Source organism: Methylobacterium sp. SyP6R (assembly GCF_019216885.1).
Taxonomy (GTDB): Bacteria; Pseudomonadota; Alphaproteobacteria; order Rhizobiales; family Beijerinckiaceae; genus Methylobacterium.
In genome coordinates, this window is the sequence record NZ_JAAQRC020000001.1 from 3525001 (window position 1) to 3636241 (window position 111241).

Below are 111241 nucleotides of genomic sequence, written 5' to 3' on the forward strand. Positions count from 1 at the left end.
GACGACGCTCTCGACCAGGGCCGCCGGGTCGAAGGGCTCGGCCGCGAGGTCGAGGCGGCCGGCCTCGATCTTCGAGAAGTCGAGAATGCCGTCGATGAGCGAGAGAAGCGCCTCGCCGGAGGTCTTCACCGCCTCGGCATAGGTGCGCTGCTCGGGGCTCAGGGAAGTATCGAGCATCAGGTCGGCCATGCCCATGATGCCGTTGAGCGGCGTGCGGAATTCGTGGCTGACGCTGGCGATGAACCGGGACTTCGCCACGCTCGCGGCCTCGGCCCGGCTGCGCGCCTCCTCGAGGAAGCGGGCGGATTCGACCCGCTCGGTGACGTCACGGCCCGCGCGCAGTACCTCGGGCCGCCCGTCGCGCCCGGCGGTCACGGTCTCCACGAAGGCGAACCAGCGAACGGCGCCGCCCCCGGCCGGCAGGATCGCGAGATCGACGAGGCGGGCCCCGTCGGCGCGGTGGCGCATCTCGCCCCGCTCGACCACCTCGGCCTCCCGGGTGGTGCCGAGCAGTCCCTCGGGCGTGGTGTCGAGGAGGGCGGCGAAGCCCTGGTTGGCGAAGGTGATGCGGCCCTCGGCATCGCGCTGGACGACGAGCTCGATCTGCGCCTCGACCAGGCTACGGTAGCGCTGCTCGCTCTCGGAGGTCCGCCAGACGAGATCGTGCAGGCGCTCGACCTCGCCCTCGCTCCGGCTTCGGGTCAGGCGGCTCCATCGCGCCGTCGCCCATGCGAGAACGGCCAGGAATCCGATCGCCGCGCAGAGCCACACCATTCCGCATCCTCCCGGGCCATATCGAGGGCCGAAGATGGCGGGTGGAACTGAAAGATGAGTGGCGAAAGTGGCTTAGCGGGATCTTCGGTCGATCGTGCAAATTCGGCGGCCTGCGATCAGATCCCGTTAACCGCGATACGTCACGCCGCCGCCGGCCGCCGGTCCGAGCGGCTGCGGTAGGACAGGGCCTCGGCGAGGTGGAGGCGGCGCACCCGCGCCTCGCCGTCGAGGTCGGCAAGCGTGCGGGCGACGCGCAACACCCGGTGGAAGCCGCGGGCGGAGAGCCGCATGGCGTCGGCCGCGTCGCGGATCAGCGCCATCCCCTCCGGATCGGGCCGGGCCGCCTCCTCGATCAGGGTGGCCGGGCATGAGGCATTGGTGGTGCCGGCGGGCTGGCGGGCCTCGGCGTAGCGCCGCTCCTGCAGGAGGCGCGCCGCGGCGACCCGGGCGGCGGCCTCCGCCGAGCCCTCGTCCGGCGGCGGCAGGATCAGGTCGGCGGCTGTGACCGCCGGCACCTCGATCTGGAGGTCGATGCGGTCGAGGAGCGGGCCGGAGAGCCGGGCCTGGTACTGCGCGACGCAGCGCTCGTTGGGCCCGCGCCGGCAGGCGAAGCCCGGCTCCGTCGCCTGGCCGCAGCGGCACGGATTCATGGCGGCCACCAGTTGGAACCGGGCTGGGTAGGTCACCCGGTGGTTGGCCCGGGCGATCATGACGTTGCCGGTCTCCAGCGGCTGGCGCAGGGAATCGAGCACCTGGCCGTTGAACTCGGGCAACTCGTCGAGGAAGAGCACGCCGCCATGGGCGAGCGACACCTCGCCGGGCCGGGCGCCGATACCGCCGCCGACGAGCGCCGCCATCGAGGCCGAGTGGTGCGGCGCCCGGAACGGCCGGCGGTTCGACAGCGCGCCGTCCTTCAGCGTGCCGGCGACCGACTGGATCATCGAGACTTCGAGCAGTTCGCGAGGGCCCAGCGGCGGCAGGATCGAGGGCAGCCGGGCGGCCAGCATCGACTTGCCGGCTCCCGGCGGGCCGTTCATCAACAGATTGTGGGCTCCGGCGGCGGCGATCTCCAGAGCGCGCTTCGCGCCCTCCTGGCCCTTGATCTCGCGCAGGTCCGGTAGCGCGCCGGCGGCGGCGGCCACCGCCGGCACCGGTCGGGCCATGACCTGCGTGCCCTTGAAGTGGTTGGCGAGCTGGATCAGCGAGCGCGGCGCCAGCACGTCCATGTCGCCGGCGGCCCAGGCGGCCTCCGGGCCGCTCGCCGCCGGGCAGATCAGCCCGAGGCCCCTCGCATTGGCGGCCATGGCGGCCGGCAGCACGCCGGCCACCGCCGTGAGGCTGCCGTCGAGCGCCAGTTCGCCGAGGACGCAATAACCGGACAGAGCGTCCGCCGGCAGGGCACCGATGGCACACATCATGCCGAGCGCGATCGGCAGGTCGTAGTGGGAGCCTTCCTTGGGCAGGTCGGCGGGGGCGAGGTTGACGGTGATGCGCTTGGCCGGCAGCGCCAAGCCCGAGGCGATCAAGGCCGAGCGCACCCGCTCGCGGGATTCCGCCACCGCCTTGTCGGGCAGCCCGACCACCGTGAAGGCGACGGCGCCGGGCGTGATCTGCACCTGCACGTCGACGGCGCGCGCCTCGATCCCCTCGAAGGCGACGGTGGCGACGCGGGTGACCATGCGGGACGGCTTTCGGGCTGGCGATCTGCCGCTACGTTAGTTCGCGGGCCGCCCCGGCACAACCCGGAACCGCAAAAGTGCATTCCAGAGACGAAAAAGACCGCCCAACACGAAAAAGCCCGGCACGGGGCCGGGCCATTTCCTCTCGTCCCACGGACCACCCGCCGTGCCGGCGCCGGTCCTTGGGGAAGGCGCGTTACGCCTGGGCGGCCTGCAGGCCCTTCACGCGGGCGGCGAGGCGCGAGACCTTCCGCGACGCGGTGTTCTTGTGCACGATCCCCTTCTGGGACGCGCGCATGATCTCGGGCTCGGCGCTGCGCAGGGCGGTCATGGCGTCGCCATGATTGCCGGCCTCGATCGCCTCCTCGACCTTACGGATGAAGGTGCGCATGCGGCTGCGGCGCGAGCGGTTGACTGCCGTACGCTTGGCAATCTTGCGGGTCATCTTCTTGGCCGACACGGTGTTGGCCATCGGCGTTCCTCATTCAAAAAAGCGAGGCCCGAGCGATCCCGGCGGGATCGTGGCGTCGCGTGTCAGGGCATGGAAGCACGGGCAACCCGCCGGGCGAAAGCCCGCAGGTCCGCGAGCCGCGGTCTATAGACGCGACCGGGCGGATCGTCAATGGCGGGCGCCGCCGAGGCCGGAACACTCTGGCCGCTCAATGGTTGAGGTTCCCACACAGACACGGGAGATCCCCATGATCCGTTCCGCTTCCCTCCTCGCTGCCGGCCTCCTCGCCGTGGCAGGCGTAGCGATCCCGCACCAGGCCGAGGCCAAGGGCTGCATCAAGGGCGCGATCGTCGGCGGGCTCGCCGGCAAGGCGGTCGGCCACGGCAAGGCCGGCGCCGCGGCCGGCTGCGCGGTGGGCCACCACAACGCCAACAAGAAGGCGAGCCAGGCCCAGGGCCAGTAAGCGCACGGGCGGTGCGCGCGGGGCGGTAGGCCGCTCCCGCACCTCGGGCTTATAAGGGGGCGGCTCCGGCAGCGGGGCCGCCCCTTTCGCATAGGCCCATATGACTGGAGCCCGCATGACGTCCCCCGACGGCGCCCTGGTCCTGTTCTCCGGTGGACAGGATTCCGCCACCTGCCTCGCCTGGGCCCTCGACCGCTTCACCCATGTCGAGACCCTCGGCTTCGATTACGGCCAGCGCCACCGGATCGAGCTGGATTGCAGGGTGACCTTGCGCGCCGAGATGACCCGGATCGTCCCGGCCTTCGCCGGGCGGCTGGGCGACGACCACACCCTGTCCCTCGCCGCCCTCGGCGAGGTGTCGGAGACGGCGCTGACCCGCGAGACCGCCATCGCCATGGAGGCGACTGGTCTTCCCAATACCTTCGTGCCGGGCCGCAACCTCGTCTTCCTCACCTTCGCGGCCGCCCTCGCCTATCGCCGGGGCCTGCGCCACGTCGTCGGCGGCATGTGCGAGACGGATTTTTCCGGCTATCCCGATTGCCGCGACGACACGATCAAGGCGCTGCAAGTCGCGCTCAATCTCGGCATGGATCGCCGCTTCGTGCTGCACACGCCGTTGATGTGGATCGACAAGGCCGAGACCTGGCGGCTCGCCCGCGACCTCGGCGGCGAGGCCCTGGTCGATCTCATCGTGCGCGAGAGCCATACCTGCTACCTCGGCGAGCGCGGCGCGCTGCACGACTGGGGCCATGGCTGCGGCACCTGCCCGGCCTGTCGCTTGCGCGCCGCCGGCTATGCGCGGTTCCGCGCCGAGGATGCGTGAGCGGCGCTTGCGGCCTGCCCTGCGGTTCGCGCAGAGTGCGCCGCAAACACGGGAGGAGAGACGCATGACCGCCTGCATCGTCGGCTGGAGCCATACGCCGTTCGGCAAGCACGATGCCGAGACCGTCGAGAGCCTGATCGTCCGGGTGACCAACGAGGCGCTGGCCCATGCGGGGATCGGCCCGCAGGACGTCGACGAGATCGTGCTCGGCCACTACAATGCCGGCTTCACCCCGCAGGACTTCACCGCCTCCCTGGTGCTCCAGGCCGACGAGGGTTTTCGGTTCAAGCCGGCGACCCGGGTCGAGAATGCCTGCGCCACCGGCTCGGCGGCGGTGCACCAAGGCATCAAGACCATCGAGGCCAAGCGCGCCCGGGTGGTGCTGGTGGTCGGCGTCGAGCAGATGACCCGCACGCCCGGCGCGGAGATCGGCCGCACCCTGCTGAAGGCCTCCTACCTGCCGGAGGACGGCGACAACCCGGCGGGCTTCGCCGGCGTGTTCGGCAACATCGCCGGCGCCTATTTCCAGCGCCACGGCGACCAGTCCGACGCGCTGGCGATGATCGCCGCCAAGAACCACCGGAACGGCGTCCAGAACCCCTACGCGCAGATGCGCAAGGATCTCGGCTTCGAGTTCTGCCGCACCGAGTCGGACAAGAACCCCTTCGTCGCCGGCCCGCTCAAGCGCACCGATTGCTCGCTGGTCTCGGACGGCGCCGCGGCGGTCGTGCTGGCCGATACCGAGACGGCTTTGCGGATGCGCCGCGCCGTCGCCTTCCGGGCCACGGCGCATGCGCAGGATTTCCTGCCGATGTCGAAGCGCGACGTGCTGAGGTTCGAGGGTGCCGCCACCGCCTGGGCCCGGGCGCTCGGCCAGGCCGGCATCACCCTCGACGACCTGTCGCTGGTCGAGACCCACGATTGCTTCACGGTCGCGGAGCTGATCGAGTACGAGGCGATGGGCCTGACAGGTGAGGGCCGCGGCGCCGACGCGATCCGCGAGGGCTGGACCACCAAGGAGGGCAAGCTTCCGGTCAACCCGTCCGGCGGGCTGAAGGCCAAGGGCCACCCGATCGGTGCCACCGGCGTATCGATGCACGCGCTCTCGGCGATGCAGCTCTGCGGCGAGGCCGGCGGCATGCAGATCCCGGACGCGACGCTCGCCGGCGTGTTCAACATGGGCGGCGTCGCGGTGGCGAACTACGTCAGCGTGCTCGAGCGCATCAAGTAACTCTGGCAAAGGCGCAGGGCCATGACGGCTTTCCTGGTCCTGCTGCTCGCCTACACGATCAGCCAGTTCGACCGCGGTTTCCTGGCGATGGTCGCGCCCGATCTCGGGCCCGATCTCGGCCTCGCCCCCTCCGACCTGGCGCTGCTCTCGGCGGGCTGGTTCCTGGCTTTCGCATTGGGACAGGTGCCGACCGGACTCCTCCTCGACCGGGTCGGGCCGCGGCGCACCGTGGCGGGCTTCCTGGTGCTGGCGGCCTTCGGGGCGGGGCTCCTCGGCCTGGCGCACGGCTTTGCCGGCGCCGCCGCTGCGATGGCGCTGATCGGGCTCGGCTGCGCGCCGGCCCTGATGGGCGGGCTCTACCTGTTCGGGCGGTCCTACCCGCCGGAGCGCTTCGCCATGCTGTCCTCGGTGATGATCGGGCTCGGCACGTCCGGGGACCTCCTCGGTTCCACGCCTCTGGCGCTGGCGAGCCACGCCTTCGGCTGGCGCACGATCCTGTTCGGGCTCGCCCTCGTCACCCTGGCGGCGGCCGGGCTGGTCCTGTGGCTGATCGCGGATCCGCCGCAGCTCGCCGATCCGCTCAGAACCTCGGTCTGGCGCGGTTTTGCCGAGGTCGCCCGGATGCGGGCCCTGTGGCCTGTCCTTCCCGTGGTGTTCGTCAGCTACGCCGTCGTCATCGCGACGCGCTCGCTCTGGGTCGGATCCTATCTCGGCAGCGTCCACGGCCTCGACGCGCTCCAGCGCGGCAACGGCACGCTGGCGATGAGCGCCGCCATGGCGGCCGGCGCCATCGGCTACGGGCCGCTGGAGCGGCTGGTGCGCGATCCGAAGCGCACGGCCTTCGCGGGCTGCCTCGTCACCGGGCTGGCGCTCTCAGGGCTCGGCCTGTTCGGCGGCGGCTCCACCGCGCTGGCCGTCGCGCTCCTGGCGCTGACCGGTGCGGCGGGCCTGAGCTACGGCATCCTGATGGCCCATGCGCGGCTTTTCTTCCCCGCCCACCTGCTCGGGCGCGGCGTCGCCTTCATGAACATCGTCTTCATGGGCGGGGCGGCGGCGATCCAGGGCCTGTCTGCCCTGTTCGTGCTGGAAACCGGCGGGCTTTCCCCCGACGCGCTCTACGGCCGGCTGTTCCTGGCCTACGGGCTGGCGCTGCTGGCGGCGACGGCGGTGTATGCCTTCGCGCCGCGGGAGCCGGTGTTCAAGCGGGTCGAGACGACGCGCGATGGACAGGGCACGGAAAAACTGCGCTCGGGCAGCCGAAATGCTCCCATCGAAGACACGCCCTGATCTCAGATCGGGTGCAGGAGCGTGTCGCAGGCTTGCACCAGAACCTCGAACTCGGCGCGGCTCGGCGGTTCGCCACCGGCCTCGTTCCGCATGAGCCTATCGCCGACCCCGAGGGCGGCGAAGCACTGATCGACCAGTGGCTCCGGCAGCACCCCGCGGAAGCTCATCTCGTCGACGAGGCGCCGGGCAGGGGCATCAGTGAGCCGCATTCCGTGAGCGCGCGCGACATCCTGGAGGATTGCCGTGAGAATGGGTAGGAGCGACAGGCAGGCGACATCGATCAGCCCGGCCTCGGCGGCCGCGCGCGCCCTCGCGATGAGAGCCGCATGGTCGGATGAGGTCGACGTTTCCTCGTCGGTGAGCACAACCAGCTCGAACCGCCAGCCGGGCCGGTCGGAGACGCGCTCCGCCAGGCCGACGACATCGTTCGACCCTTTCAGGGCAGCATGCCGCTTGATCTCGACCACGACGTTGTCCGCGTCGCTGCGGGCGACGAGGTCGGGTGCGGTATCCCGCATGAAGTCCGGAAGATGGCGGGGCTCCGGCCGCTCGACCACGTCGTAGCCGAGGGTCCGGTACTGGCGGGCGATCCGCCTCTGGGTCCGGGTCTCGGCGGAGCGATCGGATTTCGGTCTCATCCCAGATCCTCCTCACCGCGGCTCCGCCACAGACGGACATGCAGGAACTCGTCACCGCCTGAGAATGCCATCGCGAGCGGCAGGGACATAGACCGAACGATGAACCGGCCGTTGATGTTGCGCCAGTTCGAGGTCGCGTCCTTCACCTGATGGTCGTCCTGATAGGCGATCCCCTGAAGCGCGTCCTGGATCGGCTTCAGCAGGTTGTCGCGATCGGCGATGCGGCGCTCGGAGTAGTGGGTGACGCGCAATTCCAGGTCGCCGCCGAACGGTGCCTGCGCGACGGGCCACGCGGCGGATGCCGCAGCGGCCACCTTCACCTTCCACGCCTGGAGCAAGACCCGTCTCAGCGCTTGAGCCGAAACCGGGCGCCCGATCACGCAGAACTCGAAATCCGGTCGGCGGACATCGTCGGGACGGTCACGGGCCGTCGGGGGCGGCATGCGCGACTGACCTCAGGGGCATGGTAGAATCGCTCTGGCGCGCCAGCCGCCCTACCCCGCCTCCCCCGGCGTCCGCGCCCGCAGCGCCAGGGCGTGCAGGCCGCGCTTGAACGCGTCGTCGAGGAGCGCATTCACCATGCGGTGGCGCTCGACGCGGCTCTTTCCCTCGAAGGCCGCCGACACCACATCGAGACGGAAGTGAGTTCCCCCCCCTTCGCGCCAGCCGGAATGACCGGCATGCTGGTGTGATTCGTCGACGACGCTCAGCGCCGTCGGCGCCAGGCGCTCCTCCAGCGTCGTCCTGATCCAGTCGCCCAGGCTCATCGCGCACCCGTCCTTAACCTGCTTCGGATCGAGTGACCGGAGCGGGTGCCACCCGTCAAGCCGTCCGGTTCCGCCTGCGGCATCAGGCCCGCAGGCCTTGTGCCCGCCCCGCCGCCTCTCATAATCGCCCCGTCATGGATCTGAACTCGCCCCTGTTCGACCGCATCCGCATCCGGCCCTCGTGCGACGAGCCGAAGAAGGCCGAGGGTCCGGCCTGCGACCGGCCGGGCTGCACCCAGCCCGGGCTGCACAAGGCGCCCAAGGGGCGCAAGCAGGAGGGCCAGTACTGGCGCTTCTGCATGCAGCACGTGCGCGAGTACAACGCCTCGTACAATTACTTCGACGGGATGAACGACGCCGCCGTCCAGGCCTACCAGAAGGACGCGGTGATCGGCCACCGTCCGACCTGGACGATGGGCGTCAATCCCGGGGGCAAGACAGGCGCGAAGCCCGAGGCGCCGCAGCGCGACTGGGACTACGTCGATCCCCTCGGCATCCTGCGCGGCGAGGGCGCCGGGCCGGCCTCGTCGCGCCGCGCCCGGGCGGAACCGCCGCCGCCGCGCTACTCGGCCCCGGTGCGCAAGGCCCTCGACGTGCTCGGCCTCGACGAAAGCGCCGATTCCGCCGCCATCAAGGCGCAGTACAAGGTGCTGGTGAAGCGCTTCCACCCCGACGCCAATGGCGGCGACCGCTCGTTCGAGGACCGGCTGCGCGACATCATCAAGGCTCACGACACCCTGCGGGGCGCCGGCCTGTGCTGATGCCGGCCCCGCTCTCGCGCCGGGCACGGATCTCGCATCCCTGATCCGTCGCCGGAGGGGGTCGAAACTGGGCGCCTGCCCCATATATCCGGGTCAGGCACGTTTGCGCCGGCTCCCCCCGCAGATTAATGACATGCGGCGCCCGCCGGTCACCCCGCGCCGTCGCGACATCCGCAGGACGCCCATCGAGGGCCAGGCCTGCTCCGACGAGGTCCGTATGCTTGCTGAGAACACGCCACCCGCACTGCCGGACACGACCGTCTCGGTGCGCAAGGTCTTCGGGATCGATTCGAACCTCGAGGTGCCGGCCTTCTCGGCCACCGACGAGCATGTGCCGGATCTCGATCCGGACTACCTGTTCGACCGCGAGACCACCCTGGCGATCCTCGCGGGCTTCGCCCGCAACCGCCGGGTGATGATCACGGGTTATCACGGCACCGGCAAGTCCACCCATATCGAGCAGGTCGCCGCGCGGCTGAACTGGCCCTGCGTGCGCATCAACCTCGACAGCCACGTCTCGCGCATCGACCTCGTCGGCAAGGACGCGATCGTGCTGAAGGAGGGCAAGCAGGTCACCGCCTTCCAGGACGGCATCCTGCCCTGGGCGCTGCAGAACAACGTCGCGCTGGTCTTCGACGAGTACGATGCGGGCCGGCCGGACGTGATGTTCGTGATCCAGCGCGTGCTCGAAGTGTCGGGCCGCCTGACGCTGCTCGACCAGAAGCGGGTGATCCGCCCGCATCCCGGCTTCCGGCTGTTTGCCACCGCCAACACGGTCGGCCTCGGCGACACCTCGGGCCTGTATCACGGCACCCAGCAGATCAACCAGGGCCAGATGGACCGCTGGTCGATCGTCACCACGCTCAACTACCTGCCGCACGACCGCGAGGTCGACATCGTGCTGTCCAAGGCGCCGCATTACCGCGGCGAGGGCGGGCGCGACATCGTCAACAAGATGGTGCGCGTCGCCGACCTCACCCGCAACGCCTTCATCAACGGCGACCTGTCGACCGTGATGAGCCCGCGCACGGTGATCACCTGGGCCGAGAACGCCGACATCTTCAACGATATCGGCTTCGCCTTCCGGGTGACCTTCCTCAACAAGTGCGACGAGCTGGAGCGCGCGCTGGTGGCCGAGTTCTACCAGCGCTCCTTCGGCAAGGAGCTGCCCGAGAGCGCGGTGAACGTCGCGCTGAGCTGAACCGGGAGCAACCCCGATGGATGACCCGACCCTCGATCACCGGCGCGACGGCACCGACGCGGTCGAGGGCCGGGCGTCCTACGAGCGGGACTATTTCTCCTGGGTGCAGGAGCAAGTGGCGCTGATCCGGGCGCGCCGCTTCGACGAGGTCGACGCGGAGCACGTAGCCGAGGAGCTGGAGGATTTGGGCAAGAGCCAGCTCTCCCGGCTCCACAGCACCTTGCGCGTCCTCGTGATGCACATGCTCAAGTGGGACCAGCAGCCCGAGCACCGGACGGCAAGCTGGATTTTCTCGATCGCTGAGCAGCGGCGGCGCTATCGTCGGTTGTTGCGCGACAATCCCGGCCTCAAGCCGCACCGGGAGGCCACGCTCGCCGATGCCTATGAGGAAGCCCGACTATGGGCCGCGGATGAGACCCATCTCGAACCCGACGACTTCCCGAAAGCCTGCCCCTACACCTGGGACGATCTTCTGGACCGCCCCTTCGACTTCGACTCGCTGAAGAAGTAGCCGCGCCATGTCCATCTCCAACCGCAAGCCCGGCGAGAAGCGCGAGTCCGTCGCCGAGCCGCTGAAGCGCTCGGTGGCCGGGACGCTGCGGGCCATCGCCCGCAAGGCCGAGATCGAGGTCACCTTCGCGACCGACCGGCCGGCACTCACCGGCGACAAGGCCCGCCTGCCCGAGCCGCCGCGCAAGCTCTCCCCCGGCGACGTGGCGATCCTGCGCGGCCATGCCGATTCGATGGCGTTGCGCCTCGCCTGCCACGACAACGCCGTCCACCGCCGCCTCGCCCCCGAGAACGCCGCCGCCCGCGCGGTCTTCGACGCGGTCGAGCAGGCCCGGGTCGAGGCGATCGGCTCGCGCCGCATGGCGGGCGTGGCCGGCAACCTCACGGCGATGCTGGAGGACCGCTACCACCGCGGCGGCAAGTACGAGGAAATCACCGACCGGGCCGATGCGCCGATGGAGGATGCGGTCGCCCTGATGGTGCGCGAGCGCCTGACCGGCCAGGCCCCGCCCCCGGCGGCGCAGCGCATCGTCGGGCTGTGGCGCGAGTTCATCGAGGACCGGGCCGGGCGCAACCTCGACGGCCTGATGACGGGCAACATCGAGGACCAGCGCGCCTTCGCCCGCTCGGTGCGCGACCTGCTCTCCTCCCTCGACATGGCGGACGAGGCCCCCCTCGACCCCGACGACGAGGAGAACGACGACGAGAACGAGGCCGAATCGGACGAGCAACAGGCCGGCGAGGGCGAGGCCGAGCAGCAGAGCCAGGGCGACCGGGCCGAGATGGAGGTCTCCGACGAGGCCTCCGACGAGATCGAGGAAGGCGCCACCGAGGCCGCCGACGCGCCGTCCGGCGAGTTGCCGGAGGATGCCGAGGACGCCGATTCCGAGGAAGCCTCCGAATCGTGGCGCCCGCCGGGCCCGCGGGCCAACGAGCCGCGCGGCCCGGACTACAAGGTCTTCTCCCAGAAATACGACGAGGTCGTTCACGCTGAGGACCTGTGCGACGCCGACGAGCTGGCGCGTCTGCGCTCCTACCTCGACAAGCAGCTCGCCCATCTCCAGGGCGTGGTGGGGCGGCTCGCAAACCGCCTCCAGCGGCGGCTGCTGGCGCAGCAGAACCGCGCCTGGGAGTTCGACCTGGAGGAAGGCCAGCTCGATCCGGCCCGCCTCGTGCGCGTCGTGATCGACCCGTTCCAGCCCCTGTCCTTCAAGCACGAGAAGGACACGAATTTTCGCGATACGGTCGTCACCCTGCTGCTCGACAATTCGGGCTCGATGCGCGGCCGGCCGATCACCGTGGCGGCGACCTGCGCCGACATCCTCGCCCGCACGCTGGAGCGCTGCGGCGTCAAGGTCGAGATCTTAGGCTTCACCACCCGGGCCTGGAAGGGTGGGCAGTCGCGCGAGGCCTGGCTGCAATCGGGCAAGCCGCCGACCCCGGGGCGCCTCAACGACCTGCGCCACATCGTCTACAAGTCGGCCGACGCGCCGTGGCGCCGGGCGCGCAAGAATCTCGGGCTGATGATGCGCGAGGGCCTGCTCAAGGAGAACATCGACGGCGAGGCCCTGGACTGGGCCCACAAGCGCCTGCTCGGCCGGCCCGAGCAGCGCCGCATCCTGATGGTGATCTCCGACGGCGCCCCGGTCGACGATTCGACCCTCTCGGTCAATCCGGGCAACTACCTGGAGCGCCACCTGCGCTACGTCATCGACGAGATCGAGACCCGCTCGCCGGTGGAGCTGCTCGCCATCGGCATCGGCCACGACGTGACCCGCTATTACCGCCGGGCCGTCACCATCATCGACGCCGAGGAACTCGGCGGCGTGATGACCGAGAAGCTGGCCGAATTGTTCGAGGAGGATGCCGGTCCGGTGCCGATGCGCCGGATGGCGGCGGGCGGGCGGCATTAGAGCCATCCCGTGCTATCTCACCCGTAACCCTCATCCTGAGGTGTCAGCCGATTGAAAATCGGCTGACCTCGAAGGAAGGCTCCAGGAATCGCCGAGACTTCCGGAGCCCTCCTTCGAGGCTCCTTTCAGCCGCGCCTCAGGATGAGGTCATCGATGGGATGAACGGTGTCCTCGACGACCGTGCAACAAGCGCGAAAAACCCCCGGGCGCCGCAGCGCATCCGGGGGTTTTTCGTGATCGTCCTGGCGAAGGAGGCGCCGGGCGCCTCCACCGCGAAGAAATCAGGCCGCCTCGGCGAGCTTCTTCTCGATCTCGCGCTTCAGCAGGCGGGCGTTCTGCGACAGGTCGGTCTCGCCGGCCTTGATCAGGAACGCGTCGAGGCCGCCGCGATGCTCGACCGAGCGCAGGGCGTTGGCCGAGATGCGCAGGCGCACCGAGCGGCCGAGCGTGTCGGACAGCAGGGTGACGTTGCACAGGTTCGGGAGGAACCGGCGCTTGGTCTTGTGGTTCGAGTGGCTCACGAGGTGGCCGGTGAGCACCCCCTTACCGGTGAGCTCGCAGCGACGCGACATGGTCTATATCCTCAACTGGTCTTCGTTCGGCGAGGGACCACGCAACGCGAGAGCCGGGCGTGCTGCGCACCCCGGCTTGGACCGGACCCCGCGAAGTCCCTGGAAAGCACGCGCCTATAGAGGGAGAGTGCGGGTCTCGTCAAGGTGCGGGGCTGAAGCCGGCCCCCTCGCGAGGCTCCGGCCCCTTGCGCGCGAGACGATCCGTTAACCTTGATCGCGTCACGATAGGGCCAGATTCCCCCCGTTTCATCGGTGGTGGGCGACGGCGTTCGAGATCGGTTTCCCCCATGCGTTCCAAGGCCCTCCTCTCGCTCGCCGTCACGGCGGGGTTCGCCCTCCCGGCCGGCGAGGCGATGTCGGCCCAGGCCGCGCGGGGGCGCGCGCCGAAGGCCGGCGAGACTGCCGTCACGGTCGATTACGGCATCACGCTCGCCGGCGTGCCGATCGGGACCGCGCAGGTCACCGGCGCGATGCAGGGTACGCGCTACACCATGGACGTCAGCGCCCGCCTCACCGGCCTCGTCGGGGCGATCACCGGCGGCTACGGTTCGGGCCGGGCGAGCGGCACGGTGGCGGCCCGCCCGGTGCCTGCGGCCTTCGCGCTCGCCTCCCACAGCGCCAGCGCCTCGATCACCGTGCGCATGGCGCTCGCCCGCGGCAACGTGGTCGCCTCCGACATCGCGCCCCCGCTGGTACCGGACCCCGAGCGGGTGACGGTGAGCGAGGTGCACAAGCGCGGCATCATCGATCCGGTGAGCGCCCTGATGATGCCGGCGCAAGGCCGCGGCGACCTCACCGACCCGCAGAACTGCAACCGCACCATCCCGGTCTTCGACGGCGCGAGCCGGTTCAACGTGGTGCTCACCTACGGCGAGACCCGCAGCGTCCAGAAGCCCGGCTATGCCGGTCCGGTCCTGGTCTGCAACGCCCGCTACCAGCCGATCGCCGGCCATCGGCCGGACCGGCCGGGAGTGAAGTTCATGGAGGACAACACCGAGATGTCGGTGTGGCTCGCCCCCGTCGAGGGCGCGCGGGTCCTGCTGCCCCTGCGCATCGCCGTGCGCACCCAGATCGGCCTCAACATCATCGAGGCGACGCGGTGGTCGCAGAGCGCGGGCCAGGGCGCCCCGGAAGCGACCGTACAGGCGGCGGCGCAGAGCCCGGAGCCGCCGGCGGACAGGCGCTGAGCGGAAGAAGCGTCGGCAGGCCAACGCTTCTTCCGCTTCGATTCTCGTCTCGTCGCAGGTTTCTGACGCAAAACCGGAGGCCACTTTTGCGGAACCTGCTCAGAGCCATGCGGCGCGCCGTTCCCGGCCTCCTGCCCAGCCTCGTCCTGCCCGGCTTCCTCCTGCTCGCCCCGCTCCCGGCGCTGGCAGGTGGACCCGACTTCACGAACGGACCCGATTGCGGCGGCGACGCCTATTCCTCGGCGACGATCGGCACCAACCCGCCCGGACCGCTCACGGCCGTCCCGGAAACCCTCTGCGCCGACCTGGCGCAGGGCCGCGCGCCCGATCCCCGCATCGAGGTGATCGTCCCGGGTATCGGCTCGTCCGGCCAGCCGTCCCCTCCGTACGGCGATCCTTATGGCGATCGGGTCGCCCCCGCCCCATATGACGGGAGGCCGCTGCCCGGGCCACGGCCGCCCCGCGGCCGCTTTCCGGAGCGCTGAAGGGGTCGCACGACGGCCCCGGCGCTAAGATCGGGACGGCGCGGCGGCCGCTGCCGGTAACCGCCCCGAGGATGTCTGTCCGACCCGATGACGCGCCGCTCCCTCTCACCGCAGGCCCGCTTGCGCGGCGCCACGGCGGTGCTCGGTCCCACCAATACCGGCAAGACCCACCTCGCCATCGAGCGGATGCTCGGCCACCCGACCGGCATGATCGGCCTGCCGCTGCGGCTGCTCGCCCGCGAGGTCTATCACCGCGTCGTCGAGCGGGTCGGTCCCGAGCGGGTCGCCCTCGTCACCGGCGAGGAGAAGATCAAGCCGAACCGGCCGAGCTACTGGATCTGCACCGCCGAGGCGATGCCGCGGGACAACGCCGTGGACTTCGTCGGCATCGACGAGATCCAGCTCGGCGCCGACCGCGACCGCGGCCACACCTTCACCGACCGCCTGCTGCACCAGCGCGGCCGCGAGGAGACGCTGCTGATCGGCTCGGCCACGATGGAGCCGCTGGTCAAGGCGCTGATCCCGGGCATCCACGTGACCACCCGCCCGCGCCTGTCGCAGCTGAGCTTCGCCGGCAGCCGCAAGCTCTCGCGCCTGCCCCATCGCAGCGCCATCGTGGCGTTCTCGGCGGAGGAGGTCTACGCCATCGCCGAATTGCTGCGGCGCCAGCGCGGCGGCGCGGCGGTGGTGCTCGGCGCCCTCTCGCCCCGCACCCGCAACGCCCAGGTCGAGCTCTACCAGTCCGGCGAGGTCGATTACCTGGTGGCGACGGACGCCGTCGGGATGGGGCTCAACCTCGACGTCGACCACGTCGCCTTCGCGTCGAACCGCAAATACGACGGCACGCGCTTTCGCGACCTCTCCCCCTCCGAGATGGCGCAGATCGCGGGGCGCGCCGGGCGCCACCTGCGCGACGGGACCTTCGGCACCACCGGGCGCTGCCCGCCGATGGAGGCCGAGATGGTCGAGGCCCTGGAGGGCCACGCCTTCGACCCGCTGCGGGTGCTGCAATGGCGCAACCCCGATCTCGATTTCCGCTCGGTCGATGCGCTCCGCCGCAGCCTCGGGGAGCACCCGAGCGAGCGCGGCCTCACCCGGGCGCCGACCGGCGACGACGAGGCCGCCCTCGACCTCCTGGCCAAGGAGGACGACATCCGCGACTACGCGACCTCGAAGAGCGCGGTCGAGCGGCTGTGGCAGGTCTGCGGCGTGCCGGATTATCGAAAATCCGCGATCCAGACCCATGCCGACTTGATCGCCCAGCTGTTTCGGTTCCTGATGCGCGGCATGGCCGGGCGCATCCCGGTCGACTGGTTTTCGCAGCACGTGGCGATGGTCGACCGCACCGACGGCGACATCGACGCCCTGTCGCAGCGCATCGCCCATGTCCGCACGTGGACCTTCGTGGCCAACAGACCCGACTGGCTCGCCGACCCGGAGCATTGGCAGGGCGAGACGCGTCGGGTAGAGGACAGGCTGTCCGACGCCCTGCACGAGCGGCTGGCGAGTCGATTCGTCGATCGGCGCACCAGCGTGCTGATGCGGCGCCTGAGAGAGAATACCATGTTGGAAGCTGAGATCACCGCGGGCGGCGACGTGACGGTCGAGGGACAGCACGTCGGCCACCTGCACGGGTTCCAGTTCGTGCCGGATCCCGGCGCCGAGGGCCAGGAAGCCAAGACCCTGCGCAGCGCCGCCGAGAAGGCGCTGGCGAGCGAGATCGAGGCGCGGGCCGACCGGTTCGCCGCCGCGGCGGACGCGGCGCTCGTGCTCTCGAACGACGGCACGATCCGCTGGACCGGCAACCCGGTCGCCAAGCTGGTGCCCGGCGAGAAGCTCTACGCTCCCGGCCTGCGGCTGCTCGCCGACGAGCAGCTCAGCGGTCCGGCCCGCGAGAAGGTCGAGACCCGGCTGAACGCCTGGCTCAAGGCCCACATCGTGCGCCTGCTGGGACCGGCCCTCGAGCTCGAGACCGCGGCCGATATCACGGGGCTTGCCCGCGGCATCGGCTTCCAGGTCGCGGAGGCGCTCGGCGTGCTGGAGCGCGCCAAGGTCCTCAACGAGATGCGCAGCCTCGACCAGGACGGCCGCGCGGCCCTGCGCAAGCACGGCGTGCGCTTCGGCGCCTACCACATCACCATGCCGGCTTTGCTGAAGCCCGCGCCCCGCACCCTGGCGGCGCAGCTCTGGGCGCTGCAGAATGGCGGCCTCGACCAGCGCGGCCTCGACGAGATCGCGCATCTCGCCGGCTCCGGCCGCACCTCGATGCCGGTCGATCCCGAGATCGCCAAGGGCCTCTACCGTGCCGCCGGCTTCCGGGTCTGCGGCGGCCGGGCGGTGCGCGTCGATATCCTCGAGCGCCTCGCCGACCTGATCCGTCCGGCGATCGCCTACGTGCCCGGCACTACCCCCGGCGAGCCGCCTCCGGGCACCGCCGACAAGGACGGCTTCGTGCCGACCGTCGGCATGACCTCGCTGGTCGGCTGCTCGGGCGAGGATTTCGCCTCGATCCTGAAGTCGCTCGGCTACGTCGTCGACCGCCGGCCCGGCCCGGCCATCACCGTCGCCCTGCGTCCCGCCGCCCCGACGGTGCCGGTGCAGCCCAAGGTGGCGGAGGCCGGCGAGGCCTCTGCCGAGGCGAGCGAGTCCGCGGACGCCGCAGCCGGTGACGAGACCCACGCCGAGACCGTGACGGCGGAGTCCGCCTCCGACGAGGCACCGGCCGAGGCGGCCGCGCAGGACGAGACCTCCCCCGAGGACCAGGCCGCAGAGCCGGTGCAGGCCGAGCATGTCGAGGCCGATTCGACGGGGCCGGTCCAGGAGATCGCGACTCACGATGTCGCGGCCGGGGATGCTGCCGCCGAGGCACCCGTCTCCGAGGAGCCGGCTCCGGTCGAGGCCGCGGCAAGCGACGGCACGCCGGTCGCGCAGGCCGAGGCGGGCGACACCGCCGAAGGTACCGAGCCTGCCGCTTCCGGCGACACCGCGCCCGCGGAGACCGCCGAAGCGGCGGGTGAGCCGGCGGAGCCGGTCGTCATCGAGGTGTGGCGGATGCACCGTCACCAGCGCAGCCACGCGCCGCGCCACCAGGGCCGCGGCCGGCCGCAGGACGGCCAGCAGCGCGAGGGCGGCCAGCGCGACGGCCGCTCCCGGGGCGGCTTCCCGCGTCCGGAGGGCGGCGAGGGCGCGCCGGCGGAGCAGCGTGCGGCTCATCGTGGCCCTCGCGAGGGCCAGCGCTGGGGCGACCGGCGCCAAGGTGAGGCTCGTGGCGAGCACCGGGGCGAGAATCGTCCCGCCGGCGAAGGCCGGCCCGAGAACCGGTTCGAGGGCCGTGGCGGTGAGAGCCGCCGCGACGGGCGTCCCCCGCGCGGGCCGCATCCGGGCGGTCGCGAGGGCGGTCGTCCCCCGCAGGACCGGCGCGACGGCGCTCCCCGCAACGGCGGCATGCACGAGGCCCGGCCGCCCCGGCGCGAGCGCGCTCCGGATCCGGATTCGCCCTTCGCCAAGCTCCTCGCCCTCAAGGCGCAGATGGAGTCGCGAGACGGCGACAAGCGCTGAGCGATGCGCGCGGACCGGCAGCGCCTCGACAAGTGGCTGTGGTTCGCGCGCTTCGCCAAGACGCGCTCGCTGGCCGCGCGCCTGATCGAGGACGGCTTCGTGCGGGTGAACGGCCAGCGCGCCGACGCCCCCTCGAAGGCGCTGGCGGTCGGAGACGTGGTCACGGTCGCGGCCCAGCACGTCACGGCAGCGGTGCGGGTGCGCGATCTCGGCGAGCGGCGGGGCCCGGCTCCGGAAGCCCGGCTGCTCTATAGCGACCTCTCGGCGGACTCGGCGCCCGACGAGGCGAGCTGATCTCTCCGCGCACCGCAGCGTGATGCGCACGCGAAAGCGTGACGCGAAGGCGACGCCTGCCGGCAACGCGACGCCGCCCCGCAACGGGCGGCTTGCAAGCCCGCCCTCCCGGGTCTAAGGCCCGGCCTACACGCCCGGGCGCCGCGCGAGCGCCCTTCGTTCTCGAGGTTTCACCGGCCCATGACCTACGTCGTCACCGACAACTGCATCAAGTGCAAGTACATGGACTGCGTGGAGGTGTGTCCGGTCGACTGCTTCTACGAAGGCGAGAACATGCTCGTCATCCAGCCGGACGAGTGCATCGATTGCGGCGTGTGCGAGCCCGAATGCCCGGCCGAGGCGATCAAGCCCGATACCGAGCCGGGCCTGGAGAGCTGGCTGAAGCTGAACGCCGACATGGCCAAGAGCTGGCCCAACATCACCCAGAAGAAGGCCGCTCCGGCCGACGCCAAGGACTGGGACGGCAAGTCCGGCAAGTTCGAGGCGCATTTCTCGGCCAATCCCGGCTCGGGCGACTGAGCGGGTCCCCGCGATCCGGCAGGGATGGTTGCCGATCCGTTGCCATCCCTGCCCCGACCGCATGCCGGGTCTGCGATCGACCTGCCAAGCCGGTGAAATCGGGTGCAAGGTGCCTGCGCGATCATGCCGGGCGCCTGAATTTTTTTGATTTTCAAGCCTCTTCGTGCTAGCTTCCTGCTCGCCGTCGCTTTTCGTCCGACGTGCAGCCTCCGTCCACCGAGCGGGAATTTTTCGATGGGACGGGGCCGCATGCGATCAGCCGAGGTGGATCTTATCCGGTCCGCCGCGCGTTCGGACGTTCCTTAGCTATGGTTTGACAGGGACTGACGGACTCTCCTCGGGGCGTCCGGCAGGTGCGTATTTTTCGCCGGGCGCCCTGACCCGGATGAATGATCCGGTCGCGGACATTGCCGCGAACGGTGACCTGGAGGCAACCCCCGCATGACGACCGCCAAGAAGACGACAGCCGCCCGGCAGGGATTCAAGACCGGCGAAGCGGTCGTGTATCCGGCTCACGGCGTCGGCCGCATCACGGCCATCGAGGAGCAGGAGATCGCCGGCTACAAGCTCGAGCTGTTCGTGGTGTCGTTCGAGAAGGACAAGATGGTCCTGCGGGTCCCGACCGCCAAGGCGAACTCCGTCGGCATGCGCAAGCTCGCCGAGCCGGAGCTGGTCAAGAAGGCGCTCGACGTGCTCACCGGCCGCGCCCGGGTGAAGCGGACCATGTGGTCGCGCCGGGCCCAGGAATACGAGGCGAAGATCAATTCCGGCGACCTGATCGCCGTCACCGAGGTGGTGCGCGACCTCTTCCGCTCCGACGCCCAGCCCGAGCAATCCTATTCCGAGCGCCAGCTCTACGAGGCGGCCCTCGACCGGGTGGTGCGCGAGATCGCGGCGGTGAACCGCATCACCGATACCGAGTCGCTCAAGCTCATCGAGCAGAGCCTCGCCAAGTCGCCGCGCCGCGCCAAGGGCGCCGAGGCCGAGGCCGACGGCGAGGATGTGCAGGACGAGGCCGAGGCCGCCTGAGGCGTTCTCCCCTCTGCCAGACGACCGAGAGCCCGGCCCCGTGCCGGGCTTTCGCATGTTCGGGCCCCTGTTTCGAAGCCCTGCCGGGGAAGTTCGGCCGCCCGCCCGCCTCCCGCCGCCTCAGGTCCCCACGCCCGCGAAGCAATCGCACCGCCGAGGATTTTTTCGCGGTGCGGGAACCGCCGGCCCGGTCCCGCCGTTGTCGCAGGCCTTGCGGTGTAACGGGCGCGCTCCAGGCTGCGCCCCGGCCTCATCGCGACACACAGCGCTCACCATAGCGGCGGAGGCGGGGATGGCGGAAATCGCAGGCATACGTCGGCAGTTCGTGCGGGTTGCGATGGATGCTCCCTTTCTCGAGAGGGAGGAGGAGCGCGGCCTCGCGGTGCGCTGGAAGGACGAACGCGACGAGCAGGCCCTGCACCGCCTGATCTCCGCTCATATGCGGCTCGTGATCGCCCTGGCCGGCCGCTTCCGCCATTACGGCCTGCCGATGGCGGACCTGGTCCAGGAGGGCCATGTCGGCCTGATGGAGGCCGCCGCCCGCTTCGAGCCCGAGCGGGAGGTGCGCTTCTCGACCTACGCGACCTGGTGGATCCGCGCCTCGATCCAGGACTACATCCTGCGCAACTGGTCGATCGTCCGCGGCGGTACCTCCTCGGCCCAGAAGGCCCTGTTCTTCAATCTCCGCCGCCTGCGCGCCCGGCTGATGCAATCGACCGACGAGCGCGTCGGCGACGAAATCCACCGCCGCATCGCCACCGCCATCGGTGTCTCCCGCGAGGACGTGGCGCTGATGGATGCCCGCCTTTCCGGCCCCGACATGTCGCTCAACGCTCCGGTGGGCGATGACGGCGAGGCCTCGGCCGAGCGGGTCGACTTCCTGGTCGATACCTCCCCCCTGCCCGACGAGACCGTCTCCGATGCCGTCGATGGCGAGCGCCGCCTGACCTGGCTGCGCCAGGCGCTCACCGTGCTCTCCGAGCGCGAACTGCGCATCCTGCACGAGCGGCGCCTCGCCGAGGACCAGGCGACCCTCGAGGCCTTGGGCCACCGCCTCGGCATCTCCAAGGAGCGGGTGCGCCAGATCGAGAACCGCGCTCTCGAGAAGCTCCGCCGTGCCCTTGCCGAACGCTTCCCGCAATCGAACGCCACCGGGATGAGCGCTTACGTCTGAGAGCCCATGCGGTTCGCTCGACCGCATCGCCGCCTTCCTCGTCATTCCGGGACCGCGCAGCGGAGCCCGGCATCGAGAACCTCAGGTGTTTTCAGAGGGTGGCGGAGCAGCATCCGCCAGAGCCCGAACCGTCATCGACTCTGACTTCCGGGCTCCGCTGCGCGGCCCCGGAATGACATGGCGCGGGTGGAGAAGCGGGCGTCCCCCTGCGCTTCCACGAGTTCCTCCCGCTCAACCCGCCACCGCGACCATCACCTCAACCCCCTCTTCCACCGCCCAGGCGAACCGCGCCCCGTCCGGCAGGATCCGGGACGCCGCCTGCAACGACAGCCCTGCACGCACAAGACGCCAATCCGCGCCCTGTGGCGTCAGCCGGACCGAGCGGGGCTCGGCGACCAGGCCCTCGCCGGTCGCCTTTAGGAAGGCTTCCTTGATCGACCAGAATTCCAGGGCCCTGCGCGGCCGCGCACCGGCCGGCAGGCCACGATAATCGGAGAGTTCGGCCGGGTGCAGGAAGACCGGCGCCAGCCCGTCCCAATCCACCGGCCGGGCGGCGCCCTCGACATCGACGCCGATCCGGCCGGACATCGACAGCCCGACTGCGACCCAGCCCCCCCCATGGCTCAGATTCAGGTCGAGGCCCGGCATGCCGGGCAGGAACGGCCGGTCGCCGGCATCCCGCGCCAGGACGATGTCCACCGGGTCGCGGCCGAGTCGGGGCCCGAGCAGGTGGCGCAACAACCCATGCGCGGCCGCCCGCTCGTGACGGTCCCGCTCCTGCCGGAAGCGCGCGATGCGTGCGGCCTCGTACGGGGGCAGCTCAAGGCGCGCCGCCGGCAGGGCCGCCACCGCGTCGGCCGGTGCCGCCACGGCCAGCGCCCCGCCCGCGAACGCCAAAGTCGAGAGGTCCGTCTCCAGGAGTTCCGTCACGTCGCCGTCCTGTCCACTCGCGAGCCAAAGCATGGGCGGAAGGCCCGCGTCACGCTTCCTGCAGGTCGTACAGGGCAGCGAGTTCGGCGTCGTCCAGGGTAACGCCGCGGGGCGCGAGCTGCTCGGCGAGCCGGCGCGACGCGAAGCCGATGAAGCTGCGGGTCTTGGCCGGCAGCAGTCGCGAGGTCGTGACGATGTAGACCGGATGGGGCAGGCTGCGCCATTCGGGCAGGACCTGCTCCAGGCGGCCCGCCTCCACGTCCTCCTCGACGTCGATCGCCTGCAGGAGGCCGATGCCGTGCCCCGACGTGACGAGCCGCCGGGCCATGCCCTGGCTGTTGCTGGAGACCGTGCAGCCGACCGAGGCCGAGACCATCTCGTCGTCTCGCTCCAGCGACCAGGTCCCCGACGACCCGTTGCCCGAGACCGAGGGGGCCACCATGACCGCTTGGTGCCGCACCAGATCGGCCGGGGTCTCGGGCCGCCCGGCCCGGTCGAGATAGTCCGGCGCGGCGAACAAACCGGTCTCGAGCTGCGCCACCTTGCGGGTGATCATCGAGGTCTCCCGCGGCGCCCCGACCACGAGCGCCAGGTCGTAGCCCTCCTGGGCGAGGTCGACGAGATGGGGCCAGAGGTCGAGATGCACCCGCACCTGGGCGTAGCGGAGCGCGTAGTCCCCCGCGACGGCCGAGAGATGGTGCAGGACCCAAGGGTCGGGCGGCGCCGCGATCTTGAGCAGGCCGCTCGGCCCCTTCGCCTGGGCGATCAGCTCGTCGAAGGTCCGCTGCGCCTCTTCCACCAGGCGGGTCGCCTGCTCGAAATAGGCCTCGCCATGCGGGGTCAGCACGATCTTGCGGGTGGTCCGGTCGAGCAGGCGCAGGCCGATGGAGGTCTCGAACTGGGTGATGCGCCGGGAGAGAGACGAGATCGGCACGTCCAGCGCCGCAGCGGCCTGACTGAAGCTCTTCCGTTTCGCGACCTCGACGAAGAGCGCCATGTCGCGAAGGACTTGCGGGTGGGCCAAGCGGGAACCTCCGGGCGGCGGATGGGAGCGCGCGACTGCGCCTCACGAGACTGACCCTCTAGATGATAATGTGCAACTCTAGATAAGGAAACTCCGGGTGTTCGCTGCGTCAGCCGGCCTGTGGAAATCACTTTTCCGCGCGCCTCCGCCCTGTACGCGCGTTGCGGCGGCGCTTCAGAGCCGGCTTCTCAACCCAAAAATGCACAACCTCAAATACAACCTCTGCCGCGGTCGCGGCGCCGGCCCGGTTGACGTAAGCCGGCCTCGCGGGGCAACACCGCGGCGCCGACGCGCAGGACGAGGCGTCGGCGGACCGGAGCCCCGCATGTCTCACCCCGTCTCGCCGCTCGCGCCCAAGCACCAGCCCGCCCTGCCGCCGATCCCCGGCGTGCGCCTCGCCACGGCGCAGGCCGGCATCCGCTACCGCGGCCGCACCGACGTGCTGCTGGTCCTGCTCGATCCGGGCACCCGGGCCGCCGGCGTCTTCACCCGTTCAAAATGCCCCTCGGCCGCCGTCGACTGGTGCCGCGAGACCCTGCGGGCCGGACAATCGGCGCGGGCGCTGGTGGTCAATTCCGGCAATGCCAACGCCTTCACCGGGCTCAAAGGCCGCGACTCGGTGCGCCTCACCGCCGAGATCGCCGGCAAGGCGGCGGATTGCGCGCCGGGCGAGGTCTTCATCGCCTCGACCGGCGTGATCGGCGAGCCCCTCGACGCCACCAAGTTCGATGGCGTGCTCGCCGACTGCGCCGGCCGCACCGGCCCCGGCGCCGAGCGCTGGACCGAGGCCGCCAGCGCCATCATGACCACCGACACCTTCCCGAAGCTCGCTACCCGCCGGGTGCGCCTCGGCGGCGTCGACGTGACGATCAACGGCATCGCCAAGGGCGCCGGCATGATCGCCCCCGACATGGCGACGATGCTGTCCTTCGTGTTCACCGATGCCGACCTGCCTGCCGAGGTGCTGCAGGCGCTCCTGACCCGCGGCGTCGCCAAGAGCTTCAACTGCTGCACGGTCGACGGCGACACCTCGACCTCCGACACCCTGATGCTGTTCGCCACCGCCAAGGCCGGCAACGCGCCCGTCGGGTCGATCGAGGATCCGTCCCTGGCGGAGTTCGCGCACGCACTCGACGACCTGCTCGTCGAGCTCGCCCAGCTGGTGGCCCGCGACGGCGAGGGCGCGCGCAAGTTCGTCACCATCGAGGTCGGGGGTGCGACCGACGACGCCTCGGCCCACCGGATCGCGATGTCGATCGCCAACTCGCCGCTGGTGAAGACCGCGGTGGCGGGCGAGGACGCGAATTGGGGCCGGGTGGTGATGGCGGTCGGCAAGGCCGGCGAGCCCGCCGACCGCGACCGGCTGGCGATCTGGTTCGGCGATGTGCGCGTCGCCGTCGAGGGTGCCCGCGATCCCGGCTACGACGAGGAGGCGGCCTCCGCGGCGATGCGCGGCGACGAGGTCAGGATCGGGGTCGATCTCGGCTTAGGGGATGGGAAGGCCCGGGTCTGGACCTGCGATCTCACCAAGGCCTATGTCGAGATCAACGGGGATTACCGCTCGTGAGGGCGGTTCCGGCGCTCCTCCTGGGTGCCCTGCTGATCGGGCCCGCCCTCGCCGACGATGCGGTGCCCGGCCGGATCAGCGTCATCGGCCGGGCGAGCCGGGAGGTGGCGCCGGACTTCGCCACCGTGGAGGTCGCGGTGGAGAGCCGCGGCCCCAACCCGGCAGCGGCCCTCGACCAGAACTCGGCCGCCGCCCGCAAGGTGGTGGAGCTCGCGGGCGAATTCGGCATCTCGGGTCCCGATCTCGCCACGGCGGCGGTGTCCCTGCGGCCGGCCAGCAAGACGGTGCGCGATCCCGGTGGACAGGTACGGGACGTGCCCGACGGCTACCAGGCCACTAACTCCGTCTCGGTGCGGGTGCGCGACCTCAAGCGCCTCGGCGCCCTGATGCGCCGCCTGCTCGACGGCGGGGCCGACCGGATCGGCGGCGTCGCTTTCGGGCTGTCGGAGCCCGGCGAGACCGAGAACGCCGTCCGGGCCGAGGCGGTGCGGGATGCGCGGCGCCAGGCCGAGATCCTGGCCGAGGCAGCGGGGACCCGGCTCGGGCGCCTCGAGAGCATCGTCTCGCCGCCGCGGGAGGGCGCGCCGGCGCCGATCCTCGCCCGCGCCTACGCCGCCAAGGGCGCACCGGGCGGCCTCGCCGTCCCGGTCGAGCCCGGCACCCTCACGGTCGCGGCGGCCGTCGAGGTCACCTATCAGGTCGCGCCCTGATGGGCGCGACCTCCTTCCAGGCGAGCCGACCCGGACAGCCGAGACCCTGATGGCAGATCCCCTCAAGCTCCTCCTCGTGGTGGCGGTCGCCCTCGTCGATCCGGACGGGCGCGTGCTCCTGGCCCAGCGCCCGCCCGGCAAGCAGCTCGCCGGCCTGTGGGAGTTTCCGGGCGGCAAGATCGAGCCCGGCGAGCGCCCGGAGGAGACGCTGATCCGCGAACTCACGGAGGAGCTCGGGATCACCGTGAAGGCGGATTGCCTCGCGCCCCTGAGCTTCGCGAGCCACCCCTACGAGACCTTCCACCTCCTGATGCCGCTCTATGTCTGCCGGCGCTGGGAGGGTTTCGTGCAGTCGCGCGAGGGGCAGGCGCTCAAATGGGTGCGCCCGCGCGACCTCGCGAGCTACCCGATGCCCCCGGCCGATCTGCCGCTGCTGCCGGCGATCGTCGACCTGCTCGGGCCGTGACGATCACTCGGTCAACTCCTCGATCGCGTCGACCTTGCTCGGGTAGAACGCGAGGTGATCCTTGATCGCCGCCACCGCCGGGAACGGCGCCTCGTAGCTCCACACCGCGTTCGCCCGCTCGATCCCGCCGGCCGTGAGCGAGTAGTAGCTCGCATCGCCCTTGTGCGGGCAGTGCGTGCGGTGCTCGGTGCGGTCGAAGAGGTCCATCTCGGCATCGTCGCGCGGGATGTACTGCACCGGCGGCATGCCGCCCTCGCGCAAGGTGAGCGCCCGGGTGGTCTCGGCGACGATCGTGCCGCCGAGCATCACGCGGATGCGGTGGGGATTCGGGGTGATCGTGATCGGATGATCCGTCATGACGGCTCCTTGCGTTCGACGGTGCCGAGGGCGTCGGCCAGCCGGGCCTGGGCGCTGCCCGGCCGCAGCGGCTTCTGCTGGCTCTCGTGCGGCACCCAGCCCGAGAGCCAGATCAGCTCGAAGGTCGCGCGCAGGCGCCCGTCGGCATCGGCGAAGCGCTCCGCATAAAGGGCCGCCGCCCGCATCAGGGTCGCGCGGCGCAGGGCGCCGCGGCGCTCGCGGAGCGCATTGGTGAGCCCCATGGCGCGCAGGTCGCGCATCAGCCCGAAGGGATCGCCATAGCGCACCGTCACGGTCTCGACATCGGTGACCGGGAGGGCGAAGCCGGCGCGCTGGAGCAGGCCGCCGAGGTCGCGCACCTCCGCGAAGGGCGCGACCCGCGGGCTCACCCCCCCCTCGACCTCGCTCTCGGCCTGGGTCAGCACCTGGCGCAGCTCCGTCAGGGTGCGCCCGCCGAGCAGGCACCCGACGAACAACCCGTCGGGCTTCAGCGCCCGGCGGACCTGCACCAGGGCGCCCGGCAGGTCGTTGGCGTGCTGGAGCGCCAGCATCGACACCGCGAGGTCGAAGCTCCGATCGGCAAAGGGCAAGGCCTCCGGATCGCCGACCGCGACCGCGACGCCGGGGCTGCCCGGTTCGGGGACGGGAGCGAGCCGCGTGACGGCGCCGGCCCGGCCGCTCTGCGCGAGCCACGTCGCCGCCGCCGGAACCGGGGTGGCGAGGTCGAGGGCACAGGGGAACTCCCGCAGCACGGCACCCAGGCGGTCCGACAGGTCGTCCACCGCCCGCGCGACCAGGAAATCGGCGAAGCCGGCACGGCGGGCGCGGGCGAGGCGCGTGCGGATCAGGGCGGAGTCGAACAGGAGCGGCGAGGACATCGCCCGCTAGATGGCGCGGCTGCGGGCCCGGCGCCAGAGCTTCGCGCGATGCGAGGGCCGCCCGATGACGGAAAAGGCGCGGGTTTCTCCTCTCCCCGCCCGCGGGGAGAGGAGAAACCCGCGCCTTTTCTTACCCGCACAGCCCTGCACGTCACGGTAGATACAAAAGACACCGCGACGATCGCGCCTTGCCAAATCGTTCAGCGAATCGGGGTAAGGGTGGGCCCGTGACCCGCGCCCTCCTCCCCCTCCTCGTGTCCCTGGCCCTCGCCTCCCCGGCGCTGGGCGCCCCCGCCTCGCCCGCCGCAGAGAGCAAGGAGGAGACGGTCGAGCAGGCCCTGTGCCGGCTGATCGAGGGGGCCGCCCAGTCGAAGGGGCTGCCGGTCGCCTTCCTCACCCGGCTGATCTGGCGCGAGAGCAGCTTCCGGCCCAGCGCGGTGAGCCGCGCCGGGGCGCAGGGCGTGGCGCAGTTCATGCCCGGCACGGCGCAGGAGCGCGGCCTTGCCGACCCGTTCGACCCCGAACAGGCGATCCCGGCGGCGGCGCGGTTCCTGATCGACCTGCGCGGCCGCTTCGGCAATCTCGGCCTCGCCGCGGCGGCCTATAACGGCGGGCCCGGCCGCGTCTCGGCCTGGCTTGCCGGCACCGGCGGCCTGCCGGCCGAGACCCGCGCCTACGTCGCGGCGATCACCGGGCGCAGCGCCGAGGATTGGGCCGCCGCCGCCAAGGCGGAGCCCCGCACCGACCTGACCGAGCCCGAGGGCACCCGCTGCCTTCAGGTCACGGCCGCCTTGCGCATCCGCGGCCGCACCGACACCTTCTTCGCCGAGACTGCCGCGGCGCTCGCCCCCTGGGGCGTCCAGCTCGCCGGCAACTTCTCGAAGTCGATCGCGCTGGCGAGCTTCGGCCGGGCCCGCGACCGATACGCCGCGATCCTCGGCGACGTGCGCCCGATGATCATCGGCACGCGGCTGCGCCACCGCGGCACGCGGGCCTTCTACCGCATCCGCGTGCCGTCCGAGACCCGCACGAGCGCCGAGGCCCTGTGCAGCCGCATCCGCGGCATCGGCGGCGCCTGCATCGTCCTGAAAACCTGAGGTTGGCATCGAGTCACCCAAATGGGTGATGACACGGGGGGAGCGCCCCTGCTTCGTTCATCAAGCGGCAACAGTCGCGCGATGGGCGAGCAGGGAGGGAAGCCCCATGAAGTTCGGCGATGGCGTGCCCCGGTGGGCGCGGAGGCGGGTCGAGCGGCATCTGGCCCGCCACGGCGACGGCAAGATCGTCCGCTGGATGTCCTTCGCGACGGGAGGCCGGCACATCCAGCCCGCGGCGGGGCTGCCCGAGATCCCCGGAAACATCCTGCCCTTCATCCGCCGGACCCGGGCGGCTGAACCCGGCCAAGCCGCCCCGCCGCTCGACGCGACGGGGTCGTGATTCACACCTGGAGTCTCATTCCGGTCCGGCGCCGGGCGGCGCCGGCCCCTCTCACCCGTGGCTCTGGCCGATCTCGTCCAGCAGGGCGGTAAACCACGGCGTCGACGGATCGAAGGTCTTGCCGCCGCGGATGCGCGGGAACTCGATCGCCCGCAGGCGGCCGCCCTGATCCTCGTCGTGGCCGATGACGCCCGAGACCCCCTTCAGGCCGCACTCCACCGCGAAGTCGACCATGCCCTGGATCAGCCGCAGGTCGTCGGCATTCGGCGCGGCCGAGCGGCAGAAATGGCCGGATTTCAGCACCAGGCTCTTTTCCGCCCCGATCATCGGCGCGAAGCGGTCGGCGAACCACTTGCCGACATTGATCGTGTCGATCTTGACGTGACCGAATGGATCCCGGCCCAGCACCTCGCCGCGCGCCTCGATCTCGGCCACGATCTCGTCGAGGCCGGCCCCCTCGCTCAGGAAGACCGTGACGCAGTCCTTGGCGTCGAGCCGCGCCCGCAGCCGCTCGGCCTCGCGCGCGATGTCGAAGGGCAGTTCCGGCAGGTAGACCGCATCCACCTCCTTGTGCGCCCGGTCGAGGCCGAATTCCGGGAGGAAGGCGGTGCGGTCCAGCCGGTCGCGATAGGCCTTGGCCGTCGCGGCGGTGAGCCAGCCGCATTTGCGGCCCATGATCTCGTGGACGATCAGCATGCGCGGGTTGGCGCTCTGCTCGTTGACGATGTTCTCGGCGAAGATCGCCCCCTGTTCCGCCGCGCTCCAGGCACCCAGCGTCTGGCGGATCGGCACCACGTCGTTGTCGATGGTCTTCGGCAGGCCGACCACGGTCAGGTGGTAGCCGTTCGCCTCAAGATAGGCCGCGAGATCGGCCGCCGTGGTGTTGGTGTCGTCGCCGCCGATCGTGTGCAGCACCGTGACCCGGTCGCGGGCGAGCTGCTCGGCCGCCACCTTGAGAGGATCCTGCCCCTCCTTGACGAGGCCGCGCTTGACGCAATCCTTGACGTTGGTCAGCTTGATCCGGCTGTTGCCGAGCGGCGATCCGCCGTGGCGGAGGAGCAGGTGGGCCTTCGCCCGCACCTGCGGGGTGACGGCGAGGGAATCGCCAAGGAGCACGCCCTTATAACCGCTACGATAGCCGATGATCTCGGCCTCGGGCGCGAGATCGGTGTAGCGGGCGATCAGCCCGCCGACCGCCGCCGACAGGCAGGGGGCGAGGCCGCCGGCGGTGAGCATGGCGATCTTCTGCGTGGACATGATGGGCTCCGCGTTGCGAAGTGGGGCCCGCCTCGGGGCCCACGTTGCGCCGAAGGGGCCGCAGGTCCGGCCTCCCTCGGATCGTCGTGGCGCCCCGTTCCGCGCCGTCCGGGGACGAAACCGGTCAGTCCTTGTCGAGGCTGAGGTCCGGCGCCTCGGGGTTCTTCATCCCGACGACGTGATAGCCGGCATCGACGTGCAGGATCTCGCCGGTCATGCCGCGGGACATGTCGGAGATCAGGTAGGCGGCGGTCTCGCCGACCTCCTCGATGGTCACGGTGCGCCGCAACGGGGCGTTGTACTCGTTCCACTTCAGGATGTAGCGGAAATCGCCGATGCCGGAGGCGGCGAGCGTCTTGATCGGCCCGGCCGAGATCGCGTTGACGCGGATCTTCTGCGGCCCGAGATCGGCCGCGAGGTAGCGCACCGACGCTTCGAGCGCCGCCTTGGCGACGCCCATCACGTTGTAGTGCGGCATCCACTTCTCGGCGCCGTAATAGGTCAGCGTGAGGAGCGAGCCGCCGTTGCGCATCAGCTTCTCGGCGCGCTGGGCGACGGCCGTGAACGAGTAGCAGGAGATCAGAAGCGACTTCGTAAAGTTCGCCTCGCTGGTCTCGATGTAGCGCCCGGTCAGCTCGTCCTTGTCCGAGAAGGCGATACAATGGATGACGAAGTCGATGCCGTCGGGAAAATGCCGGCCGGCGGCCTCGAAGACCGCGTCGATCGAGGCCGGATCGGTGACGTCGCAATGGCCGACGACGGCGGCGTTCAGCTCGCGGGCGAGCGGCTCGACGCGCTTCTTCAGGGCCTCGCCCTGGTAGGTGAAGGCCAGCTCGGCGCCGTGCTGGTGGGCGCTCTTGGCGATGCCCCAGGCGATCGAGCGGTTGTTGGCGACGCCGAGCACGAGGCCGCGCTTGCCGGCGAGAAGCCCGGTGCGGGGCTGCCCGCCATCCTGTACTTGTGCCCGGTTCGAGTCAGCCATGAGTCACCCAAAGAACAGCCGCCACGGGGGCCGGCGGCGGCCGGTTGGACCCGGCCGTGCATGGCTCCCCAGCGGCTTCCTTAACCGACGCCCGCGGGCGACGGAAGTGCGCCGGCTCCGGTAATGCTGCGTGCTCTTCTTCAGGATCAGCTCGTCGCGGCAGCGGCGCGGCGCTTGCGGGCGAACTCGGTCAGGGCCTCGTCGGCATTCGCCGGCAGGGTGACGGCGACGGTGGCGAGCAGGTCCCCCTTCGTCCCGTCCTTCTTCGGCAGACCCTTGCCGCGCAGGCGGAAGACCCGGCCGGAACTGGTCATCGGCGGAATCTTCATCTCGACCGCACCGGTCAGGGTCTGGATCCGGATCGGCCCGCCCAGCACCGCATCCTCGAGCGGGACCTCGGCGGTGGTGCGCAGGTCCGAGCCCTCGATCTCGAAGCGGGAATCGGGGGCGAACCGGATGGTCAGCAGCGCATCGCCCGGCTCGGCGCCGTTTGCGCCCGGATAGCCGAGGCCGCGCAGGCGGATCACCTGGCCGTCGACCACGCCCTTGGGCACCACCGCGTCGACCTCGCGGCCGCTCGGGAGGTTGAGCCGCAGCTTGGTCTCGTTGGCGACCTGGTCGAGGGTCACGGTCAGCTCGGCGGCGACGTCCTCGCCCTTCTGCGGCGCGGCGCGCCCGGCACCGCCGGCGGAGCGGAAGGCCTCGCCGAACAGGTGCGAGAAGATGTCTTCGCCGAAGCCGCCGGCCCCACCGCCGCCCGCTCCGCCGCGGGCGCGGGCCATCGACTCGAAGTCGAAGCCGCCGCCACCGCCGCGGCCGGCCCCGCCGGCACCGAAACCCTCGAAGCCGGTGAAGCGGGGCTTGCCGTCGCCGTCGATGGCACCGCGGTCGAACTGCTCGCGCTTCTTGGCGTCGCCGAGGATCTCGTAGGCCTGGTTGACCTCGGAGAAGCGGTCCTGCGCCTTGGCGTCGTTCTTGTTGCGATCGGGGTGGTAGGCCTTGGCGAGCTTGCGGAAAGCCTTCTTGATCTCCGCCTCGTCGGCCGAGCGGCTCACGCCGAGTACGTCGTATGGGTTGCGCATGGCGATCCGATGGCGATTCGAGCGGCCCGGCTCCGGTGCGACGCGCCCGGGCGCGGGTCCGCCAGCGTGAATGGGTTGAGCCCTATCTGGCGACCGTGTTGCCGGATTGCAACGCAGGCGGAAGCGGCAAGCGCTGAAGGTACGTCACTTCCGGGGGCAGCGCCACGGTGGGCGATTCGGGAGGAGGATTGGCGGGGGTGTCTCCTCTCCCCGCGGGCGGGGAGAGGGCCGTGTCACGTCCAGGTGATACGGCAAGCGGAGGCGCAGCCGAAGCGAGGGTGAGGGGGTCTCGACGAGTGAGGCTCCTCCGGAAACACCCCCTCACCCTCGCCCTTCGGGCTTGCTGCATTCCCTGAACAGGAATGCAGCCCTCTCCCCGCCAGCGAGGAGAGGAGACACCCCCGCCATTCCCGATGCGACCAGCGCCCCGGCCCCTGCGCGCCCCCTCACCCCGGCTTCGTCGTCGTCTTCAGGCTCTTCAGTTCCCAGGCCCCCCCCGACGGACGGCAGCCGGTGCCGCGCACGAAGCGGTTGCCGCCGGGACCGATCACCGAGGCGAGGAAGCCGCGGCAGATCTCGTCGTTCTTCACGAAGGGCAGCCCGGTCGGGTTGACCATGCCGCGCATGCCCGAATCCGGGTTGTCCCATTTCACCGGCTGGCCGTTGCCCTGGGGATCGAGGGCGACGGAGAGCGCCGCCTTGGCCCGGCGCCAATCCTCACCCGAGAGGTCCGGGCCGAAGCTCTTGGGCGCCGCAGGCTCGATGCTGCCGGTGCTCTCCGGCTCCGGCGGCGCCACCTCCACCTGCGGGGTGAACATGATGAGCGGCTGGCTGCAGCCGCCGATCGCCAGGACGCTGCCCAGGGCGCCCGCCGCGACGACGAGCCCGAGCGTCACCGAACCGACTTTACACGCACCCGAACGCATTACACCTGTTCTCACGACCGGGCGGCCGCCGCGACGCATGGGGATGCGACGCCGGCCCGCCCCCGGCTCCGGTTGTCACACTGGCCATCAAGCCACTTGGGTAAGGACGATGCCGTGAACGAGTTAACGAAAGATGATTTCACCCGGAACCCGGATCCCTGGGTCCTGTTCCGGCAATGGTTTGCCGAGGCGCAAGCCGCCGAGCCGGAGGACCCGAACGCCATGGCGCTCGCCACCACCGACGCCGACGGGCTGCCGGACGTGCGCATCGTGCTCCTGAAGGACGCGGACGAGCGCGGATTCGTGTTCTACACCAACACCCTGTCGATGAAGGGGGTGGAGCTCTCGGACAATCCGCGCGCCGCCCTGGTGCTGCATTGGAAGAGCCTGCGCCGTCAGGTCCGGGCCCGCGGGACCGTGACGAAGGTCGAGGATGCGGAGGCCGACGCCTATTTCGCCACCCGCGCCCGCGACAGCCGCCTCGGCGCCTGGGCGAGCCGCCAGTCGCAACCCCTCGACAGCCGCGAGACCCTGATGCGGGCGGTCGAGGAGGTGGGCGCGCGCTTCCCCGGCGAGACCGTGCCGCGCCCGCCCCACTGGACCGGCTACCGCATCGCCCCGGTCTCGATCGAGTTCTGGCAGGACGGTGCCTACCGCCTGCACGACCGGGTGCGCTTCACCCGCCAGGGCGACGCCTGGGCGGGCCGCCGCCTGTATCCCTGACGCGCAAGGTCCCTGGCGCGCGAGCTTTGCTGCGGCGCGGCGAACCCCGGCCTTCGAGCCCTGGATTTCCGGGGCCCGGAGCCCTACCCTGGGGCTCTTCGCGCCGCGCCACCACCAGCCGGCGCCCCGCACCGGACATCCCTGAGGAACGGCCGTGGCCCAATCGAACGAACGCCGCCGCGTGATGCTGCTCACCGGCGCGAGCCGGGGCATCGGCCATGCCACCGTGAAGCGCTTCTCGGCGGCGGGCTGGCGCGTCATCACCTGCTCGCGCCACCCCTTCCCGGAGAACTGCCCGTGGGAGATGGGGCCGGAGGACCACCTCCAGGTCGACCTCGCCGATCCGGAGGACACGATCCGCGCCGTGCGTGAGGTGGCCGGGCGGCTCGAGGCCGAGGGCGGGCTGCTGCATGCGCTGGTCAACAATGCGGGCATCTCGCCGAAGGGGGCCGGCGGCGCGCGGCTCGGGTCGATCGACACCCCGTTCTCCGACTGGCAGCGGGTGTTCCAGGTCAATTTCTTCGCCCCCATCCTGCTCGCCCGCGGCCTGTGCGACGAGCTGACCCGGGCCCGCGGCTCGATCGTCAACGTGACGTCGATCGCAGGCTCCCGCGTCCATCCCTTCGCGGGGGCGGCCTACGCGACCTCGAAGGCGGCGCTCGCCGGCCTGACCCGCGAGATGGCCTCCGATTACGGACCGCTGGGCGTGCGGGTGAACGCGATCTCGCCGGGCGAGATCGACACCTCGATCCTGTCGCCGGGCACCGACAAGCTGGTGGCGCAGATCCCGCAGCGGCGCCTCGGCACGCCGGACGAGGTCGCCAAGGCGATCTACTTCCTGTGCACCGAGGCCTCGTCCTACGTGAACGGCGCCGAATTGCACATCAACGGCGGCCAGCATGTCTGAGCGGGCGGCTGTCGCGCTCGCGCTCCTGCTCCTCGCCTCGCCCGCAGCCGCCGAGCCCCGCGTCACGCTCCTCGACCTGCCGTTCCGCGTGACGCAGCTGCGCGATGCCGGCAGCGAGGCGGCGCTCGCCGTCACCACTGCCGGGCTGCCGCAGCTGCCGCGCAAGGCCGGCCCGGTCGCGGTGGCGTGGGGCGCGACCGGGGCCGCCGTCCTGACGCTGACGGGGGACACGATCACCGTCGTCCCGCTGTCCCTCGACGCGATCGAAGGCCTGACCGCCGGCGAGACGCCGAAAGGCGCGCTGCCGGGCACACGCCGGGTGCTGTCGGGGCCGGTCAGCGCCTACCTGTCGGGGCCGAGAAGCGGGCCGGACGGGCGCCCCGGCGCCGCCGGGGTGACTCTGCGCGAGCGCCAGAAGGTGACGATGAGCGCCGATCCCAAGCCGGTACCGGTGGCGACCGCGACGGTGCCGCCGGGGGCGGGCGCGGTGTTCTCGGCCGAGACCCTGCGGCCGGTCGAGATCGACGGGGCGCTCAACCTCCTGGCGCTCAGCGAGCATCCGGAGGGCACCGGGCTGGCGGTGATCGGGCGCCAGGACGGTGCCTGGCGGGTGCGGGCCGAGACCCCGCCCGAGCCGGGACCGCTCGCGCTCGCGGCCGACCTGCCCGGCCCGGTGCCCGGCGCCGTGCTGGTGCGCGGCGCGGAGGGCCGGCTCGAACAGTGGAGTCTCGCGGGCGGAACACCGGCCAGGACGGCCAAGAGCGCCGAGGGCAAGGGGTTCTCCGCCCCTGGCGCCACCCTCGGCAGCGAGCTGGTGGTGGCGAGCCGCGACCGCACCGCCCTGGCCTACGTCTCGCTCAAAGGGCTGGCCGAGCGGGCGCGCGTCACCCTGCCGGCGCCGGTCGGGGCCGGCCTCGCGGTCATGGGCAACCGGGTCGTGGTGGCCCTGGCCGACGGGCGGCTCGCCACGGTGCAGGACGGAGATGCGCGGCCGTGAGCGCCGAATCCGACGATCCGGCCTGGCGCCGCCGCTATCCCGTGCGCCCCTTCATCGCCGCGTCCGCGGCCGTGGTGCGCGACGGCCGGGTGCTGCTCGCATCCCGCGGCCAGGCGCCGATGCGCGGCATCTATACCCTGCCGGGTGGCCAGGTGGAGGCGGGGGAGACCCTGGCGGAAGCGGCTCTGCGCGAATTGCACGAGGAGGTCGGGGTGGCGGCCGAGGTGGTCGCCGGGCTGACACCCCTCGAGGTGATCGAGCGCGACGCGAACGGGGCGGTGCTGCACCATTTCGTGATCCATCCCCATGCCGTCCGCTGGCTGTCCGGCGAGCCGACCACCGGGCCGGAAGCCCTGGACCTGCGCTGGGTGACGCCTGCGGAGGCGCACGACCTGCCGACCACCCGGGGCCTGCACGACGTGATCGCCCAGGCCCTCGCGGCAATCGGGGACAAGGCATGAGACGCGCCGTCATCCTGGCCGCCTGCCTCGTCGCGGCTTTGCCGGCTCTCGCGCAGCAAGCCAAGCCGAAAGCGCCGACCAAGCCACCCGAGAAGGAAGCCCCCGCTCCGCCGCCGCCGGCCGACGCGCCGGCCCCCTACGACCGCGACCTCCTGCGCCTGTCGGAGATCATCGGCGCGCTGAGCTTCCTGCGCGAATTGTGCGGAAACCCCGACGCGCCGGAATGGCCCGCCCGGATGAAGGCCCTGCTCGATTCGGAAGGCACCAGCCCGGGCCGGCGCGACCGCCTCGCCGGGGCCTATAACCGGGGCTACGGCGGTTACGCCGTGACCTACCGGGTCTGCACGCCTTCCGCGGTCGAAGCCGCCACCCGCTACATCGCGGAGGGCGAACGCCTGTCGGTGGCGCTCGCAGGGCGGTTCGGCGGTTAACAAACTCCCTGTTGCTGGTCCGCCACGCTGTGGCGTCCGTGTCGAAGAGGGAGGCATTCTCGTGGCGCCGTTAACCTCTTCGCAATTCCTTGCTGGCCCGGCGCCGGCCGAGGGCCTATGAATCGGGACATCACACGAGGCCGCTGCGGATCCGAGACCGCCGTTCTCACCAGAGACCCGATCTCAAGGCTGTCGATGACCGAGTTCGAAACCCACCACGACCCCGCCCTCGATTCCGACCAGGAGGCGAAGCGCGCCGCCCTCAGCTACGTTTCGGAGGCCTTCGCCGAAGGTTGCCTCGACGGGCTCGACGGCGACTGCATGGCCCAGGCGGCCCTGTTCGCGGCGTTCCAGGAACTGGTCCAGACCTACGGCGAGGAGGCCACCGCCCGCTACGCCGAAGGTTTCCCGGAGCGGATTCGCGGCGGCACCTACACGGTGCGGCCTCAAGCCCGGCATTAACGCGTCCCGTCCCGATCGTTGAGGATCGGGACCCAACGCCCCGTCCCACGCGTTCGCGGGGCATGACCTTTCACGATCCCGCCCCCGCCCGCACGGCCCGCCTCTGGCGACCGCGCCGGGTCGTCGTTACTGCCGCGGCGCGGGAGTACGCCCACGGGCGTGCGATCATGGCGCGGGCGGAATCCCTTGGCCTTCCCGTCGAGGCCTTGCCCGGCAACCGCCTCACGGGCCTGCGCCACCCGGACCCGCGCCGGGCCTATATCGAGGCGAAGAACACCCTCGCGGTGGTCGTCGCGCCGCCGACCAAGCTGAAGCTGCAGCCGATCCCGCCGAGCGCCGACTGGCGCGTCGACCTCGCCGAGGGCTGCCCGGCCCATTGCCAGTACTGCTACCTCGCCGGCTCGCTCTCGGGGCCGCCCGTGACCCGGGTCTACGCCAACCTGCCCGAGATCCTGGACAATCTCGCAGGTTATCTCGGCCAGGGCGGCGTCACCTCGGTGAATGCCCAGCGCGCGCACGAGGGCACCTCCTTCGAGGCATCGTGCTACACCGATCCCCTCGGGATCGAGCACCTGACCGGCTCGCTCTCCGCGGCGATCCGGCATTTCGGCGCCTGGGACGCGCCGGTCAGCTTACGCACCACCACCAAGTTCGCCGCGGTCGCGCCGCTCCTCGGTCTGGAGCATCGCCGCCGCACGCGGCTGCGCTTCTCGGTCAACGCCGCGGCCGCCGTCCGCTACGAGGGCGGCACCGCCCCGTTGCGCGAACGCCTCGCCGCGATGGGGGCGGTCGCCCGTGCCGGCTACCCGGTCGGGCTCACGGTCGCGCCGATCCTACCCGTGCCGGACTGGCGCGAGGCCTATGCCGACCTGTTCGCGCAGGCGGCGGAAGCGCTCGACGGTGTCCAGGATCTCGATCTCACCGCGGAACTCATCACCCACCGCTTCACCCCCGGCTCGAAGGCGGTGCTGGAGGGCTGGTACCCGGGTTCCGACCTGCCGATGCGGGAGGACGAGCGCAGCCGCAAGCTCACCAAGTTCGGCTCGGTGAAATACGTGTTGCCGGCCGAGCTGATGCGGGAGATGCGGGCGCGGCTTACGCGGGACCTGGCGGAGCGGCTGCCGGCGGCCAAGCTGCTCTACTGGACCTGAATCGTCACTCCTCCGGCTCGAACACCATCGCCGCCCCGTTCATGCAGTAGCGCAGGCCCGTCGGGGCCGGGCCGTCGTCGAAGACGTGGCCGAGATGGCCCTGGCAGCGGGCGCAATGCACCTCGGTACGGGTCATGAAAAATGAGCGGTCGGTCTGCGTTTCCACCGCGCCGTCCAGTGGCGCATGGAAGCTCGGCCAGCCGGAGCCGGACTCGTACTTGGTGCTCGATTCGAAAAGCGGCTGGCCGCAGCCGGCGCAGGCGAAGGTGCCGGCGCGCTTTTCGTGGTTGAGCGGGCTGGTGCCAGGCCGTTCGGTGCCGTGCTCGCGCAGCACGCGGTATTGCTCGGGTGTCAGGGTCCGGCGCCACTCCGCTTCGGTGCGGGTCTCGGCGGTGCCGGTCTCGTTGGCGGCCATCGGGGCCTCTCCTCGTCACGTCCGTGATGGGCGAGGCCCCAAGATAATGGCGGACGCCGCATCCCGCGAGATGGTGCGGCGCACGGGCCCTTACGCCGGCGCACCGACGGTATCGGCCATCCGGGCGCGACGGGTGCCCATCGGCTCCTCCGGCCCGACGGTGGTGTCGCGGGCGGTCTGGTGCTCCAGCTCGGCATTGATCTCGCCGCCGAGCAGTACGATCGTGGACGAGATCCAGATCCAGGTCATGAAGCCGATCGCGGCGCCGAGCGAGCCGTAGGTCTCGTTGTAGCTGCCGAAATGCGCGACGTACCAGGAGAAGCCGATCGAGGCGATGAGCCAGACCACGCCGGCGGTGAGGCTGCCCGGCGTGACCCAGCGCCAGCGCGGCAGGTCGCGGCTCGGGCCGTAGCGGTAGAGCAGCGCCAGAGCGAAGAGCATGACGGCCAGCAGCGCCGGCCAGCGAAGGAGCGCGATGTACCAGGCCGTCGGGCTGATCCGGATCCCGAAATAGCCGATGAAATTCAGCGCCACCGGCAGCACCACGATGCAGCCGAGCGCCACGATGACGAAGACCAGGGCCCCGAAGGTGAAGGTGAGCGAGCGCAGGTTGAGCTGGATGAAGCTGCGCTTCTCCTGCTCCTCGTAGACGATGTTGAGCGCATCGAACATCGCCTTCATGCCGGCATTGGCGCTCCACAGCGAGATCGCGAGCGTGGTGAAGAAGGTGATGCCGAGGGTGGTGCCGCCCTTGGCGGTGATGCGCTTGACCTGGTCGGCGATGATTTCGAGCGCGCCGGAGGGCAGCACGCCCTGGAGCAGCGAGAGGTGATCGTTGATGGTGCTCGGATCGGTGAACAGACCGTAGAGCGACACGAGCGCCGCCACCGCCGGGAAGATCGCCAGCAGGGTGTAGAAGGTCACGCCGGCCGCCACCGACAGGACCCGGTCCTTCTGGAATTCGAGATAGACGCGATAGAGCACGTCCTTCCAGCCCTTGGCCGGGATCTCCGTCGGCGTCTCGGCCTTGCGGCCGCGATCGATTTCGGTGTCGGCGACCCACTGGGCCGGACGGCCGGAATACGACTTGGCGCCGCCGCCGAGATGCCGCGTCGGGTCCGGCGCCGCATCCTGCACGCCGTCCGGCCGCCGCGCCGTGACGAGGCGGACGAGCGCGAGGCCGAGGAAGACGGTCCACAGGGTCGAGGTCACGCCGGACGGGGCGGAACCGGAGCGGGGTTCGGGCGGCATCACGGCACCGGAAGCAGGAGGAACCTGTCGCCCACAAGCGTGGGCGCTCGGGATCACAACGTGGGTTCCCGAGGGTCGTTCCGTGTCAAGGAAAGCGCCGCAAGGTCAAGGGTTTGACCCAGGTCAGGATCACGCCGCCGCGCTGCCGCCCGGCAGGCTTCGGATCAGCTCGGCGAAGCGGTCGCCCTGCACCAGCACGTGGGCACGCAGCCGCTCGCCGGCGAGCGCCTCGTCCCCGGCCAGGATCGCCGCGACCGCGCCTTCATGTTCGGCGAGCGACTGCCGCAGGCGGTTGCGGGCGCGCAGCTGGATGCGCCGGAACGGTGCCAGGCGGCGGCTCAAGCCGACGGCCTGCTCGCACAGGAAGCCGTTGCGCGAGGCCCGGTAGATCACCGCGTGGAACACCGCGTTCTCGGCGTAATAGGCTGCCATCTCGCCCGCTTCCGCCGCGGCCCGGCAGGCATCGAGCGCGGCGGTGAGCTCGCGCTGGTGCTCGTCGGTGAGCCGTCGGGCGGCGAGGCGACCGCACGCCGCCTCCAGCTCCGCCATGGTCTCGAACATCTCGATCAGCCGCGCCGGCTCCGGGATGCTCACCACCGCACCGCGCCGCGGCTTGATCTCGATCAGGCCGGTGACGGCCAGTTGCAGCAGGGCCTCGCGGATCGGCGTGCGCGAGACCCCGAACCGGGCGGCGAGTTGGACCTCGTCGAGCCTGTCGCCGGGGCGCAGGACCCCGTCCACGATCTCGTCCTCGATCGTCTGCCGCAGCCGCTGGGCGTGACTCATCTGGGCGTGGCTCATGTGCGATCCCGCCTTCCACCTTCGGAGAGTATGCACTGCGGTTGACAAAATATACAAGATCGGCGTCTTCTGAGTGCAGAATTCGGCAGGGTTCAACCTGACCGCGCGTCACACCGAAACGCACCATCCGGAGCCGATGGGCTCCCCAGAGGAATCGCCATGGCCGTCACCCGCCGCTCCCTCGTCGTCGCAGGTCTCGCCGCCCCCGCCCTGATCGGCCTCGGGCGGGCTGCGCAGGCCGCCACGGTGCTGAAGCTGTCGCACCAGTTCCCGGGCGGGACGATCGACGAAGGCGATTTTCGCGACCGGATGTGCCGCAAGTTCGCCGCCGCCGTGAAGGAGCGCTCGAAGGGGGCGCTGGAGGTTCAGGTCTATCCCGGCTCGTCGCTGATGAAGACGAACGCCCAGTTCAGCGCCATGCGAAAAGGCGCGCTCGACATGAGCCTCTACCCGCTGCCTTACGCGGGCGGCGAGGTGCCGGAGACCAATATCGGGCTGATGCCGGCTTTGGTGACCTCCTATCCGCAGGCGATGGCGTGGAAGACGGCGCCGGTCGGCCGCAAGCTCACCGAGATCCTCCAGGCGAAGAACATCGTGCTGGTCTCCTGGGTCTGGCAGGCCGGCGGCGTGGCGAGCCGCGACCGCGCGCTGGTGCGGCCGGAGGATGCCAAGGGCCTGAAGGTCCGCGGCGGCTCGCGCGAGATGGATCTGATGATGAAGGCGGCGGGCGCCGCGACGCTGAGCCTGCCCTCGAACGAATCCTACGCGGCGATGCAGACCGGCGCCTGCGACGCGGTCATCACCTCGTCCACCAGCCTGATCTCGTTCCGGCTGGAGGAATTGTCGAAATCCCTCACCTCGGGCCGCGGCCGGTCCTACTGGTTCATGCTCGAGCCGATCATGATGTCGAAGGCGATCTTCGACGGCCTGCCCAAGGACCAGCGCGACCTGATCATGGCGGTCGGCGCCGAGCTCGAATCCTTCGGCCAGGAGGGTGCACAGGCCGACGACACCCGGGTCGAGCAGATCTTCGGGAAGGCCGGCGCCAAGGTCGAGAGCCTCGACGAGGCGACGCTGAACCGCTGGCGCGACATCGCTCGCGACTCGGCCTGGAAGGACTATGCCGCCAAGTCGTCCTCCTGCGCCGAGATGCTGAAGCTCGCGGAGGCGGTCGCGTGAGCCACGCCTTCGACGCGGCCTCCGCCGGGCCTGAGCCGGAGCGCGCGGCGGCGCGGCCCCGCCTGCCCGGACCGCTCGCGGCGATCGAGGCCGCGATGGGCGGCCTCAACCGGCTGATCCTGCTGATGGGCGGCGTCGCCCTCGTCGCCGCCTGCCTGGTGCTGAGCTACAGCGTCGTCATCCGCTACGTCCTCAAGGTCCCGACCGAGTGGCAGGACGAGACGGCGGTGTTCCTCATCGTCGGCGCCACCTTCCTGTCGGCGGCCGGCGTCCAGGCCCGGCGCGGCCACGTCGCCATCGAGGCGCTGACCGGCCTCCTGTCGCCGCGGGCGAACCGCCTGCGCCTGCTCTTTGCCGACATCGTCAGCCTCGGCTTCGTCGCCTTCTTCGCCTGGAAGAGCTGGACGCTGCTGCACGAGGCCTGGGTCGACGGCCAGATCTCGCAATCGACCTGGGGCCCACCGCTCTGGATTCCCTATTCGCTGATGGCGGTCGGCATGACGCTGCTCGCCCTGCAATTCCTGCTCCAGATTGCGGAAAGCCTCGCCCGCGGCCCGGAGGCCGCCGGCTTCGCCGACCCGAAGATCGGCCTCGGCGCCGACCTCAAGAGCCCGCCGAAAGGACCCGCCCGATGAGCACCGCGATCATCGGCACGCTCTATGCGGGCGCGACCCTCGGCGCCATGCTCGCCGGCATCCCGATCGCCTTCGCGCTCGGCGCCGTGGCGCTCGTCTTCATGTTGGCCTTCATGCCCGGCGCCTCCCTCGATACGGTGGCGCAGAACGTCTACGAGGAGATGGCCTCGATCACGCTGCTGTCGATCCCGCTCTTCATCCTGAAGGGCGCGGCGATCGGCCGGTCGAAGGCGGGCCAGGATCTCTACTCGGCGATGCATGCCTGGATGCACAAGATCCCGGGGGGCTTGGGCATCGCCAACGTCTTTGCCTGCGCGCTGTTTGCCGCCATGGCGGGATCGAGCCCGGCGACCTGCTCGGCGATCGGCTCGGCCGGCATCCCGGAGATGCGCCGGCGCGGCTATTCCGGGGGGTTCGCCGCCGGCATCATCGCGGCGGGCGGGACGCTGGGCATCCTCCTGCCGCCGTCCATCACCATGATCCTCTACGCGGTGGCGGCCGAGCAGTCGCTCGGGCGGCTCTTCCTCGCCGGCATCGGCCCGGGGCTTCTCCTGGTGCTGCTCTTTGCCGCCTACGCCGCCTGGCGCTTCCGGCGCGAATTCGCCATGGCGCGGGCGGCCTACGTCACCGGTGGCCCCGAGCACCCGATCCTGGCGGAAGACCGCTACTCGATGGCCGAGCGCTTCTCGACCCTGCCGCGGGTGCTGCCCTTCGTGGTTTTGCTCACCGGGGTGATGGTGGCGCTCTACGGCGGCTACGCCACGCCGTCCGAGACGGCGGGCTTAGGGGGCCTCCTGGCGCTGGCGCTCATCGCGGCGATCTACGGCGTCTGGCGGGCCCGGGACGTGAGCCCGATTCTGATCGCGACCTTGCGCGAATCGACCATGCTAATGCTGATCATCGGCATGTCGCTGCTCTACGCCTACGTGATGAGCTACCTCCACATCTCGCAGGCAGCCGCCGCCGCGATCGTGGCGATGCATCTCTCGCCCTGGCTCCTGCTGCTGACGATCCTGCTCCTGGTCGTGGGCCTCGGCTTCTTCCTGCCGCCGGTCTCGATCATCCTGATGACCGCGCCGATCATCCTGCCGCCCTTACGGGAAGCAGGGTTCGACCTGGTCTGGTTCGGCGTCGTCATGACGATCACCATGGAGATGGGGCTGATCCACCCGCCGGTCGGCCTCAACATCTTCGTCATCAAGAACATCGCCCCGGACATCCCGCTCTCCGACATCATCTGGGGCACCCTGCCCTTCGTGATCCTGATGGGGATCGCGATCCTTCTCCTCTGCCTCGCCCCCGGGATCGCCCTGTGGCTGCCGGATCTGCTCTTGCCCTCGACCAAGTAGAGGCATCACCATGGCCCGGACGGCCTCCGACCGCGACGCGCGACGGCGCCGCCCTTCCCTCTCCGCTGCCGCAGCGGAGCCCTATCTACCGAAGGCCGGCACCCTCCCCGATCCGCGGGGGCGGTCCGGTCATGAGCAGAGCGACAGTGAGCAAGGCCCCATGGCGGCGATCTCGTTCCTCGGCGACCTTCTCCAGAGCATCTCGGACCGGGGCCGCGGGCTGATCGCCTTCGGCCGCGACGACCCCGCCAAGGCGAGCGTCGCCGAGGTGGTCAAGCTCTGCGAGGACCTGATCTCGCGGCGCGGCGAGGCCTCGGGGGTCGCGCTCGCCCGCATCATCCTCGACCGCTACGAGAGCTTCGCCTGCTCCGACCGTCACGACTTCCTGCGCCGCGTCGCCCTCGAGTTCGGGGCCGACCACGCGGCGGTGGAGAGCGCCATCGCGGCCTACGGAAAGGCGCCGTCCCGCGCCGCCCTCGGCCGGCTGCACGAGGCCGCCGAGCCGCGCTCGCAGGAGCTGATCCGCCGCCTCAACCTCGCCCGCGACGGCACGATCGCCCTGGTGCGGATGCGCGAGGACCTGTTCGGCTTGCGCGACGCCGCACGGAAGGCCGACAAGCCGGACCCCGCGCTGGCGGAAGCGGTCGACAGCCTCGATTCCGATTTCGAGCATCTGTTCGCCTCGTGGTTCAACCGCGGCTTCCTGGTCCTGCGCCGGATCGACTGGACCACGCCGGCCCATATCCTGGAGAAGATCATCCGCTATGAGGCGGTGCACGCGATCTCGGGGTGGGACGACCTGCGCCGGCGGATCGAGCCGCCGGACCGGCGCTGCTTCGCCTTCTTCCACCCCGCGCTCCTCGACGAGCCGCTGATCTTCGTCGAGGTGGCGCTGACCACCGGCATCGCCGCGGCGATCGCCCCGATCCTCGCCCATGAGCGCCAGCACACCGCCACCCGCGAGGCGACGACCGCGATCTTCTACTCGATCTCGAACTGCCAGAAGGGCCTGGCCGGCATCACCTTCGGCAACTTCCTGATCAAACAGGTGGTGGAGGACCTGTGCCGCGAGATGCCGGCGCTGAAGACCTTCGTGACCCTGTCGCCGGTGCCGACCTTCCGCACCTGGCTCGACCGCGAGCGCCGCTCCGACGCGCCGCAGGGGCTGACCCGCGAGGATGTCGAGACCCTGCGCGCCCTCGACCAGCCCGACTGGCACGCCGACAAGGCCAAGGCCGACGCGGTGAAGAAGGCCCTGCTGCCGGCCGCCGCCTATTACTTCCTGCGCGCGAAGACCGCCCGCGGCAAGCCGATCGATCCGGTGGCCAGGTTCCATCTCGGCAACGGCGCGAGGCTGGAGCGGCTGAACTTCCTGGGCGACGTCTCGCCCAAGGGCCTGTCGCAGGGCTACGGCCTGATGGTGAACTACCTCTACGACCTCGCGGCGATCGAGAAGAACCACGAGACCTACGCCAATCTCGGCACCGTCTCGGCCTCGCTCACGGTCAACCGCGAATTGCGCCAGAACCTGCCACCGGCCCGCGCGGTGGCTTTGGCGGAGGCGTGAGCAGTTTTCTCCTCTCCCCGCGGGCGGGGAGAGGGCTGTGTCACCGTGCAGGTGACACAGCGAGGCGGCAGCCGAGGGTGAGGGGGAGGTACCGGATGTGGCTCCTCCGGAAACACCCCCTCACCCTCGCCCTTCGGGCTTGCTGCGCTTCCTGAACGGAAGCACAGCCCTCTCCCCGCCCGCGGGGAGAGGAGAGGCCCGCGTTCTTCGAGTAGACGGCATGGCCGCTCATCTCGCCGACGACTGAAGAGTCTCCCATGTCCAACCACTTCTTCGACATCGTCCGCTCCCGCCTCCCCGCCGATCCGGCGGGCAAGACCTTCCTCGAGACCCCCGAGGGCCTGCACTGGAGCTACGCGGATCTCGTCGCCGAATCCGGCCGCTACGCCGCGGCGCTCGTCGGCCTCGGCGTCGCGCCCGGCGACCGGGTGGCGGTGCAGGTCGAAAAGAGCCCGGCGGTGATCGCGCTCTATCTCGGCTGCGTGCGGGCGGGCGCGGTCTTCCTGCCGTTGAACACCGGCTACACGCCCTCCGAGATCGCCTATTTCCTCGGCGATGCCGAGCCCGCCCTGTTCGTCTGCGATCCGGGTAAGCGCGATGCCCTCAACGTCGTGGCGGAGCAGGCCGGCGTCGCCCAGGTCGGCACCCTCGACGCCAGGGGCGAAGGCACGATGGCGGCCGAGGCCGCAGGTCAGACCGGCGACTTCGCCGACGTACCCCGCGCCTCGGACGACTTAGCTGCGATCCTCTACACCTCGGGCACCACCGGGCGCTCGAAGGGCGCCATGCTGACCCACGACAACCTGTCGTCGAACGCGCTGACGCTCGTCGACTACTGGCGCTTCACGCCGGACGACGTGCTGATCCACGCGCTGCCGGTGTTCCACACCCACGGCCTGTTCGTCGCCACCAACACGGTGCTGATGTCGGGCGCCGCGATGGTCTTCCTGCCCAAGCTCGACCCGCCGCTGATCCTGTCGCTGATGGAGCGGGCGACGGCGCTGATGGGCGTGCCGACCTTCTACACCCGCCTCCTCAAGGAGCCGGGCCTGACCCGCGAGGCGGCGGCCCGCATGCGCCTGTTCGTGTCCGGCTCGGCGCCCTTGCTCGCCGAGACCCATCGGGAGTGGCAGGAGCGGACCGGCCACGCGATCCTTGAGCGCTACGGCATGACCGAGACCAACATGAGCACCTCGAACCCCTATGACGGCGACCGGGTCGCCGGCACGGTCGGGTTCCCGCTGCCGGGCGTGTCGCTGCGGGTGGTCGATCCGGAAACCGGCCGGGCGATGGAAGCGGACCAGGTCGGGATGATCGAGGTGCGCGGCCCCAACGTGTTCAAGGGCTACTGGCGCATGCCGGAGAAGACCGCCGCCGAGTTCAAGGCCGACGGCTTCTTCATCACCGGCGATCTCGGCAAGGTCGACGAGCGCGGCTACGTCCACATCGTCGGCCGCGGCAAGGACCTGATCATCACCGGCGGCTTCAACGTCTACCCGAAGGAGGTCGAGACCGAGATCGACGGGCTGCCCGGCGTGCTCGAATCGGCGGTGATCGGGGTGCCGCATCCGGATTTCGGCGAGGGCGTCACCGCCGTGGTGGTGCCGCGCGGCGCGGACGCGCCGAGCGAGGCGGCCATCCTCTCGGCCCTCGAAGGAAGGCTCGCCAAGTTCAAGCTGCCCAAGCGCGTGATCGTCGCCGACGAACTGCCCCGCAACACGATGGGCAAGGTTCAGAAGAACCTGCTGCGCGAGACGCACAAGGGGTTGTACGAGGGCTGAGACCAGCAAGCAAGATTCACTATTATTCCCCCGCTCGCGACCTCATCCTGAGGTGTTAGTCGATCTTCGATCGCTCGGCACCTCAGGATGAGGTTCAGGGTGGGAGGGGCAAGGGAATCAGGCAAACAAGCCTGTGACGGCAAGAGCCGACATCCGGAGATCCGCCATGACCGTCCGCTTCGCCCTGGTCGACGTGTTCCACGACGGCGCCTTCACCGGCAATCCGCTCGCGGTGGTGAGCGGCGGCGATCTCGACACCGCGACGATGCAGGCGATGACCCGCTGGTTCAACCTGTCGGAGACGGCGTTCCTGCTGCCGCCGACCGATCCGGGCGCCGATTACCAGGTCCGCATCTTCACCCTCGCGCACGAATTGCCCTTCGCCGGCCCGACGCTCGGCGCCTGCCATGCCTGGCTCGCCCTCGGCGGCCGGCCGCGCCAGGACGGGCGCATCGTCCAGCAATGCGGCGCCGGCCTGGTGCCGATCCGGCAGGACCGGGACCGTCTCGCCTTCGCGGCGCCGAGGCTGCTCCGCGAGGGGCCGGTGGACGAGGCGACGATGCGGGACATCCTGGCGGTGCTGCGCCTCGACCGTGAGCAGATCGTCGAGGCGCGCTGGGCCGATAACGGCCCGGGCTGGGTCGGGGTGATGCTCGCTTCCGCCGAGGAGGTCCTGGCGGTGGAACCGGTCCGCCATTACGAGGGCCGGATCGATATCGGCCTCGTCGGCGCCCATCCTCCCGGGGCGGAGGCCGCCTGGGAGATCCGCACCCTGTTCAGCGACGGCACCGGCGCGCTCGTCGAGGATCCGGTGACCGGCAGCTTCAACGCGGCGGTGGCAGGCTGGCTGCGCGAGACCGGCCGGGCCGCCGGTCCCTACATCGCCGCCCAAGGGACGAAGCTCGGTCGGCGCGGCCGGATCTTCGTCGATTACGACGGCGCCGACTGGATCGGCGGCCGCACCCTCACGGTGGCGGAGGGCACGCTCCCGGGCGCCGCCTGACCGAGCCTCCGGTCAAGCCGCCTTCACGCCGGACAGGAACTGTGCGATCGACTGGGTCAGGGCCGAGGTGTGGCGACCGAGGTCCTGGGCGATGTGCAGCATCGCAGTGGCGGCCTCGCCGGTCGCCCCCACGTCCTTGCGGACGTCGCTGATGTTCCCGGAGACCGACCGCGATCCGGTCGCCGCCTGCTGGACGCTCTGGGCGATCTCGCCGGTCGCCGCGCCCTGCTCGCGCATCGCCTCCATCATGCCGAGCGCGGTGTCGCGCAGCTGCGTGATCGTCGTGCCGATCTCGCCGATCGCCGAGACGGCACTGCCGGTGGCCTGGCGGATCTCCGCCACCTGTGCCCCGATCTCGTCCGTCGCCCGGCCCGTCTGGCCCGCGAGGGCCTTCACCTCCGCAGCGACCACCGCAAAGCCCCTGCCGGCTTCACCGGCACGGGCCGCCTCGATCGTCGCGTTGAGCGCCAGGAGGTTGGTCTGGCTGGCGAGCGAGTTGATCATGCCGACGACCGCGCCGATCTTGTCGGCCGCCTGCGACAAGGCGTGAACTAGGGTGTCGGTCTGGCTCGCCTTCTCGGCGGCGGTCGCCGCGAGGTGCGAGGTATGGGAGGCCTGCTGCGAGAGCTCGCGGATCGTCGCCGCCAGCTCCTCCGTCGCCGCCGCCACGGCGTCGACATGGGTCGAGGTCTCCTCGGCCGATCCCGCCACGTCGGCGGAGCGCCGGTTGTTCCGATCCGCCACCGACGCGACCTCCCCGGCGGAGGCCTGCAAGCGGGACGCGCTCGTCGAGAGGGTGTGGATCACCGTATCGGTGTTGTCGCCGAACGCCTTGATCAACCCGTCGATCAGGGCCGCGCGCCGCTTGCTCTGTTCCGCCGCCTCCACCGCCACATGGATGTCGACCAGGGAGCCGCAGGCACGCACCGGCTTGCCGGCCGGGTCGTGGACGACGCCTCCCGTCGCGCGGAACCAGCGATAGCCGCCGTCGCGGCATTTCAGGCGATAGGTGACGTCGTAGGCCCCCTTGTTGGCCACGTTGAGCAGGGCCGCCCCGAAAGCCGCGAAGGTCGGATCGACATCGTCCGGATGGAGCAGGTCGCTCCACGACTGCATCACGTCCGGGAAATCGTCCGTCGACGCATAGCCCAGCAGCCGGCGGAACTCCTGCGACCAGGTCCAGCGGCTCTTTTGATGCGCCGCGTCGCCCTGGTGCAGGATGGCATCCCAGAGACCGACCCCCGCATGGTGCCCGAGAACATGCATCAGTTCGTCGTTGCTGGACTGGCGCTTGAACATGTAATGTCTTTCTGGTTCTGAAATTTTTTTCCCATTGAAAGATAAATAAAAACTTAATTTATTGCTATTGTGCGATGCAACCGCGCGCTTTATTGGATCGTCCGGCCGCGTCGACCGGCGCATATCTGAAGTTGTCCAACGTCAAAAAGCTCTCTCTGCGTGCAGCAAGCGCCGCGACTGCCGGCCGGCGGTCAATTCGCATAGGTGAACACGCCGTCGCGCCAGACGTAGAGCACGTAGCCCGGCGCCGTGACGTCGCCCTTCTGGTCGAAGCCGACATTGCCGAGCACCAGGTTGAAGCGCTCGGAATGCAGCGTCTCGGCGATCGCCTTCGGGTCGGTGGACTTGGCGAAGTTGCCGGCTTCGACCAGGGCCTGGAGCGCGGCGTAGCCGTAGAGGGTGAAGCCGGCGGGATCGATCCCCTCGGCCTGAAGCGCCTTCACGGCGGCGGCGGCTTCGGGCTTGCGGCGCAGGTCGGGGTTGAAGGTCATCAGCACACCGTCGCTCGCCGCGCCGGCCAGCGCCCCGAATTCCTTGGTGGCGATGCCGGAGGTGCCGAACCATTGCGGGCGGTAGCCGGCTTCCGCCGCCTTGCGCACAAGCTTGCCCATCTCCTGGTAGTGGCCGCCGTAATAGACCACCTCGATCCCCGCACCCTGCAGGCGCTTGACGAGGCCTGCGTCGTCGGTCTGCCCGGGGACGATCGGCGCGAACAGGGTCTCGTTCTGGCCGATCTTGTTGAGATTGGCCTTGGTCGATTCTGCGAGGTTCCGCGACAGCGGCGTGTCGTCATAGAGGATCGCGATCTTCTTGTCGCGGAACCGCTCGGCCAGGATCGTCGCCGAGAGCCGGCCCTGGTCGTCCTCGCGGCCCGAGACCCGGAAGATGGTCGGCAAGCCGCGATCGGTCAGGCGCGCGGCGTTGGAGGCCGGACTGATCATCACGGCGCCGGCCGCCGCGTAGACGTCGGAGGCGGCGAGCGAGGCGCTGGAGCAGACATGGCCGATCACCAGCCGCACGCCGGCGCGCACGAAGCGCTCGGCCACCGCCATCGCCTGGCCGGGCTCGCAGGCATCGTCCTGCACGTCGAGCACGATCGGCTCGCCGGCGATGCCGCCGCGGGCATTGGCGTCCCGGATCGCGGCCTGCACGCCCTGGAGCACCTGCTCGCCGATGCCCGCCACCGCGCCGGTGCGCGGGACCGCGACCCCGATGGTCACGTCGGCGCGGGCGGAGGCCGCCCCGCACAGGAGCGCTCCGATCGCCAGCCACAGGGCGGCGAATGCCCTGGTGCGCGTCATCCCCGGCGCTCCCGCATGGTTCAGAACCACTCCGTCCTCCGGCCTCGATCCTTGCGGCCGCTTAGCACGGCCGTCACCCTTCTGTCCGTACGGACCCGCGAGGGCGCCCGCTCTATCGGGCGCGAGCCCGCAGGGGCGCAAGGGGGCCGCGGCGCGTCAGGATGCCCGGCTGAGCATAGCACGGACGCCCCGGCTGGAACGCCCATCCGACCCCGGATATTGACGGAATCATGACCGGCCAAGGTCTGACGGCCGCTTCGGCGTGGCCCAACGGGGGACGAGGACGATGATGCAAGGCGACGGGATCCGGGTCGCGGTGCTCGACGATTACCAGGGCGTGGCCGCGAGGCTCGCCGATTGGGGCAGCCTCGGCCCGGAGGTCGCGGTGGATTTCTTACCGGAGCCGGTGCCGCGAGCGGAGGCGGCGTCGCGTCTCGCGCCCTACGCCGTGCTGTGCCTGATGCGCGAGCGCATGCCCCTCGATGCCGAACTGATCGCGGCCCTGCCCGGCTTGCGGCTCGTCGTGTTCACCGGCGGGCGCAATCCCTCGGTCGACACCGCGGCCTTGCAGGCCCGCGGCATCACGGTGTGCAACACCCGCAACGGTGAGGGCGGCATCGCCACCGCCGAACTGGCTATCGCACTGATGCTGGCCTGCGTGCGCCACCTCCCGCGGGAATTTGCCAACATCGCGGGTGGGCGCTGGCAGGAGACCCTGGGCGAGGGGCTGGAGGGGCGCACTCTCGGGCTCGTCGGCCTCGGCCGCATCGGCGCCCGGGTGGCGGCGGTCGGCCGGGCGCTCGGCATGCGGGTGACGGCCTGGAGCCCGAATCTCACGCCGGAGCGGGCCGAGGCCGGCGGTGCGGCACTGGCGACCCGCGAGGAATTGTTCGCGGAGAGCGACGTCGTCAGCCTGCACATGGTGCTGGCGCCTTCGACCCGCGGCATCGTCGGGCAAGCCGAGATCGCCCGGATGCGCCAGGGCGCGATCCTGATCAACACCTCCCGCGGCCCGCTCGTCGACGAGGCGGCGCTGATCGCGGCCCTGGGCGAGGGCCGCATCCGGGCGGGACTCGACGTGTTCGACCGCGAACCCCTGCCCGTCGATCACCCCTTGCGCGGCGTGCCGAATGCGATTCTGACGCCGCATCTCGGCTACGTCACCGAGAGCACCTTCCGAATGTTCTACGAGGACACCGTCGAGGCCATTGCGGCCTGGCGCCGGGGCGCGCCGGTGCGGGTCGTGACGGTCTGATGCGAAGGGGCGGGCGCCTGACGCCCGCCCCTTCGCCCTTACCTCACGCCGGCATAGACCGAGGCGCCGGCCGAGACCGGGGCGGTGATGGTCGAGAACACGCTCAGCACCTTCTGCACCTCGGTGAAGGGGGCGTTCGAGACGTAGACGAGGTCGCGGTTGCGCATCCGGAAGGCCTGGGAGACGAACAGGCTGTTGGGATCGCGCATGTTGATCCGGTAGACCACCGGCACGAAGTTCGAGGACAGGAGCGGGCTGTTCGGCCGCAGGCGGCGCACCACCGAGGCCGGCTCGAACCGGAACAGGAACACGCCGGCCGGATCGGCCTGCACGTCCGAGAGGCCGCGCGCCTTGGCGAGCGCCTGGGCCAGCGTGATGCCTTCCGCCGCGAACGGGATCTCGGATTGCGTGCCGAGCGCCCCGACCGCCAGGAAGGTCTGGGGGTCGCGCACCAGGGTGAGGGTATCGCCCGGGCGCAAAAAGATGTTTTCGCGCGGGTTGGAGACGACCGCGGTGAGCGGCACCGTCGCGGTTGTCGAGCCGCGCGAGAGACGCACGAAGGTCTCGGAGACCGGGGCACGCACGCCGCCGGCTCCCGCCACCACGTCGAGCAGCCGGTCGCCCTTGGTCGAGAGCGGCACCCGGGCGCCCGCCGTCACCTCGCCGGTCACCGTGACGGCGGTGCTGGTCGGCTGCACCACGGTGACGATCACCTGCGGCTCGATCGCCTTGCCGGCGAGTTCCTGCTCGATCTGGGTCTGCACGTCCTGGACGCGCTTGCCCGCCACCTGGATGCGGCCCGCATACGGCACCGTGATGGCGCCGTCGCGGGTCACGACCTGGGGCGGGATGGTGGCCGATTTCGAGCCGGAGGAGAACCGGTCGACCGACAGGGAGCCGGAGAACAGGCCGCCGGTGCTGGCCTCGTAGATGGTGACCGCCACGGTGTCGCCGACGCCGATCACCGGCTCGACGGAGGGGCGGCGGTCGCCGAAGGAGGCGAGCAGGCTGTCGAGGGGGCGGCCGCGCAGGGCCTCGACCACCGCGGCGTTGACGTCGATGATCTCGTAGCGGGCGAGCAGGCCCTGGTCGGTCGCCACGTCGGCGCCCGACGCGACCGCGCTGGCCGTCGGGCCGGCCGCCGGCAGGAAGTTGGAGCAGCCCGAGACCGCGAGCGCGGTGCAGAGGGCGATCGGGAGTGCGCGCATCGGCGAGAGTGCTCGTCCTTACCTTGAGAGTGGTCCGTAGCCGAGTCGAGCGGCCCTGTCCGTGGCCCTCGTGTCACACTGCCCTCGGGAGCCCTCCCCCGGCGGCGCCTTCCCCGCTAGACACAGGGCCGGGAGACCGGCGCGGGGCCTTTCGTGGTGTGGAAGCACGACAAGGGTTACCAAATTGCGGCGGTCGGGACGGCGCGACACGGATGACAGGGCAGCGATGACCACACAGATCGGCTTCACGCCGCCGGAGGCGGCGCCACAGGGCAGCGAGCCCGTGCGGCGGCGCCACGTCGTCTACCTGCCGGGCTACGACCCTGATTCGACCAAGCGCTACCGGGCGCTGTTCGTCCGGGAGCTCTCCCGCTACGCCAAGCGCTTCGACCTCGGCTCGAAGGCGGTCACCCGGGCCGAGACCCGGCCCGACGGCCTGGTGCAGACCTGGACCGTCACGGCCGGCCAGCCCGGTGGCGAGACCCGCACCACCTACGACGTGCTGCTCTGGGACGACCTCGTGCGGGCGGATTTCCGCAGGCCCCTGCTCGTCTCGATGGCGCTCCTTACCGCCGGCATCCTGCACACCTTCGCGACCGGCAAGCTCGTCCGGCTCTACCGGCTGAACTGGAAATACGGCAACATCATCCTCTACCCGTTCGGCATGACGCTGATCCTGGCCGCCCTGGCGGGCCTGCTCGGCACCGGCGTCGCGCATCTCCTCGCCGGCTGGCTGCCGGGTCTCGCCGCAGGCGCCATCGGGCTGATCGCCGCCATCGGCCTCGTGCTCGCCGCCATCCCGCTCCTCGACCGCATCTTCCTGCGCCAGCTCATCAACGACTGGGTGTTCAACTGGCAGCACAGCATCGGCCGGCGCCGGGATTACGAGGCCCGCCTGGAGCTGTTCGCGGACCACGTCTCACGCGTCTACGAGGCGGGCGGGGTGGACGAGGTGCTGATCGTAGGCCATTCCTCCGGCGCGCTCACCGCCGTGGAGGTCGCCGCCCGGGTGCTGGAGCGCGGTGCCCCGGAGGGGCCGCGCCTCTCGCTCCTCACCCTCGGATCCGGGCTGCCCCTCGTGGCGGTCCATCGACGGGCGGAGCAGCCGCGGGCCGACGTGATGCGGCTCGTCGGCAGCGACCGGCTGGTCTGGGTCGATTACCAGGCGCCCCAGGACTGGATGAACTTTCCCGGCTTCAACCCCGCCCGCGACCTCGACGAGAGGCCTGAAGGCGCCGTGCGCAACCCGCTGATCCGCTCGACGAAGTTCCGCGAGATCATCGTGCCGGAAGTGTATCGGCGAATCTCGTTCCGGCCGTTCCGGATGCACTTCCAGTTCCTGATGGCCAACGACCTGCCCGGCGAATACGACTTCTTCGCCCTGACGCTGGGGCCGCAACCCTTACGCGACCGGGTGATGAACCCCCGGATCGTCCCCTTGCGGCCCGAGGCCGCCCCCGAGCCGGTGCCGGTGCACCGGGAGATCTGAGGAGGCCGGCTCCATGTCCATTTCCCTCGTGGTCACCGATGTCGACGGTACCCTCGTCACCGGCGACAAGCGGCTGACGGAGCGCACGATCCGCGCCGTCGAGGCCCTGCGCGCCCGCGGCATCGCCTTCACGGTGGCGTCGAGCCGCCCGCCGATCGGCCTGCGCCCGCTGGTCGATGCCCTCGCGCTCACCCTGCCGATGGGCGCCTTCAACGGCTCGACGGTGGTGCGGCCCGACCTCTCCCCCATCGACGAGACCCTGATCCCGGAGGCGGCGGCGCGAACGGCCGCCGCGCGCTTCGTCCAGGAAGGAATCGACCTCTGGGTCTTCGCGGAGGGGGCGTGGCTCGTGGCCGATCCGGACGGCCCCTACACGGATTTGGAGCGCCGCACCCTCCAGGCCGATCCCCGCGTCGTCGACGACCTCGCGCCGCATCTCGCCCGCGCGGCGAAGCTCGTCGGCGTCTCCCGCGACCACGCTCACCTCGCCGCCCTCGAACCGCGTCTGGCCGACGAGATCGGCGACGGCGCGGCGGTCCACCGCTCGCAGGCCTACTACCTCGACGTCACCCCGCCGCACGTCGACAAGGGCCACTTCGTGGCGCGCATCGCCGGGGAGCTGGGCATCCCGCTCGAGCGCGTGGCGGTGCTCGGCGACATGGCGAACGATACCGCGATGTTCGCCCGCGCCGGCCTGTCGATCGCGATGGGCAATGCCAGCGACGCGGTGAAGCGGGCGGCGACCCAGGTGACGGGGACGAACGAGGCGGAAGGGTTTGCGGAGGCGATCGAGCTTTACATCCTCAAGTAGTGTCGAACGCGTGATCGGCTCGAGGGTTCGAGGGCGTGGTTGCAACCTGGAGCTATCTCGGTGCGGCAACGCTCCTCGTGCACGTCTCCGTCATCGGCGACGGACCTCGAATTCCTCCGCATCATGCATGACCGAGCAACTGACGGCGAGCGCCTCGACCGTCGTCTCAACTCCCTCGAAGCCGTGTCCCCGTGCGAGGTGCGCGCATTGGTCCATGGCACTCACAACCGTGCTACCCGGAATGTCGAGCGCGAAGGTCGTTCCGCGCACGAACCATCGTCTGAATTCCGCCATCTTGGAACTGAAGCCGTAACCAGCGCTCCCAGAGACCACTAGAGGACGATCATCTACACACTCAATGGTATAGTGGAAAGATTGGCGACCACGCCTGACCGTGATGATGGGGCCGGTCCGAAGCGCATAGGCGTCACCGACCTCGTCTGCGAGGTGGCGGCCTGCCTCGTCGCATGCGTCGGCGAGGGCCGGTGTAGCTGCGAGGACGAGCAGGAGGCACAGGAATTTCATCGTCTGTCGCCTCTCAGCAGAAGGGAACCTGTTTCACTGATCGGACGATGACGCAGGGGAGCCCGCGGGCGACCGAAGCTGGCCGACAGGGCGAGTCCCGCTCCGATGACCAGCATGGTTCGCTTCGGCCGTATCGCCCCTGTCAGCGCAGCCCGACGTGATAGTGAACCTGTTTCGCATTCCCCAGGGGATCGACGATCTCGATGGTGAACTGGTCGTCATCGCCGGCGCCGGGCGGTGCGCTGTAGATGAGCCGCGTCGCCGGGACCTTGCGCTTGTTGCAGGTCGAACGCGGGTTCATCGGGGGAAATGCAGGATATTCGGCCCCCTGCTCGACCATGACACGGCCCTTGCCGGGCGGATCGATCAAATTGACGGTCCAAGGGCCGACCGAGCGGCAGGTCGGGTCGACGGACAGGAACCATCCGATCTTCTGGGTCTGACCCGGCCTGACAACCTTCTCGACGGTCGGCACGGGCTGCGGCCAAGCGAAGGAACGCGTCGGCAGCAAGCCGAGGAGAGCGGCGCCTAAGACGATCTTGAGATCGCGCATGGATCATATCTCGCGTGGGGATCGCGGCCGCAGTCGTTTACGGAACAGAAAAACCTGAAAGGCGTCGTTCGCCTGTCGATCTCCGGCTGCGCGAGACATTTGTAGCTCTCGCCCAAACGTGCCGCAACGATAATCCAAGATACGACAGTGGCCCTCGTGTGAAGCGAAGGCGCCCGGGACGCCTTCTGGGAGAACAGGATGCGATGTCTCAGGCCAGAGCCGCATCCACCTCCTGCCCCCGCCCCAAGCCCCGCATCAGCTCGACGAGGTGCGGCCGCACCCGCAGCTGCTCGGCGTGCAGGCGGCGCACGGCTTCCGTGAGGCTGCCGTCATAGCCCAGCGCCTCGTCCGCGAAGGCGATCATCCGGGCATTGGGCCAGGCCTTTTCGCGTAAGAAGTGGACCTTGGCGACGACCGCCTGCGCGTCGAGATCGGGATGGGCCTGGCCGAGGAGCATCGTCATCGCGGCGGTGGAGCGGGAGATACCGGCATGGCAGTGGATCAGGAGATGGGTCTTGCGCCGCGCCCGCTCGGCCGCCAGGTCCTCGCCGAAGCGCAGGATCGCCTCGACGTCGCGGCGCTCGGGCAGGATCTGGCCGTCGATCGGCTCGATGATGTCGTGGAAGCGCAACGTGGTGCGGTGATGCGCGTCGTAGGCGCCGAAGGCCTCGGGCTCGGGCCAGGCCGGATCGAGGATCGACAGCACGTGGGTGACGCCGCGGGTCGAGTGATGGCCCAGTTCCTCGAGGCCGCAGACCGTGTTCAGGGAGATCGGTTCGGGCTTCACGGCGGGTCGCGCTCCGGCGAGGGGCGGGGCGCCGGTGCGCCGCCGCGGGATCGGCCCGGAATTATCATAGGGTTGGGTCCCGCACGAGAGATTCGCGCAGCGGCATGGCGCGCGATCATGGCGCGCGAGCCCGGGTGCGCTTTCGCCGGAAGCGCGCTACCTGTGGCGCATCGAGGGCATTGGCGCCGATCGAGGAGAGGCATGAAGCGTCGCGACATCCTGACGGCCGGCATCGGCCTCGCCGGCAGCGCCGCCATCGCGGCCCCGGCCGTGGCGCAAAGCGCGCCCGAGCTGCGCTGGCGGCTGCAATCGGCGTTCCCGCGCAACCTCGACGCGCTCTACGGCGCCGCCGAGCTCTTCTCCCGCCTCGTCGCCGAGGCGACGGACAACCGCTTCCAGATCGAGGTCGCGGCCGCTCAAGCGGGCGACTCCGCCGCGCTCCTCGATTCGGTCGGGGGCGGAACCCTGGAGATGGCCTATTCGGCGGCCTATTACGAGGTCGGCCGCGACCCGACCTACGCGCTCGCCACCGCGATCCCCTTCGGCCTCAATGCCCGCCAGCAGAATGCCTGGATGTATCAGGGCGGGGCGCTCGACCTGTTCAACGAGATCTTCGCCAAGAACAAGCTCTACGCGCTCCCCGGCGGCAATACCGGCACGCAGATGGGCGGCTGGTTCCGGCGCGAGGTGAAGTCGGTCGCCGACCTTCAGGGCCTGCGCTTCCGCATCGCCGGCCTCGGCGCGAACGTGCTCGCCAAGCTCGGCGTCGCGACCCAGACGATGCCGGGTGCCGACCTCTACGCCGCGCTCGAAGGGAAGACCCTCGATGCCGCCGAGTGGATCGGCCCCTACGACGACGAGAAGCTCGGCCTCAACAAGGTGGCGCCGTTCTACTATTATCCGGGCTTCTGGGAGGGCGGCACGATGCTGCACTTCTGGTTCAACGCCCAGAAATGGGCCGAACTGCCCAAGGCCTATCGGGCGATCGTGCAGGCGGTGGCGGCGACCGTCAACGTCGACCTCCAGGCCAAGTACGACGCGCGCAACCCGGCCGCCCTGCGGCGCCTCGTCGGCGGCGGCGCGCAATTACGCCCGTTCCCCCAGGAGGTGATGGAGGCCGCCCTCAAGGCCGCGAACGAGATCTACGCCGATCTCGGCGCCAAGAACCCGGACTTCAAGCGCCTCTACGACGCGCTGAAGACCTTTCGCAATGAGGAATACCTCTGGTTCCAGGTCGCCGAGTATACCTACGACAACTTCATGATCCGGGCGCGGGCGCGGGGTTGATCGATACCGCGCCGAGGCCGGGAGGCGCCTATTCGGCGGCCTCCTCGCCCGGCAAGGTGCCGCGGCCCTCCTCGCGCATCAGCGCGCGCACCACGCTCGGCACCGCCTCCAGGGCACCGGCCAGGGTCTCGTCGGCCACGAACAGGCTCTTGATCTCCGGGCTGGTGATGCAGACGAGGCCTTCCCCGCTTTCCTCGACCCGCAAAGTGAATTGCCGCATCGCTCGACCGCTCCCTCACGCCCGGCTCCGATCGCCCCGCGATGCACGAGGCGGGCCAGCGTACAGGGGACAACGCGGAGCGCGGCCATAAGCTCCACCGGACGCAGGAGGAAGCTGGCAAAAATCCTTTGTTGAAAGAATAGGCAAAAAGAAAAAAGGCCACTCTTGCGAGCGGCCCGAAGTCTAGGGAGGAAACGCCCAAGGAGGGCAGCGGGATCGCGACGCCATCGCGTTCCCGCACTGCAATAACATAGGTGTGCGCTGCCGGATGGCAAGGCGCGATTATCGGCAGCGCTGCCGCTTTCGCAGGCAGCGACGGCGCGCCGCGCTGGATCGCGCCCTGCTACGGCCTAGTTCGGGCGCACTGGCGGGGGTGCGGAAATGGCGATTCAGGCGGGGCGGATCCGGGTTCTGAAGGATATGGAGCCGCGGGAGGGCGCCTACGTGCTCTACCTGATGCAGCAGGGCATGCGCAGCCGCGACAACCCGGCCCTCGAAGTCGCCGTCGAGGAGGCCAACCGCCTCGGGCTGCCGGTGGTGGCGGGGTTCGGCCTCCTCGACGGCGGCGCCCATTTCCCCGAGGCCAATGCCCGCCACTACGCCTTCCTGCTCCAGGGCCTCGCCGACGCCAAGGCCGGCCTCGAACGCCGCGGCATCGCCTTCGTGCTGCGTCGCGCGACGCCGGCGAAAGCTGCCCTCGATTTGGGCAAACGAGCCGCGGTGTTGGTGCTCGATCGCGGCTACCTGACGATCCAGAAGGGCTGGTACGCCGAGATCGAAAAGAAATTCGACGGCCGGCTGATCCAGGTCGAGGGCGACGTGGTCGTGCCGGTCGAGGTCGCTTCGACCAAGCACGAATTCGCCGCCCGGACGCTGCGGCCGAAGCTGCACAAGACCTGGGAACCCTATCTGGCGCCGTTGCGGGCGCGGAAGGTCAAGCATCCGGCCGACGACCTGGATTTGAAGAGCGACATCGACGTCTCGGATCCCGATGCGGCGCTCGCCGCGATGACCCTCGACCGCTCCGTGCCGCCGGTGCGCCGCTTCCGCGGCGGCGAGATCGAGGCGTATCGCCGGCTGGAGGCCTATCTCGCCGGGCCCTTCGCCGATTACGGCACCGTGCGCAACCGGCCCGAGGCGGGGGCGGCCTCGCACCTGAGCCCCTACCTGCATTTCGGCCAGATCTCGCCGGTGGCCGCGGCCCTCAAGGTGCAGGCGGCCAAGAAAGGCGGCCCGGAGGACCGGGCGGCGTTCCTGGAGGAGCTGATCGTCCGGCGCGAATTGGCGATGAACCACGTCCACACCAATCCGGGCTATGAGCGCTACGAGACGGCTTTGCCGGACTGGTCCCGCAAGGCTCTGGCGGAACACGCCGGCGATCCGCGCCCGCACCTCTACGACGAGGAGGCGCTGGCGCAAGGCCGCACCCACGACGAATACTGGAACGCCGCGATGCGCGAGATGCGCGAGACCGGCTACATGCACAACCACCTGCGTATGTACTGGGGCAAGAAGATCCTCGAATGGTCGCCCTCGCCCGAAGAGGCCTTCGCGGTAACGTTACGGCTCAACAACCGCTACTTCCTCGACGGGCGCGACGCGAACTCCTTCACCAATGTCGGCTGGCTGTTCGGCCTGCACGACCGGCCGTGGGGCCGGCGCAAGGTGTTCGGCACCGTGCGCTATCTCGGGCCGAACACGCTCAAGAAATTCGACGCCAAGGCCTACCTGAAGGCGGTCGACGCGTTGTGCGCGGCGGAGGCGTGAAGACAGCACGTGTTCGGGCAAGCCGAGAGGGATTTTCTCGATCCCACACGCGACCTCGGGATGAGGTTGCGAATGGGAGAGGAAGGATCACCCTCGAGCCAGCCCATGGTTGACCGCCCCATGCGCCGGCGCCATCAACCCGCATGACCTCCCCCACCTCCCTCGCGCCCTGGCGCGCCACGATCCTGACCCTGTACCCTGAGATGTTCCCCGGCCATCTCGGGCTGTCGCTCGCCGGCGATGCCCTGGCGCGAGGCGCCTGGAGCCTGGAGGCGCGCAACATCCGCGACCACGGCATCGGCCGGCACCGGGCGGTGGACGACACGCCGGCCGGTGGCGGGGCCGGGATGGTGCTGCGCTGCGACGTGCTCGCCGCCGCGATCGATGCCGCCTCCTCCGCCGACGATCCCCGCCCGCGCCTGCTGATGAGCCCGCGCGGCCGGCCGCTGACGCAAGGACGCGTCCGGGCGCTGAGCGAGGGGCCGGGCGTCATCGTGGTCTGCGGCCGGTTCGAGGGCGTCGACGAGCGGGTGATCGCGGGACGCGCCCTCGAGGAGGTCTCGATCGGCGATTACGTCCTGTCGGGGGGCGAGCCCGCAGCCCTGGTGCTGCTCGATGCCTGCGTGCGCCTCCTGCCCGGCACGATGGGCAAGCACGCCTCCGGCGTGGAGGAGAGCTTCGAGAGCGGCGGCCTCGAATACCCGCACTACACGAGGCCGCGGGACTGGGAGGGACGCGAGATCCCCGAGGTGCTGACCGGCGGCAACCATGCGGCGATCGCCCGCTGGCGGGCGGCGGAATCCGCCCGGCTCACCCGCGAGCGCCGCCCGGACCTCGTCCCGGACCTCCCGGCACCGGGCCGCATGCCCTGAGCGGCGGCGGATCGTCGACGCCTGGGGACACCCCGGCGCAGGATGCGGAAAAGACAACACAGGTAAATGTCCGCGGGGACGGTCCTTCCTAGAGGGTCACCATCGCCCGGCGCCGTCCCTTGCCGCTTTCTTCCGGCGACGCATTCCCGGACCGCCCTGCCCCGGACCTTCCGCGCCGCCATGCCCGATTCCGCCCGCTACCTGCTGCACCGGCCCGAGATCCTGGAGTCCCTGCGGCGGGGCGAGGCGGCTCTCGACCGGGTGATGGAAGGCACCGGTCGCCTCTACCCGGCCGGCCGGCTGCTGGTGGCGGCCGACAGCCCGAACACCACGATCTTCCGCCTGCGCAAGGGCTGGGTCGGCCGCCTGCGCACCCTGGAGGACGGGCGCAGCCAGTTCATCCTGATCTTCCTGCCCGGCGACCTGTTCGCGGTCAAAAGCCTGTTCGTCACCCACAGCCCGGACGCGGTCCAGGCCCTGTCCGAGATCCTGGTCGAGCAGGTCGACCACCGCACCCTGCGCGAAGCCTACGAGCGCGACACCGACCTCGCGACCCGCTGCCTGTGGCAGGTGATCGAGGAGGAGCGCCGGCTGCACAACTGGGTCGTCGGGCTCGGCCGCGGCAGTGCCGACGAGCGCCTGGCGATGCTGCTGGTCGATTTCCGCGGCCGCCTGATCCGCTCGGGCGTGCTGGCGCCGGGGGCGATGGCCTACGACCTGCCGATGACCCAGGAGCAGATCGGCGACCATCTCGGCATCTCGAACGTGCACGTCAACCGGGTGCTGCGGTCGTTCCGGGAGGACGGCGTCGTCACCATGCGGGGGCGCCGGGTGACGATCGGCGACCTCGATGCCCTGGTGCGGATCGCCGGGCCGCTCCTCGACATGTCGGAGCGCGACGCCCCGGAATTCGTCGGGCGGCGGGAGGCGGAAGCCGGACAGGGCGGCGACGATGCCGGTCCCTGAGGACGGGATGGACCGGTTCCATGCCGCCGCGGCCCAAGCCGCCCTGATGCTGGTCGAGAGCCTGATGCTCGTCCTCGTCGAGCGCGGCGTGATCCCGGCGGACGAGGTGATCGAGGCGGTGGAGACCGTGATCGAGACCAAGCGCCGCCTGGTCGAGGACGGGCACGAGCCGCAGACCGCGTCCTACGCCGCCGCCATGCTCGCCACCATCGCCAACAGCCTCGCGGCAGCGGGGCCGGCGACGAAGGGTTGATGCCGCGCCGGCCGATACACCCTGGCGTCGGACCGGGGCTACGGGGTATCGCTGGCCCGACACCCCACCGGAGCCCCGTCCGTGAGCCGCTCGATCCCGCGCCGCCTCGCCCTTCTCGCCCTGCTGGCCCTCGCGCCGGCCCTCGGCCGGCCCGCAGCCGCGCAGGATCGGGCGATCACGCTGGCCTCGACCACCTCCACCGAGCAATCGGGCCTGTTCGGCCACCTGCTGCCGATCTTCCAGCGGGAGACCGGCATCGCGGTGCGGGTCGTCGCCGTCGGCACCGGCCAGGCGCTCGCCATCGGCGCCAAGGGCGACGCCGACGCGCTCCTCGTCCACGACCGGCCCGGCGAGGACAAGTTCGTCACCGAGGGCCACGGCCTCGACCGCCGCGACGTGATGGCAAACGACTTCGTGATCGTCGGGCCGGCCGCCGACCCGGCCGGGATCAAGGGCGGGCGCGACGCGACGGACGCGCTCGCCCGCATCGCCAAGGCGAAGGCCCCCTTCGCCAGCCGCGGCGACGACAGCGGCACCAACCGTACCGAACTGCGCCTGTGGAAGAAGGCCGGCATCGACGCCCGCGGCCTGGGGAGCGGCTACCGAGAGCTCGGCCAGGGCATGGGCCCGACGCTCAACGCGGCGGCCGCGATGGACGCCTACACCCTCACCGACCGGGCGACCTGGGCGAGCTTCAAGAACCGCCAGAACCTGGTGATCCTGGTCCAGGGCGATCCCGCCCTGTTCAACCCCTACGGTTCGATCCTGGTGAACCCGTCGAAGAACCCGCAGATCCATGCGGCCGATGCCAGGATCTGGCACGAGTGGCTCACTTCCGAGCGCGGCCGGGCAGCCATCGCCTCGTTCAAGATCAACGGCGAGCAGCTGTTCTTCCCGACCGGCACGATGCCGAGCCAGTAATCAGGCCCGCGGCAGCGCCGCCACCCGGTTGATCCCGAAGGCGGCGGCGCTCACCACCAGCGTCAGGCTGACGAGGACGAGGCCTAAGCCCAAGGCCAGCGCCAGGTCGCCGCGGCTCGTCTCGAGCGCGATGCTGGTCGTCATGGTGCGGGTGTAGCCGCGGATGTTGCCTCCGACCATCAGAATGGCGCCGACCTCGGCGATCGCCCTTCCGAACGCCGCGAGGAACGCGGTGACGAGGGGAGCCGGCGCCATGGCGAGCAGGATCAGGGCCGCGTGGCCCGTGCCCACCCCGTCGACCCGCAAGGCATCGCCGTATTCGGCCCACAGGGCCTCGCAGGTGCGATGCGAGAGCGCCGCCACGATCGGCAGGGCGAGCGCCCCTTGCGCGATCACCATGGCGCCCGGCGTGAACAGCAGGCCGAGGCTCCCGAGCGGCCCCGAGCGCGAGACCAGCAGGTACAGCACGAGCCCGACCACCACCGGCGGCAGGCCGAGCAGCGCGTTGACGAGGACGAGGAACAGCCCGCGGCCGGGAAACCGGGTCGCGGCGAGCAGCGCCCCCAAAGGCGCGCCGAGGAGGAAGCCGAGGCCGGCCGCCGTGAGGCTGACCCGCAGCGACAGGCCGACGATGGCGACGAGATCGGGATCCGCCCGCAGAATCATCGCGACCGCCAGCCCCAGGGCGCGCGCGAACTCGTCCATGTCACCCCCGTCTTGCATGTCACCCCCGTCTTGCCGTTCCCGTCGTATCCGGCGGGACGGCGGCGGGCCAGGGCACAGCGAAGACGGGCTTGACGCAGCCGCCGGCGCGGCGCATCCCCGGCGGCGGGACACCTCCCCCCACCGGGAGGCGCCCATCTGGAAGGATGGACACCAGCATGACGACGACCCGCCTCCCCGAGGTGCGCCCGCGCGCGCCCTTCTTCTCCTCCGGCCCCTGCGCCAAGCGCCCCGGCTGGACCCCCGAGGCCCTCTCCGACGCGGCGCTCGGCCGCTCGCACCGGGCGAAGCTCGGCAAGGCCAAGCTCAAGCAAGCCATCGACCTCACCCGCACGGTCTTGCAGGTTCCGGCCGACTACCGCATCGGCATCGTGCCGGCCTCCGATACCGGCGCCGTCGAGATGGCGATGTGGTCGCTGCTCGGCGCCCGCCCGGTCGACATGCTGGCCTGGGAATCCTTCGGCGAGACCTGGGTCACCGACGCGATCAAGCAGCTCAAGCTCGACGCCCGGGTCGTCAAGGCGCCCTATGGCCGCCTGCCCGACCTCTCCACCGTCGACACCCGCACCCGCGACGTGGTGTTCACCTGGAACGGCACCACCTCGGGCGTGCGCGTGCCGAACGCCGACTGGATCGCCGCCGACCGCGAGGGCCTGACGATCTGCGACGCCACCTCGGCGGCCTTCGCGCAGGACCTCGACTGGCCAAAGCTCGATGTCGTCACCTTCTCCTGGCAGAAGGTGCTCGGCGGCGAGGCGGCGCACGGCATGCTGATCCTCTCGCCCCGCGCCGTCGCGCGGCTGGAGAGCCACGTCCCGGCCTGGCCGATGCCGAAGATCTTCCGCATGACCAAGGGCGGCAAGCTGATCGAGGGCATCTTCCAGGGCGAGACCATCAACACGCCCTCGATGCTGGCGGTCGAGGACTATATCGACGCGCTCCTGTGGGCGGACAAGCTCGGGGGGCTGCCGGCCCTGCGCGCCCGCGCCGACCGCAATGCCGGCGTCATCGCCGACTGGGTCGCCCGCACGCCCTGGATCGCCAATCTCGCCGAGGATCCGGCGACGGCGTCCAACACCAGCGTCTGCCTGGTGGTGAGCGATCCCGACGTGGTCGGGCGCGGCCCCGAGGCCGTGGCCTCCGTCGCCAAGGGCATCACGACGGCGCTCGAGCGCGAGGGCGTCGCCCTCGATATCGGCTCGTACCGCGACGCGCCTCCCGGCCTGCGGATCTGGTGCGGCGCCACGGTCGAGGCGTCCGACCTGGAGGCCCTGACGCCGTGGCTCGACTGGGCCTTCGCCCAGGAGAAGGCTCGCCTGACCCAGGCGGCCTGACGCCCACCATCGCCGTATCTTGGCGCCGGAACCCCGCATGAGCGGGAGCCGGCGTCGGCCGGGCGTGGCCCACGACGATCACACATTGCCGAATGAAGCGCGGGTTCTCTCCTCTCCCCGCGGGCGGGGAGAGGGTCGCTTGCACCTTGGTGTGCAAGCGACGAGCGCAGGGGCAGCCGGAGCGAGGGTGAGGGGGTGTCTCCGGATGAGACTCTTCCGGCACCACCCCCTCACCCTCGGCTGCCGCCTCGCTGTTGACCCGACAAGGGGTCAACAGCCCTCTCCCCGCCCGCGGGGAGAGGAGGATGCGCACAACCCGGTGTGACCGCGCGAGCCCCCGGCCGACCCGCTCCCTCAGCGGGGCGATGGCGCGACCCCGTTCGAGGCTCGCCATGCCCACCCCCATCAAAAAAGTCCTGATCTCCGACACCCTTTCCCCCGCGGCGATCGCGATCTTCCGCGAGCGCGGCATCCAGGCCGATCTCCGCCCCGAGCTCGGCAAGGACAAGGAAGCCCTCGCCGCGGCCATCGGCGAGTATGACGGCCTCGCCGTCCGCTCGACCACGAAGGTGTCCGCCGCGCTCCTGGAGCGCGCCGGCCGCCTCGCGGTGATCGGCCGGGCCGGCATCGGCGTCGACACGATCGACGTGCCCGCCGCGACCGCCCGCGGCGTGATCGTGATGAACACGCCGCACGGCAACGCCGTGACCACCGCCGAGCACGCCATCGCGCTGATGCTCTCGCTCGCCCGCCAGATCCCGCAGGCCGACGCCTCGACGCAAGCGGGTCGCTGGGAGAAGAACCGTTTCCTCGGCATCGAGCTGACGGCGAAGACCCTCGGGGTCATCGGCTGCGGCAATATCGGGGCGATCGTGGCCGACCGCGGCATCGGCCTCAGGATGCGGGTCATCGCCTACGACCCGTTCCTGACGCCCGAGCGCGCCGTGGCTTTGGGCGTCGAGAAGGTGGAGCTCGACGACCTCCTGCGCCGGGCCGACGTCATCACCCTGCACGTCCCGCTCACCGACAAGACCCGCAACATCCTCTCAGGTGAGGCGCTGGCGCGCACCAAGCCCGGCGTGCGGATCGTCAACTGCGCCCGCGGCGGCCTCGTCGACGAGGTGGCCTTGCGCGCCGCTCTCGAATCCGGCCACGTCGCGGGCGCGGCCTTCGACGTGTTCACCGAGGAGCCGGCCAAGGACAACGTGCTGTTCGGCCATCCGAACATGGTCTGCACGCCGCATCTCGGCGCCTCGACCACCGAGGCGCAGGAGAACGTGGCGCTCCAGGTCGCCGAGCAGATGAGCGACTACCTGCTCCACGGCGCGATCCGCAACGCGGTCAACTTCCCGTCGATCTCCGCCGAGGAGGCGCCGCGCCTGCGGCCCTACGTGACGCTCGCCGAGCAGCTGGGCTCGTTCCTCGGCCAGCTCACCGAGGCGCCGATCCGCGGCATCCGCCTCGTCTACGAGGGCGAGGCGGCGGAGCTGAACACCAAGGCGCTCACCGCGGCCGCGGTGACCGGCGCGCTGCGGCCGTTCCTGGAGGGCGTCAACATGGTCTCGGCGATCGAGGTGGCGCGGGCCCGCGGCATCCAGGTCGAGACCGCGACCCGCACCGCCGTCGAGGGCCCCTACGCGTCGCGCCTCCACCTGACGGTCGAGGCCGAGGACATGCCCCGCGACGCCGCCGGCACGGTGTTCGGCGACGGCCGCCCGCGCTTCGTCGAGATCCGCGGCATCGCGCTCGAGGCCGCGGTGGCGCCGCACATGCTCTACATCCGCAACGCCGACCAGCCCGGCTTCATCGGCCGGTTCGGCACGCTGATGGGCGAGGCCGGCGTCAACGTCGCCACCTTCCATCTCGGCCGCGACCGGCCGGGCGGCGACGCGATCTGCTTTGCCGCCATCGACGAGGCGGTCTCGCCCGACCTCCTGCAGGCGATCGAGGCGATTCCGCAGGTGAAGCGGGCGCGGGCGGTACGGTTCTGAAGGGGCGTGAGGCGGGATTGCCGGATGGCGTCCCGCCTCCTCAGCGGATGGTTTCGACCGCGACGGCCGCGGTGGCCGCGATGTCGCGCCAGCGCCGCTCCGCCGTCAGCGCCGTCGCAGCCTCCCGCCTGGCCAAGGCCAGGCAGTAGCGGTCGCCGAGCGACAGGCCGAGATGCAGCGTGATCGGCCTCAACATCCCGGCGGAGACGGACAGGTCCGCATCCGCCGGCACGACGCGAATCGGGAGCGGCCGCAGCATCGCCTCGATGTCGGAACGCGCCGCACCGAGCTTGGCGTAGTGGCTGACGACCTCCGCCCAGTTCACGCGCCCAGTTCACGGCCCCCATGGCGGCGCCATCGATGACGGCCTTGACGCGATCCGCGCCCGGCTCGTCGAGCAGGAGGGCGAGAAGGGCCGAGGCATCCAGAACGAAGACGCTCATTCGGCCCCTGTGTCGCCGGCACGCGCCGCGAGAAAGTCGTCGACCGACGCACCGGCCCGCCCCGCGACCAAGCGGCGGCTCAAGGCTTGGGCCCGAGCGACGGCCTGATCCAGCGTACGCAGCACGATCGCATCGCCGGTATCCTCGACCAAGACTTCCCCCCCTGCGCGAGGCCGTGCCTCTCGCGCAGGGCAGCGGGAAGGCTGAGGCTCCCATTGGGCAAAACCATCGCCTTCATGACGATCTCCCGATCTCGATCGACACCATAGCACGGATGGGCATGTGCCGGATCATCGTCCTCGGACGCCGGACCGATCCTCTCGCCGGGGTGGTCCGAAGGGCACGCCTTGTCGCGAAACGATGTCCCGCCGATGCCCGGGCGTGGCTGCGCGCCGACACGCTCTCAGGCGCGCCACCGTGCAGGCTCCCCCACCCCACCTTTCGTGCTAAACCCCGCCCCATGAAGATCGACGGCCGCCACTACCGCACCATCTTCCCCGCGCCCGACGGCGAGGGGATCTGCGTCATCGACCAGACCCGCCTGCCCTTCGCCTTCGAGACGAGGACGCTCACGACCGAGGCGGAGGCCGCCATCGCGATCCGCACCATGATCGTGCGCGGTGCGCCGCTGATCGGCGCCACCGCCGCCTACGGGCTGGCGCTGGCGATGCGGGAGGACCCGTCCGACCGCAACCTCGACGGGGCGCGGGCGCGGCTCGCCGCCACGCGGCCGACAGCGATCAACCTGGCCTGGGCCCTCGCCCGGGTCGCAGGCCTGCTGCACCCCCTCGCCCCGGCCGAGCGCGAGGCCGCCGCCTTCGCGGAGGCCGCCCGCATCGCCGACGAGGACGTGGCGAGCTGCCGGGCGATCGGCGAGCACGGGGCGGCCTTGATCGCCGACATCGCCCGCACGAAGAGCGGACCGGTCAACGTCCTGACCCACTGCAATGCGGGCTGGCTCGCGACTGTCGATTGGGGCACGGCGCTGGCGCCGATCTACGTCGCGCACGATGCCGGTCTGCCGATCCATGTCTGGGTCGACGAGACCCGCCCGCGCAACCAGGGCGCGGCGCTCACCGCCTACGAGCTCAAAGCCCACGGCGTCCCCCACACGGTGATCGCCGACAATGCCGGCGGGCATCTCATGCAGCATGGGCAGGTCGATCTCTGCATCGTCGGATCGGACCGCACCACCTCGACCGGCGACGTCTGCAACAAGATCGGCACCTACCTGAAGGCGCTCGCCGCCCGCGATTGCGGCGTGCCGTTCTACGCCGCGCTCCCGTTCTCGACGATCGACTGGACGCTCACCGACGGCGTCGCCGGCATCCCGATCGAGGAGCGCGACGCCCGCGAGGTGACCCACCTCACCGGCCGCACCGACGACGGCGCCTTCGCCACCGTGGCGGTGGTCTCGCCCGGCAGCCCCGTGGCGAACCCGGCCTTCGACGTGACCCCGGCTCGGCTCGTCACCGGCATCATCACCGAGCGCGGCGTGGCGGAGGCGACGCCGGAGGGGCTGCTCGGGCTGTATCCGGAGCGGAGGGCGGCGGCGTAGACTGCCTCGTTGCAGAACGAGAGACGACACGTCCACCTCACAGGGTCATCCCGGGGCCGCGTCGCGGAACCCGGGATGACGATGGAGGGTGGAACGACCCTGCGGGTCACGGGCCCCGAGCGGACCGCCGATCACGCCCCCCGGCTCGGCGCCAGCCACGCCCCCGAGAATCGGAACACCGGCTCCCCGCGCTGGTTGGTTCCCGTCGCCGTGTGGCTGACGACGCCCCAGCCCGGCCGGGTGCGCGAGGGCCGGGCCTCGGTCAGGGTCACGTCGTAGCGGATCGTGTCGCCGGCATAGACGGGCTTCAACCATTGCAGGTCGCGAAAGCCCGGCGAAGGCCCGCCTTCGACGATCGGCTCGCCGCGCTGCATCGCGAGCGCCCGGCCGCGGTCGCGGCCCGCCACCATCCGCTTCATCCACGCCGCCGCCGTGTGCCAGCCCGAGGCGCACAAGCCGCCGAAATGCGTCTGCGCGGCCGCCGCCTCGTCGACGTGGAACGGCTGCGGGTCGAAGGCGCGGGCGAAGCGCAGGATGTCGTCGCGGGTGAAGTGGTGCGCGCCGAGGTCGAAAGACCGGTTCAGCGGCATGTCCTCCAGGTAGGCGGAGGGCAGCGCCTCACCGTCGGGCAGAGCGGCCGGCGCCGGCTCCTCCGGCGGGCGCGGACGGGGCGGCAGCGGCGGCGTGCCGGCCTTGCCGAACATCGCCCAGAAATCCTGGGTCATCACCGGCTGTCCGGCGCCGTTGGTGATCGTGAGCAGGAAGCGCACGAAGCCGCGGTCGGGCTTGCTGCCGGAGGGCCGGCTCTCGGTCACGCTCATCCGCATCGACAGTTCATCACCCGGCCGCACCGGGCGCAGCCAGCGCACCTCCTCGATGCCGGGCGAGCCCATCGAGCTCGATTGCAGGATGAAGCCGTCGGCGACGAGCCGCATGCCGAGCGCGCAGGTATGCCAGCCCGAGGCGATCAGCCCGCCGACGAAGCTCTCTTTCGCCGCCGCCTCGTCGGTGTGGAAGCCCTGCGGATCGAATTCGCGGGCAAAGCCCACGATGTCGTCGCGGCTCACGACTAGCGGCCCGAAATCGAGCGTGACGCCGGGCGTGAGATCCTCGAAGCAATAACGGGGCATGGGGAGCGTCCGGCGGCGTTGCGGGCCGCCGGGCTAGCACGGCGAAGGTCTGACGCAAACGCCTTTAACCGAAGGCCCCCGCGGCCTTGTGGGCGAGGCGGATCGGCTCGGGCAGGCGGAATTTCGGCGCACAGGCCAGCACCAGGGCGACGCTCGACGGGATGTCGGCGAGGTGCCCCGGCGAGATGAAGAGCGGGTGCTTGCCCGTGCGGGTGCGGACCACCGCGCCGATCGTCTCACCCTTGTCGATCAAGGGCTGGTGGGCGCCCTTCTCCTCGGCGAGCGGGGCGTTGCGGCCGCAGAGCCGGGTCTTGCCGACCCCGATCGTCGGACGCTGGAGCCACAGGCCCAGATGGCTGGCGATGCCGATGCGGCGCGGATGCGCCGTTCCCATGCCGTCGAACAGGAACACGTCCGGCTCGGCCTTCAAGCGCCCGAACGCCTCTTCCAGCACCGGGCCCTCGCGAAAGCTCAGCAAGCCCGGCACGTAGGGGAACGGCGTCGGCATCAAGGCCGTCACGGTCTCGACCACCCGGAAATCCGGATAGGTCGCGACCACGATCGCCGCGTGCGACCGGTCGTTCTTCACGCTGACGTCGACGCCGGCGACGAGCCGCACGGCGTCGAGATCGAGGGCTTTGTCGGCCACGATCTCGTCGGCGAGCTCACGCTGGAGCGCCACCGCTCGCGTCGGCGTCAGGTTCCAGTCGTGGCGCCGGACGAGATCCATCGGCTCGTCAGTTGGCGAAGCGGAAATGCAGCACGTCGCCGTCCTGTACCAGGTACTCCTTGCCTTCGAGCCGGAGCTTGCCGGCCTCGCGGGCCCCGGCCTCGCCCTTCAGCGCCGTGTAATCGGCAAAGGCGATGGTCTCGGCGCGGATGAAGCCCTTCTCGAAGTCGGTGTGGATCACCCCGGCGGCGGCAGGCGCGCGGGTGCCCTTGGTGATGGTCCAGGCCCGCGCCTCCTTGGGGCCCACGGTGAAGTAGGTGATGAGGCCGAGCAACTCGTAGCCGGCGCGGATCACCCGGTTCAGGCCCGGCTCGGCGAGGCCGACCGCCTCCAGGTACTCGACCTGTTCGGCCGGCGGCAGCACCGCGATCTCGCTCTCGATCTTGGCCGAGACGACGACCGCCTTGGCGCCCTCCTCCTTCGCGCGGGCGAAGACGGCGGCCGAATGGGCGTTGCCCGAATCGGCCGCGCCTTCCTCGACGTTGCAGACGTAGAGCACGGGCTTGGCCGTCATCAGGCCGAGCTGCGAGAACAGGCGCTCCTCCTCGGCCTTGCGCTGGACGAGGCGGGCCGGCTTGCCGTCGCGCAGGAGCGGGAGGGCGCGCTGGACGAGGTCGAGGGTCTCCTTGGCTTCCTTGTCGGCGCCCTTGGCTTTCTTCTCGAGCGCGGTGAGGCGCTTCTCGAGGCTGTCGAGGTCGGCGAGCATCAGCTCGGTCTCGATCGTCTCGATGTCGGCGATCGGGTCGACCTTGCCCTCGACGTGGGTGACGTCGCCGTCCTCGAAGCAGCGCACGACATGCGCGATGGCGTCGACCTCGCGGATGTTGGCGAGGAACTGGTTGCCGAGGCCCTCCCCCTTCGAGGCGCCGCGGACCAGGCCGGCGATGTCGACGAAGGTCAGGCGGGTCGGGATGATCTCCTTCGAGGAGGCGATCCGGGCGAGGTCGTCGAGCCGGCTATCCGGCACCGCCACCTCGCCCACGTTGGGCTCGATGGTGCAGAACGGATAGTTCGCCGCCTGCGCCGCCGCGGTCTGCGTCAGCGCGTTGAAGAGCGTCGACTTGCCGACGTTCGGCAGGCCGACGATGCCGCATTTGAAGCCCATCAGATCGTTCCGTTCGAATTGCTTGGACCGCCGGCCCGCTTGTCTGGTGCGTCGCCATTGCGGTGTGGAGATGTCGGGGTCAAGCCGGCTTCTCGCCGACGCGCTTCACCTCGTCCCAGCCGCGCCCGGCCATGGCGACGTGGACCTTGTTCTGGAAGCGGGCATCCTCGCCCGCGGCCATGAGCTCGGCCGCGTCCGCCATCGCATCGCACAGGTCCTCGACCCACGGCATCTCGGCCTTGGCGAAGTCGTTGAGCACGTAGGCGTGGACCAGGGCCTTGTCGCCCGGGTGACCGATGCCGAGGCGGGCGCGCCAATACTCGTTGCCGCATTGCGCGGTGATCGAGCGCAGCCCGTTATGGCCGGCATTGCCGCCGCCCTTCTTCACTCGGAGCTTGGCGGGAGCCAGATCGAGCTCGTCGTGGAACACCACCACGCCCTCCAGCGGGATCTTGTAGAAGCGCTGCGCTTCCGCGACCGCCCGGCCGGATTCGTTCATGAAGGTCAGGGGCTTCAGGAGCAGCACGCGCTCACTGCCGATCACCGCCTCGGTGCAGTCGCCCTGGAACTTGCGGCGCCACGGCGCGGCGCGGTGCCGGCGCGCGATCGCGTCGAGCGCCATGAAGCCGATATTGTGCCGGTTGCCCGCGTAGCGGGTCCCGGGATTGCCGAGGCCGACGAACAGCCGCATGGCGACAGACAGCTCCCCGAGAAAGCGAAAAGACGCCCCGGGTCTCGCGACCGGGGCGTCCCATGACAGGATGAGGGCGAACCCGGAGGGCTCAGTCCTCCTTGGCGGCCTCGTCCTTGGCGGCCTCTTCGGCAGCCTCGGCCTCGGCCTCGGCGGCCGACTCGGCGCGGGCGGCCTCGGCCACAGCGGCCTCCTCGGCCTCGACCTCGGCGCCGAGCACCGTCGGCGGCACGACCGTGGCGACGACCTCGTCACCGCCGAGCACGAAGGAGACGCCGGCCGGGGCCGGCAGGTCGGAGACGTGGACGGTGTCGCCGATCGCCTTGCCGGTCAGGTCGACCGTGATGGCATCCGGGATCGACTCGGGGGCGACCTCGACCGTGACGGTGTGGTGGACCACGTTGAGCGTGCCGCCCTCCTGCTTGATGCCGGGGGCCGCGTCCTCGTTGGTGAAGTGCACCGGCACCTCGACCTCGATCGACTGGCCGGCGACGACGCGCAGGAAGTCGACGTGCAGCGGCACGCCGGTGACCGGGTCGAGCTGGAAGTCGCGCGGGATCGCCCGGACCTTGCGGCCGCCGGCGCTGATCTCGAACACGGTGGTCCGGAAACCGCCGGCGTAGATCAGGGTGCGGGTGCGGATGAGGTCGATGGCGATGGCCTGCGGCGGCTGGTTGCCCCCGTAGATGACGGCCGGCACCTGGCCCTGGCGACGAACGGCCCGGGCGGCCCCCTTGCCGACCCGGTCGCGTGCCACGGCCTCAAGCGGCTTCACGGCGCTCATGGCGTGATCCTTAAAACTGGTGTTTGCGGATGGCTCAAACGCCGAAGGCCGCCCCCTCGAGGACGGCCCTGTGAACCGACGTCGCCACGCCCGTTCCCAAGACGGGAATCCGGCCTCCAAGGGTGTCCGGCGGGCGGGGTGCTGCTAGCAGACGCGGGCCCCGATGGCAAGAACTGGCGAGAAGCGGGGATCGACCGGGAGTCGACGCGACCGCCGGACGGATCCTTAACCGGTCCGGCGCGAGCCTGCCCGCCATCCCTCCTCCCACCCGGAGATTGTCCGTGACGCGCCCGATCCTCTGGGCCCTCGGCGTGCTCGCCGGCGCCGTGCTGACCGGCGGACCCGTGATCGAGCGGGTCGCCCGGATCGGACGCGCCCCGGCCGCCGCGTCCTCCCCGGCGGCGCCGGGCATCCCGCCCGGATCCGACGGCAGCGTGACCCTCGCCCAGGACCTGTCCGGTCATTTCCGGGTCCACCCGGAGGTCGAAGGGCAGGTGCTGCGCATGCTGGTCGATACCGGCGCCACGCTCTGCGTTTTCACCCGCGAGGATGCGGGCCGGATCGGGCTCAACGTCACCGAGCGCGACTTCACCGCGCAGGTCGCCACGGCCAACGGGCCGGTGCCGGCCGCCCGCGTGCGGGTGCGGGAGATGCGGATCGGCGAAATCAGGTTGCGCGACGTCGACGCCCTGGTGCTGCCGAGCGGACGCCTCGACACGAGCCTGCTCGGCATGTCGTTCCTGCGCCGCCTGCGCGGGTTCGAGGTCGCGGGAGGCAAGATGATCCTGCGAGGATGACTGATCCTGCGGGGCTGAGCGTGGGACCGGCCGGCCGGGCCCGGCCGGGCGTCATGGGACCGGGCAGGCCCCGCCGTTGCTGTTGCTCACGACGGTCGGCAGCACGACTTCCGGGTTCGAGGTGACCGCGACGTTGTAGACCTTGCCGTTGCGTACCGGCCAGATCACGGTTTCGGTCTGGGTGCCGAGGTTGAACCGCTTGGCCAGGCCGGCGGCGAAGATCGGCTTGTAGGCCATGGTCAGCTCGACGACGAGGTAGCGGGCGCCGGCCTTCTTGTAGGCGTCGGGCACCGTCGGCACGTCGGTCGGTCCGCTCGGCGCCGGCGCGGCGGCGTTGCCGGCCTCCACCTGGTAGGAGCAGACCCTGGCCCTGCCATTGGCGTCGTAGACGCCGATCGCCTTGGCGGCGATTCGCGCCGAGGCGCCGTCATAGGGGGCCAGCACCGCCCGTCCCGCCCTCACGATGGCGGCGAACTGCCCCGGCGAGACGTCCCCCCCCTCCCGCGCCAGCAGATCGGCCACGGCGCGGGCCGACAGGGTCACCTTGCGGAAGTTGCTGACGTAGCCGGCGAGATCCGTGGCGCCGAAGTAGAGCAGCACGAGGAGCGGCAGCACCATCGCGAACTCGACCGCGGCGACGCCGTCCTGTGCGCGCGAGTAGCGCGCAAAGCCGCGCCCGAAGCGCGCGGCATCGCGCCGGAGGCGCAACCCTGCGCCCGGGCGGCCCGGCTTCCCTCGCGCGATCATTGGAACGGCTCCGTGCGGAAGACCACGGTGCTCTGCAGCACCCGCCTGCCATTCGCCAGGGTGTCGGGGTTGAGGAAGCCGAAGAAGACCGGGAACTCCACCGCCGCCTGCACGATCACGATCTGGTTCGAACCCGGGTTCTGGTAATGCGTGCCGAAATCGGTCCGCCAGTCGCGCCTGGCGCCGTCGACCGGGCTCTGCGGCGTGAGGTCGGAGCCGTCGGCCATCGCCAGCACGTCGACCTTGACGCTGCTGCACGAGAAGATCGTCACCCGGCCGTGGCAGATCGCGTCCTTGAACTTCTGCAAGGCGACCGCCTGCGCGGTGGTGTCGGGCGGCGGGGCCGGATCGCCGGACCGGGCCGCCTGGAACTGCCCGGTATAGAGCTGGCGCGACGCGCTCGAGACCGCATTGTCGAGGACCTGGCCGGCGAAGAAGGCGAGCGCGGTCTCGACGATCGCCGCGACGAGACAGAGGAACGGCATCGCGATCAGCGCGAATTCCACCGCTGTCGCCCCCTCGCGGTCGGACGGGAACCGGGCGACCCGCGCGCCGATCCGGCCGCAGAGCGCGGGGACCCGTCCGGCCGGCTTTCCGACGGCATCGAGCGGGCGGTGACGGGGCATGGCGCGGTTCAGGTCCGGAGGGAGGGGCGGCGACTGGACCGAGGCGAACCGGCGGAATGGCGCCTCGCGGGCAGGATCGATCGCTGACGGTCGCTTGCGGCGGCGGCGCGACGGGAGTGCCGTGAGAGACTTCTATGGGTCGAAGCGTTGCGGATCGGTTGCGCCGATCGTCGAGACTTCAGCGCCCCGCCGCAGCCGCGGCCCCGGCGCCCGCGATCGCCAGCGAGTTGCGCTGGCCGGTCTGGGCGCTCACCTCGGAGAAGTAGCGCTGCGCGTCGCCGAGCTGCACCGCCGGCTGGCAGGCCGGCGTGCAGGAATAGGATTCGCGCTCGAGCCCGCGCTGCACCGTCACCACCGACGGGCTGCCCGCCCGCACGCTGATCGCGGTTTCCGCCAGCATGGTGCCGGCTCCGTCCAGGGCGATGAGGTTGGTGCTGCCGAAGCTCTTGCCGGTCAGGACCACGATTCCGTTCCGCTGCAGCGACACGTCGGCGATGATCGGGTTGCCGACGATCACCGTGGCGGTGCGTTCCGGAAGGCGGATCACCTTGGCGTTGTCGACCGAGACCGTCACCGTCGATCCGTCGTTCGCCCGCGCGGCGGCGGGGGCCAGGAGCACGGCGGCAGAGAGTACGGCGGCGGAGAGCGCGGCGGACACGACGAGCGCGGACGCCAGGACGCTGGCGGCGGAGGGCAGGCCCGCTGCGCGCGGAAGGCTCGGATCGCGGTGCGGGCTCATCGGCGGATGGTCTTTCGGACGCGTCTCATGACATCCGACAGTCAAGCGCCGGACGGTTGACAAACCGCTAAGCCCGGTGCGGCGACCCGGCGTCATAGCGCCCGAAAAGCCGATGGACCGATCGTTAACCAAGGCGGCGATTTCGGTTCAGCGACACGGGAGCGACGATCGTTTTAACCCAACCTCAACGTGGCCCGCATAGCTTGTCGTCAGTCCCGATCGGCGCCAGTCGATTGTCGACGGACTAACCGAGACCACTGAGGCGGGAACCGAGTTATGATCACCAAGCTGAAGCGTTTCGTCAGCGACGAGTCCGGCGCCACCGCGATCGAGTACGGCCTGATCGCGACCCTGATCGCCCTCGCGGTGATCGTCGCCGCCGGCACGGTCGGCAACAACCTGGGCAACCAGTTCAACAAGATCGCCAACAGCCTCAAGTAAGACAGGCGCTCGATCGCGCGGCGATCGGGCCTTGCTCCGCGCATTGGATTTGACGGCATCTCGTTCGACGGGAGGACCTCCTCCGCATCGGGCGATGCATTTTCGACGGTGTTGTCTGGACGTCATGGGCCGACCCGCATCCGGCGGGTCGGCGCGTCCCAGGAGATGCGAGACGCCGAGACCGCCCCTCCACCGGCGGCCCGGCCCCGCATACCCGCTTTCCTGCCGCGAGCCCGCATGGCCAGCCTCTGCCTCCTCGTCGTGTTCCCGTTCCTGATGGCCTACGCGGCCATGAGCGACATCCTCACGATGACGATCCCCAACCGGGTGAGCGCGGCGCTCGTCGGAGCCTTCACGCTGCTCGCCGTCGCGACCGGGCTCGACTGGGCGCTTATCGCCGCGCATGCCGGGGCCGGCCTCCTGGTTCTGGCGATCGGGTTCGGGCTGTTCTCGGCCGGCGTGATCGGCGGCGGCGATGCCAAGCTGGCGGCGGCGACCGCCCTGTGGCTCGGCTCCGGCCCCCTGCTCGACTACGTGGTGAACGCCTCGATGCTCGGCGGCGTCCTGGCGCTGGCCATCCTGGCGATGCGCCGCCATCCCCTGCCCGGCTTCGCGGCGGCGTGGCCCTTCGCCGTGCACCTGCACGACCGATCGGTCGGCATGCCCTACGGCGTGGCGCTCGCGGCCTCGGCCCTCGTCACCTGCCCCTCGGCCACGCTCTGGCGCCTTGCCCTGCCGGGCTGAACCCCCGGCCCCCCGGGCGTACGGTCTTCATGCATCCGATCCGGGACAGGAGCGACGGTGCCCCAGGGGGCGGCCGTCGCTCAGCCCTGTCCGGCGACCGGGACGGTCCGCCTGGACCGATCGCGACGAAGCGTTAACCCTAAGCGCGATTAACCTTAATTTGAGGAATGCCTGATGAAGTGCGGACAAGGGACGGCGCCGCGCCGCCCCTTGTCCGTTCACTCGTTGGCGCCTCATGAAGTCATCGCGCTTGCTTCTCATCAGCGTCGCCGTCGTGACCGGCTTCGGTGCCTTCGTCATGATGAGCGGCCGCGAGCCCCCGCCGCCGCCGCCGGCCGTGACCGTCGCCGCGCCGCCCCCGGCGATGGAGATGGCGGAGGTGCTGGTCGCCGCCGCCGAGCTGCCGATGGGGCAGACCATCAAGCCCGCGGACCTGCGCTGGCAATCCTGGCCGAAATCCGCGGCAAGCGACGGCTCCCTCCAGCGCGGTGCGGCACCGACGGCGCTCGAGGACACGGTGGGGTCGATCGTGCGCAGCCCGTTCCTCTCCGGTGAGCCGATCCGGCGCGAGAAGCTGATCAAGGCCAACGGCAGCGGCTTCCTGTCGGCGATCCTGCCCTCCGGCAAGCGCGCCGTCGCGATCTCGATCGATGCCCGCGGCTCGAACACCGCCGGCGGCTTCATCCTGCCGAACGACCGGGTCGACGTGCTGCGCACCGCCCGCGACGAGGATGCCTCCCGCTCCGGCACCGGCGACGTCCAGACCGCCGCGACCATCCTGACCAACATCCGGGTCCTGGCGGTCGGCCAGACCGTGCAGGAGCGCAACGGCGAGCGGGTGGTCACCGGCGATACCGCGACGCTCGAACTCACCCCGGCCCAGGCCGAGGCGGTCACCCTGGCCCAGAAGGTCGGCCAGCTCTCCCTCACCCTGCGCAGCCTCGCCGATGCCGGGCAGGCCGCCCCGGACGCGCCGGAGCCGCAGGCGGCGGAGAGTGGCGGCCTCACCGTCGTGCGCTACGGCGTCAGCAAGCAGATGCCCCGCCGATGAGCGGATCCCCCTTCGACCGCCGCGCCTCTTCCCGCCCCGCGAGTCCCCGTTCCATGACGAAGCCCGAGCCTCCCGCGGCAGCCCATCGCCCCGCCTTCCGCAGCCTCGTCGCGCGTGCCGCCTGCGCGGGCGCCCTGGCCGTCCTCGCGGCCGGTCCCGCCGCGGCGCTCGACGGCATCGGCCTGCGCGGGACGGGCCAGCGCGGCGGCCTCGCGCCGGCGCCGGTGGTGAATGTCGGCCCCAACGAGGCCGACGTGTCGCGCCGCGTCGACCTCACCATGGGCCGGTCGCTGGTGATCGACCTGCCGCGGGACGCCAAGGAGGTGTTCGTGGCGAACCCCAAGGTGGCGAACGCCGTCGTGCGCTCGACCCGCAAGGTGTTCATCATCGGCATCGAGAACGGCGCCACCTCGATCTTCGTGATGGACGGCGAAGGCCGTCAGATCGCCGCCCTCGACGTCACGGTCGGGCGCGACCTCAACGTGCTGCGCCAGACGCTGGCCGGCAGCATCCCCGGCGCCCGGTTCGACGTGCGTCCGGCGGGCGATTCGGTGCTGCTCACCGGCTCGGTCGGCTCCGCCCAGGAAGCCCAGCAGGCCATCGACATCGCCAACGCCTTCGTCGGCACCGGCGCGGCCGGGGGAGGCGCCCGCGGCGCGGTGATCAACAACCTGACGATCCGCGGCAAGGACCAGGTGATGCTGCGCGTCACCGTGGTCGAGGTCTCGCGCCAGGTGCTCAAGCAGTTCGGCATCAACCTGAATGCCAACTGGAGCAACATGAACTTCGTCAACACGCTGCCGTTCCCGCTCACCGGCGGCGCGTTCCCGCCCAACAACGTCCTGCAGGGCACGGTGAATTCGGGCGGGTTCTCGCTGCAGGCGACCCTGAAGGCCTTCGAGCAGGCCGGGGTGTCGCGGGTGCTGGCCGAGCCGACCCTGACGGCGATCTCCGGCGAGGCCGCGAACTTCACCGCCGGCGGCGAGATCCCGGTCCCGACCAGCCAGAGCTGCACCGCGGCCGTGGCCTCGACCGCCGCGAACTGCTCGGTCGGCATCGACTACAAGCCCTACGGCGTCGCCCTCAACTTCACGCCGGTGGTCCAGTCGGAGAACCGGATCTCGATCCGGGTCGGCACCAACGTCACCGAGCTCGATCCCCAGAACGCGATCCCCGTCTCGAACGGCAACAACACCATCTCGGTGCCGGGCCTGACGGTCCGCAAGTCCGAGACCACCGTCGAGCTGGCCTCCGGCGGCACGATGATGATCGCGGGCCTGATCCAGCAGCGCAACCGCCAGGCGATCAGCGGCCTGCCCGGCATGCTCAACCTGCCGATCCTCGGCGCCCTGTTCCGCTCCCGGGACTACCAGCGCCAGGAGACGGAGCTGATGATCATGGTCACGCCCTACATCGCCAAGCCGATGGACCCGGGCCAGGTGCGCAAGCCCGACGACGGCTTCACCGAGGCGAGCGACGGCCAGGCGGTCCTGCTCGGCCGCTTCAACCGCCTCTACGGCGTGGTCGGCGCCGCCCCCCTCGGGTCGAGCTATCGCGGCCGCGTCGGCTTCATCACCGACTGACGTCAGCCCAGACATCCTCGCCCCGAAATCCGTGCCCGGGACCCCGGCCCTCCGAGGCAGATCACCGCCATGACCCGCATCGCCCTCCGCCTGATCCTGCTGGCCGCCTCGGCCAGCCTCGCCGCCTGCGCCTCCAGAGGCGGGCTGACTACGGGCTCGACCGGCCCGTCGACCGCCGCCGAGCGGCACCCGTTCGTCCTGTCGGACTCGCCCCGCAGCCTCGACGTGTTCGTCACCGGGACCGGACACGTCGACCCGCGCCAGGCCGACGACGTCGACGCCTTCCTCACCGAGTACCGCCGCTACGGCCGCGGCGTCCTGGTCCTGGAGGTGCCGCGGGGCTCGCAGGTGCCCGGTCCGGCGGTCGAGCGCACCCTGGAGAGCGTGCGCGGCCGGGCGCTCGCCCGGGGGGTGGGCGCGCGGGAGATCGTCGTCGCGCCCTATCCGGTCGCCAACGTCGCGGTGAGCGCGCCGTTGCGGCTGAGCTTCCAGCGCATGCAGGCCAAGGTAGCGGGAGCCTGCGGGCTCTGGCCGCAGGATCTCGGCTTCAGCGATCCGGGCTTCAACGCCCGCAACGAGAATTACTGGAATTTCGGCTGCGCCACCCGGTCGAACGTCGCGAGCCAGATCGCCGATCCGATCGACCTCGTGCGCGGCCGCCAGGAGGGCCGGATCGACACGGTGAGCCGGACCCAGAACCTGACCGACCTGCGCACCGGAAAGGATCCGTCAACCACTTGGAAGCAGGATGGTCGCGCGAGCGTGAAGAGCCAGGTGGGACAGTGAGATGACGACGCGCCGGACCAGGGCCGCTCCTGCGACGAGGCGTAACCGCGCCGGGGGATCGTCGTCCTGCGGGCGGAGAGCGTACCATGTCTGAGCCCGGCGATCCCACCGCCAGGGTCATCCCCCCGGTCCCCCGCATCACCGTGCAGGCCTTCTGCGAGAGCGCCGAGGTCGCGGCGGCGATCGAGGCGGCGGCCGGCGACCGGCGGATGCAGAAGGCGCATGCCCGCGTCCAGATGGGCGGCGGCGCCGCCGCCGTCGAGGCCTTCCGCAACGCGCCGACCCCGAACGTCCTCATGGTCGAGATCGGCGCCGGGCGATCCCATCCCCTGTCGGCCCTCGACAGCCTGGCGGAGGTCTGCGACGCCGGCACCAAGGTGGTGGTGATCGGCCACGTCAACGACGTGGTGCTCTACCGCGAGTTCATGCGCCGTGGCGTGAGCGAGTACCTGATCGCGCCGATTGATCCCGTGGCGGTGATCGCGGCGATCTCGGAGCTGTTCAGCGATCCGACCGCCGAGCCCCTCGGCCGGACCATCGCCGTGGTCGGCGCCAAGGGCGGCGTCGGCGCCTCGACGCTCGCCCACAACATCGCCTGGTCGGTGGCCCGCGACTTCGGCACCGCGACGGTGATCGCCGATCTCGACGTCGCCTTCGGCACGGCCGGCCTCAACTTCAACCAGGATCCGCCGCAGGGGGTGGCCGAGGCGGTGTTCGCGCCCGAGCGGGTCGACGCGAACTTCGTCGACCGGCTCCTGTCGAAATGCACCGACAACCTGAGCCTGCTCGCCGCGCCCGCGACCCTCGACCGCCCGACCGACTTCTCGGAGGGCACCTTCGACGGCGTGATCGACGTCCTGCGGGCGAGCGTGCCCTGCATCGTGCTCGACGTGCCGCATGCCTGGTCGGCCTGGTGCCGGCGCATGCTGATCGGCGCCGACGAGATCGTGGTGGTGGCCGCCCCCGACCTCGCGTCCCTGCGCAACGCCCGCAACCTGTTCGAGGTGCTGCGCAGCGCCCGGCCCCACGACCGCGCGCCGCGCCTGCTCCTCAACGGGGTCGGCATGCCCAAGCGGCCCGAGATCGCCGTCACGGAATTCGCCAAGGCCCTCGACGCCCCGGTCGCCGCCGCGGTGCCGTTCGAGCCCGCCCTGTTCGGCACCGCCGCCAATAACGGCCAGATGCTGGCGGAGGTTCAGCCCGGATCCAAGGTGACCGAGATCCTGAGCGAACTCGCCGGCAGCCTGACCGGCCGCGCGGAGGCCCGCCGCGGCCGGGCGAACCCGCTGCAGCCGCTGCTCGCCCGCCTCGCCCGCCGCAAGGCGTCGTGATCCGGCCGGCCTCGTCCCTATCGCGATCCGCGCCGCCCGCAGCGGTGGCCCGGATCCCCCTCAAGCCCGCGTCGCAGGAAGGCCGCTGATCCCATGTTCGGCAGGAGACCCGGAGCGACGGCGCAAAAGGCGCCGGCCCCGCGCCCCGCCGGCCCCGCCCCGGTCCTCCCGGAGGCGGCCGCGCCGGTGTTTCAGGACGGAAAACGGGCCGAACCGGTCCCGACCCCGCCCCGCGAGGTGCAGGCCCCGCCGGAGAATGCCCGCTCGGACGAGTATTACCGCACGAAGAGCATGATCTTCGGCGCCCTGATCGAGGCGATCGACCTCACCCAGCTCGCCCGGCTCGAGCCGGACGCGGCGCGGGAGGAAATCCGCGACATCGTCATCGAGATCATCGGCCTCAAGAACGTCGTGATGTCGATCGCCGAGCAGGAGGAGCTGCTCGACGACATCTGCAACGACGTGCTCGGCTACGGGCCGCTCGAACCGCTGCTCGCCCGCGACGACATCGCCGACGTGATGGTGAACGGCGCCAACCGGACCTACATCGAGGTCGGCGGCAAGATCCAGCTGACGGGGGTGCGCTTCCGCGACAACCAGCAGCTGATGAACATCTGCCAGCGGATCGTCAGCCAGGTCGGCCGCCGGGTCGACGAATCCTCGCCGATCTGCGACGCGCGCCTGCCGGACGGCTCGCGCGTCAACGTGATCGCGCCGCCGCTCGCCATCGACGGCCCGGCGCTGACCATCCGCAAGTTCAAGAAGGACAAGCTCACCCTCGACCAGCTCACCCGCTTCGGCTCGATCTCGCCCGAGGGCGCCAAGATCCTGCAGATCATCGGGCGGGTGCGCTGCAACGTGGTGGTGTCGGGCGGCACCGGCTCGGGCAAGACCACGCTCCTCAACTGCCTCACCCGCTACATCGACGACGACGAGCGCATCATCACCTGCGAGGACGCGGCCGAGCTGCAGTTGCAGCAGCCGCACGTCGTGCGCCTGGAGACGCGCCCGCCCAACCTCGAGGGCCAGGGCCAGGTCACGATGCGCGACCTGATCAAGAACTGCCTGCGCATGCGGCCCGAGCGGATCATCGTCGGCGAGGTGCGCGGACCCGAGGCCTTCGACCTCCTCCAGGCGATGAATACCGGCCATGACGGCTCGATGGGGACGCTGCACGCCAACTCGCCACGGGAGTGCTTGGGCCGCATCGAGTCGATGATCGCCATGGGCGGCTTCACCCTGCCGGCCAAGACCCTGCGCGAGATGATCGCCGGCTCGATCGACGTCATCGTCCAGGCCGCCCGCCTGCGCGACGGCTCCCGGCGCATCACCCACATCACCGAGGTGATGGGGATGGAGGGCGACGTCATCATCACCCAGGACCTGTTCATCTACGACATCGTCGGCGAGGACGCGACCGGCAAGCTGATCGGCCGCCACCGCTCGACCGGCGTCGGCCGGCCGCGATTCTGGGACCGGGCGCGCTATTACGGCGAGGACCGGGCGCTCGCCGCCGCCCTCGACGCGGCGGAAGTCCGCACGGAGGAGCCGGCATGACGCCGCGCGCGGCCGTGGGGAGGCGCCCGTGATCGAACTCGACGCCGTGATCGCGGCCGGGCTGCTCGCGGTGAGCGCGGTGGCGATCGCCTCGGCGGTGGTGGTGCCGCTTCTGCCGAGCGAGGCCCGGGCCAGCAAGCGCCAGCAGGCCCTGGTGGGCCAGCGCCAGGCCGCCGAGCGCGTGCAGGCGGTGAGCCGCCGCGACCAGGTCGCCAAGAGCCTCAAGGAGATCGAGGACAAGGAGAAGAAGGCCCGCGTCAGCCTCGACCTGCGGCTGACCCAGGCGGGCCTCGCGATCGGCAAGAAGCAGTTCTACGTCTTCAGCGCGATCGGCGGCCTTCTGGTCGGGGCCTTCGGCCTCCTGATGAGCGGCGACGCGCTCCTGGCGCTCGGCCTCGCCTTCGCGGCGGGCCTCGGCCTGCCGCGCTGGATCCTCTCCTATCTGCGCAAGCGCCGGATGACGCGCTTCATCCTCGAACTGCCCAACGCCATGGACGTGATCGTGCGCGGCATCCGCTCGGGTCTTCCGGTCGGCGACTGCCTGCGCATCATCGCCCGCGAGGCGCAGGAGCCGGTCAAGAGCGAGTTCCGGGCGATGGTCGAGGCCCAGGCCGTCGGCATGTCGCTGTCGGAGGCGGTGTCGCGCCTCTACGAGCGCATGCCGGTGCCGGAGGCGAACTTCTTCGCCATCGTGGTCGGCATCCAGCAGAAATCCGGCGGCAACCTCTCGGAGGCTTTGGGCAATCTCTCGCGGGTGCTGCGCGACCGGCGCAAGATGGCCGAGAAGGTGAAGGCGATGAGCATGGAGGCCAAGGCCTCGGCGGCGATCATCGCCTCCCTGCCCTTCGTCGTCGCCGGTCTGGCCTACCTCACCAGCCCCGACTACATCTCGCTGCTCTGGACCACCTCGACCGGCCACATCGCTCTTGCCGGCTCCGCCGTGTGGATGATGGTCGGCGTCTTCGTGATGAAGCAGATGATCAGCTTCGACATCTGATTCTCGGACAACTTCCGGAGGCGGTGCGTGCCGTTCCTGTCCCAGCTCATCGACCCGTATGTCGTCGGCGCGATGCTCGCCGCAGTGGCCGCCGCCGCCACGGTCTTCACCCTGGCCCAGCCCTTCCTGGAGCCCGACCGGCTCGCCGGCCGCCTGAAGGGCGTCGGCAAGGAGCGCGACCGCATCCGCCTGCGCGAGCGGGAGCGCCTGAACCAGAAGGCGAGCTTGCGCCACGAGCCCAAGGCCTACATGAAGCGGGTGGTCGAGCGACTGCATCTCGGCGACTGGCTCGGCACCGAGCACGCCAAGAACAGCCTGATGATGGCGGGCTACCGCGGGCCCCAGGCCGAGATCGGGTTCCTGTTCTTCCGCCTGGTGATCCCGATCGCCTTCTTCGTCCTGGCGGCGTTCTACCTGTTCGTGCTGGAGGTGGTGAACCAGCCGGTGCTAATCCGCTTCGGCATGGTGGTGGTGGCGCTCTATCTCGGCATCAAGGCGCCCGAGCTCTTCCTGCGCAACCAGATCTCGAAGCGCCAGGCGGTGATCCAGCGCAACTGGCCCGACGCCCTCGACCTCCTGCTGATCTGCGTCGAATCCGGCATGGCGATCGAGTCGGCGTTCCGGCGCGTCGGCGTCGAGGTCGCCAACCAGTGCATGACGCTGGCCGAGGAGATGGCGCTGACCACCGCCGAGCTGTCCTACCTCAGCGACCGGCGCATCGCCTACGAGAACCTCGCCAACCGCACCGGCCTCGAATCGGTGAAGAACGTCACCACGGCGCTGATCCAGGCGGAGCGCTACGGCACCCCGGTCGGACAGGCCCTGCGGGTTCTGTCCCAGGAGAGCCGCGACCAGCGGATGAACGAGGCCGAGAAGAAGGCCGCCGCCCTGCCGCCGAAGCTCACCGTGCCGATGATCCTGTTCTTCCTGCCGGTCCTGTTCGTGGTGATCCTCACCCCGGCCATGGTCCAGGTGTTCGGCGTCAAGTAGAGGCGCACCGGACGGCATCGGCGCTCCCTCGGTGGCCCGAGCGCTCTGGCCGGCCGAAGAATTCCGTGTACGACTCCACGGCGCCGCGAGGAGCATCGGGGACGGGAGCCGGATGACCGAGACCGAGGAACGCAACCGGGCCTGGCAGGCCCGCTACGGCGTGGATGCCGCCGCGCTCGATATCGCCTGGAACGACGTCATCGCAGGGCTCATCGCCCACCGCACCGTGCGGGCGTTCCGGCCCGATCCGCTCCCCGACGGCACCCTGGAGACACTCGTCGCCGCGGCGCAATCGGCGCCGAGCTCGTCGAACCTCCAGACCTGGAGCGTCGTCGCGGTCGAGGATGCAGCCGCCAAGACGCGCCTGGCGCAAGTGGCGCGCGGGCAGCGCCACGTCGCCGAGGCGCCGCTGGTGCTGGTCTGGCTTGCCGACCTGTCGCGCCTCGGCGCGCTCGGCCGCGACCGGGACCGGCCGACCGACGGGCTCGACTATCTCGAGATGCTGATGGTCGGCGTGGTCGATGCGGCGCTCGCCGCCCAGAACGCCACCGTGGCGCTCGAATCCCTCGGCCTCGGCTCGGTCTATATCGGGGCCTTGCGCAACGACCCGGAGGCGGTGGCCGAGCTGCTCGGCCTGCCCCCGAACGTGGTGGCGGTGTTCGGCCTGTGCGTCGGCTGGCCCGATCCGGAGCGGCCGGCCGCCGTGAAGCCGCGCCTGCCGCAAGAGGTGGTGCTGCATCGCGGCCGCTACGATTCCGCCCTCGCGACCGGGGCGATCGCGGCCTACGACGCGGCGATGGCGGCGTTCCAGGCCGGGCAGCGGATGCCGGAGGTCGGCTGGAGCGCCGCCGCCCTGGAGCGGGTGGCCGGGCCCGGCTCGCTCAGCGGCCGCGACCGGTTGCGCGGAATCCTGGAGCGCCGCGGCTTCGGGCTGAAATAGCGCGTCGTCCGCCAGGACGAACGGTTTTTCGTTGATCGCCGGCGTTGTTCTTTATAAAGAACGACGCCGAGGCATCGTGAGACCGGGAGAGCGACGTGGCGGACGAGAACAGGCGGGCGGAGACGATCGCCGCCGCGAACGGGATCGGGACGGACACGGCCTTCGGCGCGGTGACCCCGCCGCTCTACCTCTCGACGACCTACACCTTCGCGGAATTCGAGAAGGCGCGGGCCTACGACTACGCCCGCCTCGGCAACCCGACCCGCGACCAGCTCGCCGACACCCTGGCGAAGCTGGAAGGCGGGGCCCGCGCGGTGGTGGTGTCGAGCGGCATGGCGGCCCTCGACCTCGCCTTGTCGCCCTTGCGCCCCGGCGACCTCCTGGTGGCGCCGCACGATTGTTACGGCGGCACCCACCGGCTGCTGTCGATGCGCGCGGCCCGCGGCCATTACCGGGTCGCCTTCGTCGACCAGACCGACGAGGCCGCGCTGACGGCCGCCCTCGCCGAGGGGCCTAAGATCGTGCTGACCGAGACGCCCAGCAATCCGCTGATGCGGATCACCGACCTGCGCCGCGTCGCCGCCCTGGCGAAGGCGGCGGGCGCGCTCTTCGTCGTCGACAACACCTTCCTGTCGCCGGCCCTGCAACGGCCGCTGGCGCTCGGGGCCGACCTCGTCGTCCACTCGACGACGAAGTTCCTCAACGGCCATTCCGACGTGATCGGCGGCGCGGTGATCGCCGCCGACGCCGCCCTCGGCGACGAGCTCGCGGCTTTCGCCAACACCGTCGGGGTGACCGGCTCGCCCTTCGACGCCTACCTGACCTTGCGCGGCGTGCGCACGCTGTTTCCCCGCATCGAGCGCCAGAGCCGCAACGCCGCCGCGGTCGCTGCCTTCCTCGACGGGCATCCGGCGGTGGCCCGGGTCTATTATCCGGGGCTCGCGGGCCATCCCGGCCACGCTGTCGCCCGCAGCCAGCAGAGCGGCTTCGGGGCGATGCTGAGCGCCGAGCTCGCCGGCGGCCGCGAGGCGGTGCGCCGGCTCGTCGGGGGCTTGCGGGTCTTCAGCTTGGCCGAGTCGCTCGGCGGGGTCGAGAGCCTGATCGCCCATCCGGTGACCATGACCCACGCCGCCATGGACCCGGAGGCGCGGGAGCGGGCCGGCGTCGGCGACGGGCTGGTGCGGCTCTCGGTCGGGCTGGAGGCGGAGGAGGATCTGCTGGCGGACCTCGCCCAGGCGTTCGACGCGGTCGCCCGCGGCTGACGACGGGCGCTGCGGGGTGCGCTAGATCCGACGGGACCGGTCCCGACACCCCGAGCGAGCGATGACGACAGCGACGATGCGCCTCGGCGCCTTCTTCTACGCCACCGGCCACCACGTCGCCGGCTGGCGCCACCCGTCGAGCGAGGCCGATGGCGGGCTCGTGCTCGACCGCTACGTGGGATGGGCCAAGCGCGCCGAGGCCGCGAAGTTCGACCTGATCTTCCTGGAGGACGGCACCGGCATCCGCGACGCCGACCTGCGTTCCAGCGAGCGCACCGCCCGCTCTGCGCATTTCGAGCCGGTCACCCTGCTCTCGGCGCTGGCCGCGGTCACGGGCCGCATCGGCCTCGTCGCCACCACCTCGACGAGCTTCAACGAGCCCTACAACGTCGCCCGCCGCTTCGCCTCCCTCGATCACTTGAGCGGCGGCCGCGCCGGCTGGAACCTCGTCACCTCGGCCACCGACCTGGAAGCGGCGAATTTCGGCAACGACACGATCTCCCGCCACGCCGACCGCTACGAGCGGGCGGAGGAATTCGTCGACGTGGTTCTCGGGTTGTGGAACACCTGGGACGACGACGCGGTCGTGATCGACAAGGCGTCGGGCCAGTTCTCGAAGCCCGACGGGTTCCGGCCCCTCGACCACAAGGGCAAGCATTTCGAGGTTCGGGGTCCGCTCAACATCCCGCGCACGCCGCAGGGCCAGCCGGTGCTGGTCCAGGCGGGCTCGTCGGGCCCCGGCAAGGACCTGGCGGCGCGCACCGCCGAGATCGTGTTCACGGCCAACCAGACCCTCGACGAGGCGGTGGAGTTCTCCCGCGACCTGAAGGGGCGGATGGCCCGCTTCGGCCGCTCGCCCGACGACCTCAAGGTCATGCCGGGGCTGTTTCCGGTGGTCGGCCGCTCCGAGGCGGAGGCGCGGGACAAGTTCGAGGAGTTGCAGGCGCTGATCGATCCCGTCGTGGGCCTGGCGCTCTTGAGCCGCATGGTCGGCCACGACCTCTCGGGCTTCGACCCCGACGAAGCGGTGCCGGACCTGCCCGCGACGGAGGGGCTGAAGTCGCGCCAGCAGCTGATGTTCGACCTCGCCCGGCGGGAGGGCCTGAGCCTGCGCCGGCTCTATCTGCGGATCGCCGGCGCCCGGGGCCACTCGCAGATCGTCGGCACGCCGGCCCAGATCGTCGACGAGATGGAGGCGCGGTTCCGGGCCGGGGGCGCCGACGGCTTCAACATCATGCCGCCGACCCTGCCGGGCGGTCTCGACGACTTCATCGAACTCGTTCTGCCCGAGCTTCGCCGCCGCGGGTTGTTCCGTGACCAGTACGAGGGCCGGACCCTGCGCTCGCATCTCGGCTCGCGCCCGCCCCTGGGTCATGGACCGGGTCGTCCAGCCCAGCACTGAACCCTCCCCCCTGCACAGGGCCGTCCGGGGACAATTCTTTTTAGAATCAAGCGCGCGTTTCCCCTCTCCCGAGTGGGAAAGGAGAAATGCGTGACCTTTACAGTTCTCGGACAGCCTCGCCTCTGCGGGAAAGGGTTGACGGCGCGGGTCCCCGGATCGACTGAGAGACGGAAGACACGTCTCGACTACCTCCGGACCGACACCCCCTGGTAAAGTCCGGCAACCTGTGCAGGATATCCCGGGACGACGGTCGTGGCATGCGAGCGGCGGCGGCGGTTAATCCCAGATATCTGTGAGTCCATCGAGGGTTATACCTCCGCGGACAATATTGGTAAAACTTGCATAGGCATAGTAGACATGCTCGAACCGAATCAGGTCGTCCGCACGTTCCAGGAACAGAATCCGATCCAGATGCAACCGGACGAGATCGAGACCATCCTGGCGACGATCCGGGCAATGCCCGAAGAAGGGATCATGATCGAGTGGGGCTCCGGCGCCTCGACGATCCGCTGGCTGCAAGAGATGCACGGCAGGCAGAGGCTTATCTCGATCGAACACAATGCGCTATGGTTCAACAAAGTCAAGAACGTCATTGACACAGATCCAGATCTTGCCCAGCGCCTGACTTACCACATGTGCGCATCGAACGGATTTTTCGATCACGGCTACGGAATGCCAAGCGAGGAGAATCCCCTCGGCTTGGATGAATACTTCAACCCCGATCCGACGATCTACGACGCCGACGTCTTTCTCATCGACGGCGTCGCCCGGGGCACCTGTGCGCAGATGGTCTTGATGAAGGCATCGAAAGCCAACCCGGTGATCTATCTCCACGATTGGTACACGCGACGGGGCTGGTACTCCTGGTCGGTCGGGTTGTTTCGTCAGCACAAGCGGGCCGGCGACACGCTCTGCCGTCTCTGGCGTTGACGCGACGCCGATCCGCAGCCTGCCCGCGCCACAACCGGCTAGCAATGTACGGCAACCTGTGCTGCATATTAGTCCGTCATCACCGGCGCGCACCGTCGCCGGCCCGCGCCGGGGACGCGGTCTCGTCTTGCCATCGTCCGGAGAGATGCCCGAAGCGGCCCGGCCGCGCCTGACGCCGGCCGCGCTCGCGCGCCGTGCCGCCGCCCTCGCGCGCGGCGAGCGGCTCACGGTCGTCGGCCTGACGCGCGACGGCGTAGGGGAAGCGCTGGCGGCCGGCGAGGTCGATCGCGCCGCGCTCCTCGTCGCCGTCGATGACCCGCGCAGCAGCGCCGCGGTGATCGACGGCCTGCTCGACGACCTCGCCGAACTGGCGCTGGCCCGCTGGCCGGAGTGGCGCGACGCCGTGGCGCCGGATGTCTCTGTCCCCTGGCTCAAGGCGGCGGCGGCGGTGGCGGCCTCCGGGCGCCCGCCCCGGTTCCGCAGGATGGCACGGGCACTCGAATGCGGGCAGTTGCTGCGGGCGGTCGATCCCGGCAGCATGATCCTGGTGGCGGAGGTCGATCCGGTCTCGCCGGCGCGGGCGCGGGCGGTGATCGAGGCGCTGGAATGGTGCGCCGGGCACGGCGCGGCCTGCCTCTTCGCCCTGCCGGCCGAGCCGCCCGACACACCGCCCTATGACCGCATCCTCTACGGTGCCGTCGCGATCGGCCGCGCCGCGGCACCGGTGGCGGAGCGCTTCATCGCGCCGCGCTCGCGGGCCCACCACGCCAGCGCGGCCGAGCGGCGGATCGAGGCGGCGCTGGCGGCCGACCCGGAGCTCGCCGGCCTGTTTTCCGGCAATGAACTCGTCGCCGTGGCGGGCGACGGCCGGCAGCCGCGGGTCGACCTGGTCTGCCGCCGGCACCGCATCGTCGTCGAGATCGACGGGCCGGAGCATCAGGCCAGTCCGAAATTCGGCCAGGATCGCCACCGCGACTACGAGCTGACGGTCGCCGGCTACCTCGTGCTGCGCCTCACCAACGACGAGGTCGCGGCCGACCTGCAGCGCGCGGTCGAGAAGGTCCGCGCCGTGGTGCGGCTGCGCCGCCTCCCTTCAGGAGACACGACCCGATGAGCGAGACGCCGACGCCGGCTCAGGCGCTGATCCTCTGGCGCCTGCTCGGCCGGCAGGGCACCGCCCTGAACAGCGAGATCAAACCGGAGAAAGCCCCGCGCGATGCCTTGCGGAAGGCCGGGCTGCTGGCGGTGGAGAAGGAGGGACGCTCCTCGCGGCTCACCGTGACCGACAAGGGCTGGAACTGGGCCGGCGGGCATCTGCGCGATCCCCTGCCCCCGACCATGCGGGTGCTCCAGGACTGGCTCACGCGCCTGCACCACCACCTCGACGCGACGGGCGCGACGCTCGCCGAGTTCGTCGGCCCCGCCCCCGAGCGGGGGCCGCCGGAGCCGAAGCCGCCGCGAGCCCGGAAGAACGCCACGCCGAAGCCCAGGACGGCTCCGAAAACCAAGGCCGTCCCACCCGATCTGGCCCGGCTCCGCGCCCGGATCGAACAGGCCTATCTCGCCTGCACCGGCGGCCGGCGGGCCGCGCCGGTGCGCCTCAGCGCCCTGCGGGCGGAACTCGCCGATCTCGACCGCGCCGCCGTCGATGCCGGGCTGGCGGCGATCCTGAGCGGCGATCCGAGCATCCGGCTGACCCGGATCAGCGACCCGAAGGCCCTCGACGCCGCCGAGCGCGACGCCGCTTTCAATCCTGCCGGCGAGCCCTTCCACGAGATCTGGATCCACGCATGAGCGACGCCCTCGACGCCCTGCGCCGTGTCAACTTCGACTGGGTGCGCACCCTCGACAGCGTCTGGCTCGATGCCGAGCCGACCGGCGCGCCGAACGAGGCGCTGATCTTAGGGCTCGTCGATGCGCTCCACGCGCAGGAGCCGGGCAGCCGCCCGCGCGGCCGGGTGCTGGTCGGCGAGCCGGGCATCGGCAAGACCCACCTCGTCGGTCAGATCCGCCGCGAGGTCTGGCACTCCGGCGGCTGGTTCGTGCTGCTCGACGTGCTCGGGCTGACCGATTTCTGGCGCAGCGCCGCGCTCAGCTACCTCACCGCCCTGATGCAGCCGATGCCGGACGGACGGCGCCAGTCCGACGCGGTGCTGGCCGGGGTCGCCCGCCGCTTCAAGGTCGAGGGGCAGGTCGAGCAGGCCTTCAACACCCCCAACATCGACACCCGAAAGATCGTCGACCTGCTGGTCCGGGCGCTGATGCACGTCGATACGGTGCGGGCGCTCAAGCACCAGGACGTCTTCCGGGCCTTGTGCCTGCTGCGCTCGCAGGACCTCGCCGCCGTCGGCCTCGCCCATGCCTGGCTCCAGGGCTACGACGCCGACCCGGCCGCCCGCGCCGGCCTCGGCTTCACCATGCCGCCGCCCCCACCTGTCGAGCTCGTGCGCGGCATGGCCTGGATCATGGGCCTGAGCGGCCCGACCCTCGTCGCCGTCGACCAGATCGACGGCGTGGTCGATGCGAGCCGCCTGACCCTCGACGACGATTTCGAGCCCGGCCCCGGCCTCGCCGAGATGCTGGCCGCCGGCCTGATGGAGCTGCATGACGGCGCTGGTCGCGGCATGACGCTGATCACCTGCCTGACGGATTCGTGGCGGCGGCTGGAGGAGCGTGGGCTGAAATCCGCCTTCGACCGGTTCGAGCCGCCGGTGGTGCTGACGGGCATGAACAAGCCGGCCGCCGCAGCGGCGCTGATCCGCGGCCGTCTCGCGCCGGCCTACGCCGAGGCCGGTTTCACGCCGCCCTTCCCGACCTGGCCGTTCGGCGAAGCTGCGATCGCCGCCGCGTCCCGCGTCGCGATGCGGCCGCGCACGCTGCTGATGCGCTGCGACGCCTTCCGCCGCGACTGCCTGGCGAATGGCAGCGTCACGGTCTGCAACGATCTCATCGAACCCAACAACAACAGTGGCAAGAAAGGCGGCTCGGGTCCCTTCGACCTCGAAGACGCTCGCCGCAAGGCCGACATCTCCGACATCCTCGACGACGAGGATGCCGGGCTCGGCGAATTGCTGCGCGCTGCCTTCGATCTCTACGCCCTGGAGGACGACCCGCACGACGCGATCGACGTGGTGAGCAAGGGCGAGCCGGAGCAGAAGCTGCCGCCCCTGCACGGACGGCTCACCTTCCTTCACCGGGACGAGAACGACCGCGAGCGCCACGTCTGCTACCGCGCCCTGCTCCAGCCGCACCCGATCGCCTTCCAGGCGCGGTTGCGCGCCGCGCTCACCGCCTCGGGCATCTCGTCGAAGATCCCGGGCCGGGAGTTGCTGCTGGTGCGCCGCGGCCCGGTGCCGGCGGGCACCAAGACCGGCACCCTGGTCAGCCGGTTCGTCGCCGCGGGTGGCACGCTGATCGACCCGTCCGACGACGACCTGCGCACCTTCGTGGCCCTGCGCTCCCTACGCGACGAGGCCTTGCGGGACGGGCGGTTCGACCTGTTCGAGAGCTGGATGCGCGAGACGCTGCCGGTGCGCGGAACCGCGTTCTTCCGCAGGATCGGCCTGTCCGGCGACGGCACGGAGGCGCAAGGCGGGCGGGGGCGGCGTGGCGGCGAATCTCTCCCGCCGCTGCCGCCCCGCCAGCCCGGACGGACCATCGATCCATCAGCCCCAGGCCCCGAACCGGAGACGAGGCAGGCCGGCGCCGAGCCCGGCACACCCCCGCGGCTTCCCCGGGAGCCCGCATCGCCCCAGCGCGCCGAGCCCGAGCCACGGCGCGCCGTGCCGGCCCAGGCCTTCGAGACAGTGACGCGGGCCGCAGAGGCACTTTCACCCCAAGAGCCCTCCCTCGAGGAGCCCGCCCTCGAGGAGCCCGCCCCCCGGCGCGCTGCCCCGCCATCGGAGCCCATCCCCGACGCCATCCCGGTCGGCCACCGCATCACCCCCGATGCGCCGCCCGTCGCCCTGCCGCTGAGACTCCTGCCGCGCCACACCGCGATCATCGCCGGGTCCGGCTCGGGCAAGACCGTGCTGCTGCGGCGCCTGGTCGAGGAGGCGGCGCTCGCCGGCATTCCGGCGATCGTGGTCGATCCCAACAACGACCTGTCGCGCCTCGGCGATGCCTGGCCGGAGCGGCCCGAAAAGTTCACGCCGGAGGACGACTGCAAGGCCGCCTCTTACGCCGATCGGGTCGAGGTGGTGGTGTGGACGCCGGGCATCCATGCCGGCAACCCGCTCTTCCTGTCGGCGATGCCGGACCTCGCCGCGAGCGACGACCGCGACGAGCGCGCCCAGGCGATCGAGATGGCGGCCGAGACCCTGGGGCCGCTCGCCGGTGCCACCAGAAACCTCCAGCGCGGCGTCCTCGCCGATGCCCTGCGGGCCTTCGCGAGCCGCGGCGGCGGCACGCTCGGCGCCTTTACCGAGCTGCTCGCCGATTTGCCGGACGGCACCAGCCAGATCGGCCGAGCGACGAACCTCGCCGCCGACATGGCGGACCAGCTGCGCGCGGCCGTCGCCACCAACCCGCTGCTGCGGATCGAGGGCGCGGTGCTCGATCCGGCCCGGCTGTTCTTCGGCCCGACCCGCAACAGAACCCGGATCTCGGTCGTCAACCTGTCGGGCCTCGCCTCGGAGGCGGCGCGGGAGGATTTCGTCAACCGTCTCCAGATGGCGTTGTTCGGCTGGATCAAGAAGAACCCCTCGCCCCGGGGCCTGCTCTACGTGGTCGACGAGGCCCAGACCTTCCTGCCCTCGGGGCGCACGCCGCCGAGCCTCGGCAGCGGGATCAAGCTGGTGGCGCAGGGGCGCAAATACGGGCTGGGGATGATCGTGGCGACGCAGGTGCCGCGGGGCATCCACAACCAGGTCGTCTCGAACTGCACGACGCAGTTCTTCGGCCGCCAGAGCGCCCCCGCGACCATCGCGGCCGCCCAGGAGATCATGGCGGCGAGCGGCGGGGCGGCCCCCGATATCGGCCGGCTCGGGGCGGGCGAGTTCTACTTTGCCACCGAGGGCTCGGGGCGGCCGGCGAAGCTCCGCACGCCGCTCTGCCTCAGCCACCACCCGGCCAACCCGCCGACGCCCGAGCAGGTGATCGCCCGGGCCAGGGCGTCCGCCGCCGGGATGGAGGACAAGCGCGGTGGGTGAGCCGGCACGGGCGATCTCATCCCGGGCCGGCCCGGCCTAACCGTGATGCCATTTCATCCGGCTTGAGCCGGCCATGCGAATCCCATAGCTACAACAAGAATGTGTTTTTCTGAATGACGGGTGCATGGACGCTGCCGATCTTACGTCATGTTCCGATGTTTTCCTGCGCACGATCGAGGATTACGGCCTCGCGGGAGGGTGGCATTGGACGTTCACGTCGGGTGAGCAGCGTTGGTCGCCGGGTTTCTTCCGGCTCCTCGGCCTCGATCCTTCCGTCGTCACCGCCCGCTACGATCTGTTCGTCGAGCTCCTGCATCCCGACGACCGGGTGCAGCTGGCAAGCCCGTCGGAGGTCGTTCAGGGCCATGTCTCGCCGCGCGCGACCGTCCGGCTGATCAGGCCGGGCGGCGAGCTGCGCGTCCTGTCGGTCCTGTCGGAACTGCGCGTCTCGGCGGAGGGGCGGCCTTTATCCTTGAGCGGGGTCGTCCTCGACGTCACCGATCGCGAGCGGCTGCGTCAGGCGCAGGCCGCCGAGCAGCGCCGCCGCCAGGCGCTCTACCTGACCTCCTACACGGCGACCTATTCCCTCGGCCTCGACCTCGTGCATCATTTCCCTGCCGAAGTCGCGCAGGTGCACGGGTTGTCCCTGGAGGAGATTCAGGTCGATCCGTTCCTGATGCTGGTGCCGGAGGAGCGCGCGGCCTTTCGGAACCGGGGCTGGGAGATGCACGATCGCCACATGCGCTTCCAGGGAATGCCGCGCGAGCGCCTGGCCAGCGGCGAGGTGGTCAAGTTCCGCCTCGTCGGCGTGCCGGTGTGGAGTGCGGCGGGCGAGTATCGCGGCTGGACCGGCATGAAGTATCCGGTCCACGAATCCGGCGCGCCAGCGGGCCGCGCCGACACCCCCGAGGATCCCGCCCTGCGGCGCGCCCTCGAACAGGCCGTGCGAGGCCATCACCTGCGGGCGGCCCGCGGGCTGCTCGACTGGTCGATGGCGACGCTCGCGGCGGCCGGCGGCCTGTCGCTCTCGACGGTGCGGCGCCTTGAGGACAACCTCGAAGGCCAGGGCGCCCGCTCGCGCTACAAGGCCGTGACCGCGCTTCGCCAGGCCGGAATCCGCTTCATCGCGATGGATGACGGCGCGATCGCAGTGGCCAGGGTCTGATGACGAAAGTCCGGACGGAGAACGTGGCGACGGCCTTGACATCGCGGCCATGGTGTCGGCTTTAAAAATGATGAAAATTCGCCACTGAACGCTGTGCGCATGGACGCTGCCGACCTCACCTCATGTTCCGACATCTTCCTGCGCACGATCGAAGACTACGGCCTCGTGGGAGGCTGGCGCTGGACGTTCGCGTCGGATGAGCAGCGGTGGTCGCCGAGCTTCTTCCGGCTCCTCGGCCTGGACCCGTCCATCGCCACCGCCAGCTACGACCTCTTCGTCGAACTTCTGCATCCCGACGACCGGGTGCAGCTGGCAAGCCCGTCTGAGGCGGTTCAGGGCCACGTCTCGCCGCGCGCGACCGTTCGGCTGATCCGGCCCTCCGGCGAGCTGCGCATTCTGTCGGTCCTGTCGGAACTGCGCGTCTCGCCGGAGGGCCGGCCTTTATCCTTGAGCGGGGTCGCCCTCGACGTCACCGACCGCGAGCAGTTGCGTCAGGCGCAGGCCGCCGAGCAGCGGCGCGGCCGGGCGCTCTACCGGACGACCTACGCGACGGCCTACGCGGTGGGGGTGGATCGGACGCACGATTTCCCGCCCGAGATGGCGCAGGTGCATGGCCTGTCCCTGCAGGAGATCAGCCTGGACCCCTTCGTCATGGTCGTGCCCGAGGAACGCACGGCGTTCCGCGAGCGCGCCATGGCCGTCCACACTCCGCAAGTGCGTTTTGTGGGCAAGGCGCGCGAGCGCCTCGCCAACGGCGAGGTCTGGCAGTTCCGCATCATCGGTGTGCCGGTCTGGGACGAGGCGGGGCGCTACAACGGTCGGGCCGGCATGAAGTACCCGATCCATCTCTCGGCGGCGACGATCCGGACGGCCGACATTCCCGCGAGCCGACGGGTCCGGCGCGCCCTCGACCAGACCGTGCGGGCGGATCACCTGCGGGCGGCGAGAGGCCTGCTCGACTGGTCGCGGGGGACACTCGCCCAGGCGAGCGGCCTGTCGCTCTCGACGGTGCGGCGCCTCGAGGAGGATGCCGAGGGTCAGGGCGCCCGCTCGCGCCACAAGGCCATGGATGCCCTGCGCCGGGCCGGGATCCGCTTCATCGCGATGGATGACGGCACCCTGGCGGTGGCGAAGACCTGAGACGAAAGGCGCGGGCGGGAGCGACCCGCCCGCGCCGTGGCAAGGATTCGGCGGGCCCGGGCTCAGCGGGCTCGGTTGGCCGGGCTCGTCGCCGCGGCGTTGCCGCCGCTGTGGCTCGGCAGGTCGTCGGTGCGGGTGGCGGCGCCGGGCGCCATCGGCGTCACGGTGCCGGTGGTGGCGGGCATCTCGCGGCCCGGCATACCCTTCTCGGCGTTGCTCTTCACGCTGCCCGGATTGTTCATGTTGTTCTCGGCCGAGCCGGGCACGCCGGTCTGGGCCAGGGCGGCGCCCGTGAGGGCGAAGGTGGCGGCGAGGGCGAGGATCGTCGTTCGCATGGGGTGTTTTCCGTCTCCGAGGTATCGTGAGGCCCCAACGCGCAGCCGACCGGCCAAGGTCCCGATTTTCCACAAGCGGCCCGACTTGCCATCGCGGAGGCATGTTCCTAATTTGTTCTCATCGAGACGACGGATGAGAACGGAGGACAGGCCATGCAGCAGACGCCCGAACGCGACGAGGACCCGGCCGAGACCACGCGCATCGAGCAGGCGGCCTGGGTCGCCGCGATGATCGAGGCGGAGCGCGAGCGCGCCCTCGATGCCTGGCTCGCCCGCGAGGCGGGATTCTGAGGAGCCGACTTCCGAAAGCGCCACGTTGCGCATTTCGGCGACAAGTGGCGCCCTGAATTTCCTCAGACTTGGGCCTTGCGTCTCGTCTCCGGCACAGTATCGTTTGCCTACGAACGAGTTTGCATTCCGGTCGCCGAAGTCGCGCCGGGATGGGCCGGAGGTTCGCGCCATGTCGACCCGCGACGAGACGTTTCGTCCCCTGTCCCGCCGCACCGTCCTGGGTGGCCTCGCAGCCGCTCCGCTCGGGCTCGCGGCGTCCCGGGCGGTCGCGCAACAAGGAACAGGGCCGATCCGGATCGGCGAGCTGAACTCCTATGGCCGCATGGCCGCCTTCGCGGTGCCCTACCGCAATGCCATGCAGCTCGCGCAGGACGCCGTCAACAAGGCCGGCGGCATCAAGGCCCTCGGCGGCCGCCCGATCGAGATCGTCTTTCGCGACGACGGCTCGACCCCGGGAGATGCGACCCGGGTCGCCGAGGAATTGCTGACCCGCGAGAACGTCGCCTTCCTGTGCGGCACCTTCCTGTCCAATGTCGGGCTGGCCGTCGCGGATTTCGCCAACCAGCGCAAGGCGCTCTTCCTCGCCACCGAGCCCCTGACCGACGCGCTCACCATGGGCAGCGGCAACCGCTACACCTTCCGGGTGCGGCCCAACACCTACATGCAGACCCGCATGCTGGTGGACGCGGTGAAGGGCAGCGGCGTCAAGCGCTGGGCGATCGTGGCGCCGAACTACGAGTACGGCCAGTCCGCCGCCGCCAACTTCAAGAAGCTGATGGCCGCCGCGGTGCCGGGCTTCGAGGTGGTGGGCGAGCAGTTCCCGGCCTTGGGCAAGGTCGATGCCGGCGCCACCGTCGGCGCCCTGTCGCAGATGAAGGCCGACGGTCTGTTCAACGTGCTGTTCGGCGCCGACCTCACCGCCTTCGTGCGCGAGGGCAACACCCGCGGGCTGTTCGAGAAGCGCAAGGTCGCGAGCCTGCTCACCGGCGAGCCGGAATACATGATCCCGCTCGGCGACGAGACGCCGGAAGGCTGGATCACCACCGGCTATCCGTGGGAGACCATCGACACCAACGGCCACAAGGAATTCGTCGCCGCCTACCGGGCCCGGTTCAACGACACCCCGCGCCTCGGCTCGCTGCTCGGATACGTCGTCGTCGGCATGATCCGCGACATGCTGGAGAAAGCCGGCTCGACCGAGACCGAGGCGATGATTTCGGCGCTGGAAGGCCTGACCTCCCAGACCATCGCCGGCCCGGTGACGATGCGGGCGCTCGACCACCAGTCGACGTTGGGGGCCTGGATCGGCGAGACGGCGCTCAATGGCCGCCAGGGCACGATGAAGAACGTCCGCTACGCCGACGGGGCGAACTACATGTTCCCCGAGGCCGAGGTGAAGGCGGCCCGCAAGGCCTGACCCGTCGAAGAGCCGGAGCGCAAGGCCCCATGGACCCGTCCTTCCTCGTCCTCCAGGCCTTGTCCGGTCTCGCCAGCGCCTCGTCGCTGTTCGTGATCGCCTCCGGGCTGACGATCGTGTTCGGCGTCACCCGGATCGTGAACTTCGCCCACGGCTCGTTCTACATGCTGGGGGCCTACATCGCGGTCACGATCGTGCCGCGGCTCCTCGACCTGTCGTACTCGCCGGCCGCGTTCTTCCTCGGGGTGCTGCTCTCGGCCCTCCTCGTCGGTCTGATCGGCGTCGCGGTCGAGGTCCTGCTGCTGCGCCGCATCTACCGGGTGCCGGAGCTGTTCCAGCTGCTCGCCACCTTCGGCATCGTGCTGATCGTCGAGGATCTGGTGCTGAAGGTCTGGGGCCCGGTCGACATCGCCGGCCCCCGGGCGCCCTCGCTGCGCCACGGCGTCGAGATCCTCGGCCAGCGCTTCCCCGCCTACGAGCTGGTGCTGATCGCCGTCGGTCCCCTGGTGCTGGGTCTCCTCTGGCTCCTCATGCACCGCACCCGCTTCGGGGTGCTGATCCGGGCGGCGACCCAGGACCGCGATATGGTCGGCGCGCTCGGCGTCAACCAGGCCCGTCTCTTCACCCTGACGCTGTTTCTCGGGGCCAGCCTCGCGGGGCTCGGCGGCGCGCTCCAGATCCCGCGCATCCCCGCCAACGCCCATATGGACCTCTCGGTCATCACCGATGCCTTCGTGGTCACGGTGATCGGCGGGATGGGCTCGGTGCCGGGCGCCTTCGTGGCGGCGCTCATCATCGGCCAGCTCCAGGCCTTCGGCATCCTGATCTTTCCGAAGGTGACGCTGGTCCTCGTCTTCGCCCTGATGGCGGTGGTGCTGGTGGTCAAGCCCTGGGGACTGTTCGGCCGGCCGGAAGCCGCCTCGGGCCGGGTGATGCCGCCGGAGGGAATTCCCGCCTTACGCCGCTTCCGCCCGGCCGAAACCGCGCTGGCCGGCCTTGCCATCCTCGCCCTGCTGGCGGTGCCGCTCGTCGGCGACGCCTACAAGGTCAAGGTCGCGACCGAGATCCTGATCTTCGCGCTCGCCGCCTTCTCGCTGCAATTCCTGGTCGGGGTCGGCGGCTTGGTGTCGTTCGGGCACGCGGCCTACTTTGGGCTCGGCGCCTACGCGGCGGGGCTCCTCGTCACCGGGCCGTTCAAGGCGCCGATGGAGCTGGCCCTCGTCGCGGCGCCGCTTGCCGCCGGCATCGGCGCGGCCCTGTTCGGCTTCTTCATCGTGCGGCTGTCGGGCATCTACCTCGCCATGCTGACGCTCGCCTTCGGGCAGATCGTCTACGCGGTCTGCTTCCAGTGGGTCGAGGTGACGGGGGGCGACAACGGCGTCGTCGGCGTCTGGCCGTCCTCCTGGGCTTCGGGCCGCAATACCTACTTCTACCTCGTCGCAGCCCTGTCGCTCACCGCGATCGTGCTCTTGCGACGGGTGATCTACGCGCCCTTCGGCTACACCTTGCGGGCGGCGCGCGATTCCGCCACCCGGGCCGAGGCGATCGGCCTCGACGTGCGCACCCATCGCTGGCTCGCCTTCACGCTCGCGGGCGCCGCGGCCGGGCTCGCGGGCGGGCTCTACGCCTTCATGAAGGGCTCGATCGACCCGACGCTGACCGGCATCCCGCTCTCGATCGACTTCCTGGTGATGGTGCTGGTCGGCGGCATCCAGACCGTGATGGGCCCGCTCGTCGGCGCCGCCTTCTTCCACGCGCTCAAGGACGCGGTGATGCCGCTGACCGAGTTCTGGCGGCTTCTCCTGGGGATCGCCATCATCGCGACCGTGCTCGCCTTCCCGCGCGGGCTCGCCGGTGCGGCGGAAGCCCTGCGCGGCCGCAAGATCGCCCCCAAACCGGTGGAGGTCTCGGCATGACGCTCCTCGTCGTCGCGGGCCTGACCAAGCGCTTCGGCGGCGTCGCCGCCGCCAAGGACGTGTCGTTCACCCTGGCGGCCGGCGAAATGCTGGCGATCATCGGGCCGAACGGCGCCGGCAAGTCCACCACCTTCAACATGGTGGGCGGGCAGCTCCGCCCCGATGCCGGAACCATCGCGCTCGACGGGCGCTCGATCGCCGGCCTGCCGGCGCGGGCGATCTGGAAGGCCGGCGTCGGGCGCACCTTCCAGGTCGCCCAGACCTTCGTGTCGATGACGGTGGCCGAGAACGTCCAGATGGCGCTCCTGTCGCATCACGGCCGCTCGCGCGGCCTGTTCCGGGATGCGAGCGCGCTCTACCGCGACGAGGCGTTGTCCCTGCTCGCCGGGGTCGGGATGCGGACGGACGCCGAGCGCCCGGTCTCGGAACTGGCCTATGGCGACGTGAAGCGGGTCGAACTGGCGGTGGCCCTCGCCTCCCGGCCCAAGCTGCTGCTGATGGACGAGCCCACTGCCGGCATGGCGCCGCGGGAGCGCTCGGGGCTGATGGCGCTCACCGCCGAGGTGGCGCGGACGCGCGGCATCGGCGTTCTCTACACCGAGCACGACATGGAGGCGGTCTTCGCCCATGCCGACCGGGTGCTGGTGCTGGTGCGCGGCGAGATCATCGCCGCCGGCACGCCGGAGGAGATCCGGGCGAACCCGCGGGTCAAGCAGGTCTATCTCGGCGAGGCCGGCACCGAGGCGGCGATGCGCGCGCGCCGGAAGGCGGTGGCATGAACGCTCTTCTCGACGTCTCGGGCCTGACGGCGTCGTACGGCCGGGCCCAGGTGCTGTTCGGCGTGACCCTGCGCCTGCGCCCCGGCGAGGTCGTGGCACTGATGGGCCGCAACGGCGCCGGCAAGTCGACGACGCTCAAGGCGATCATGGGGGTGCTGCCGCCGACCGGCGGCACGGTGTGGTTCGAGGGCCGGGCGGTCACCGGTTGGGAGCCGTTTCGCGTCGCCCGCCTCGGCCTCGGCTACGTGCCGGAGGAGCGGCGCATCTTCACCGACCTCACGGTGATGGAAAACCTCGAGGTCGGCCGCAAGGTGCCGGCGGACGGGCGCGCCGCCTGGACGCCGGACAAGCTGTTCTCGATCTTTCCCAACCTCGCCGAGATGCGCACCCGCCGGGCCGCCGCGATGTCGGGCGGCGAGCAGCAGATGCTCACCATCGCCCGGACCCTGATGGGCAATCCTCACGCGGTGCTGCTCGACGAGCCCTCGGAGGGTCTGGCGCCGGTCATCGTCGAGCAGATGGCCGACGCCGTGCTCCGGATGAAGCGCGAGGGCATCGCGGTCCTGCTCTCGGAACAGAATTTGAGCTTTGCCGGCGCGGTCTCGGACCGGGCCTACGTGATCGAGAAGGGCGCGATCCATTTCGAGGGGACGATGGCGGCGTTGGAGGCGGATGAGGCGGTGCGGGAAGCGTACCTGACGGTGTGAGGGGTTTTCCGGAGATGGCGCGGGATCCCCTCTCCCACGTCCAGTAGACTAACCCGTTACAAATGCGGGCGCTTTCCCCTCCCCCTTGTGGGGAGGGGCTATGGGGATCGAAGATCCCGCGTGGGGGTGGTGCCGCGTAGAGCGCAGCGCTTTATCCGGCACCACCCCCACCTCCAGCTCCTCCCCACAAGGGGGAGGAGAGGCGCGCTACTTTCAAAGGGTAGTGCATCGACACAGCGCCGGCCCCCCGCCGGCCCCCAACGAAACCGTTCGTAGGCGAATGATCGAGGTGTGACGTGAGACGCGTGGCAGGCATCGATGTCGGCGGCACCTTCACCGACCTTCTCCTGACGGAGGCGGACAAGTCCGGCGTGCGCGTGCGCCTCGCCAAGGTGCCGACGACGATCCGCAACCAGGCCGAGGGCGTGCTGGCGGCCATTCACGCCGCCGAGGTGGCGCCGAGCACCCTCGACCTCGTCATCCACGGCACCACCGCGACCACCAACGCGGTGCTGGAGCGCAAGACCGCCAAGGTCGGCCTCATCACCACGGAAGGCTTTCGCGATGTCCTCGAGCTCGGGCGCCGCACCCGGCCCAAGCCCTACGGATTGTTCGGCACCTTCGAGCCGCTGATCCCGCGCGAGTGGCGCCGCGAGGTGCCGGAGCGGATCATGGCGGACGGCGCGGTCCGTACCCCCCTCGACGAAGCGGCGGTGGCCGAGGCCGTGCGCGCCCTGCTGGCAGAGGGCTGCGAGGCCCTGGTGATCCACTTCCTGCACGCCTACGCGAATCCGGACCACGAGCTGCGCGCCGGCGCCATCGCCCGGGAGATCTGGCCGAACGCCTACATCACGCTGGGCCACGCGCTGCTGTCGGAGTTCCGCGAATACGAGCGCGGCACCACCGCCTCGGTCAACGCCGCGGTGCAGCCGATCCTCGACCGCTACATCCGCCGGCTCCAGGACGACCTGCGCGCCCAGGGCTTTTCCCGCGACCTGCTGGTGATGAACGGCAATGGCGGCACCGTGCCGGCGGGGCTCGTCGTCGAGGCGGCGGCCAAGACCGTGATGTCGGGCCCGGCCTCCGGGGTGATGGCGGCGGCGGCCACCCTCGCCCAGTCGGGGCTCACGAACGCCATCACCTACGACATGGGCGGGACCTCGACCGACGTGGCGCTGATCGCCGGCGGCGTCCCGGAGGTCTCGGCCGAACTGACCATCGATTACGGCCTGCCGATCCACCTGCCGATGGTCGACGTGCACACGGTCGGGGCCGGCGGCGGCTCGATCGCCTCCGTCAACCGGGCCGGGATGCTGCAGGTCGGCCCCGAGAGCGCCGGCTCCGAGCCGGGCCCGATCGGCTACGGCCGCGGCGGCGCCCGGCCGACCATCACCGACGCCAACCTGGTCCTCGGCCGCCTCGATCCGGCCCGGCTCACCGCCGTGCGGGCGGGAGTCTCGATCGAGACGATCCGCGAGGCCTTCGCCCGCGACCTCGCCGGGCCCCTCGGGATGAGCGTCGAGGAAGCGGCGGAGGCGGTGATCCGCCTGGGCAACGTCCATATGAGCGGCGCCATCCGCATGGTGTCCCTGTCGCGCGGCTACGACCCGCGCGACTTCGTGCTCTTCGCCTTCGGCGGCGCCGGTCCGCTCCACGCCGTGGCGCTCGCCCGGGAACTCGGCATCCCGGAAGTGCTGGTGCCGGCCCGGCCCGGCCTCACCAACGCGCTCGGCTGCCTCGTCGCCGACTTACGCCAGGACCGGGTCCGCACCCTCAACCGGCCCCTCGACGGGCTCGACATGGCGGATCTTCGCGCAGTCCTCGAGGAGCAGGCGGCGGATGCCCTCGCGATGGTGGCCGAGGAGCAGGCCGAGATCGAGGAGACCACGGTCACCTACGGGGCCGACATGCAGTTCCGCGGCCAGACCCACCTGATCCGCGTCGCCCTGCCCTCCCCGGAGATCGACCGCGCGACGCTCCAGGAGTTGTTCGAGGCGGCGTATTTCCGCCGCTTCCAGGTCCGGCTGCCGGAGATCCGGGCCGTGGTGGTCAACCTCGTCACCTCGGTGATCGGACGGCGAAAGCCCTTCCCGCTCGCGGCATTGATCGACGAGGCGGGTCGTACCGATCTGGCGGGTGCCCGCCTGGGCACCCGCCCGGTCTATGCCGGCGGCGCCTGGCACGAGGCCGCGATCTACACCCGCGAGGCCCTGCCGCTCGGCGCCGAGATCGTCGGGCCGGCCGTCATCCAGCAGATCGACGCCACGACCGTGATCGAGCCCGGCGCCACGGCGCGGGTCGATGCCATCGGCAATGTGAGGATCCGGGTATGAGCAGTCTCGATGCCCTCACCCTGGCGGTGATCCAGGCCGGGTTGCAGCAGGTCTGCAACGAGATGGACATCGCCTTCTCGCGCTCGGCCTTCTCCCCGGTGATCGCCGAGGCCGACGACCGCTCGGACGGGATCTACGACCGCGACACCGGCGCGCTGATCTCGCAGGGCGAGTACGGGTTGCCGGTCTTCGTCGGCACGATGCAGTATTCGACCGGGGAGCTGATCCGGCTGATCCGCGAGGGCCGGGTCGGAGCGCCGGAGCCCGGCGACATCTACATCGTCAACGATCCCTATCTCGGCGGCACGCACCTGATGGACGTGCGGTTCGTCAAGCCGGTCTTCGTCGCAGAAAAACTGTTCTGCTGGCTCCAGAATACCGGCCACTGGCCCGATATCGGCGGCATGGTGCCGGGCGGCTTCTCGGCCCATGCGACGGAGGTCGAGCAGGAGGGATTGCGCCTGCCGCCGGTCAAGCTGTTCAAGCGCGGCACGATGGACCAGGAGATCTTTTCCATCATCGCCTCCAACATCCGCGTCGCCGACCAGCGCATCGGCGACATCAAGGCGCAAGCGGCAGCCCTGATGGTCGGCGAGAGCCGGCTCACCGACCTGCTCAAGAAATACGGCCCCGACACGCTCGACGCGGCGATCAAGGAGATCCGCGCCCGCTCGGCCGAGCGGATGCGGGCCGAGATCCGCCAGATCCCGGACGGGACCTACACGTCCGAGGCCTTCGTCGATTCCGACGGCGTGGTGAACGAGCCCCTGCGCATCGCCCTCAACCTGACCAAGGCCGGCGACGGCCTCACCTTCGACTTCTCGGGCTCGTCACCGCCCTGCCGCGGCCCGATGAACTCGGTGGTGGCGACGACCTATTCGTCGGTCTACCTCGCGGTGAAGCACGTCTTCCCGGACGTGCCGATCAATGCCGGCACCTTCGAGCCGCTGACGATCCATCGGCCGGAGGGCACCTTCCTCGATGCGCGCTACCCGCGGCCCGTCTCGGGCTGCGCCGCGGAAGTCAGCCAGCGTATCGCCGAGGCCGTGTTCCTGGCCCTCGTCCAGGCCATTCCCGGCAAGGTGACGGCGGCGCCGGCCGGCACCTCGGGCAATTTCGCGCTCGGCGGCTTCGATCCGGCGAAGAACGCGCCTTACGTGATGTACCAGATCACCGGCGGCGGCTACGGCGGCAACGCCGCCCATGACGGGCTGTCGAACGGCTGCTCGACCATCGGCATCTCGAAGACCGCCCCGGTCGAGGTGATGGAGCAATACTACCCCGTCCTCTTCCGCCGCTTCGCGCTGCGCGAGGGTTCCGGCGGAGCCGGCGCCCATCGGGGCGGCTTCGGCGTGCATTACGAGGTGGAATTGCTGCGCGGCGAGGCCCGGGCCTCCTTCGTGATGGATCACGGCCGCTTCGGCCCGCCGGGGGTGCTCGGCGGCGGGGACGGGGCGCCGAACGTGGTGCGCATCCACCGCGACGGGGAGACGATCGTCCCGCTCCACCTGTCGAAGGACCAGAACATCGCGATCAAGGCCGGCGACCGGGTCGAGGTGATGACCCCGGGCGGCGGCGGCTACGGCGCGCCGGAGACCCGCGACCCCGCCCTCGTCGCCCGCGACCTGCGCCGGGGCTACTACCGGGCGGACGACACCGAAACCTTGTGGGGGAGCCGATCATGAGCGCCGACAGCCTCTCCACCGAAGCCCGCTCCAAGAAATTCGGCGCGCAGGAGGCCGACGGCATCGTGCGCTGCGATGCCTGCCCGGTCCTGTGCCGGATCCGGCCCGGCCGCTCCGGCGCCTGCTCGCGCTACGCCAACGAGGACGGCCACCTCGTGCGCACCGACCCGGTCGTGCTGCTGCACGACGCGGCGGAATCCGGCCGGAAGCTGGTGCCGTTCGGGGCGGCGGAATGGGACGGGCGGGTGCTCGATCCTTCGCGCACCTTCGTCACCGGCATCGGCGCCGGCACCACCTATCCGGACTACAAGCCCGCTCCCTTCATCGTGGCGAGCGAGCACGCGGGCGTCGAGACCGTCACGGTCGTGACCGAGGGCATCTTCAGCTATTGCGGCGTGAAGGTGAAGATCGACACCGACCGCCATCTCGGCCCCGAGCGCGCCGCCATCCGGGTCAACGGCGAGGAGGTCGGCCACGTCACCACCGCCGAATACGGCTCGCAGATGCTGTCGGTCGGCGGCGTGCGCCACCTCACCGGCGGCTCGAAGAAGGAGGGCACCGTCACCTGCGACACGCTGCTCCGCCTGTGCGCGGGCGAGCCCGTGACGATGACGATCGAGAACGGCCACGAGGTCGTGGTCCAGGCCGGTCACGCGCCGATCGTCGACGGGGTGCCGGAACAGCGCATGCGCGTCGGCTGCGGCTCGGCGACGGTCGGCATCTTCGCGAAGCAATGGCTGGGACACGCCGACGAGGTGATCGTCGTCGACGACCACATCACCGGCGTGCTCACCGAGCACCAGGCCGGCAAGGTGCTGGGCATGCGCCCGGCCGGCATCCGGGTGAAGGGCCGGCGCTCGACGCCGGGACGCTACTTCCAGGTCGCCAATCCCGGCATCGGCTGGGGCGGCACCGACATCGCCGACCCCCTCGGCATCATCCAGGCGATCGATCCCGCCACCGCCTGGCCGGGCCTGCGCCTCCTCATGACCTCGACCACTGGGGAACACGCCCTCTGGCTCGTCCTCGACGACGACCTGAAGCCCGTGCCGGCCGAGATGCCGGCCCCGGTGCAGGCCGTGGTCGACCGCATCGGCGAGAATTGCGAGCCCTCGCTCTGCACCGTGCTGTTCATGGCCGGGGCCGGCGGTTCCCTGCGGGCCGGGGTCACCGAGAACCCGGTGCTGCTCACCCGCTCGGTCGCCGCCGGCGAGACCCGGGTGACGATGGGCGGCGCGCCGGTCACGGTCTGGCCCGGCGGCGGCATCACGGTGATGGCCGACGTGACCCGGCTGCCGAAGAACGCCTTCGGCTCCGTGCCGACCCCGGCGATCGTGGCGCCGATCGAATTCACCCTGCCGCGCGATCTCTATGCCCGCTTGGGGGGGCACGACGGCGACGTGGTGGCGATGACGGACGTCCTGCGCGAGGTCGGGCCGGCCGCCCGGATCGACGGCTGGAATCCCGATCATCCCTGGCCCGCCGGGGCGGTCGCATGAGCGCGCCTCGCGCGAGCGCCGCGCCCTTGCCCGCATCCTTGCCCGCATCCTTGCCCGATCCGGAGATCGACCCCGAGGCGATCCGCACCTACAGGGTCGAGGATCAGATCGGCTACCTGATCCGCCGGGCGCATCAGCGCGCCTCGGCGATCTTCGAGACGGTGATGCGGGACTTTTCCGTCACGCCGGTGCAGTACGCCGTGATGTGCAAGCTGCACGATCTCGGAGCGACCTCGCAGAACCAGGTCGGGCGCCTCGTCGGCGTCGATCCGGCGACGATGTTCGGCGTCGCCCGCCGCCTCACCACCCGCGGCCTGGTGCGGCCGACCTCCGACGAATCCGATGCCCGGCTGGTGCTGCTGACCCTGACCGCGGAGGGGATCGGGGTGATCGAGGCGATGAAGAGCCGCGGCGCCGAGGTGACGGCCCGCACGCTCGCGCCCCTCTCCGCCACGGAGGCCGCCGAGCTGACCCGCCTGCTTGCCCGGCTCGGCTGAGCGATGGACGGCCCGGCGCACCAGGTCCTGGCGGATGGGCGGCTGCACCTCCAGCACGGCCCGATCGATCTGGTGCTGCGCGCCTACGGGGTGGACGCCGCGGTCGCCGAGGCGCACCATGCGGCCATCGCCCGCTTCGCGACGGTCCTGGGCGAGCTGGTCGGCGAATTGCCGGAATTGCGCAAAGGCATGAGCGAGCACCCCCGGGTCGATGGTCGAATCGCCAGCCGGATGGTCGCCGCGTGCCGGCCGCACAAGGCGTTCGTCACGCCCATGGCCGCGGTGGCCGGCGCGGTGTCCGACGAGATCCTGGCGGCGATGTGCGAGGCCGCTCCCCTCGACAAGGCCTTCGTCAACGATGGCGGCGACATCGCGCTGCACCTCACCGAGGGCGAGACCCTGGCGGTGGGCGTGGCGGCGGATTTCTCCCGCGGCCCGGTGCCGGCGATGAACGGCCGGGTCACCTTGCGCTACGAAGACGGGATCGGCGGCATCGCCACCTCCGGGCGGCAGGGCCGTTCCTTCTCCCTCGGGCTCGCCGATTCGGTGACGGTGCTCGCCCGCGACGCCGCCGGCGCCGACGCCGCCGCGACGCTGATCGCCAACGCGGTCGACCTGCCCGGTCATCCGGGTGTCCGGCGCGTCCCCGCCACCGATCTCGACCCGGATTCCGATCTGGGCTCCCGCCTCGTCACCGTCGCGGTGCCGGTGCTCTCGGGACGAGAGATCGACGACGCCCTCGCGGCCGGCCTGCAGCGAGCGTCATCGATGCGCGCCGCCGGCCTGATCCGCTCCGCCGCCCTGATGCTCCAGGGCCGCTCCGTCATTCTCGAGGACAGAAGGGAGATCCGCCCATGATCGAGGTCCGCAAGATCGTCGTCACCGTCGAGGAGGTCCGCCACGACGGCGGCCCCGCCCTCGCCCACCCCATCCTCAAGGGCGCCGTCGCCTGCCTGGTGAAGAACCCCTTCGCCGGACGCTACGAGCCCGAGATCACCCCGATGATGGAGGCGTTGAAGCCGCTCGGCGTCGAATGCGCCCGCAAGCTCCTCGACGCGCTCGGCGGCGATCCCGGCCGGATCGAGGCCTACGGCAAGGGCTCGCTGGTGGGAGCGTCCGGCGAGCTGGAGCACGGGGCTTTGTGGCACGTGCCCGGCGGCTACGCGATGCGCGAATTGCTGGGCCAGGCGCTCGCCATCGTCCCGTCGATGACCAAGGTCGGGCCGATGGGCGCCTCCCTCGACGTGCCGATCCACCACAAGGACGCGGCCTATGTCCGCTCGCATTTCGACGGCGTCACCGTGGCGGTGGCGGACGGTCCGCGCGCCGACGAGATCCTGTTCGCGCTGGCGATGA

Annotated in this window: 112 protein-coding genes (2 of these 112 running past the window's edge); 75 read left to right on the top strand and 37 right to left on the bottom strand. The window is 70.7% G+C overall.

The window, feature by feature from the left end; all coding sequences use genetic code 11:
- From HBB12_RS16285 to rpsT, 3 genes are all read right to left on the bottom strand, one after another.
- Positions 1-774 carry the beginning of an ATP-binding protein gene (locus HBB12_RS16285; RefSeq protein WP_236990302.1) on the bottom strand. Its footprint begins 1245 nt before the window's first position, so only the first 774 of its 2019 coding nucleotides appear in the window; it begins with the start codon at positions 772-774; the stop codon falls past the left edge of the window.
- 140 nt (positions 775-914) lie between these two features.
- Positions 915-2453: a YifB family Mg chelatase-like AAA ATPase gene (locus HBB12_RS16290; protein WP_236990303.1), complete on the bottom strand. Its 1539-nt coding sequence runs from the start codon at positions 2451-2453 to the stop codon at positions 915-917.
- Positions 2454-2649: 196 nt separating this feature from the next.
- Positions 2650-2925 (bottom strand): 30S ribosomal protein S20, encoded by a 276-nt coding sequence (gene rpsT / locus HBB12_RS16295; RefSeq protein ID WP_203155075.1) that lies wholly within the window; start codon positions 2923-2925, stop codon positions 2650-2652.
- A gap of 226 nt (positions 2926-3151) precedes the next feature.
- Between rpsT and HBB12_RS16300 the strand changes: the two genes are divergently transcribed.
- From HBB12_RS16300 to HBB12_RS16315, 4 genes are all read left to right on the top strand, one after another.
- Positions 3152-3367: a hypothetical protein gene (locus tag HBB12_RS16300; protein ID WP_236990304.1), complete on the top strand. Its 216-nt coding sequence runs from the start codon at positions 3152-3154 to the stop codon at positions 3365-3367.
- A 115-nt stretch (positions 3368-3482) separates the two neighbouring features.
- The gene (gene queC, locus HBB12_RS16305) at positions 3483-4190 is read left to right on the top strand and encodes a 7-cyano-7-deazaguanine synthase QueC (protein ID WP_236990305.1); all 708 of its coding nucleotides are present in this window, start codon (positions 3483-3485) and stop codon (positions 4188-4190) included.
- A 64-nt stretch (positions 4191-4254) separates the two neighbouring features.
- The gene (locus HBB12_RS16310) at positions 4255-5421 is read left to right on the top strand and encodes an acetyl-CoA acetyltransferase (protein WP_236990306.1); all 1167 of its coding nucleotides are present in this window, start codon (positions 4255-4257) and stop codon (positions 5419-5421) included.
- A gap of 21 nt (positions 5422-5442) precedes the next feature.
- Positions 5443-6708, top strand: a complete 1266-nt coding sequence (locus HBB12_RS16315; RefSeq protein ID WP_236990307.1) for an MFS transporter — start codon at positions 5443-5445, stop codon at positions 6706-6708.
- Between the two features lie 2 nt (positions 6709-6710).
- Here HBB12_RS16315 and HBB12_RS16320 read toward each other — a convergent pair whose 3' ends face one another.
- The 3 genes from HBB12_RS16320 to HBB12_RS16330 are packed head-to-tail and all read right to left on the bottom strand — an operon-like array spanning position 6711 to position 8113.
- Positions 6711-7346, bottom strand: a complete 636-nt coding sequence (locus HBB12_RS16320; protein WP_236990308.1) for a hypothetical protein — start codon at positions 7344-7346, stop codon at positions 6711-6713.
- Positions 7343-7789, bottom strand: a complete 447-nt coding sequence (locus HBB12_RS16325) for a RusA family crossover junction endodeoxyribonuclease (RefSeq protein WP_236990309.1) — start codon at positions 7787-7789, stop codon at positions 7343-7345. Before HBB12_RS16325 ends, HBB12_RS16320 begins: the two co-directional genes overlap by 4 nt.
- Before the next feature lie 51 nt (positions 7790-7840).
- Positions 7841-8113 (bottom strand): BolA family protein, encoded by a 273-nt coding sequence (locus HBB12_RS16330; protein WP_236990310.1) that lies wholly within the window; start codon positions 8111-8113, stop codon positions 7841-7843.
- Positions 8114-8247: 134 nt separating this feature from the next.
- Here HBB12_RS16330 and HBB12_RS16335 point away from each other — a divergent pair, with 134 nt between their 5' ends.
- From HBB12_RS16335 to cobT, 4 genes are all read left to right on the top strand, one after another.
- Positions 8248-8874 carry a J domain-containing protein gene (locus tag HBB12_RS16335; RefSeq protein ID WP_236990311.1) on the top strand — a complete coding sequence of 209 codons (627 nt, stop codon included), beginning with the start codon at positions 8248-8250 and terminating at the stop codon, positions 8872-8874.
- Between the two features lie 217 nt (positions 8875-9091).
- The gene (gene cobS, locus HBB12_RS16340; protein ID WP_236990312.1) at positions 9092-10075 is read left to right on the top strand and encodes a cobaltochelatase subunit CobS; all 984 of its coding nucleotides are present in this window, start codon (positions 9092-9094) and stop codon (positions 10073-10075) included.
- A gap of 16 nt (positions 10076-10091) precedes the next feature.
- Positions 10092-10586 (top strand): DUF29 domain-containing protein, encoded by a 495-nt coding sequence (locus HBB12_RS16345; protein ID WP_203155068.1) that lies wholly within the window; start codon positions 10092-10094, stop codon positions 10584-10586.
- Between the two features lie 7 nt (positions 10587-10593).
- Positions 10594-12498, top strand: a complete 1905-nt coding sequence (gene cobT, locus HBB12_RS16350) for a cobaltochelatase subunit CobT (RefSeq protein ID WP_236990313.1) — start codon at positions 10594-10596, stop codon at positions 12496-12498.
- 281 nt (positions 12499-12779) lie between these two features.
- On the opposite strand, the gene rpmB is transcribed toward cobT, so the two are convergent.
- On the bottom strand, positions 12780-13070 hold the full coding sequence (rpmB, locus tag HBB12_RS16355; protein ID WP_093567567.1) for a 50S ribosomal protein L28: 291 nt from the start codon (positions 13068-13070) through the stop codon (positions 12780-12782).
- A 287-nt stretch (positions 13071-13357) separates the two neighbouring features.
- On the opposite strand from rpmB, the gene HBB12_RS16360 reads away from it, so the two are divergent.
- The 7 genes from HBB12_RS16360 (at position 13358) to HBB12_RS16390 (ending at position 21316) form a co-directional block, all read left to right on the top strand.
- Positions 13358-14257 (top strand): DUF3108 domain-containing protein, encoded by a 900-nt coding sequence (locus tag HBB12_RS16360; RefSeq protein ID WP_236990314.1) that lies wholly within the window; start codon positions 13358-13360, stop codon positions 14255-14257.
- A gap of 107 nt (positions 14258-14364) precedes the next feature.
- Positions 14365-14742, top strand: a complete 378-nt coding sequence (locus tag HBB12_RS16365) for a hypothetical protein (RefSeq protein ID WP_236990315.1) — start codon at positions 14365-14367, stop codon at positions 14740-14742.
- A gap of 87 nt (positions 14743-14829) precedes the next feature.
- Positions 14830-18300 (top strand): helicase-related protein, encoded by a 3471-nt coding sequence (locus tag HBB12_RS16370; RefSeq protein WP_236990316.1) that lies wholly within the window; start codon positions 14830-14832, stop codon positions 18298-18300.
- 3 nt (positions 18301-18303) lie between these two features.
- Complete coding sequence (locus HBB12_RS16375) at positions 18304-18594, top strand: RNA-binding S4 domain-containing protein (RefSeq protein WP_236990317.1); 291 nt, start codon at positions 18304-18306, stop codon at positions 18592-18594.
- Positions 18595-18774: 180 nt separating this feature from the next.
- Positions 18775-19113 (top strand): ferredoxin FdxA, encoded by a 339-nt coding sequence (fdxA, locus tag HBB12_RS16380; RefSeq protein WP_236990318.1) that lies wholly within the window; start codon positions 18775-18777, stop codon positions 19111-19113.
- A 441-nt stretch (positions 19114-19554) separates the two neighbouring features.
- Positions 19555-20142 (top strand): CarD family transcriptional regulator, encoded by a 588-nt coding sequence (locus tag HBB12_RS16385; RefSeq protein WP_060848844.1) that lies wholly within the window; start codon positions 19555-19557, stop codon positions 20140-20142.
- A 292-nt stretch (positions 20143-20434) separates the two neighbouring features.
- A complete protein-coding gene (locus HBB12_RS16390) occupies positions 20435-21316 on the top strand; it encodes an RNA polymerase factor sigma-32 (protein ID WP_203155060.1) in 882 nt (293 codons plus the stop codon).
- Between the two features lie 231 nt (positions 21317-21547).
- Here the strand turns inward: HBB12_RS16390 and HBB12_RS16395 are convergent, their stop codons facing one another.
- Together HBB12_RS16395 and HBB12_RS16400 are read right to left on the bottom strand one after the other, a co-directional pair.
- The gene (locus HBB12_RS16395; protein WP_236990319.1) at positions 21548-22246 is read right to left on the bottom strand and encodes a 4'-phosphopantetheinyl transferase family protein; all 699 of its coding nucleotides are present in this window, start codon (positions 22244-22246) and stop codon (positions 21548-21550) included.
- A 49-nt stretch (positions 22247-22295) separates the two neighbouring features.
- A complete protein-coding gene (locus HBB12_RS16400; RefSeq protein WP_236990320.1) occupies positions 22296-23270 on the bottom strand; it encodes a LysR family transcriptional regulator in 975 nt (324 codons plus the stop codon).
- A 325-nt stretch (positions 23271-23595) separates the two neighbouring features.
- On the opposite strand from HBB12_RS16400, the gene argJ reads away from it, so the two are divergent.
- From argJ to HBB12_RS16415, 3 genes are read left to right on the top strand one after another with little or no spacing between them, the layout of a single operon-like run.
- Positions 23596-24837, top strand: a complete 1242-nt coding sequence (gene argJ / locus HBB12_RS16405; protein ID WP_236990321.1) for a bifunctional glutamate N-acetyltransferase/amino-acid acetyltransferase ArgJ — start codon at positions 23596-23598, stop codon at positions 24835-24837.
- Positions 24834-25547 (top strand): SIMPL domain-containing protein, encoded by a 714-nt coding sequence (locus tag HBB12_RS16410; RefSeq protein WP_236990322.1) that lies wholly within the window; start codon positions 24834-24836, stop codon positions 25545-25547. The genes argJ and HBB12_RS16410 overlap by 4 nt, the downstream gene beginning before the upstream one ends.
- Positions 25548-25596: 49 nt before the next feature.
- Entirely contained in the window at positions 25597-26013 is a 417-nt protein-coding gene (locus tag HBB12_RS16415) for a (deoxy)nucleoside triphosphate pyrophosphohydrolase (protein ID WP_236990323.1), read from the top strand.
- Between the two features lie 3 nt (positions 26014-26016).
- Here HBB12_RS16415 and HBB12_RS16420 read toward each other — a convergent pair whose 3' ends face one another.
- Entirely contained in the window at positions 26017-26370 is a 354-nt protein-coding gene (locus HBB12_RS16420) for a DUF427 domain-containing protein (protein ID WP_236990324.1), read from the bottom strand.
- A complete protein-coding gene (locus tag HBB12_RS16425) occupies positions 26367-27248 on the bottom strand; it encodes a methyltransferase domain-containing protein (RefSeq protein WP_236990325.1) in 882 nt (293 codons plus the stop codon). The genes HBB12_RS16420 and HBB12_RS16425 overlap by 4 nt, the downstream gene beginning before the upstream one ends.
- A gap of 227 nt (positions 27249-27475) precedes the next feature.
- On the opposite strand from HBB12_RS16425, the gene HBB12_RS16430 reads away from it, so the two are divergent.
- Both HBB12_RS16430 and HBB12_RS16435 read left to right on the top strand, forming a co-directional pair.
- Positions 27476-28345, top strand: a complete 870-nt coding sequence (locus HBB12_RS16430) for a lytic transglycosylase domain-containing protein (RefSeq protein WP_236990326.1) — start codon at positions 27476-27478, stop codon at positions 28343-28345.
- 106 nt (positions 28346-28451) lie between these two features.
- Complete coding sequence (locus HBB12_RS16435; RefSeq protein ID WP_236990327.1) at positions 28452-28685, top strand: hypothetical protein; 234 nt, start codon at positions 28452-28454, stop codon at positions 28683-28685.
- Between the two features lie 51 nt (positions 28686-28736).
- On the opposite strand, the gene HBB12_RS16440 is transcribed toward HBB12_RS16435, so the two are convergent.
- From HBB12_RS16440 to HBB12_RS16455, 4 genes are all read right to left on the bottom strand, one after another.
- Positions 28737-29942 carry a pyrophosphate--fructose-6-phosphate 1-phosphotransferase gene (locus HBB12_RS16440; protein ID WP_236990328.1) on the bottom strand — a complete coding sequence of 402 codons (1206 nt, stop codon included), beginning with the start codon at positions 29940-29942 and terminating at the stop codon, positions 28737-28739.
- 124 nt (positions 29943-30066) lie between these two features.
- Entirely contained in the window at positions 30067-30924 is an 858-nt protein-coding gene (fabI, locus tag HBB12_RS16445) for an enoyl-ACP reductase FabI (RefSeq protein ID WP_236990329.1), read from the bottom strand.
- Positions 30925-31070: 146 nt separating this feature from the next.
- The gene (locus tag HBB12_RS16450; protein ID WP_236990330.1) at positions 31071-32006 is read right to left on the bottom strand and encodes a DnaJ C-terminal domain-containing protein; all 936 of its coding nucleotides are present in this window, start codon (positions 32004-32006) and stop codon (positions 31071-31073) included.
- A 446-nt stretch (positions 32007-32452) separates the two neighbouring features.
- Positions 32453-32902: an RT0821/Lpp0805 family surface protein gene (locus tag HBB12_RS16455; protein ID WP_442919280.1), complete on the bottom strand. Its 450-nt coding sequence runs from the start codon at positions 32900-32902 to the stop codon at positions 32453-32455.
- 144 nt (positions 32903-33046) lie between these two features.
- On the opposite strand from HBB12_RS16455, the gene pdxH reads away from it, so the two are divergent.
- The 7 genes from pdxH (at position 33047) to HBB12_RS16490 (ending at position 38064) form a co-directional block, all read left to right on the top strand.
- The gene (pdxH, locus tag HBB12_RS16460; protein WP_236990331.1) at positions 33047-33655 is read left to right on the top strand and encodes a pyridoxamine 5'-phosphate oxidase; all 609 of its coding nucleotides are present in this window, start codon (positions 33047-33049) and stop codon (positions 33653-33655) included.
- Positions 33656-33839: 184 nt separating this feature from the next.
- Positions 33840-34562 carry an SDR family NAD(P)-dependent oxidoreductase gene (locus tag HBB12_RS16465; protein WP_236992802.1) on the top strand — a complete coding sequence of 241 codons (723 nt, stop codon included), beginning with the start codon at positions 33840-33842 and terminating at the stop codon, positions 34560-34562.
- Positions 34555-35559: a hypothetical protein gene (locus HBB12_RS16470; RefSeq protein ID WP_236990332.1), complete on the top strand. Its 1005-nt coding sequence runs from the start codon at positions 34555-34557 to the stop codon at positions 35557-35559. The genes HBB12_RS16465 and HBB12_RS16470 overlap by 8 nt, the downstream gene beginning before the upstream one ends.
- Positions 35556-36020 (top strand): NUDIX hydrolase, encoded by a 465-nt coding sequence (locus tag HBB12_RS16475; RefSeq protein ID WP_236990333.1) that lies wholly within the window; start codon positions 35556-35558, stop codon positions 36018-36020. The genes HBB12_RS16470 and HBB12_RS16475 overlap by 4 nt, the downstream gene beginning before the upstream one ends.
- A complete protein-coding gene (locus HBB12_RS16480; RefSeq protein WP_236990334.1) occupies positions 36017-36451 on the top strand; it encodes a TIGR02301 family protein in 435 nt (144 codons plus the stop codon). The genes HBB12_RS16475 and HBB12_RS16480 overlap by 4 nt, the downstream gene beginning before the upstream one ends.
- Before the next feature lie 195 nt (positions 36452-36646).
- Positions 36647-36913: a hypothetical protein gene (locus tag HBB12_RS16485; protein ID WP_236990335.1), complete on the top strand. Its 267-nt coding sequence runs from the start codon at positions 36647-36649 to the stop codon at positions 36911-36913.
- Positions 36914-36975: 62 nt separating this feature from the next.
- Positions 36976-38064 carry an SPL family radical SAM protein gene (locus HBB12_RS16490; RefSeq protein ID WP_236990336.1) on the top strand — a complete coding sequence of 363 codons (1089 nt, stop codon included), beginning with the start codon at positions 36976-36978 and terminating at the stop codon, positions 38062-38064.
- Between the two features lie 4 nt (positions 38065-38068).
- Here HBB12_RS16490 and msrB read toward each other — a convergent pair whose 3' ends face one another.
- The 3 genes from msrB to HBB12_RS16505 all read right to left on the bottom strand — a co-directional run bounded on the left by msrB (position 38069) and on the right by HBB12_RS16505 (position 40516).
- Entirely contained in the window at positions 38069-38479 is a 411-nt protein-coding gene (gene msrB, locus HBB12_RS16495; RefSeq protein WP_236990337.1) for a peptide-methionine (R)-S-oxide reductase MsrB, read from the bottom strand.
- A gap of 90 nt (positions 38480-38569) precedes the next feature.
- Positions 38570-39730 carry a YihY/virulence factor BrkB family protein gene (locus HBB12_RS16500; RefSeq protein WP_236990338.1) on the bottom strand — a complete coding sequence of 387 codons (1161 nt, stop codon included), beginning with the start codon at positions 39728-39730 and terminating at the stop codon, positions 38570-38572.
- A 129-nt stretch (positions 39731-39859) separates the two neighbouring features.
- On the bottom strand, positions 39860-40516 hold the full coding sequence (locus HBB12_RS16505) for a GntR family transcriptional regulator (RefSeq protein ID WP_236992803.1): 657 nt from the start codon (positions 40514-40516) through the stop codon (positions 39860-39862).
- A 174-nt stretch (positions 40517-40690) separates the two neighbouring features.
- Here HBB12_RS16505 and dctP point away from each other — a divergent pair, with 174 nt between their 5' ends.
- The 6 genes from dctP (at position 40691) to HBB12_RS16535 (ending at position 48045) form a co-directional block, all read left to right on the top strand.
- On the top strand, positions 40691-41710 hold the full coding sequence (gene dctP, locus HBB12_RS16510) for a TRAP transporter substrate-binding protein DctP (protein ID WP_236990339.1): 1020 nt from the start codon (positions 40691-40693) through the stop codon (positions 41708-41710).
- Positions 41707-42345, top strand: coding sequence for a TRAP transporter small permease (locus HBB12_RS16515; protein ID WP_236990340.1), 639 nt, complete (start codon positions 41707-41709; stop codon positions 42343-42345). The genes dctP and HBB12_RS16515 overlap by 4 nt, the downstream gene beginning before the upstream one ends.
- Entirely contained in the window at positions 42342-43694 is a 1353-nt protein-coding gene (locus HBB12_RS16520; protein ID WP_236990341.1) for a TRAP transporter large permease, read from the top strand. Before HBB12_RS16515 ends, HBB12_RS16520 begins: the two co-directional genes overlap by 4 nt.
- A 160-nt stretch (positions 43695-43854) precedes the next feature.
- Entirely contained in the window at positions 43855-45261 is a 1407-nt protein-coding gene (locus tag HBB12_RS16525; RefSeq protein ID WP_236990342.1) for a malonyl-CoA decarboxylase, read from the top strand.
- A gap of 257 nt (positions 45262-45518) precedes the next feature.
- Entirely contained in the window at positions 45519-47042 is a 1524-nt protein-coding gene (locus tag HBB12_RS16530) for a malonate--CoA ligase (RefSeq protein ID WP_236990343.1), read from the top strand.
- A 166-nt stretch (positions 47043-47208) separates the two neighbouring features.
- Positions 47209-48045, top strand: coding sequence for a PhzF family protein (locus HBB12_RS16535; RefSeq protein ID WP_236990344.1), 837 nt, complete (start codon positions 47209-47211; stop codon positions 48043-48045).
- Between the two features lie 12 nt (positions 48046-48057).
- Here HBB12_RS16535 and HBB12_RS16540 read toward each other — a convergent pair whose 3' ends face one another.
- Both HBB12_RS16540 and HBB12_RS16545 read right to left on the bottom strand, forming a co-directional pair.
- A complete protein-coding gene (locus HBB12_RS16540) occupies positions 48058-49344 on the bottom strand; it encodes a methyl-accepting chemotaxis protein (protein ID WP_236990345.1) in 1287 nt (428 codons plus the stop codon).
- Between the two features lie 191 nt (positions 49345-49535).
- Positions 49536-50645 carry a branched-chain amino acid ABC transporter substrate-binding protein gene (locus tag HBB12_RS16545; protein WP_236990346.1) on the bottom strand — a complete coding sequence of 370 codons (1110 nt, stop codon included), beginning with the start codon at positions 50643-50645 and terminating at the stop codon, positions 49536-49538.
- Between the two features lie 286 nt (positions 50646-50931).
- On the opposite strand from HBB12_RS16545, the gene HBB12_RS16550 reads away from it, so the two are divergent.
- Positions 50932-51900 (top strand): D-2-hydroxyacid dehydrogenase family protein, encoded by a 969-nt coding sequence (locus HBB12_RS16550; protein WP_236990347.1) that lies wholly within the window; start codon positions 50932-50934, stop codon positions 51898-51900.
- 38 nt (positions 51901-51938) lie between these two features.
- Here HBB12_RS16550 and HBB12_RS16555 read toward each other — a convergent pair whose 3' ends face one another.
- On the bottom strand, positions 51939-53108 hold the full coding sequence (locus HBB12_RS16555; RefSeq protein WP_236990348.1) for a polysaccharide biosynthesis/export family protein: 1170 nt from the start codon (positions 53106-53108) through the stop codon (positions 51939-51941).
- A 226-nt stretch (positions 53109-53334) separates the two neighbouring features.
- Here HBB12_RS16555 and HBB12_RS16560 point away from each other — a divergent pair, with 226 nt between their 5' ends.
- Positions 53335-54597: a lipase family protein gene (locus HBB12_RS16560; protein WP_236990349.1), complete on the top strand. Its 1263-nt coding sequence runs from the start codon at positions 53335-53337 to the stop codon at positions 54595-54597.
- A gap of 13 nt (positions 54598-54610) precedes the next feature.
- Positions 54611-55408, top strand: a complete 798-nt coding sequence (locus tag HBB12_RS16565; protein ID WP_236990350.1) for a Cof-type HAD-IIB family hydrolase — start codon at positions 54611-54613, stop codon at positions 55406-55408.
- Between the two features lie 90 nt (positions 55409-55498).
- Here the strand turns inward: HBB12_RS16565 and HBB12_RS16570 are convergent, their stop codons facing one another.
- The 3 genes from HBB12_RS16570 to HBB12_RS16580 all read right to left on the bottom strand — a co-directional run bounded on the left by HBB12_RS16570 (position 55499) and on the right by HBB12_RS16580 (position 57273).
- Positions 55499-55933 (bottom strand): hypothetical protein, encoded by a 435-nt coding sequence (locus HBB12_RS16570; protein WP_236990351.1) that lies wholly within the window; start codon positions 55931-55933, stop codon positions 55499-55501.
- Positions 55934-56075: 142 nt separating this feature from the next.
- Positions 56076-56486 (bottom strand): hypothetical protein, encoded by a 411-nt coding sequence (locus tag HBB12_RS16575; protein ID WP_236990352.1) that lies wholly within the window; start codon positions 56484-56486, stop codon positions 56076-56078.
- A 208-nt stretch (positions 56487-56694) separates the two neighbouring features.
- Positions 56695-57273, bottom strand: a complete 579-nt coding sequence (locus HBB12_RS16580) for a tyrosine phosphatase family protein (RefSeq protein WP_236990353.1) — start codon at positions 57271-57273, stop codon at positions 56695-56697.
- A 201-nt stretch (positions 57274-57474) separates the two neighbouring features.
- Between HBB12_RS16580 and HBB12_RS16585 the strand changes: the two genes are divergently transcribed.
- Positions 57475-58560 carry a TRAP transporter substrate-binding protein gene (locus HBB12_RS16585; protein ID WP_236990354.1) on the top strand — a complete coding sequence of 362 codons (1086 nt, stop codon included), beginning with the start codon at positions 57475-57477 and terminating at the stop codon, positions 58558-58560.
- A 28-nt stretch (positions 58561-58588) separates the two neighbouring features.
- Here HBB12_RS16585 and HBB12_RS16590 read toward each other — a convergent pair whose 3' ends face one another.
- Positions 58589-58780 carry a hypothetical protein gene (locus HBB12_RS16590; RefSeq protein ID WP_048429329.1) on the bottom strand — a complete coding sequence of 64 codons (192 nt, stop codon included), beginning with the start codon at positions 58778-58780 and terminating at the stop codon, positions 58589-58591.
- A 381-nt stretch (positions 58781-59161) separates the two neighbouring features.
- Between HBB12_RS16590 and HBB12_RS16595 the strand changes: the two genes are divergently transcribed.
- From HBB12_RS16595 to HBB12_RS16615, 5 genes are all read left to right on the top strand, one after another.
- The gene (locus HBB12_RS16595; protein WP_236990355.1) at positions 59162-60547 is read left to right on the top strand and encodes a deoxyribodipyrimidine photo-lyase; all 1386 of its coding nucleotides are present in this window, start codon (positions 59162-59164) and stop codon (positions 60545-60547) included.
- A gap of 143 nt (positions 60548-60690) precedes the next feature.
- Positions 60691-61419 carry a tRNA (guanosine(37)-N1)-methyltransferase TrmD gene (gene trmD / locus HBB12_RS16600; protein WP_236990356.1) on the top strand — a complete coding sequence of 243 codons (729 nt, stop codon included), beginning with the start codon at positions 60691-60693 and terminating at the stop codon, positions 61417-61419.
- A gap of 180 nt (positions 61420-61599) precedes the next feature.
- Positions 61600-62385 (top strand): Crp/Fnr family transcriptional regulator, encoded by a 786-nt coding sequence (locus HBB12_RS16605; RefSeq protein ID WP_236990357.1) that lies wholly within the window; start codon positions 61600-61602, stop codon positions 62383-62385.
- Entirely contained in the window at positions 62372-62638 is a 267-nt protein-coding gene (locus HBB12_RS16610) for a hypothetical protein (protein ID WP_236990358.1), read from the top strand. Before HBB12_RS16605 ends, HBB12_RS16610 begins: the two co-directional genes overlap by 14 nt.
- Before the next feature lie 81 nt (positions 62639-62719).
- On the top strand, positions 62720-63559 hold the full coding sequence (locus HBB12_RS16615) for an ABC transporter substrate-binding protein (RefSeq protein ID WP_442919281.1): 840 nt from the start codon (positions 62720-62722) through the stop codon (positions 63557-63559).
- On the opposite strand, the gene HBB12_RS16620 is transcribed toward HBB12_RS16615, so the two are convergent.
- Positions 63560-64264 (bottom strand): TupB family ABC transporter permease, encoded by a 705-nt coding sequence (locus HBB12_RS16620; RefSeq protein WP_236990359.1) that lies wholly within the window; start codon positions 64262-64264, stop codon positions 63560-63562.
- Positions 64265-64440: 176 nt separating this feature from the next.
- Between HBB12_RS16620 and HBB12_RS16625 the strand changes: the two genes are divergently transcribed.
- Together HBB12_RS16625 and serA are read left to right on the top strand one after the other, a co-directional pair.
- Positions 64441-65616: a phosphoserine transaminase gene (locus HBB12_RS16625; RefSeq protein WP_236990360.1), complete on the top strand. Its 1176-nt coding sequence runs from the start codon at positions 64441-64443 to the stop codon at positions 65614-65616.
- 392 nt (positions 65617-66008) lie between these two features.
- Entirely contained in the window at positions 66009-67607 is a 1599-nt protein-coding gene (gene serA / locus HBB12_RS16630; RefSeq protein ID WP_236990361.1) for a phosphoglycerate dehydrogenase, read from the top strand.
- Between the two features lie 40 nt (positions 67608-67647).
- On the opposite strand, the gene HBB12_RS16635 is transcribed toward serA, so the two are convergent.
- Complete coding sequence (locus HBB12_RS16635) at positions 67648-67932, bottom strand: PIN domain-containing protein (protein ID WP_236990362.1); 285 nt, start codon at positions 67930-67932, stop codon at positions 67648-67650.
- A 114-nt stretch (positions 67933-68046) separates the two neighbouring features.
- The gene (locus HBB12_RS16640) at positions 68047-68202 is read right to left on the bottom strand and encodes a hypothetical protein (RefSeq protein ID WP_236990363.1); all 156 of its coding nucleotides are present in this window, start codon (positions 68200-68202) and stop codon (positions 68047-68049) included.
- A 308-nt stretch (positions 68203-68510) separates the two neighbouring features.
- Here HBB12_RS16640 and mtnA point away from each other — a divergent pair, with 308 nt between their 5' ends.
- Positions 68511-69608: an S-methyl-5-thioribose-1-phosphate isomerase gene (gene mtnA / locus HBB12_RS16645; RefSeq protein WP_236990364.1), complete on the top strand. Its 1098-nt coding sequence runs from the start codon at positions 68511-68513 to the stop codon at positions 69606-69608.
- Positions 69609-69739: 131 nt separating this feature from the next.
- On the opposite strand, the gene HBB12_RS16650 is transcribed toward mtnA, so the two are convergent.
- The 5 genes from HBB12_RS16650 to HBB12_RS16670 all read right to left on the bottom strand — a co-directional run bounded on the left by HBB12_RS16650 (position 69740) and on the right by HBB12_RS16670 (position 74048).
- A complete protein-coding gene (locus HBB12_RS16650; protein WP_236990365.1) occupies positions 69740-70738 on the bottom strand; it encodes a MaoC family dehydratase in 999 nt (332 codons plus the stop codon).
- A 64-nt stretch (positions 70739-70802) separates the two neighbouring features.
- A complete protein-coding gene (nfi, locus tag HBB12_RS16655) occupies positions 70803-71468 on the bottom strand; it encodes a deoxyribonuclease V (RefSeq protein WP_236990366.1) in 666 nt (221 codons plus the stop codon).
- 7 nt (positions 71469-71475) lie between these two features.
- Positions 71476-72573, bottom strand: a complete 1098-nt coding sequence (ychF, locus tag HBB12_RS16660) for a redox-regulated ATPase YchF (protein ID WP_236990367.1) — start codon at positions 72571-72573, stop codon at positions 71476-71478.
- A 79-nt stretch (positions 72574-72652) separates the two neighbouring features.
- A complete protein-coding gene (gene pth / locus HBB12_RS16665; RefSeq protein ID WP_236990368.1) occupies positions 72653-73264 on the bottom strand; it encodes an aminoacyl-tRNA hydrolase in 612 nt (203 codons plus the stop codon).
- Between the two features lie 91 nt (positions 73265-73355).
- Positions 73356-74048, bottom strand: coding sequence for a 50S ribosomal protein L25/general stress protein Ctc (locus HBB12_RS16670; RefSeq protein WP_236990369.1), 693 nt, complete (start codon positions 74046-74048; stop codon positions 73356-73358).
- A gap of 281 nt (positions 74049-74329) precedes the next feature.
- Between HBB12_RS16670 and HBB12_RS16675 the strand changes: the two genes are divergently transcribed.
- Positions 74330-74845, top strand: a complete 516-nt coding sequence (locus HBB12_RS16675) for a retropepsin-like aspartic protease family protein (RefSeq protein ID WP_236990370.1) — start codon at positions 74330-74332, stop codon at positions 74843-74845.
- Positions 74846-74896: 51 nt separating this feature from the next.
- Here HBB12_RS16675 and HBB12_RS16680 read toward each other — a convergent pair whose 3' ends face one another.
- The 3 genes from HBB12_RS16680 to HBB12_RS16690 all read right to left on the bottom strand — a co-directional run bounded on the left by HBB12_RS16680 (position 74897) and on the right by HBB12_RS16690 (position 76957).
- Positions 74897-75592, bottom strand: coding sequence for a TadE/TadG family type IV pilus assembly protein (locus HBB12_RS16680; protein WP_236990371.1), 696 nt, complete (start codon positions 75590-75592; stop codon positions 74897-74899).
- Positions 75589-76218: a TadE/TadG family type IV pilus assembly protein gene (locus HBB12_RS16685; protein ID WP_236990372.1), complete on the bottom strand. Its 630-nt coding sequence runs from the start codon at positions 76216-76218 to the stop codon at positions 75589-75591. The genes HBB12_RS16680 and HBB12_RS16685 overlap by 4 nt, the downstream gene beginning before the upstream one ends.
- Before the next feature lie 178 nt (positions 76219-76396).
- Positions 76397-76957, bottom strand: coding sequence for a pilus assembly protein N-terminal domain-containing protein (locus tag HBB12_RS16690; RefSeq protein ID WP_236990373.1), 561 nt, complete (start codon positions 76955-76957; stop codon positions 76397-76399).
- A 276-nt stretch (positions 76958-77233) separates the two neighbouring features.
- On the opposite strand from HBB12_RS16690, the gene HBB12_RS16695 reads away from it, so the two are divergent.
- The 18 genes from HBB12_RS16695 to HBB12_RS16780 all read left to right on the top strand — a co-directional run bounded on the left by HBB12_RS16695 (position 77234) and on the right by HBB12_RS16780 (position 98426).
- Positions 77234-77398 (top strand): Flp family type IVb pilin, encoded by a 165-nt coding sequence (locus tag HBB12_RS16695; protein WP_236990374.1) that lies wholly within the window; start codon positions 77234-77236, stop codon positions 77396-77398.
- 237 nt (positions 77399-77635) lie between these two features.
- Positions 77636-78142 (top strand): A24 family peptidase, encoded by a 507-nt coding sequence (locus HBB12_RS16700; protein WP_236990375.1) that lies wholly within the window; start codon positions 77636-77638, stop codon positions 78140-78142.
- A gap of 235 nt (positions 78143-78377) precedes the next feature.
- Positions 78378-79193: a Flp pilus assembly protein CpaB gene (gene cpaB, locus HBB12_RS16705; protein ID WP_236990376.1), complete on the top strand. Its 816-nt coding sequence runs from the start codon at positions 78378-78380 to the stop codon at positions 79191-79193.
- 53 nt (positions 79194-79246) lie between these two features.
- Positions 79247-80776, top strand: a complete 1530-nt coding sequence (locus HBB12_RS16710) for a type II and III secretion system protein family protein (RefSeq protein ID WP_236990377.1) — start codon at positions 79247-79249, stop codon at positions 80774-80776.
- 69 nt (positions 80777-80845) lie between these two features.
- The gene (locus HBB12_RS16715) at positions 80846-81562 is read left to right on the top strand and encodes a CpaD family pilus assembly protein (protein WP_236990378.1); all 717 of its coding nucleotides are present in this window, start codon (positions 80846-80848) and stop codon (positions 81560-81562) included.
- A gap of 86 nt (positions 81563-81648) precedes the next feature.
- Positions 81649-82893, top strand: coding sequence for a CpaE/TadZ family protein (locus HBB12_RS16720; RefSeq protein WP_236990379.1), 1245 nt, complete (start codon positions 81649-81651; stop codon positions 82891-82893).
- 93 nt (positions 82894-82986) lie between these two features.
- Positions 82987-84450, top strand: a complete 1464-nt coding sequence (locus HBB12_RS16725; RefSeq protein ID WP_236990380.1) for a TadA family conjugal transfer-associated ATPase — start codon at positions 82987-82989, stop codon at positions 84448-84450.
- Positions 84451-84478: 28 nt separating this feature from the next.
- Positions 84479-85447 carry a type II secretion system F family protein gene (locus tag HBB12_RS16730; protein ID WP_236990381.1) on the top strand — a complete coding sequence of 323 codons (969 nt, stop codon included), beginning with the start codon at positions 84479-84481 and terminating at the stop codon, positions 85445-85447.
- A gap of 72 nt (positions 85448-85519) precedes the next feature.
- Entirely contained in the window at positions 85520-86437 is a 918-nt protein-coding gene (locus HBB12_RS16735; protein ID WP_236992805.1) for a type II secretion system F family protein, read from the top strand.
- 112 nt (positions 86438-86549) lie between these two features.
- Positions 86550-87377 carry an NADPH-dependent oxidoreductase gene (locus tag HBB12_RS16740; RefSeq protein WP_236990382.1) on the top strand — a complete coding sequence of 276 codons (828 nt, stop codon included), beginning with the start codon at positions 86550-86552 and terminating at the stop codon, positions 87375-87377.
- A 95-nt stretch (positions 87378-87472) separates the two neighbouring features.
- Positions 87473-88639 (top strand): cystathionine gamma-synthase, encoded by a 1167-nt coding sequence (gene metB, locus HBB12_RS16745; RefSeq protein WP_236990383.1) that lies wholly within the window; start codon positions 87473-87475, stop codon positions 88637-88639.
- Positions 88640-88700: 61 nt separating this feature from the next.
- Complete coding sequence (locus HBB12_RS16750) at positions 88701-90041, top strand: LLM class flavin-dependent oxidoreductase (RefSeq protein ID WP_236990384.1); 1341 nt, start codon at positions 88701-88703, stop codon at positions 90039-90041.
- Between the two features lie 357 nt (positions 90042-90398).
- Positions 90399-90971 carry a hypothetical protein gene (locus tag HBB12_RS16755; RefSeq protein ID WP_236990385.1) on the top strand — a complete coding sequence of 191 codons (573 nt, stop codon included), beginning with the start codon at positions 90399-90401 and terminating at the stop codon, positions 90969-90971.
- 145 nt (positions 90972-91116) lie between these two features.
- The gene (locus tag HBB12_RS16760) at positions 91117-92085 is read left to right on the top strand and encodes an endonuclease domain-containing protein (protein ID WP_236990386.1); all 969 of its coding nucleotides are present in this window, start codon (positions 91117-91119) and stop codon (positions 92083-92085) included.
- Entirely contained in the window at positions 92082-92765 is a 684-nt protein-coding gene (locus HBB12_RS16765) for a hypothetical protein (protein WP_236990387.1), read from the top strand. The genes HBB12_RS16760 and HBB12_RS16765 overlap by 4 nt, the downstream gene beginning before the upstream one ends.
- Positions 92762-96121: an ATP-binding protein gene (locus HBB12_RS16770; RefSeq protein WP_236990388.1), complete on the top strand. Its 3360-nt coding sequence runs from the start codon at positions 92762-92764 to the stop codon at positions 96119-96121. Before HBB12_RS16765 ends, HBB12_RS16770 begins: the two co-directional genes overlap by 4 nt.
- 124 nt (positions 96122-96245) lie before the next feature.
- Entirely contained in the window at positions 96246-97286 is a 1041-nt protein-coding gene (locus HBB12_RS16775) for a PAS domain-containing protein (RefSeq protein WP_236990389.1), read from the top strand.
- Between the two features lie 99 nt (positions 97287-97385).
- Entirely contained in the window at positions 97386-98426 is a 1041-nt protein-coding gene (locus tag HBB12_RS16780; RefSeq protein ID WP_236990390.1) for a PAS domain-containing protein, read from the top strand.
- A 62-nt stretch (positions 98427-98488) separates the two neighbouring features.
- On the opposite strand, the gene HBB12_RS16785 is transcribed toward HBB12_RS16780, so the two are convergent.
- Entirely contained in the window at positions 98489-98761 is a 273-nt protein-coding gene (locus tag HBB12_RS16785; RefSeq protein WP_236990391.1) for a hypothetical protein, read from the bottom strand.
- Between the two features lie 153 nt (positions 98762-98914).
- On the opposite strand from HBB12_RS16785, the gene HBB12_RS16790 reads away from it, so the two are divergent.
- From HBB12_RS16790 to HBB12_RS16840, 11 genes are all read left to right on the top strand, one after another.
- Positions 98915-99052: a hypothetical protein gene (locus HBB12_RS16790; protein WP_236990392.1), complete on the top strand. Its 138-nt coding sequence runs from the start codon at positions 98915-98917 to the stop codon at positions 99050-99052.
- A 169-nt stretch (positions 99053-99221) separates the two neighbouring features.
- Positions 99222-100469 (top strand): ABC transporter substrate-binding protein, encoded by a 1248-nt coding sequence (locus tag HBB12_RS16795; protein ID WP_236990393.1) that lies wholly within the window; start codon positions 99222-99224, stop codon positions 100467-100469.
- Positions 100470-100498: 29 nt separating this feature from the next.
- Positions 100499-102385 (top strand): ABC transporter permease, encoded by a 1887-nt coding sequence (locus HBB12_RS16800; RefSeq protein ID WP_236990394.1) that lies wholly within the window; start codon positions 100499-100501, stop codon positions 102383-102385.
- On the top strand, positions 102382-103164 hold the full coding sequence (locus HBB12_RS16805; protein WP_236990395.1) for an ABC transporter ATP-binding protein: 783 nt from the start codon (positions 102382-102384) through the stop codon (positions 103162-103164). The genes HBB12_RS16800 and HBB12_RS16805 overlap by 4 nt, the downstream gene beginning before the upstream one ends.
- Entirely contained in the window at positions 103161-103871 is a 711-nt protein-coding gene (locus HBB12_RS16810) for an ABC transporter ATP-binding protein (RefSeq protein WP_236990396.1), read from the top strand. Before HBB12_RS16805 ends, HBB12_RS16810 begins: the two co-directional genes overlap by 4 nt.
- A 296-nt stretch (positions 103872-104167) precedes the next feature.
- Entirely contained in the window at positions 104168-106204 is a 2037-nt protein-coding gene (locus HBB12_RS16815) for a hydantoinase/oxoprolinase family protein (RefSeq protein WP_236990397.1), read from the top strand.
- A complete protein-coding gene (locus HBB12_RS16820; protein WP_236990398.1) occupies positions 106201-107889 on the top strand; it encodes a hydantoinase B/oxoprolinase family protein in 1689 nt (562 codons plus the stop codon). Before HBB12_RS16815 ends, HBB12_RS16820 begins: the two co-directional genes overlap by 4 nt.
- Positions 107886-109388: a 6-hydroxynicotinate reductase gene (locus HBB12_RS16825; protein WP_236990399.1), complete on the top strand. Its 1503-nt coding sequence runs from the start codon at positions 107886-107888 to the stop codon at positions 109386-109388. The genes HBB12_RS16820 and HBB12_RS16825 overlap by 4 nt, the downstream gene beginning before the upstream one ends.
- Entirely contained in the window at positions 109385-109885 is a 501-nt protein-coding gene (locus HBB12_RS16830; RefSeq protein WP_236990400.1) for a MarR family winged helix-turn-helix transcriptional regulator, read from the top strand. The genes HBB12_RS16825 and HBB12_RS16830 overlap by 4 nt, the downstream gene beginning before the upstream one ends.
- Positions 109886-109888: 3 nt before the next feature.
- Positions 109889-110743 (top strand): UPF0280 family protein, encoded by an 855-nt coding sequence (locus HBB12_RS16835; RefSeq protein ID WP_236990401.1) that lies wholly within the window; start codon positions 109889-109891, stop codon positions 110741-110743.
- On the top strand, positions 110740-111241 hold the 5' portion of the coding sequence (locus HBB12_RS16840) for an amino acid synthesis family protein (RefSeq protein ID WP_236990402.1). The gene runs 77 nt beyond the window's last position; only the first 502 of its 579 coding nucleotides appear in the window; its start codon is at positions 110740-110742; the stop codon falls past the right edge of the window. Before HBB12_RS16835 ends, HBB12_RS16840 begins: the two co-directional genes overlap by 4 nt.

Bases quoted from the DNA above. Each gene is read 5' to 3' on its own strand.
- HBB12_RS16290 (WP_236990303.1), bottom strand. From the start codon at position 2,453: ATGGTCACCCGCGTCGCCACCGTCGCCTTCGAGGGGATCGAGGCGCGC.
- rpsT (WP_203155075.1), bottom strand. From the start codon at position 2,925: ATGGCCAACACCGTGTCGGCCAAGAAGATGACCCGCAAGATTGCCAAG.
- HBB12_RS16300 (WP_236990304.1), top strand. From the start codon at position 3,152: ATGATCCGTTCCGCTTCCCTCCTCGCTGCCGGCCTCCTCGCCGTGGCA.
- queC (WP_236990305.1), top strand. From the start codon at position 3,483: ATGACGTCCCCCGACGGCGCCCTGGTCCTGTTCTCCGGTGGACAGGAT.
- HBB12_RS16310 (WP_236990306.1), top strand. From the start codon at position 4,255: ATGACCGCCTGCATCGTCGGCTGGAGCCATACGCCGTTCGGCAAGCAC.
- HBB12_RS16315 (WP_236990307.1), top strand. From the start codon at position 5,443: ATGACGGCTTTCCTGGTCCTGCTGCTCGCCTACACGATCAGCCAGTTC.
- HBB12_RS16320 (WP_236990308.1), bottom strand. From the start codon at position 7,346: ATGAGACCGAAATCCGATCGCTCCGCCGAGACCCGGACCCAGAGGCGG.
- HBB12_RS16325 (WP_236990309.1), bottom strand. From the start codon at position 7,789: ATGCCGCCCCCGACGGCCCGTGACCGTCCCGACGATGTCCGCCGACCG.
- HBB12_RS16330 (WP_236990310.1), bottom strand. From the start codon at position 8,113: ATGAGCCTGGGCGACTGGATCAGGACGACGCTGGAGGAGCGCCTGGCG.
- HBB12_RS16335 (WP_236990311.1), top strand. From the start codon at position 8,248: ATGGATCTGAACTCGCCCCTGTTCGACCGCATCCGCATCCGGCCCTCG.
- cobS (WP_236990312.1), top strand. From the start codon at position 9,092: ATGCTTGCTGAGAACACGCCACCCGCACTGCCGGACACGACCGTCTCG.
- HBB12_RS16345 (WP_203155068.1), top strand. From the start codon at position 10,092: ATGGATGACCCGACCCTCGATCACCGGCGCGACGGCACCGACGCGGTC.
- cobT (WP_236990313.1), top strand. From the start codon at position 10,594: ATGTCCATCTCCAACCGCAAGCCCGGCGAGAAGCGCGAGTCCGTCGCC.
- rpmB (WP_093567567.1), bottom strand. From the start codon at position 13,070: ATGTCGCGTCGCTGCGAGCTCACCGGTAAGGGGGTGCTCACCGGCCAC.
- HBB12_RS16360 (WP_236990314.1), top strand. From the start codon at position 13,358: ATGCGTTCCAAGGCCCTCCTCTCGCTCGCCGTCACGGCGGGGTTCGCC.
- HBB12_RS16365 (WP_236990315.1), top strand. From the start codon at position 14,365: ATGCGGCGCGCCGTTCCCGGCCTCCTGCCCAGCCTCGTCCTGCCCGGC.
- HBB12_RS16370 (WP_236990316.1), top strand. From the start codon at position 14,830: ATGACGCGCCGCTCCCTCTCACCGCAGGCCCGCTTGCGCGGCGCCACG.
- HBB12_RS16375 (WP_236990317.1), top strand. From the start codon at position 18,304: ATGCGCGCGGACCGGCAGCGCCTCGACAAGTGGCTGTGGTTCGCGCGC.
- fdxA (WP_236990318.1), top strand. From the start codon at position 18,775: ATGACCTACGTCGTCACCGACAACTGCATCAAGTGCAAGTACATGGAC.
- HBB12_RS16385 (WP_060848844.1), top strand. From the start codon at position 19,555: ATGACGACCGCCAAGAAGACGACAGCCGCCCGGCAGGGATTCAAGACC.
- HBB12_RS16390 (WP_203155060.1), top strand. From the start codon at position 20,435: ATGGCGGAAATCGCAGGCATACGTCGGCAGTTCGTGCGGGTTGCGATG.
- argJ (WP_236990321.1), top strand. From the start codon at position 23,596: ATGTCTCACCCCGTCTCGCCGCTCGCGCCCAAGCACCAGCCCGCCCTG.
- HBB12_RS16415 (WP_236990323.1), top strand. From the start codon at position 25,597: ATGGCAGATCCCCTCAAGCTCCTCCTCGTGGTGGCGGTCGCCCTCGTC.
- HBB12_RS16420 (WP_236990324.1), bottom strand. From the start codon at position 26,370: ATGACGGATCATCCGATCACGATCACCCCGAATCCCCACCGCATCCGC.
- HBB12_RS16425 (WP_236990325.1), bottom strand. From the start codon at position 27,248: ATGTCCTCGCCGCTCCTGTTCGACTCCGCCCTGATCCGCACGCGCCTC.
- HBB12_RS16435 (WP_236990327.1), top strand. From the start codon at position 28,452: ATGAAGTTCGGCGATGGCGTGCCCCGGTGGGCGCGGAGGCGGGTCGAG.
- HBB12_RS16440 (WP_236990328.1), bottom strand. From the start codon at position 29,942: ATGTCCACGCAGAAGATCGCCATGCTCACCGCCGGCGGCCTCGCCCCC.
- fabI (WP_236990329.1), bottom strand. From the start codon at position 30,924: ATGGCTGACTCGAACCGGGCACAAGTACAGGATGGCGGGCAGCCCCGC.
- HBB12_RS16450 (WP_236990330.1), bottom strand. From the start codon at position 32,006: ATGCGCAACCCATACGACGTACTCGGCGTGAGCCGCTCGGCCGACGAG.
- HBB12_RS16465 (WP_236992802.1), top strand. From the start codon at position 33,840: ATGCTGCTCACCGGCGCGAGCCGGGGCATCGGCCATGCCACCGTGAAG.
- HBB12_RS16470 (WP_236990332.1), top strand. From the start codon at position 34,555: ATGTCTGAGCGGGCGGCTGTCGCGCTCGCGCTCCTGCTCCTCGCCTCG.
- HBB12_RS16480 (WP_236990334.1), top strand. From the start codon at position 36,017: ATGAGACGCGCCGTCATCCTGGCCGCCTGCCTCGTCGCGGCTTTGCCG.
- HBB12_RS16485 (WP_236990335.1), top strand. From the start codon at position 36,647: ATGACCGAGTTCGAAACCCACCACGACCCCGCCCTCGATTCCGACCAG.
- HBB12_RS16490 (WP_236990336.1), top strand. From the start codon at position 36,976: ATGACCTTTCACGATCCCGCCCCCGCCCGCACGGCCCGCCTCTGGCGA.
- msrB (WP_236990337.1), bottom strand. From the start codon at position 38,479: ATGGCCGCCAACGAGACCGGCACCGCCGAGACCCGCACCGAAGCGGAG.
- HBB12_RS16500 (WP_236990338.1), bottom strand. From the start codon at position 39,730: ATGCCGCCCGAACCCCGCTCCGGTTCCGCCCCGTCCGGCGTGACCTCG.
- HBB12_RS16505 (WP_236992803.1), bottom strand. From the start codon at position 40,516: ATGAGTCACGCCCAGCGGCTGCGGCAGACGATCGAGGACGAGATCGTG.
- dctP (WP_236990339.1), top strand. From the start codon at position 40,691: ATGGCCGTCACCCGCCGCTCCCTCGTCGTCGCAGGTCTCGCCGCCCCC.
- HBB12_RS16520 (WP_236990341.1), top strand. From the start codon at position 42,342: ATGAGCACCGCGATCATCGGCACGCTCTATGCGGGCGCGACCCTCGGC.
- HBB12_RS16525 (WP_236990342.1), top strand. From the start codon at position 43,855: ATGGCGGCGATCTCGTTCCTCGGCGACCTTCTCCAGAGCATCTCGGAC.
- HBB12_RS16530 (WP_236990343.1), top strand. From the start codon at position 45,519: ATGTCCAACCACTTCTTCGACATCGTCCGCTCCCGCCTCCCCGCCGAT.
- HBB12_RS16535 (WP_236990344.1), top strand. From the start codon at position 47,209: ATGACCGTCCGCTTCGCCCTGGTCGACGTGTTCCACGACGGCGCCTTC.
- HBB12_RS16540 (WP_236990345.1), bottom strand. From the start codon at position 49,344: ATGTTCAAGCGCCAGTCCAGCAACGACGAACTGATGCATGTTCTCGGG.
- HBB12_RS16545 (WP_236990346.1), bottom strand. From the start codon at position 50,645: ATGACGCGCACCAGGGCATTCGCCGCCCTGTGGCTGGCGATCGGAGCG.
- HBB12_RS16550 (WP_236990347.1), top strand. From the start codon at position 50,932: ATGATGCAAGGCGACGGGATCCGGGTCGCGGTGCTCGACGATTACCAG.
- HBB12_RS16555 (WP_236990348.1), bottom strand. From the start codon at position 53,108: ATGCGCGCACTCCCGATCGCCCTCTGCACCGCGCTCGCGGTCTCGGGC.
- HBB12_RS16560 (WP_236990349.1), top strand. From the start codon at position 53,335: ATGACCACACAGATCGGCTTCACGCCGCCGGAGGCGGCGCCACAGGGC.
- HBB12_RS16565 (WP_236990350.1), top strand. From the start codon at position 54,611: ATGTCCATTTCCCTCGTGGTCACCGATGTCGACGGTACCCTCGTCACC.
- HBB12_RS16570 (WP_236990351.1), bottom strand. From the start codon at position 55,933: ATGAAATTCCTGTGCCTCCTGCTCGTCCTCGCAGCTACACCGGCCCTC.
- HBB12_RS16575 (WP_236990352.1), bottom strand. From the start codon at position 56,486: ATGCGCGATCTCAAGATCGTCTTAGGCGCCGCTCTCCTCGGCTTGCTG.
- HBB12_RS16585 (WP_236990354.1), top strand. From the start codon at position 57,475: ATGAAGCGTCGCGACATCCTGACGGCCGGCATCGGCCTCGCCGGCAGC.
- HBB12_RS16590 (WP_048429329.1), bottom strand. From the start codon at position 58,780: ATGCGGCAATTCACTTTGCGGGTCGAGGAAAGCGGGGAAGGCCTCGTC.
- HBB12_RS16595 (WP_236990355.1), top strand. From the start codon at position 59,162: ATGGCGATTCAGGCGGGGCGGATCCGGGTTCTGAAGGATATGGAGCCG.
- trmD (WP_236990356.1), top strand. From the start codon at position 60,691: ATGACCTCCCCCACCTCCCTCGCGCCCTGGCGCGCCACGATCCTGACC.
- HBB12_RS16605 (WP_236990357.1), top strand. From the start codon at position 61,600: ATGCCCGATTCCGCCCGCTACCTGCTGCACCGGCCCGAGATCCTGGAG.
- HBB12_RS16610 (WP_236990358.1), top strand. From the start codon at position 62,372: ATGCCGGTCCCTGAGGACGGGATGGACCGGTTCCATGCCGCCGCGGCC.
- HBB12_RS16620 (WP_236990359.1), bottom strand. From the start codon at position 64,264: ATGGACGAGTTCGCGCGCGCCCTGGGGCTGGCGGTCGCGATGATTCTG.
- HBB12_RS16625 (WP_236990360.1), top strand. From the start codon at position 64,441: ATGACGACGACCCGCCTCCCCGAGGTGCGCCCGCGCGCGCCCTTCTTC.
- serA (WP_236990361.1), top strand. From the start codon at position 66,009: ATGCCCACCCCCATCAAAAAAGTCCTGATCTCCGACACCCTTTCCCCC.
- mtnA (WP_236990364.1), top strand. From the start codon at position 68,511: ATGAAGATCGACGGCCGCCACTACCGCACCATCTTCCCCGCGCCCGAC.
- HBB12_RS16650 (WP_236990365.1), bottom strand. From the start codon at position 70,738: ATGCCCCGTTATTGCTTCGAGGATCTCACGCCCGGCGTCACGCTCGAT.
- nfi (WP_236990366.1), bottom strand. From the start codon at position 71,468: ATGGATCTCGTCCGGCGCCACGACTGGAACCTGACGCCGACGCGAGCG.
- ychF (WP_236990367.1), bottom strand. From the start codon at position 72,573: ATGGGCTTCAAATGCGGCATCGTCGGCCTGCCGAACGTCGGCAAGTCG.
- pth (WP_236990368.1), bottom strand. From the start codon at position 73,264: ATGCGGCTGTTCGTCGGCCTCGGCAATCCCGGGACCCGCTACGCGGGC.
- HBB12_RS16670 (WP_236990369.1), bottom strand. From the start codon at position 74,048: ATGAGCGCCGTGAAGCCGCTTGAGGCCGTGGCACGCGACCGGGTCGGC.
- HBB12_RS16680 (WP_236990371.1), bottom strand. From the start codon at position 75,592: ATGATCGCGCGAGGGAAGCCGGGCCGCCCGGGCGCAGGGTTGCGCCTC.
- HBB12_RS16685 (WP_236990372.1), bottom strand. From the start codon at position 76,218: ATGCCCCGTCACCGCCCGCTCGATGCCGTCGGAAAGCCGGCCGGACGG.
- HBB12_RS16690 (WP_236990373.1), bottom strand. From the start codon at position 76,957: ATGAGCCCGCACCGCGATCCGAGCCTTCCGCGCGCAGCGGGCCTGCCC.
- HBB12_RS16695 (WP_236990374.1), top strand. From the start codon at position 77,234: ATGATCACCAAGCTGAAGCGTTTCGTCAGCGACGAGTCCGGCGCCACC.
- HBB12_RS16700 (WP_236990375.1), top strand. From the start codon at position 77,636: ATGGCCAGCCTCTGCCTCCTCGTCGTGTTCCCGTTCCTGATGGCCTAC.
- cpaB (WP_236990376.1), top strand. From the start codon at position 78,378: ATGAAGTCATCGCGCTTGCTTCTCATCAGCGTCGCCGTCGTGACCGGC.
- HBB12_RS16710 (WP_236990377.1), top strand. From the start codon at position 79,247: ATGACGAAGCCCGAGCCTCCCGCGGCAGCCCATCGCCCCGCCTTCCGC.
- HBB12_RS16715 (WP_236990378.1), top strand. From the start codon at position 80,846: ATGACCCGCATCGCCCTCCGCCTGATCCTGCTGGCCGCCTCGGCCAGC.
- HBB12_RS16720 (WP_236990379.1), top strand. From the start codon at position 81,649: ATGTCTGAGCCCGGCGATCCCACCGCCAGGGTCATCCCCCCGGTCCCC.
- HBB12_RS16725 (WP_236990380.1), top strand. From the start codon at position 82,987: ATGTTCGGCAGGAGACCCGGAGCGACGGCGCAAAAGGCGCCGGCCCCG.
- HBB12_RS16735 (WP_236992805.1), top strand. From the start codon at position 85,520: ATGCTCGCCGCAGTGGCCGCCGCCGCCACGGTCTTCACCCTGGCCCAG.
- HBB12_RS16740 (WP_236990382.1), top strand. From the start codon at position 86,550: ATGACCGAGACCGAGGAACGCAACCGGGCCTGGCAGGCCCGCTACGGC.
- HBB12_RS16750 (WP_236990384.1), top strand. From the start codon at position 88,701: ATGACGACAGCGACGATGCGCCTCGGCGCCTTCTTCTACGCCACCGGC.
- HBB12_RS16755 (WP_236990385.1), top strand. From the start codon at position 90,399: ATGCTCGAACCGAATCAGGTCGTCCGCACGTTCCAGGAACAGAATCCG.
- HBB12_RS16760 (WP_236990386.1), top strand. From the start codon at position 91,117: ATGCCCGAAGCGGCCCGGCCGCGCCTGACGCCGGCCGCGCTCGCGCGC.
- HBB12_RS16765 (WP_236990387.1), top strand. From the start codon at position 92,082: ATGAGCGAGACGCCGACGCCGGCTCAGGCGCTGATCCTCTGGCGCCTG.
- HBB12_RS16770 (WP_236990388.1), top strand. From the start codon at position 92,762: ATGAGCGACGCCCTCGACGCCCTGCGCCGTGTCAACTTCGACTGGGTG.
- HBB12_RS16775 (WP_236990389.1), top strand. From the start codon at position 96,246: ATGGACGCTGCCGATCTTACGTCATGTTCCGATGTTTTCCTGCGCACG.
- HBB12_RS16780 (WP_236990390.1), top strand. From the start codon at position 97,386: ATGGACGCTGCCGACCTCACCTCATGTTCCGACATCTTCCTGCGCACG.
- HBB12_RS16785 (WP_236990391.1), bottom strand. From the start codon at position 98,761: ATGCGAACGACGATCCTCGCCCTCGCCGCCACCTTCGCCCTCACGGGC.
- HBB12_RS16790 (WP_236990392.1), top strand. From the start codon at position 98,915: ATGCAGCAGACGCCCGAACGCGACGAGGACCCGGCCGAGACCACGCGC.
- HBB12_RS16795 (WP_236990393.1), top strand. From the start codon at position 99,222: ATGTCGACCCGCGACGAGACGTTTCGTCCCCTGTCCCGCCGCACCGTC.
- HBB12_RS16800 (WP_236990394.1), top strand. From the start codon at position 100,499: ATGGACCCGTCCTTCCTCGTCCTCCAGGCCTTGTCCGGTCTCGCCAGC.
- HBB12_RS16805 (WP_236990395.1), top strand. From the start codon at position 102,382: ATGACGCTCCTCGTCGTCGCGGGCCTGACCAAGCGCTTCGGCGGCGTC.
- HBB12_RS16810 (WP_236990396.1), top strand. From the start codon at position 103,161: ATGAACGCTCTTCTCGACGTCTCGGGCCTGACGGCGTCGTACGGCCGG.
- HBB12_RS16820 (WP_236990398.1), top strand. From the start codon at position 106,201: ATGAGCAGTCTCGATGCCCTCACCCTGGCGGTGATCCAGGCCGGGTTG.
- HBB12_RS16825 (WP_236990399.1), top strand. From the start codon at position 107,886: ATGAGCGCCGACAGCCTCTCCACCGAAGCCCGCTCCAAGAAATTCGGC.
- HBB12_RS16830 (WP_236990400.1), top strand. From the start codon at position 109,385: ATGAGCGCGCCTCGCGCGAGCGCCGCGCCCTTGCCCGCATCCTTGCCC.
- HBB12_RS16835 (WP_236990401.1), top strand. From the start codon at position 109,889: ATGGACGGCCCGGCGCACCAGGTCCTGGCGGATGGGCGGCTGCACCTC.